Annotated in this window: 104 protein-coding genes, 1 pseudogene and 2 riboswitches (2 of these 107 only partly in view); of the genes and pseudogenes, 62 read left to right on the top strand and 43 right to left on the bottom strand. The window is 63.9% G+C overall.

Features of this window, described 5'->3' with window-relative positions; all coding sequences use genetic code 11:
- Both LMTR21_RS37530 and LMTR21_RS37525 read right to left on the bottom strand, forming a co-directional pair.
- A protein-coding gene (locus tag LMTR21_RS37530) for a DUF6925 family protein (RefSeq protein WP_065750825.1) crosses the window boundary here: on the bottom strand, nt 1-742 show its 5' portion. The gene continues 263 nt to the left of window position 1, outside the view; the window shows 742 of its 1,005 coding nt (coding positions 1-742); it begins with the start codon at nt 740-742; its stop codon lies off the left edge, out of view.
- Between the two features lie 121 nt (nt 743-863).
- Complete coding sequence (locus LMTR21_RS37525) at nt 864-3,140, bottom strand: TonB-dependent receptor (protein ID WP_065750824.1); 2,277 nt, start codon at nt 3,138-3,140, stop codon at nt 864-866.
- A gap of 112 nt (nt 3,141-3,252) precedes the next feature.
- Nucleotides 3,253-3,451: riboswitch (cobalamin riboswitch) on the bottom strand.
- A 133-nt stretch (nt 3,452-3,584) separates the two neighbouring features.
- Here LMTR21_RS37525 and LMTR21_RS37520 point away from each other — a divergent pair.
- Genes LMTR21_RS37520 through LMTR21_RS37510 form a run of 3 tightly spaced genes read left to right on the top strand, consistent with a single transcriptional unit; the run spans nt 3,585 to nt 6,237 of the window.
- Complete coding sequence (locus LMTR21_RS37520; RefSeq protein WP_065750823.1) at nt 3,585-4,628, top strand: FecCD family ABC transporter permease; 1,044 nt, start codon at nt 3,585-3,587, stop codon at nt 4,626-4,628.
- On the top strand, nt 4,625-5,407 hold the full coding sequence (locus LMTR21_RS37515; protein WP_065750822.1) for an ABC transporter ATP-binding protein: 783 nt from the start codon (nt 4,625-4,627) through the stop codon (nt 5,405-5,407). Before LMTR21_RS37520 ends, LMTR21_RS37515 begins: the two co-directional genes overlap by 4 nt.
- Nucleotides 5,407-6,237 (top strand): ABC transporter substrate-binding protein, encoded by an 831-nt coding sequence (locus tag LMTR21_RS37510; protein WP_065750821.1) that lies wholly within the window; start codon nt 5,407-5,409, stop codon nt 6,235-6,237. Before LMTR21_RS37515 ends, LMTR21_RS37510 begins: the two co-directional genes overlap by 1 nt.
- Before the next feature lie 105 nt (nt 6,238-6,342).
- Here LMTR21_RS37510 and LMTR21_RS37505 read toward each other — a convergent pair whose 3' ends face one another.
- The 10 genes and pseudogenes from LMTR21_RS37505 to soxC form a co-directional block, all read right to left on the bottom strand.
- Nucleotides 6,343-7,383, bottom strand: a complete 1,041-nt coding sequence (locus LMTR21_RS37505; protein WP_065750820.1) for an MBL fold metallo-hydrolase — start codon at nt 7,381-7,383, stop codon at nt 6,343-6,345.
- 291 nt (nt 7,384-7,674) lie between these two features.
- Nucleotides 7,675-8,049: pseudogene (locus LMTR21_RS37500) on the bottom strand (DsrE family protein); the annotation flags it as partial.
- A 70-nt stretch (nt 8,050-8,119) separates the two neighbouring features.
- On the bottom strand, nt 8,120-9,868 hold the full coding sequence (gene soxB, locus LMTR21_RS37495; RefSeq protein WP_065750819.1) for a thiosulfohydrolase SoxB: 1,749 nt from the start codon (nt 9,866-9,868) through the stop codon (nt 8,120-8,122).
- Between the two features lie 84 nt (nt 9,869-9,952).
- Entirely contained in the window at nt 9,953-10,270 is a 318-nt protein-coding gene (locus LMTR21_RS37490; protein ID WP_065750879.1) for a hypothetical protein, read from the bottom strand.
- An 8-nt stretch (nt 10,271-10,278) separates the two neighbouring features.
- Complete coding sequence (gene soxA / locus LMTR21_RS37485; RefSeq protein ID WP_065750818.1) at nt 10,279-11,145, bottom strand: sulfur oxidation c-type cytochrome SoxA; 867 nt, start codon at nt 11,143-11,145, stop codon at nt 10,279-10,281.
- A complete protein-coding gene (soxZ, locus tag LMTR21_RS37480) occupies nt 11,142-11,453 on the bottom strand; it encodes a thiosulfate oxidation carrier complex protein SoxZ (protein WP_065750817.1) in 312 nt (103 codons plus the stop codon). Before soxZ ends, soxA begins: the two co-directional genes overlap by 4 nt.
- Before the next feature lie 20 nt (nt 11,454-11,473).
- The gene (gene soxY / locus LMTR21_RS37475) at nt 11,474-11,962 is read right to left on the bottom strand and encodes a thiosulfate oxidation carrier protein SoxY (protein WP_065750816.1); all 489 of its coding nucleotides are present in this window, start codon (nt 11,960-11,962) and stop codon (nt 11,474-11,476) included.
- 56 nt (nt 11,963-12,018) lie between these two features.
- Nucleotides 12,019-12,342, bottom strand: a complete 324-nt coding sequence (gene soxX, locus LMTR21_RS37470) for a sulfur oxidation c-type cytochrome SoxX (protein WP_065750878.1) — start codon at nt 12,340-12,342, stop codon at nt 12,019-12,021.
- A 65-nt stretch (nt 12,343-12,407) separates the two neighbouring features.
- Nucleotides 12,408-13,079: a c-type cytochrome gene (locus LMTR21_RS37465; protein WP_065750815.1), complete on the bottom strand. Its 672-nt coding sequence runs from the start codon at nt 13,077-13,079 to the stop codon at nt 12,408-12,410.
- Nucleotides 13,063-14,370, bottom strand: coding sequence for a sulfite dehydrogenase (soxC, locus tag LMTR21_RS37460; RefSeq protein WP_430642506.1), 1,308 nt, complete (start codon nt 14,368-14,370; stop codon nt 13,063-13,065). The genes LMTR21_RS37465 and soxC overlap by 17 nt, the downstream gene beginning before the upstream one ends.
- A 185-nt stretch (nt 14,371-14,555) precedes the next feature.
- On the opposite strand from soxC, the gene LMTR21_RS37455 reads away from it, so the two are divergent.
- Both LMTR21_RS37455 and LMTR21_RS37450 read left to right on the top strand, forming a co-directional pair.
- The gene (locus tag LMTR21_RS37455; RefSeq protein WP_065750877.1) at nt 14,556-14,891 is read left to right on the top strand and encodes an ArsR/SmtB family transcription factor; all 336 of its coding nucleotides are present in this window, start codon (nt 14,556-14,558) and stop codon (nt 14,889-14,891) included.
- A 33-nt stretch (nt 14,892-14,924) separates the two neighbouring features.
- The gene (locus tag LMTR21_RS37450) at nt 14,925-15,611 is read left to right on the top strand and encodes a DUF938 domain-containing protein (protein ID WP_065750813.1); all 687 of its coding nucleotides are present in this window, start codon (nt 14,925-14,927) and stop codon (nt 15,609-15,611) included.
- Between the two features lie 100 nt (nt 15,612-15,711).
- On the opposite strand, the gene LMTR21_RS37445 is transcribed toward LMTR21_RS37450, so the two are convergent.
- Complete coding sequence (locus LMTR21_RS37445; protein ID WP_246174975.1) at nt 15,712-16,581, bottom strand: protein-L-isoaspartate O-methyltransferase family protein; 870 nt, start codon at nt 16,579-16,581, stop codon at nt 15,712-15,714.
- A 160-nt stretch (nt 16,582-16,741) separates the two neighbouring features.
- Nucleotides 16,742-18,811, bottom strand: coding sequence for a prolyl oligopeptidase family serine peptidase (locus tag LMTR21_RS37440; RefSeq protein ID WP_065750811.1), 2,070 nt, complete (start codon nt 18,809-18,811; stop codon nt 16,742-16,744).
- 209 nt (nt 18,812-19,020) lie between these two features.
- Here LMTR21_RS37440 and LMTR21_RS37435 point away from each other — a divergent pair, with 209 nt between their 5' ends.
- The 3 genes from LMTR21_RS37435 to LMTR21_RS37425 all read left to right on the top strand — a co-directional run bounded on the left by LMTR21_RS37435 (nt 19,021) and on the right by LMTR21_RS37425 (nt 22,066).
- Nucleotides 19,021-20,244, top strand: coding sequence for an MFS transporter (locus LMTR21_RS37435; RefSeq protein ID WP_065750810.1), 1,224 nt, complete (start codon nt 19,021-19,023; stop codon nt 20,242-20,244).
- A 27-nt stretch (nt 20,245-20,271) separates the two neighbouring features.
- The gene (locus LMTR21_RS37430; RefSeq protein ID WP_065750809.1) at nt 20,272-20,634 is read left to right on the top strand and encodes a nuclear transport factor 2 family protein; all 363 of its coding nucleotides are present in this window, start codon (nt 20,272-20,274) and stop codon (nt 20,632-20,634) included.
- A gap of 205 nt (nt 20,635-20,839) precedes the next feature.
- Nucleotides 20,840-22,066 carry an MFS transporter gene (locus LMTR21_RS37425; protein WP_065750808.1) on the top strand — a complete coding sequence of 409 codons (1,227 nt, stop codon included), beginning with the start codon at nt 20,840-20,842 and terminating at the stop codon, nt 22,064-22,066.
- Between the two features lie 132 nt (nt 22,067-22,198).
- On the opposite strand, the gene LMTR21_RS37420 is transcribed toward LMTR21_RS37425, so the two are convergent.
- The gene (locus LMTR21_RS37420; protein ID WP_065750807.1) at nt 22,199-22,744 is read right to left on the bottom strand and encodes a carboxymuconolactone decarboxylase family protein; all 546 of its coding nucleotides are present in this window, start codon (nt 22,742-22,744) and stop codon (nt 22,199-22,201) included.
- Nucleotides 22,745-22,907: 163 nt separating this feature from the next.
- On the opposite strand from LMTR21_RS37420, the gene LMTR21_RS37415 reads away from it, so the two are divergent.
- Both LMTR21_RS37415 and LMTR21_RS37410 read left to right on the top strand, forming a co-directional pair.
- The gene (locus tag LMTR21_RS37415; protein WP_065750876.1) at nt 22,908-24,092 is read left to right on the top strand and encodes an acyl-CoA dehydrogenase family protein; all 1,185 of its coding nucleotides are present in this window, start codon (nt 22,908-22,910) and stop codon (nt 24,090-24,092) included.
- Between the two features lie 170 nt (nt 24,093-24,262).
- Entirely contained in the window at nt 24,263-25,402 is a 1,140-nt protein-coding gene (locus tag LMTR21_RS37410; RefSeq protein WP_065750806.1) for an acyl-CoA dehydrogenase family protein, read from the top strand.
- A gap of 239 nt (nt 25,403-25,641) precedes the next feature.
- Here LMTR21_RS37410 and LMTR21_RS37405 read toward each other — a convergent pair whose 3' ends face one another.
- The 11 genes from LMTR21_RS37405 to LMTR21_RS37355 all read right to left on the bottom strand — a co-directional run bounded on the left by LMTR21_RS37405 (nt 25,642) and on the right by LMTR21_RS37355 (nt 37,248).
- Nucleotides 25,642-26,682, bottom strand: a complete 1,041-nt coding sequence (locus tag LMTR21_RS37405; protein WP_065750805.1) for an amino acid ABC transporter substrate-binding protein — start codon at nt 26,680-26,682, stop codon at nt 25,642-25,644.
- A gap of 57 nt (nt 26,683-26,739) precedes the next feature.
- The gene (locus tag LMTR21_RS37400; RefSeq protein WP_065750804.1) at nt 26,740-27,339 is read right to left on the bottom strand and encodes a L,D-transpeptidase; all 600 of its coding nucleotides are present in this window, start codon (nt 27,337-27,339) and stop codon (nt 26,740-26,742) included.
- A gap of 155 nt (nt 27,340-27,494) precedes the next feature.
- Entirely contained in the window at nt 27,495-27,626 is a 132-nt protein-coding gene (locus tag LMTR21_RS37395; protein WP_141688091.1) for a DUF2474 domain-containing protein, read from the bottom strand.
- Nucleotides 27,623-28,630 carry a cytochrome d ubiquinol oxidase subunit II gene (gene cydB / locus LMTR21_RS37390; RefSeq protein ID WP_065750803.1) on the bottom strand — a complete coding sequence of 336 codons (1,008 nt, stop codon included), beginning with the start codon at nt 28,628-28,630 and terminating at the stop codon, nt 27,623-27,625. Before cydB ends, LMTR21_RS37395 begins: the two co-directional genes overlap by 4 nt.
- A complete protein-coding gene (locus LMTR21_RS37385; RefSeq protein WP_065750802.1) occupies nt 28,627-30,036 on the bottom strand; it encodes a cytochrome ubiquinol oxidase subunit I in 1,410 nt (469 codons plus the stop codon). The genes cydB and LMTR21_RS37385 overlap by 4 nt, the downstream gene beginning before the upstream one ends.
- A 181-nt stretch (nt 30,037-30,217) precedes the next feature.
- Entirely contained in the window at nt 30,218-31,162 is a 945-nt protein-coding gene (locus LMTR21_RS37380; RefSeq protein WP_141688090.1) for a hypothetical protein, read from the bottom strand.
- Nucleotides 31,163-31,416: 254 nt separating this feature from the next.
- A complete protein-coding gene (locus tag LMTR21_RS37375; RefSeq protein WP_065750800.1) occupies nt 31,417-31,617 on the bottom strand; it encodes a hypothetical protein in 201 nt (66 codons plus the stop codon).
- A gap of 174 nt (nt 31,618-31,791) precedes the next feature.
- Nucleotides 31,792-32,403: a sigma-70 family RNA polymerase sigma factor gene (locus LMTR21_RS37370; protein ID WP_065750799.1), complete on the bottom strand. Its 612-nt coding sequence runs from the start codon at nt 32,401-32,403 to the stop codon at nt 31,792-31,794.
- 377 nt (nt 32,404-32,780) lie between these two features.
- The gene (locus LMTR21_RS37365) at nt 32,781-33,521 is read right to left on the bottom strand and encodes a response regulator (RefSeq protein ID WP_065750798.1); all 741 of its coding nucleotides are present in this window, start codon (nt 33,519-33,521) and stop codon (nt 32,781-32,783) included.
- Nucleotides 33,518-35,263 carry an ATP-binding response regulator gene (locus LMTR21_RS37360; protein ID WP_065750797.1) on the bottom strand — a complete coding sequence of 582 codons (1,746 nt, stop codon included), beginning with the start codon at nt 35,261-35,263 and terminating at the stop codon, nt 33,518-33,520. The genes LMTR21_RS37365 and LMTR21_RS37360 overlap by 4 nt, the downstream gene beginning before the upstream one ends.
- Nucleotides 35,233-37,248 carry a sensor histidine kinase gene (locus tag LMTR21_RS37355; RefSeq protein WP_246175979.1) on the bottom strand — a complete coding sequence of 672 codons (2,016 nt, stop codon included), beginning with the start codon at nt 37,246-37,248 and terminating at the stop codon, nt 35,233-35,235. Before LMTR21_RS37355 ends, LMTR21_RS37360 begins: the two co-directional genes overlap by 31 nt.
- 648 nt (nt 37,249-37,896) lie before the next feature.
- Between LMTR21_RS37355 and ugpB the strand changes: the two genes are divergently transcribed.
- The 10 genes from ugpB to LMTR21_RS37305 all read left to right on the top strand — a co-directional run bounded on the left by ugpB (nt 37,897) and on the right by LMTR21_RS37305 (nt 49,085).
- Complete coding sequence (ugpB, locus tag LMTR21_RS37350; RefSeq protein WP_065750794.1) at nt 37,897-39,174, top strand: sn-glycerol-3-phosphate ABC transporter substrate-binding protein UgpB; 1,278 nt, start codon at nt 37,897-37,899, stop codon at nt 39,172-39,174.
- Nucleotides 39,175-39,318: 144 nt separating this feature from the next.
- Nucleotides 39,319-40,272, top strand: coding sequence for an aminoglycoside phosphotransferase family protein (locus LMTR21_RS37345; RefSeq protein WP_065750793.1), 954 nt, complete (start codon nt 39,319-39,321; stop codon nt 40,270-40,272).
- Nucleotides 40,273-40,499: 227 nt separating this feature from the next.
- Nucleotides 40,500-42,122, top strand: coding sequence for an ABC transporter substrate-binding protein (locus LMTR21_RS37340; protein ID WP_065750792.1), 1,623 nt, complete (start codon nt 40,500-40,502; stop codon nt 42,120-42,122).
- Between the two features lie 389 nt (nt 42,123-42,511).
- Entirely contained in the window at nt 42,512-43,525 is a 1,014-nt protein-coding gene (locus LMTR21_RS37335) for an ABC transporter permease (protein WP_057839353.1), read from the top strand.
- Between the two features lie 9 nt (nt 43,526-43,534).
- Nucleotides 43,535-44,434 (top strand): ABC transporter permease, encoded by a 900-nt coding sequence (locus LMTR21_RS37330; RefSeq protein WP_065750791.1) that lies wholly within the window; start codon nt 43,535-43,537, stop codon nt 44,432-44,434.
- A gap of 109 nt (nt 44,435-44,543) precedes the next feature.
- Nucleotides 44,544-46,346: a dipeptide ABC transporter ATP-binding protein gene (locus tag LMTR21_RS37325; RefSeq protein WP_065750790.1), complete on the top strand. Its 1,803-nt coding sequence runs from the start codon at nt 44,544-44,546 to the stop codon at nt 46,344-46,346.
- A gap of 19 nt (nt 46,347-46,365) precedes the next feature.
- Entirely contained in the window at nt 46,366-46,548 is a 183-nt protein-coding gene (locus LMTR21_RS37320) for a DUF4089 domain-containing protein (RefSeq protein ID WP_057839350.1), read from the top strand.
- A gap of 7 nt (nt 46,549-46,555) precedes the next feature.
- The gene (locus LMTR21_RS37315) at nt 46,556-47,953 is read left to right on the top strand and encodes an AtzE family amidohydrolase (RefSeq protein ID WP_187399274.1); all 1,398 of its coding nucleotides are present in this window, start codon (nt 46,556-46,558) and stop codon (nt 47,951-47,953) included.
- 2 nt (nt 47,954-47,955) lie between these two features.
- Nucleotides 47,956-48,348: an oxalurate catabolism protein HpxZ gene (gene hpxZ / locus LMTR21_RS37310; RefSeq protein ID WP_065750789.1), complete on the top strand. Its 393-nt coding sequence runs from the start codon at nt 47,956-47,958 to the stop codon at nt 48,346-48,348.
- 2 nt (nt 48,349-48,350) lie between these two features.
- On the top strand, nt 48,351-49,085 hold the full coding sequence (locus tag LMTR21_RS37305; protein WP_065750788.1) for a GntR family transcriptional regulator: 735 nt from the start codon (nt 48,351-48,353) through the stop codon (nt 49,083-49,085).
- A gap of 110 nt (nt 49,086-49,195) precedes the next feature.
- On the opposite strand, the gene atzF is transcribed toward LMTR21_RS37305, so the two are convergent.
- Together atzF and LMTR21_RS37295 are read right to left on the bottom strand one after the other, a co-directional pair.
- Nucleotides 49,196-51,004, bottom strand: a complete 1,809-nt coding sequence (gene atzF / locus LMTR21_RS37300; RefSeq protein ID WP_065750787.1) for an allophanate hydrolase — start codon at nt 51,002-51,004, stop codon at nt 49,196-49,198.
- Between the two features lie 199 nt (nt 51,005-51,203).
- Nucleotides 51,204-51,737 carry a MarR family winged helix-turn-helix transcriptional regulator gene (locus tag LMTR21_RS37295; protein WP_065750786.1) on the bottom strand — a complete coding sequence of 178 codons (534 nt, stop codon included), beginning with the start codon at nt 51,735-51,737 and terminating at the stop codon, nt 51,204-51,206.
- A gap of 114 nt (nt 51,738-51,851) precedes the next feature.
- Between LMTR21_RS37295 and LMTR21_RS37290 the strand changes: the two genes are divergently transcribed.
- The gene (locus tag LMTR21_RS37290; protein WP_065750785.1) at nt 51,852-53,714 is read left to right on the top strand and encodes a feruloyl-CoA synthase; all 1,863 of its coding nucleotides are present in this window, start codon (nt 51,852-51,854) and stop codon (nt 53,712-53,714) included.
- Nucleotides 53,715-53,729: 15 nt separating this feature from the next.
- Here LMTR21_RS37290 and LMTR21_RS37285 read toward each other — a convergent pair whose 3' ends face one another.
- A complete protein-coding gene (locus LMTR21_RS37285; protein WP_065750784.1) occupies nt 53,730-54,245 on the bottom strand; it encodes a MarR family winged helix-turn-helix transcriptional regulator in 516 nt (171 codons plus the stop codon).
- Nucleotides 54,246-54,357: 112 nt separating this feature from the next.
- Here LMTR21_RS37285 and LMTR21_RS37280 point away from each other — a divergent pair, with 112 nt between their 5' ends.
- Nucleotides 54,358-55,569: an ABC transporter substrate-binding protein gene (locus LMTR21_RS37280; protein ID WP_065750783.1), complete on the top strand. Its 1,212-nt coding sequence runs from the start codon at nt 54,358-54,360 to the stop codon at nt 55,567-55,569.
- Nucleotides 55,570-55,952: 383 nt separating this feature from the next.
- On the opposite strand, the gene LMTR21_RS37275 is transcribed toward LMTR21_RS37280, so the two are convergent.
- Nucleotides 55,953-56,483 (bottom strand): MarR family winged helix-turn-helix transcriptional regulator, encoded by a 531-nt coding sequence (locus LMTR21_RS37275; RefSeq protein ID WP_084030401.1) that lies wholly within the window; start codon nt 56,481-56,483, stop codon nt 55,953-55,955.
- An 80-nt stretch (nt 56,484-56,563) separates the two neighbouring features.
- Here LMTR21_RS37275 and LMTR21_RS37270 point away from each other — a divergent pair, with 80 nt between their 5' ends.
- The 4 genes from LMTR21_RS37270 to LMTR21_RS37255 all read left to right on the top strand — a co-directional run bounded on the left by LMTR21_RS37270 (nt 56,564) and on the right by LMTR21_RS37255 (nt 61,292).
- Nucleotides 56,564-57,799 carry a cytochrome P450 gene (locus LMTR21_RS37270; protein ID WP_065750874.1) on the top strand — a complete coding sequence of 412 codons (1,236 nt, stop codon included), beginning with the start codon at nt 56,564-56,566 and terminating at the stop codon, nt 57,797-57,799.
- 10 nt (nt 57,800-57,809) lie between these two features.
- Complete coding sequence (locus LMTR21_RS37265) at nt 57,810-58,133, top strand: 2Fe-2S iron-sulfur cluster-binding protein (protein WP_065750781.1); 324 nt, start codon at nt 57,810-57,812, stop codon at nt 58,131-58,133.
- Between the two features lie 87 nt (nt 58,134-58,220).
- The gene (locus LMTR21_RS37260; protein WP_141688089.1) at nt 58,221-59,435 is read left to right on the top strand and encodes an ABC transporter substrate-binding protein; all 1,215 of its coding nucleotides are present in this window, start codon (nt 58,221-58,223) and stop codon (nt 59,433-59,435) included.
- Nucleotides 59,436-59,711: 276 nt separating this feature from the next.
- Nucleotides 59,712-61,292, top strand: a complete 1,581-nt coding sequence (locus tag LMTR21_RS37255; protein WP_246175978.1) for a tannase/feruloyl esterase family alpha/beta hydrolase — start codon at nt 59,712-59,714, stop codon at nt 61,290-61,292.
- Between the two features lie 2 nt (nt 61,293-61,294).
- Here LMTR21_RS37255 and LMTR21_RS37250 read toward each other — a convergent pair whose 3' ends face one another.
- Nucleotides 61,295-62,569 carry an NAD(P)/FAD-dependent oxidoreductase gene (locus LMTR21_RS37250; RefSeq protein WP_065750778.1) on the bottom strand — a complete coding sequence of 425 codons (1,275 nt, stop codon included), beginning with the start codon at nt 62,567-62,569 and terminating at the stop codon, nt 61,295-61,297.
- Nucleotides 62,570-62,767: 198 nt separating this feature from the next.
- On the opposite strand from LMTR21_RS37250, the gene LMTR21_RS37245 reads away from it, so the two are divergent.
- A complete protein-coding gene (locus LMTR21_RS37245; RefSeq protein ID WP_065750777.1) occupies nt 62,768-63,076 on the top strand; it encodes a hypothetical protein in 309 nt (102 codons plus the stop codon).
- Nucleotides 63,077-63,093: 17 nt separating this feature from the next.
- On the top strand, nt 63,094-63,981 hold the full coding sequence (locus tag LMTR21_RS37240) for a sigma-70 family RNA polymerase sigma factor (RefSeq protein ID WP_065750776.1): 888 nt from the start codon (nt 63,094-63,096) through the stop codon (nt 63,979-63,981).
- A 2-nt stretch (nt 63,982-63,983) separates the two neighbouring features.
- On the opposite strand, the gene LMTR21_RS37235 is transcribed toward LMTR21_RS37240, so the two are convergent.
- A complete protein-coding gene (locus tag LMTR21_RS37235; RefSeq protein ID WP_065750775.1) occupies nt 63,984-64,526 on the bottom strand; it encodes a DUF805 domain-containing protein in 543 nt (180 codons plus the stop codon).
- 372 nt (nt 64,527-64,898) lie between these two features.
- Between LMTR21_RS37235 and LMTR21_RS37230 the strand changes: the two genes are divergently transcribed.
- From LMTR21_RS37230 to LMTR21_RS37210, 5 genes are all read left to right on the top strand, one after another.
- The gene (locus LMTR21_RS37230) at nt 64,899-66,071 is read left to right on the top strand and encodes an ABC transporter substrate-binding protein (protein ID WP_065750774.1); all 1,173 of its coding nucleotides are present in this window, start codon (nt 64,899-64,901) and stop codon (nt 66,069-66,071) included.
- Nucleotides 66,072-66,218: 147 nt separating this feature from the next.
- On the top strand, nt 66,219-67,136 hold the full coding sequence (locus tag LMTR21_RS37225; RefSeq protein WP_065750773.1) for a branched-chain amino acid ABC transporter permease: 918 nt from the start codon (nt 66,219-66,221) through the stop codon (nt 67,134-67,136).
- Complete coding sequence (locus tag LMTR21_RS37220; RefSeq protein ID WP_065750772.1) at nt 67,133-68,083, top strand: branched-chain amino acid ABC transporter permease; 951 nt, start codon at nt 67,133-67,135, stop codon at nt 68,081-68,083. The genes LMTR21_RS37225 and LMTR21_RS37220 overlap by 4 nt, the downstream gene beginning before the upstream one ends.
- Before the next feature lie 4 nt (nt 68,084-68,087).
- Complete coding sequence (locus LMTR21_RS37215; protein ID WP_065750771.1) at nt 68,088-68,855, top strand: ABC transporter ATP-binding protein; 768 nt, start codon at nt 68,088-68,090, stop codon at nt 68,853-68,855.
- A complete protein-coding gene (locus tag LMTR21_RS37210) occupies nt 68,848-69,561 on the top strand; it encodes an ABC transporter ATP-binding protein (protein WP_065750770.1) in 714 nt (237 codons plus the stop codon). Before LMTR21_RS37215 ends, LMTR21_RS37210 begins: the two co-directional genes overlap by 8 nt.
- Before the next feature lie 276 nt (nt 69,562-69,837).
- Here LMTR21_RS37210 and LMTR21_RS37205 read toward each other — a convergent pair whose 3' ends face one another.
- Entirely contained in the window at nt 69,838-71,274 is a 1,437-nt protein-coding gene (locus tag LMTR21_RS37205; RefSeq protein WP_065750769.1) for a glutamine synthetase family protein, read from the bottom strand.
- A gap of 123 nt (nt 71,275-71,397) precedes the next feature.
- Nucleotides 71,398-72,756: an aromatic ring-hydroxylating dioxygenase subunit alpha gene (locus LMTR21_RS37200; RefSeq protein ID WP_065750768.1), complete on the bottom strand. Its 1,359-nt coding sequence runs from the start codon at nt 72,754-72,756 to the stop codon at nt 71,398-71,400.
- A gap of 98 nt (nt 72,757-72,854) precedes the next feature.
- On the opposite strand from LMTR21_RS37200, the gene LMTR21_RS37195 reads away from it, so the two are divergent.
- The gene (locus LMTR21_RS37195; protein WP_065750873.1) at nt 72,855-73,646 is read left to right on the top strand and encodes an IclR family transcriptional regulator domain-containing protein; all 792 of its coding nucleotides are present in this window, start codon (nt 72,855-72,857) and stop codon (nt 73,644-73,646) included.
- 2 nt (nt 73,647-73,648) lie between these two features.
- Nucleotides 73,649-74,137 (top strand): GNAT family N-acetyltransferase, encoded by a 489-nt coding sequence (locus LMTR21_RS37190; RefSeq protein WP_065750767.1) that lies wholly within the window; start codon nt 73,649-73,651, stop codon nt 74,135-74,137.
- Nucleotides 74,138-74,352: 215 nt separating this feature from the next.
- Here LMTR21_RS37190 and LMTR21_RS37185 read toward each other — a convergent pair whose 3' ends face one another.
- The 3 genes from LMTR21_RS37185 to LMTR21_RS37175 all read right to left on the bottom strand — a co-directional run bounded on the left by LMTR21_RS37185 (nt 74,353) and on the right by LMTR21_RS37175 (nt 76,066).
- Entirely contained in the window at nt 74,353-74,577 is a 225-nt protein-coding gene (locus LMTR21_RS37185) for a hypothetical protein (RefSeq protein WP_065750766.1), read from the bottom strand.
- 5 nt (nt 74,578-74,582) lie between these two features.
- Entirely contained in the window at nt 74,583-74,942 is a 360-nt protein-coding gene (locus LMTR21_RS37180) for a PilZ domain-containing protein (protein ID WP_065750765.1), read from the bottom strand.
- A 173-nt stretch (nt 74,943-75,115) separates the two neighbouring features.
- Nucleotides 75,116-76,066 (bottom strand): helix-turn-helix transcriptional regulator, encoded by a 951-nt coding sequence (locus LMTR21_RS37175; RefSeq protein ID WP_084030407.1) that lies wholly within the window; start codon nt 76,064-76,066, stop codon nt 75,116-75,118.
- 80 nt (nt 76,067-76,146) lie between these two features.
- Between LMTR21_RS37175 and LMTR21_RS37170 the strand changes: the two genes are divergently transcribed.
- From LMTR21_RS37170 to LMTR21_RS37145, 6 genes are all read left to right on the top strand, one after another.
- Nucleotides 76,147-77,691 carry a benzoate-CoA ligase family protein gene (locus tag LMTR21_RS37170; RefSeq protein WP_065750764.1) on the top strand — a complete coding sequence of 515 codons (1,545 nt, stop codon included), beginning with the start codon at nt 76,147-76,149 and terminating at the stop codon, nt 77,689-77,691.
- Between the two features lie 104 nt (nt 77,692-77,795).
- Complete coding sequence (locus tag LMTR21_RS37165) at nt 77,796-78,614, top strand: alpha/beta fold hydrolase (RefSeq protein WP_065750763.1); 819 nt, start codon at nt 77,796-77,798, stop codon at nt 78,612-78,614.
- 30 nt (nt 78,615-78,644) lie between these two features.
- Nucleotides 78,645-79,163: a DUF309 domain-containing protein gene (locus LMTR21_RS37160; RefSeq protein ID WP_065750762.1), complete on the top strand. Its 519-nt coding sequence runs from the start codon at nt 78,645-78,647 to the stop codon at nt 79,161-79,163.
- 107 nt (nt 79,164-79,270) lie between these two features.
- The gene (gene boxC, locus LMTR21_RS37155; protein WP_065750761.1) at nt 79,271-80,959 is read left to right on the top strand and encodes a 2,3-epoxybenzoyl-CoA dihydrolase; all 1,689 of its coding nucleotides are present in this window, start codon (nt 79,271-79,273) and stop codon (nt 80,957-80,959) included.
- Between the two features lie 138 nt (nt 80,960-81,097).
- Nucleotides 81,098-82,534 carry a benzoyl-CoA 2,3-epoxidase subunit BoxB gene (boxB, locus tag LMTR21_RS37150; RefSeq protein ID WP_057839314.1) on the top strand — a complete coding sequence of 479 codons (1,437 nt, stop codon included), beginning with the start codon at nt 81,098-81,100 and terminating at the stop codon, nt 82,532-82,534.
- A gap of 29 nt (nt 82,535-82,563) precedes the next feature.
- A complete protein-coding gene (locus LMTR21_RS37145; RefSeq protein WP_065750760.1) occupies nt 82,564-82,848 on the top strand; it encodes a hypothetical protein in 285 nt (94 codons plus the stop codon).
- Between the two features lie 165 nt (nt 82,849-83,013).
- On the opposite strand, the gene LMTR21_RS37140 is transcribed toward LMTR21_RS37145, so the two are convergent.
- Both LMTR21_RS37140 and LMTR21_RS37135 read right to left on the bottom strand, forming a co-directional pair.
- Nucleotides 83,014-83,814 carry an SDR family NAD(P)-dependent oxidoreductase gene (locus tag LMTR21_RS37140; RefSeq protein WP_065750759.1) on the bottom strand — a complete coding sequence of 267 codons (801 nt, stop codon included), beginning with the start codon at nt 83,812-83,814 and terminating at the stop codon, nt 83,014-83,016.
- Between the two features lie 118 nt (nt 83,815-83,932).
- Complete coding sequence (locus tag LMTR21_RS37135) at nt 83,933-84,991, bottom strand: polysaccharide deacetylase family protein (RefSeq protein ID WP_065750758.1); 1,059 nt, start codon at nt 84,989-84,991, stop codon at nt 83,933-83,935.
- Nucleotides 84,992-85,160: 169 nt separating this feature from the next.
- Between LMTR21_RS37135 and LMTR21_RS37130 the strand changes: the two genes are divergently transcribed.
- The 10 genes from LMTR21_RS37130 (at nt 85,161) to phoB (ending at nt 94,940) form a co-directional block, all read left to right on the top strand.
- Nucleotides 85,161-86,555 carry an OmpA family protein gene (locus tag LMTR21_RS37130; protein WP_065750757.1) on the top strand — a complete coding sequence of 465 codons (1,395 nt, stop codon included), beginning with the start codon at nt 85,161-85,163 and terminating at the stop codon, nt 86,553-86,555.
- Nucleotides 86,556-86,557: 2 nt separating this feature from the next.
- Complete coding sequence (locus LMTR21_RS37125; RefSeq protein ID WP_065750756.1) at nt 86,558-86,854, top strand: hypothetical protein; 297 nt, start codon at nt 86,558-86,560, stop codon at nt 86,852-86,854.
- Between the two features lie 277 nt (nt 86,855-87,131).
- Nucleotides 87,132-88,190 carry a lysylphosphatidylglycerol synthase domain-containing protein gene (locus LMTR21_RS37120; RefSeq protein ID WP_065750755.1) on the top strand — a complete coding sequence of 353 codons (1,059 nt, stop codon included), beginning with the start codon at nt 87,132-87,134 and terminating at the stop codon, nt 88,188-88,190.
- Nucleotides 88,191-88,234: 44 nt separating this feature from the next.
- On the top strand, nt 88,235-89,536 hold the full coding sequence (locus LMTR21_RS37115) for an ATP-binding protein (RefSeq protein WP_065750754.1): 1,302 nt from the start codon (nt 88,235-88,237) through the stop codon (nt 89,534-89,536).
- A 138-nt stretch (nt 89,537-89,674) separates the two neighbouring features.
- A complete protein-coding gene (gene pstS / locus LMTR21_RS37110; RefSeq protein ID WP_065750753.1) occupies nt 89,675-90,685 on the top strand; it encodes a phosphate ABC transporter substrate-binding protein PstS in 1,011 nt (336 codons plus the stop codon).
- 147 nt (nt 90,686-90,832) lie between these two features.
- Nucleotides 90,833-91,831: a phosphate ABC transporter permease subunit PstC gene (gene pstC / locus LMTR21_RS37105; RefSeq protein WP_141688087.1), complete on the top strand. Its 999-nt coding sequence runs from the start codon at nt 90,833-90,835 to the stop codon at nt 91,829-91,831.
- A 1-nt stretch (nt 91,832) separates the two neighbouring features.
- On the top strand, nt 91,833-92,678 hold the full coding sequence (gene pstA, locus LMTR21_RS37100; RefSeq protein ID WP_084030400.1) for a phosphate ABC transporter permease PstA: 846 nt from the start codon (nt 91,833-91,835) through the stop codon (nt 92,676-92,678).
- Entirely contained in the window at nt 92,675-93,496 is an 822-nt protein-coding gene (gene pstB / locus LMTR21_RS37095) for a phosphate ABC transporter ATP-binding protein PstB (RefSeq protein ID WP_065750751.1), read from the top strand. Before pstA ends, pstB begins: the two co-directional genes overlap by 4 nt.
- 11 nt (nt 93,497-93,507) lie before the next feature.
- Entirely contained in the window at nt 93,508-94,224 is a 717-nt protein-coding gene (gene phoU, locus LMTR21_RS37090) for a phosphate signaling complex protein PhoU (protein WP_065750750.1), read from the top strand.
- Nucleotides 94,225-94,235: 11 nt separating this feature from the next.
- Nucleotides 94,236-94,940, top strand: a complete 705-nt coding sequence (gene phoB / locus LMTR21_RS37085) for a phosphate regulon transcriptional regulator PhoB (RefSeq protein WP_028351834.1) — start codon at nt 94,236-94,238, stop codon at nt 94,938-94,940.
- 174 nt (nt 94,941-95,114) lie between these two features.
- On the opposite strand, the gene LMTR21_RS37080 is transcribed toward phoB, so the two are convergent.
- On the bottom strand, nt 95,115-95,627 hold the full coding sequence (locus tag LMTR21_RS37080; RefSeq protein WP_065750749.1) for a GcrA family cell cycle regulator: 513 nt from the start codon (nt 95,625-95,627) through the stop codon (nt 95,115-95,117).
- 500 nt (nt 95,628-96,127) lie between these two features.
- Here LMTR21_RS37080 and LMTR21_RS37075 point away from each other — a divergent pair, with 500 nt between their 5' ends.
- The 6 genes from LMTR21_RS37075 (at nt 96,128) to LMTR21_RS37050 (ending at nt 103,141) form a co-directional block, all read left to right on the top strand.
- Nucleotides 96,128-97,336 carry an aspartate aminotransferase family protein gene (locus LMTR21_RS37075; protein ID WP_065750748.1) on the top strand — a complete coding sequence of 403 codons (1,209 nt, stop codon included), beginning with the start codon at nt 96,128-96,130 and terminating at the stop codon, nt 97,334-97,336.
- Entirely contained in the window at nt 97,336-98,262 is a 927-nt protein-coding gene (gene argF / locus LMTR21_RS37070) for an ornithine carbamoyltransferase (protein ID WP_065750747.1), read from the top strand. The genes LMTR21_RS37075 and argF overlap by 1 nt, the downstream gene beginning before the upstream one ends.
- A 189-nt stretch (nt 98,263-98,451) precedes the next feature.
- Nucleotides 98,452-99,453, top strand: coding sequence for an Hsp33 family molecular chaperone (locus tag LMTR21_RS37065; protein WP_065750746.1), 1,002 nt, complete (start codon nt 98,452-98,454; stop codon nt 99,451-99,453).
- A gap of 84 nt (nt 99,454-99,537) precedes the next feature.
- Nucleotides 99,538-100,698, top strand: a complete 1,161-nt coding sequence (locus LMTR21_RS37060) for an IS110 family RNA-guided transposase (RefSeq protein WP_148636046.1) — start codon at nt 99,538-99,540, stop codon at nt 100,696-100,698.
- A 570-nt stretch (nt 100,699-101,268) separates the two neighbouring features.
- Complete coding sequence (locus LMTR21_RS37055) at nt 101,269-101,646, top strand: hypothetical protein (RefSeq protein WP_084030399.1); 378 nt, start codon at nt 101,269-101,271, stop codon at nt 101,644-101,646.
- Nucleotides 101,647-101,968: 322 nt separating this feature from the next.
- On the top strand, nt 101,969-103,141 hold the full coding sequence (locus LMTR21_RS37050; RefSeq protein ID WP_148636045.1) for an IS110 family RNA-guided transposase: 1,173 nt from the start codon (nt 101,969-101,971) through the stop codon (nt 103,139-103,141).
- A gap of 611 nt (nt 103,142-103,752) precedes the next feature.
- Here LMTR21_RS37050 and apaG read toward each other — a convergent pair.
- Nucleotides 103,753-104,145, bottom strand: coding sequence for a Co2+/Mg2+ efflux protein ApaG (apaG, locus tag LMTR21_RS37045; protein ID WP_065756458.1), 393 nt, complete (start codon nt 104,143-104,145; stop codon nt 103,753-103,755).
- A gap of 253 nt (nt 104,146-104,398) precedes the next feature.
- Here apaG and LMTR21_RS37040 point away from each other — a divergent pair, with 253 nt between their 5' ends.
- The 3 genes from LMTR21_RS37040 to LMTR21_RS37030 are packed head-to-tail and all read left to right on the top strand — an operon-like array spanning nt 104,399 to nt 107,467.
- Entirely contained in the window at nt 104,399-105,667 is a 1,269-nt protein-coding gene (locus LMTR21_RS37040) for an OpgC domain-containing protein (RefSeq protein WP_065756457.1), read from the top strand.
- On the top strand, nt 105,664-106,425 hold the full coding sequence (locus tag LMTR21_RS37035; protein WP_065756456.1) for an SGNH/GDSL hydrolase family protein: 762 nt from the start codon (nt 105,664-105,666) through the stop codon (nt 106,423-106,425). Before LMTR21_RS37040 ends, LMTR21_RS37035 begins: the two co-directional genes overlap by 4 nt.
- A 13-nt stretch (nt 106,426-106,438) precedes the next feature.
- On the top strand, nt 106,439-107,467 hold the full coding sequence (locus LMTR21_RS37030; protein ID WP_065756455.1) for an SGNH/GDSL hydrolase family protein: 1,029 nt from the start codon (nt 106,439-106,441) through the stop codon (nt 107,465-107,467).
- Nucleotides 107,468-107,582: 115 nt separating this feature from the next.
- Here LMTR21_RS37030 and LMTR21_RS37025 read toward each other — a convergent pair whose 3' ends face one another.
- Nucleotides 107,583-108,776, bottom strand: a complete 1,194-nt coding sequence (locus LMTR21_RS37025) for an O-succinylhomoserine sulfhydrylase (protein WP_065756454.1) — start codon at nt 108,774-108,776, stop codon at nt 107,583-107,585.
- 70 nt (nt 108,777-108,846) lie between these two features.
- A riboswitch (SAM riboswitch) is annotated at nt 108,847-108,926 on the bottom strand.
- Between the two features lie 122 nt (nt 108,927-109,048).
- Between LMTR21_RS37025 and LMTR21_RS37020 the strand changes: the two genes are divergently transcribed.
- Nucleotides 109,049-110,155, top strand: a complete 1,107-nt coding sequence (locus LMTR21_RS37020) for a 2'-deoxycytidine 5'-triphosphate deaminase (protein WP_065756460.1) — start codon at nt 109,049-109,051, stop codon at nt 110,153-110,155.
- Between the two features lie 107 nt (nt 110,156-110,262).
- Here the strand turns inward: LMTR21_RS37020 and LMTR21_RS37015 are convergent, their stop codons facing one another.
- A complete protein-coding gene (locus tag LMTR21_RS37015; protein ID WP_065756453.1) occupies nt 110,263-111,597 on the bottom strand; it encodes a PQQ-dependent sugar dehydrogenase in 1,335 nt (444 codons plus the stop codon).
- A gap of 239 nt (nt 111,598-111,836) precedes the next feature.
- On the opposite strand from LMTR21_RS37015, the gene LMTR21_RS37010 reads away from it, so the two are divergent.
- On the top strand, nt 111,837-113,091 hold the 5' portion of the coding sequence (locus LMTR21_RS37010; RefSeq protein ID WP_065756452.1) for an MATE family efflux transporter. The gene runs 185 nt beyond the window's last position; only the first 1,255 of its 1,440 coding nucleotides appear in the window; the start codon lies at nt 111,837-111,839; its stop codon lies beyond the right edge, outside the window.

Genomic DNA, 113,091 nt, shown 5'->3' with positions numbered 1-113,091 from the left:
GATGATGCGTGACGTCGAACGGCCGGGCCTCGCCCAGCCCATCGCGCGCCGGATGCGGAGGATAGAGATGCGCGCAGGGGACCATGCCTTCAGGCACCGGCTCGGTTGCCGGATGGGTGCGGCCGCTGTTCAACAGCTTTGGCAGCACATGCGTGTGAGGCCCCTCCGGGCTCTTGCCCGATGGCGGCGGGATCGTCTGATAGACCTCGATGCGCCCGAGCCGGCTGATGAAGACGCGATGCGGATTGGCCGCGAGTATCAGCGCCATCGCCGGATTATCGGCTGCGAACACGGCGCGGCCCGTGAGTTCGCGCAGCCGCGCGGCGAGATCGGGGTTGGCAATGCGGACGCAGAAGTCGGCCTGCAACGCGCCGAGACCGAGGTCGAACAGGATGGATCGGCGATCCTCGGCGCGCAGCGCCTCGCGATCGGTGCCGATCTCCGTCAGCACGGTGCGCCGGCTCATTGCGCAATGGTCCGCGGGCAGCACCAGCGCGACCCGCTGATTCCAGCCGGTCTTGGTGATGCCCTCCGAGGGAAAGGCGCGGGTACCGGCAACGGGTTTCAGCGCGATACCACCGCGCGGGGTCACCGCGGAAACAGCTTCGTCCGACTGGACGAGGCGCACTGGTTCGCCCTGATCGCGCGAAAACTCGGCGATGGCGCCGAAAGTGCCGAGGCTCCATTGCGTATCGGGATTGGCTATTTCCCGCCGCAGAAGATCGATGGCGGCGGCACTCATCGCCGGAACGGACGCGGTTCAGGCATGAAAGATATTCTCCCCGGCAATAAGCGAAAGGAGAATACCTTCTCGTCAGGTCAGGACAAGCCGGCCCGGCTTGTCGCCGAACCGGCGGCTCGGGTCAGAACGTCGCGCCGGCCTTCACCATGAAGGTGCGGCCGGCGAGCGGGTAGGCCGAGAAGCGGCCGGGCGTGAACGAACTGGCGATCGCGTAGTCATAGTAGAGTGCGTTGAACAGATTGTTCACGCCCACCGACCAGAAGAAGCGATCGTAGGCGCCGCTCAGTTTCAGATCGACGGTGGCGTCCGCCGGAATACGCCGCTGGGTGTTGGCCTGGTCATTGTCCATGAAGCGTTCGCTCCAGGCGCGCACCGTGGCATCGAACACCAGGTAATTCTGCCAGATGTTCCAGGTCACGCCGCCGCTCGCGGTGTAGCGGGACACCAGCGGCACGTCGTTGCCGGCGAACTCCCCTTCGCGAAACACCGCGCGGGTATAGGCCACGCCGCCGCGGAGCGTCACCGTGTCGCTGACGCGCAGCGAAGCGCTGGTCTCGGAGCCGTAGCGGCGGGTCGGATCGAGGTTGACGTTGAAAAACAGCGCCGGGATGAAATGGATCTCGTTCTCGAGATCCATGTTGTAGATGCTCGATTGCATCTGGAAGCCACCGCTCTTGATGCGGAATCCGCCCTCGATGTCGTACGAGGTCTGGGTCTTCAACTGGAAAGTCCCTGGAACGAAGAAGGGACCGTTGGAGACGCGCTCGTCGACGGTCGGGGTTCGGAATGCGCGCGCGGCGCGGCCGAATACCGAGAACACGCTATTGAAGCGATGCTCGAGGCCAACATGCAGCGCATATTGCGTTTCGTTGCTGTCCAACGGAGAGGCCGCGGGGCTGCAATTGAAGAACATGGCGCAACCGGGCGCATTGGGATCGAACCGATCCCGGGCACTCAGGCTGGTGTTTTGAATCCTGGCGCCATAGGAGAAATCGGTCGTCGGCAACAGGCCAAGAGTGTGCTGCCAGTAGCCGGCCAGCGTCTGTTGCGACAGGTCGTAGATATGGGTCGGCGCAAGGCCTTTGAACGCTCCGCGATCCTGATTGAATGTCGCGTCGTAATAATCGATGCCGGTCAGGATCTGCGAGGGAACTCCGAAGATCGAGTGCTTGACGCTCAATCGCGGCGTGATCGACCAGGTCAGCAATGATGCGTCGTTATAAGTGGAGGAGAAACTCGGAAGCGGCGAGGCAAACGGCACAGCGCCGAAGAAACCGCTTTGCGTGTCCTTCTTCCGAACGCCGCCGTCGACGATCAGGTCGATGCCGTTCATGATTGTCTTGGTAAAGCCGGTGGTGGCGCTGGCGCCCTGCTGGTTGCCGTAATCGAACGGCGTGGCGGCGCCCCGGCGGTTTGTCACCAGCTCATTGACGCCGATCGAGGGATCTACGATGCGACCGCCGGGGAATCCGAGCTTCTGGTCGTCGCCGGTCACCGTCAGGAAGGCCTTGAGGTCGGGCGTGGTGTAATTGAGATTGCCGACCCCGTTCTTCTGGTCGAGCGCGTTGTTTTCGCGATAGCCGTCGGACTTGATGGCGTTGCCATAAAATGACGTCGACCACGGCCCCGTATTCGTCGCCACGGAGAGATTGGCCAGACGCTGGTTGAAGGAACCGACGCCGGCCTCCGCGCGCATGGCAACTGGCGGGCCGCCAACGCCGTTCTTCAGGACGATATTGATGACGCCGCCGACTGCATTGTCTCCGTAAAGCACCGCGCCGCTGTTGCCGCGCGTGATTTCAATACGCTCGATCGAATCGCGCGGAATGGTCGAAAAATCGACGCCGGCCATGTCGATGTCGTTGAGCCTTCGGCCGTTGATGAGCACCAGGGTATTTGACGTTGCGAACGCGCCGAATCCGCGGAGGTCGACGCTGGTCTTGGCGCCGTTGACGCCGCCAAACAGGCTGGTCAGCTGCACACCGGGCGTTTGCGCGATGATTTCCTGCAACGTTTGTGCGGGCGAATGAGCGATCTCATCGGCGGTAATTACGGTCGACGCAGTACCGACGATGCCGGAGAACTGCCGGCCGCCGCTGCCATCAGCGCCTTGCGAAGCGCTTTGCGATGAGGCGTCCGAGCCCGTCCCGGCTGCTGGCCGCCTACCGGTCGAGGGCGCTGCCGCCGGGACGACGCGGCGCGAGGTCGATCCTTCATCGGTGGTCGGTTTGGCGCGGGTCCGGTTCGGGTCGGTGGGCGAGGTGACCTCGATTGGCGGCAATTGCTCAGGCGGCGTCTGCGCCTCTGCTCCGGAAATGCCGAGCGATACGATCGGTAGGAGAAAACTGGAGGTAAGCCAGACGCGGCGGCGCTTGGCGGCTCTGCTGATGGAAGACATGGTTCAGACCCCGGTATGACGTCAGTGGCACGTCACAGCGAACCAAGTCTCACCGTATGCTAACCGAGCTTAGGTGAAGCTAATGCCTGTACTCCCCGACCGACATCTTCGCGTGTGACCACGGCTGACGGCAGGTCTCCTGGCTCGCGGGTCGTTACCCCATCGTCGCCTTCCCAGGACCGAGATGCCCAGTGGCGTGTGACGAAGGATTCGCCGCTTACAGTTGCGGGGGCAGCCGCGGAATTGGGGGATCTCCCCGCACCGCATTCCCTTTTGATCCCCAAACGGGAACCGTCGGGAACTATGGTAGAAGTTCGTCAAAGTTCGAGTCAATCCGCTCCGGCGCGCCCAGCAATCCCTACTGGACGAGTGCGCTATTTTTGCCGCATGAGCACGCGTGCCCGTCTCTGTACCAGAGCGCGCAAACCTGCTTTAGGACCATCGATGAGTGTTGAGGCCGTAACCCTGACCAACGAGATTGCCGCGCGCCGGCGGATCGGCGCGGTGGCCGCGCTTTCCGTCCTCGTTGTGTTCCTGATGCTGATTTCGCTCGGCATCGGGCCGGTGCGGCTGTCGCCGCTTTCAGTGGCGCAGGCGCTGTTGGGCGCCGGCAGCGACGTGTCGCAGGTGATCGTGCGGGAGATCCGCCTGCCGCGCACGCTGCTGGCGCTCGCGATCGGCGCCATTCTCGGCCTGTCGGGCGCATCGTTGCAGGGCTTGCTCCGCAATCCGCTGGCCTCGCCCTCGCTGTTCGGCGCGCCGCAATCGGCCGCCTTCGGCGCCGTGCTGGTGATTGCGCTGGGGCTCGCCGATGTGCGCTCCTACGCGCTGCCGGTCGCAGCAATTGTCGCGGCGTTCTCGTCTGTCTTCGTGCTGCTGTCGATCGCCGGCCGCAATGCCGGGCTGCTGATCCTCATTCTCTCCGGCCTGGCGATTTCAAGTTTTGCGGGCGCTGCCACCGCACTGGTGATGAACCTCTCCAGCAATCCCTTCGTGGTGCTGGAGATCGCGTTCTGGCTCTTGGGTTCGCTGGAAGACCGCAGCTTTCAGCATGTGGTGCTGGCGTTTCCCTTCATCATTGCCGGCGCGATCATGCTGTTCAGCCAGCGCCATGCCTTTCGCGCGCTGAGCCTGGGCGAAGAAACCGCGCAAAGCCTCGGCGTCGATGTCGGCCGCCTCCGGCTGTTCGTGATTTCGGGCGTCGCGCTCGGCGTTGGGGGCGCGGTCGCGGTTACCGGCACCATCGGCTTCATCGGTCTGGTCGCGCCGCATTTGATGCGGCCCGTGATCGGCCACGATCCGGGGCGGCTGTTGGTGCCGAGCGCGCTCGCGGGCTCGGCGCTGCTGCTGGCAGCCGATATCGCCGTGCGCATCATCCCCTCGACCTCGGACATCAAGGTCGGCGTGCTGACCTCGATCATCGGCGTGCCGTTCTTCCTCTATCTGATCATGCGCGAACGCCGCGCGCTCGGCGGAGGCGTCGCATGAGCGAGGCAGCACTGCTGACCGCAAGGGGACTTAGCGTGCGGCTCGCCGGTCGCGTCGTGCTGAAGGACGTCTCGCTCGCGCTTGAAGCGGGCCATCTGGTGGCGCTGGTCGGACCAAACGGCGCCGGCAAGACCACGCTGTTGCGGTCATTGGCCGGGCTGATTCCTTCCGAAGGCGAGATCGAGATCGGCGGCCAAACGCTGGTCTCGCTGCCGCTGCGCGAGCGCGCAAAACGCTTCGGCTATCTGCCGCAGGGGCATGTCGTCCATTGGCCGCTGCCGGCGCGCGATATCGTCGCGCTCGGTCGCTATCCGCATGGCGCGACCGATCCGGCGCGACTGTCGCCGAAGGACGCGGAAGCCGTGCTGCGTGCGATGCAGGCGGTCGACGTGATCGAGTTCAGCGATCGCCGCGTCACCGAACTCTCCGGTGGCGAGCGCAGCCGCGTCGCGCTGGCCCGCGCGCTGGCGGTGGAGGCGCCGGTCATCCTCGCCGATGAGCCGACGGCCTCGCTCGATCCGCGGCACCAGATCGACGTGATGCAGAATTTGCGCGCGACCGCCGACAACGGCGTGCTGGTGATCGTGGTAACGCACGATCTGGGGTTGGCCGCGCGGTTTGCCGACCATGTGCTGGTGCTGCGCGAGGGCCGGCTGGTGTCGCAGGGCGCGCCGGCAGCGGCGCTGTCCGAACAGGTGATGGCCGATGTGTTCCGGATCTCGGCCTATCGCGCGGAATATCAGCGCGAGGCGGTGATCGTGCCGTGGGCGGATGTTTGATGCAATGGCGGTTCGCAATTGTGGCCGCGGTGCTGACGATGTCGGGCAGTCCCGCGTCGGCCGCCAATCTGCCGCGCCTGGTATCGATGAACGTCTGCACCGATCAATTGGTGCTGACGCTCGCCGACCCCGAGCAGATTCTCGGATTGAGCCGGTTCTCGCGCGACGGCTGGCAATCGCAGGCGGGTGACCTCAGCCGCTATCCGGTGCTGTCAGGCGGAGCCGAGGATGTGCTGCTGATAAAGCCCGACATTGTCGTCGCCAGCGCGTTCGACAAGCGCGCGACGCGCGAGTTGTTGAAGGCGAAAGGGCTTCGTCTCGCCGAACTCGCGGTGCCACGAACGCTCGATGAGGCGCGGCAGCAGATCCGGGAAGCCGGCGACATCACCGGTCATCCGGATCGCGCGGCGGCGGAAATCGCGCGGCTCGATGCGGCGCTGGCGCGCACCCGCCAGGCGGTTTCGGAACGGCATTATCGCGTGCTGCCGCTGTCGCGGCGCGGCTGGGTGGCCGGCAGCGACAGTTTTGTCGGTTCGCTGCTGACTGAGACCGGACTGCGCAGCGCGGCCGGCGATCTCGGTTTTACCTTCGGCGGTTTTGCTTCGCTGGAGGCGATCGTGAATTTGCGGCCCGATTTCCTGGTGGTTTCACAGGCCGGTGATGTCGCGCGCGATGACGGTCAGGCCTTCCTGCTGCATCCGGCGCTGGAGCGCTTCTATCCGCCGGCGAAACGGATTGTCATTCCGGAACGCATGACGGAATGCGGCGGTGTGCTGCTGGCGGACGCGCTCGATGCGCTGACGGCGGAATTGAAGCGGGTGGGGCGGTAATTCGTAGGGTGGGCAAAGCGCAGCGTGCCCACCATTCAAGCGCGATCTGTTGATAGATGGTGGGCACGGCGCAAGAGCGCCTTTGCCCACCCTACGCGCCGGTGCTCACCCGATCACCACCGGGCCCCCGACCTTCTTCCACGCGTCGATGCCGCCTTCGATGTGCGCGGTGTTGGTCAGCCCCGCATTCTTCGCCGCGGCCACCGCCATCGCCGAGCGCTCGCCGAAGGCGCAGAAGAACACCACGCGGTGGCCGGTGGCGGCGGCGACTTCGCGCAGCATGCCGCCGGGCTGCAGGCTTTCGTTGATGCCGGGGTAGGGCGCATGCAGCGCACCGGAGATCGTGCCGTGCTTGGCGCGCTCGCCGGTCTCGCGCAGATCGACCAGGAGGATATCGGGCCGGCCGAGACTGTTGATGGCGTCGCGGGCCGAGAGTGCCAGCCCCTGCTTGGCCAGTTCCTCCTGGTGCAGGCCGACATGCATGTTGGCGGGCACGGCGACGTCCATCATCTTCGGGTTCGGCAGCTTCAGATTGGCCATCAGCTCGATATATTCGTCGACGTTGCGCACCTGCAGCCGCGGATTGTGGCGCTTCTCCTCGCCGATGGTGGAAACCGTGTCGCCCTTGTAGTCGTGCGCAGGGTACACCAGCGTTTCCTCCGGCAGCTTCAGCAGCCGGTTGAAGATCGACTCGTATTGCGCACGCGAGGAGCCGTTCTGGAAATCGGTGCGGCCGGTGCCGCGGATCAGAAGCGTGTCGCCGGTGAAGACCCGGTCGCCCATCAGGTAAGAATAGGAATCGTCGGTGTGGCCGGGCGTGTACATGACATCGAGGCATAGCCCCTCGATCGTCACCTTGTCGCCGTCGGACACCCGCATCGACACCACGTCGGCCTTGCTCTGCTCGCCCATGATGGTGATGCACTGGGTGCGGTCGCGCAGCTCGCCCAAGCCCGTGACGTGATCGGCGTGCAGATGGGTATCGACCGCCTTGACCAGCCGCAGATCGAGCTCGCGCAGGAGCTGGCAGTAGCGGTCGGCCTTCTCCAGCACGGGATCGAGGATCAGCGCCTCACCGCCGGCGCGGCTCGCCAGCAGGTAGCTGTAGGTGCCGGAAACGCTGTCGAAGAGTTGGCGAAAGATCATGGCTGCTGCCGCGCTCTCAATCTAGATCTCGCGCAGGATATTATTCTAGTTTGGCCGTCTTCTCAAATAGCTTTCATCTATTTGGAGCGGTCTTTTCGAAGGAATTTTACTTCCTGAAGGCCGCACGTAATCTTCCGTCATGGCGAGCAAAGCGACTTGTCCGCCGTAGCTTTAGCGAAGGCGGAAGCAATCCATCTCGCGACATAACGGATAGGTGGATTGCTTCGTCGCTTCAGCGCAAAATTGCTTTGCAATTTTGTCGCGAGCTCCTCGCAATGACGGCTGAAGCGGTCACGGCCGCACCAGCGTATATCCATTCTCCGTCAGAAACAGGATCTGCGCCACGCCGACCTGCACCGGCGTTGCCGCGGCAATGAACTCCGGCCGCTTGCCGTTCTCGCGCTCCAGCGTATCGACGGTGTTGAGGCAGATGTCGAAACGGGCGCCTTGCGCCACCAGGCTCTCGACCATCTTGCGGTTGGGATTTTCCGGGCGCAGCAGGTCGATGCCGGGACCGAACGCGACGATCTCGATTGCGACCTTGTCGGGATCGTAATGCTTCATCAGGTTGCTGGCGACGCTGAGCACGAGGGCCTGCTTGCGCGCGTCGTTATCGGAGAGCTGCAGCACGATCTTGTGCTCGGCAAACGGCTTGTCTTGCAGCGGGCGCGAGCGTCAGGCGCGGCGACCGCGATGGACAGCGCCGCGATCACGATCCGAAGCGTGCTCGAAATCGTCATGCCTGTCCCGCAATGCCCGGATTGCCATCCACGCCTTTCAGCGTCACGCCCGGCGCGGCCCGGTTGGGCGGCTTGCCCGACCTCAGATGCCTGGCGACCACATCCCAGATCGGCGCGCCGGTCTGCTCGTTGACGGAAGCCCAGCCTGCGACCTTGTAGCGCTTGCCGGCCTCCAGCTTGCGGCCGCTGTCGAGCTTGAGTTCGGAAATCCGCTTGCCCACCGTCTCATTCGGGCTGCAGGTGTAATGCAGGCCACCGACGCGGACCATGTCGCCACCCTGTTGGTAATAGGGATCGGTGTTGAAGAGATTGTCGCAGATGTCTTCCAGCACGTCCTTGATCTGGCCGCCGGTCATGGTCTGGACGTAGGTCTCGGGGTAGGTGACGGCGGTCTGCGCCATCACGTCCTCCATCGTCAGCGGCTGGCCGGCCAGCGCAGTGGTGCCCCAGCGGAAACCCGGCGACAGCGCGATCTCGGCATTCAATTCGCCGAGCAGCGCGTCGCAGATCAACTGATCCATGCTGCCGCTGAAATTGCCGCGGCGGTAGAGCAGGCGGTCGGCGGCGGCGATCTTTTCGTCCAGCGCCGCCGCATGCGGCCCGCGGATCTTGTCGATCAGCGCCTGCATCGCCGGATCGGGCTTCAGCAATTCGGAAAACACCGGCAGCAGCCGGTAGCGCACATCCTTGACCTTGCCCTTGCCGAGTTCGAGATCGAGCACCGCCAGAAACTTGCCGTTCGAGCCGGCATTGGTGACGAGCGTGGTGCCGCCTGCGTTGGTCACGGCAATCGGCTGCGGCACGGCGTCATGGGTGTGGCCGCCAAGAACGACGTCGATCCCGGTGACGCGGCTGGCGAGCTTCAGGTCGACATCCATGCCGTTGTGCGACAGAAGAATGACGGCGTCGACCTTGTCGTTGTTGCGGTGCGTGTCGACGAGCTTTTGCAGCTCTTCATCGCGGATGCCGAACTTCCAGTCCGGCGTAAAGCGCTTCGGATGGGCGATCGGCACGTAGGGGAACGCCTGTCCGATCACGGCGACGCGATAGCTGCCGATCTCCTTGATCACGGATGGCTTGAACACGCGCCCCGAAGCCGGGTCGAACGCCTTGGCATCGTTGAAGGCGGCTTCTTCCGTGAGGAAGACGTTCTGCGCCAGGAATTCGCCCTTGAAGCGTTCGAGATTGGCGCGCAGCACCTTCTCGCCATAGGTGAATTCCCAATGGCCGGTCATCGCCTCGATGCCGAGCTGGTTGGCGGCGTCCACCATGTCGGCGCCCTGCAGCGTATTGGCAAGGCCGGTGCCCTGCCAGAGATCGCCGCCGTCGAGCAGCAGGGAACGCCCGGACGAGACCTCGCTGCGCAGCCGGTCGATCAGCGTCTTCAGATGCGCGAAGCCGCCGAGCTTGCCGAACCGCCCGGCGGCTTTTTCGAATTCGATGCAGGTGAAGGCGTAGGCGTCGGCACTGTCGGGCCGGATGCCGAAGCGATCGAGAAAGGCACGTGCGACCAGATGCGGCGGGTTGCCGTGCATCGGGCCAATGCCGAGATTGACGCTCGGTTCGCGGAAAAACACCGGCCGGAGCTGCGCGTGCACGTCGGTGATGTGCAGGATGCGGGCGTTGCCGAAGCGCTCGAGATCGTAGACGCCCGTATTGTCGGCGCCGCGCGCCAGCCGCGGCAGGCTGCCGGAGAGAGTAGCGGCGCCCGCGAGCGTCAGGAAATCGCGGCGGCGGATGGTCATGCGGGTCTCCGCGCGTCGTAACGGTATCTATTTGTGGAGCATGATCTTGGCGGAAAACTGGTTTCCGCTTCTCCGGATCATGCTCTAGCGAATTTCCATGTCCTTCCAGCGGGTCTTCTCGCTGGTAGCCTGGAAGATCGAAGCCTTGGCGAGGGCCTCGGCCTCCTTGGCCGACGCGGTGGCCTTGTCGAAATCGCCGACATCGGCCGCCTTCTTCGCCGCCGCCAGCGTGTTCGCCGTGGTGGTCCATTGATTGCGGAGCTTGCCGGCCTCCTTGTTGGCGGCTTCGGCCGCAGCATAAGCTGCCTTGTAGTCCTCCTCGGAGCCTGCAGCGAGCGCGCTCGTTCCGCCGGTCGCCAGCAGCGCCAGAACCAGTGTCGAGACCAATGCGGATTTTGGCATCAGGTTCCTCATGGCCGCGCTCCCGGACCCGATATCGGTAGCCCGTTGCTGACATAGGACAGGTAGTACTCGACGTTGCGATATTCGTCGTCCTGCGGGCTCAGCGGCACGCCGCGGATCTGGCTGTTGCAGGTGGTGAAGCGCCGGCTGGTGGTGCCCATGCCGCTCCATTCCGAGCGATAGATCGGCATCGCGTTGACGATGCCGAGCGCGGGCGCCAGGATTTCGGCGCGGATGCGCTCGCCCGGGCTCTGCACATGGCAGGTGGCGCAGGAGAAGTTGAGCTGGCCGCGCCGCGTGTAGAAATATTCCTTGCCGGCCTCGTAGGCTGCGAGCGCCCGCGGATCATTCGGGATCTTGATGTCCATCGGCTTGCCGCGGGAGGTGAAGGCCATGTAGGCCGTCAGCGCCGCCATTTCGTCCCTGACATAGGAATAGGGCGCTTCGCCATTGGCCTCGCGGCAGCGGTTCAAGGCCAGCTCAAGCGTGATGACCTTGCCTTCCTTCGCGTCGAAGTAAGGATAGTTCTGGCGGACGCCGATGCCGCCATTCTCGAAGCAATCGGCGTAGGTCTTGCCGTTCTTGAACGGCTTTGAGAACATTTCCTTGCCCATTTCGAGCGAGAACTCGTAAGGCGGAAACTGTTCCTTCTCCTGCCATTGCTTGTGCAGGTCCTCGTTCATCGAATAGGGACCGTTGACGAAATCCTCCAGCTTCACCTTCGGGAATTTGTCGGTGAAGAATTTCTTGAACGCCTTGGCGTCGGCGACAGGGTCGACCTTGTCGGCGGCGCCTGACGGCAGCGTGCTGGCAAGCGTCAACAGCGCAAGCGAAAGCGCGGCGGAAGCCAGATAGATCGCGGATCGCAGCTTCATTGGATCTTCGCCGTGGTGGTGTCGGTTGCGCCCTTGTTGTCGACCCAGCTTATCTTCAGTTCATCGCCCTTCTTGCCGCCCTTGAAGGTGAACTTGACATAGGGGTCTTTGGAAATGCCACCGCCCCAATCAGCGATGAATACGTTCTTGCCGTCATGCTCGAAGGTAAGCTGCTGGATGAAATGCGGCGGAATGGTCTCGCCCTTGGCGTTCTTCACGAAGCCGGAATCCATCGGGTGCTGGATCAGCGCCTGCACCTCGGTAGTCTCGCCGCTTGACGTGGCGCGCACGCGAATGGTGGATGCCATGTGAGTTCTCCCTCGATGCCTTAACCGCCGCAGCCGCCGACGGTGACTTTGACCTCCTTGGAGGCGCTGAAGAGCTTGCCGCCGGCTTCTACCAGCACCGTCACATTGCTGGTCTTGGCCATCTTGATGCGGTTGGCGACGTTCGGCAGCGTGCCTGCCGGGATGTTGTATTTTGCGATCAGCACGTTCGGATTTTCGCTGACGAGGAACGCGATCGAGGTCACGTCGGCAAGCGTCGTAGAGACCGAGATCGGCACGACGGCGCCGTTCTCGGCGATTTCGGGTGCGTCCAGCTTCACCTTGTCCGAAGGCTCGGCGGTCTTGCCATAGAGCGTCTTGATGGCGTCGGCGTCGCTCTTCTGCTTGAACGCCTCTTCCGGATATTTGTCATTGGCCGCAGCGAGCGCCGGCGTCAGGCCAAAGGGCAAATTGCCGAGGCCGATGAGCGCAACTGCGCCTGCACCCTGCAGGATCAGCCGCCGCGTGGCCGAAAATTCGACGTCACTCATATCTCGTCTCCTCATGCGTGCGTGCGCACGTCTCAGCCCTGATTTCTCGTCTTGCGTCACAGCGTCTGCAGGAAATCCACCACGGCGTTGATTTCCTTTTCGGTCAGAATTCGATTCCGTCCGAACGGCGGCATCACGGTCAGCGGATTGCGCAGGGTTTCGTCATGGAGAATGGCGACGAGTTCCTCGCGCTTGGGATACTTGCTCTTGATGTCGACCAGCTCGGGTCCGATCGTGCCGGGGAGGTTGCCGCCCTTGATGACATGGCAGGTCAGGCAATTGCCCTTGCTGCGGTCGAAGGCGAGCTTGCGGCCTTCGTCCACCGCGGACTGCGCCTGCGCGGAGCTTGCGGATGCGAAAGCGCCGATGGCCAGTGCCAGCGCGAACGCCGGGAACCTCGAAGATTTGGTCTTGAAGTGATCGGTCACAGGCGTTTCCGTAATTTCTATTTCGGTTGCATCGTGTCGAGCGGTCCGGTCGTGCGCGGCGTCAGGTTCCTGCCTTCGGCCGTCGACGCGATCCTGACATCGGCGGCGTTCACGCAGGCGTTCATGCAAGGCTTGGCTGCCGTATCCGGGCGCGGGTCGGTCCAGATGAAATTGTCGCGATTGCGCATTTTGACTTTCGGCAAGCTGTTGCGATCGGCAACAAATTCATTGGGAACAAGGTCGTTGAGGCTCAGAATATAGGCGGTCAAAGCATAAACTTCATCCGCTGACAATGTGTGCGGCGCGGGCATCGGCATGGCGCGGTTAATATAGTCCCATAGGGTCGGGGCAAACGGCCAGTAGCTGCCCACCGTCGGCTCCGGGCGCTCGTCCCGGAGCGATCCGACGCCGCCGACCAGCTTCGGAAAACGGCCTTCGCCTTCGCCAAAGGTTCCATGGCAGGCGGCGCATTGCTCGGCATAGACCTCGGCGCCCCGGTCGACCGTGCCCTTGCCCGGCGGCAGGCCTGTTCCGTCCTCGCCGCGCGCGTCGATGTCCCATCCGGCGATCTGCGCCGGCGTTGCCACGCTGCCGTAGCCGAAATGGCCGGGCTCCGCCGCGCCTGCGCGCGTGCAGGCGGCTGCGAGCAGGGCTGCGAGCAGCAGGCCAATCCTACGCGAGCTGTACATTGAACACGCTTCCGTCCGGTTTGACCTGCCAGGTCTGGATCGAATTGTTGTGGTAGATCGAGTTGGAGCCGCGTTGCGCGCGGAGTTGTGCAACCGTCGGCTGCACGTAACCGGTCTCGTCAATGACGCGGGAGGCGACCAGCGCGGGACGGCCGTCCCAGCGCCAGGGCAGCGTGAATTTCGTCAGTGCCTTCGACAATATCGGCTCATGCAGCCGCGCGGCCTGCCAGTTGACGCCGCCATCCGTGGAGACGTCGACGCGCTTGACCTTTCCGTTGCCGGTCCAGGCCAGTCCCCTGATCTCATAGAGGCCGGGCCCATCGATCGGTTTTTCCGGGCAGGGAAAGGTGACGACCGATTTCGCGTCCATCAGCCAGGTGAAGCCGCGCGAGGTGCCATCAGGCATCAGGTCGGTGTATTTCGAGGTCTCTTCGCGGGTGTGCCACGGCTTTTCGCCGAGCTTGATCCGCCGCAGCCACTTGATGTTGACGTTGCCTTCCCAGCCCGGCACCACCAGCCGCAGCGGATACCCCTGTTCGGGCCGCAGCGCCTCGCCGTTCTGTGCATAGACCACGAGGCAATCGTCGAGGCATTTGTCGAGTGGCAGGCTGCGGTTCATATGCGCGCCGTCGGCGCCTTCGACCATCGCCCACTTCGCTTCCTTCTTGATGCCGACCTCTTCCAGCAGCGTCGACAGTTTTACGCCGGTCCATTCCGCGCAACTGACCATGCCGTGGCTGAACTGCAGCGAGTTCATCTGCGCCGCGCGCCAGTTCATGCCGCCATTGGCGGGGCATTCGATGAAATGGATGCGCGTGGTCTGCGGGAAGCGCAGGATGTCTTTCATGGTGAGAAGCAGCGGCCGCTCCACGAGGCCGTGGATCATGAGCTTGTGCTGCGCCGGATCGATGCTGGGCCATCCCGCATGGTGGCGCTCGAAGAACAGCCCGTTCGGCGTGATGATGCCCTGCAGCTCCTGCAGCGGCGAAAAGCTCACCGACGATTCCGTGCCGGCGGTCAGCCAGGGCACGTTGCGCCGGATGACGGAGGCTTCGGTATCGGCGGGCCGGCCGTAGGGCCGATCGACCACGCCCGCGCCGATCGATTGCGACCAGGGGGCATCGGCCGGGGGAGAATCTTGCGCGGGGTCGGCGGTCGCCGGTTTGCCGCCAAGGGCGAGGCTGCCGGTCAGGAGCGCGCCGAGGCCGAGGAAGCTGCGGCGGCCCAAAGGTGTGGGTGATCTGGCGAGATCGGAGAGAACAGCTTTGCTGCGTAACGGGTCCGGCCGCACGTTTTCTTCCCCTCGCGGCCGCATCGCCGCATCATTTCTTGCTTTTTTGAAGGAATATCCACGCTTGCTAATTTAGTCAATGCTAAAGAACTGATGGCGCAGTAGTATGATATCTGTGCTTCGCAGGCGCGGAAAACTATTCTGGATATGAAGAAATGAGCGCAGTCGCTACGGCCGCCGACGAGATGCAATTCGCCCCCGGCGCCGACGATGAGGCGGCGCTGAAGACGCTGGCGAAGCAGGCCGGCGAGGCGGCCCAACTCCTGAAAATGCTGGCCAATGAAAAGCGTTTGCTGATCCTCTGCTTTCTTGCCGTGCGCGGCGAGATGACGGTCGGCGAACTCGTCGCTGTCGTGAAGCTGAGCCAGTCGGCACTGTCGCAGCATCTGGCGAAACTGCGCGCCGACGGCCTGGTGGAATTCCGGCGTACCTCGCAGACGCTGCATTATCGCGTCGCCGACCAGCGCACATTGCGTCTGCTTGGGGTGTTGAAGGAAATTTTCTGCGGCGATCTGAAGTGATGCTGCGCCACTTTGTTGCAGGAACGAATTGAGATGGCTGAGTTTGTGGTGGAGTTCGGCAAGGACGGCCGGCCGGTCGAGCCCGACGGCAGGCTCGATGCGGCAGCATTTCACCGCAATCATGCGCCGATCTGGGCGGTGCTGCAGAAATTCCTCGCCGACAAATCCGGTGACGTGCTGGAGGCCGGCAGCGGCACCGGCCAGCATGTGGTGCATTTCGCAACACATACGCCCGACATCACCTGGTGGCCGAGCGATCTCAACGAACGGCATCTCGCCAGCATCGAAGCATGGCGCGCACACACCGCCTTGCCGAACATCCGTCCGCCGCTCCGCGTCGATCTCTCCGATCCCGCCTGGTGTCCGCAAATGCATGATGACAGCGGGCCGGGCGAATTGCTGGCGGTGTTCTGCGCCAATGTCATCCACATCGCACCGTGGCGCGTGGCCGAAGGCCTGTTCGCCGGTGCAGGCCGCTATCTGCGCAGCGACGGACGATTGTTTCTCTATGGCCCGTTCAAGCGCGCCGGCAAGCACACCGCCATGAGCAATGCCGTGTTCGACACCAGCCTGCGCGAGCAGGATGCCGAATGGGGCGTGCGTGATATCGCCGAGGTGGAGAAGCTCGCCGCCGGCGTGGGTCTTGTCCTGTTTGAGACCGTGCAGATGCCCGCCAACAATATGATTTTAGTGTTCGGGCGCTCTGACGCGTCGGCGTAAATTGTAGGGTGGGCAAAGCGAAGCGTGCCCACCATCTCGAGCAGAGTGCTAATGGTGGGCACGGCGCAAGCGCGCCTTTGCCCATCTTACAGACTGGGCCTTAGTGATAGGCGAGGCACCACCCCGGTCCGCGCAGCCAGCAGCGCTCGTCGGGAATGTCCTGGTCGCGGTACAGCCGCGTGATCCTCTGTACATCGCCACCGGAAAAGGCTTCGGCCAGCGCCCGTTCGGACGCCTCGTCGCGGCCGCCGGCGCAGGGGAAGATCGCAACGGGCGAGATCCAGCATGCAAGATAGTCCGCAGCTCTTCGCTCAATTCGGAACACCGCGCCGGCGCTCGCCAGGCGCTCCGGCGCGATACCGCCAAATCCCTGATCCGATGTCATCGGCATGATCAGGCGGCCGCCATCGGCAAGGCCATCGAGCCAGCGTTTCGCTGGCTGCGTGCAGCCTGCGTTGACATAGATGACATCGGCGGCATCGAATGGCACCTGCGTGCCGTCGCCCTCGATCACGGTGACATTCGAATAGGGCGCCAGGCTAGCTTTGGCGCGTGCGGCGAGAGCGCCGTCATACTCGATTCCCGTCACGCGGCCGGACGGTCCGACGAGATGCGCGAGGATGGCAGTGTAATAGCCCGTGCCCGTTCCGACATGCACCACGTGCTCGCCTGCGGCGGGTGCTGCCTGGTGAATGAGATGGGCATGCAACGACGGCTGCCCGTTGTTGACGTTCCGCTCGGGCTCCAGCGCCACCAGATCGTCGGTATAGAGATAGACGGGATCGGCGTCGGGCGTCGGCACATAGTTGCGAAGCCACCGCAGCACCAGCCACGGACCGGGACCGAGAAAGTCCTCGCGCGGAATGGCCGCGAACGCTTGCGCCAGGCGCGCATCGACAACGCTTGCCGCGGCAAGGACCTGTTTGGCGTAGGCCGCACGGATGATGCGGAGTTCGGCTTGCGCGTCCATTTTGCCCTCCATTCGTATGGCGGATTGGTGGAGCGTAATGCGCATAGCATCCTTGTAGGGTGGGCAAAGCGTAAGCGTGCCCACCATCCCGAGTGGAGTGCTGATGGTGGGCACGGCGCAAGCGCCTTTGCCCACCCTACAGGTCCCGCAGGCCTATGCGCTACACGGCGCCATCGTCCCAGCCGATCTTGTTTCTCAGGAACGCATATCCCAGCGCGATGAAGCCGGCGCGTTCGCGATTGTCCTTGCCGTAGCCGTGACCGCCGGCGGCGGGCTCGTAGAAATAGGCTTCATATCCCATGGCTTGCAGCTTGGCCGCCATCTTGCGGGCGTGGCCGGGATGGACGCGGTCGTCGCGCCGCGTGGTGGCGATCAGGATCGGCGGGTAGTTCTGGCCCGGCGTTGCGGTGTGATAGGCGGAATAGGTCTTCAGCCACTCCCACTCCGCGGGCTTGTCGGGATCGCCATATTCCGCGATCCAGCTCGCGCCTGCGAGCAGCTTGGTGTAGCGGCGCATGTCGACCAGGGGAATCGTGCAGAACAGCGCGCCGAATCGTTCGGGGTAGCGCACCAGCATGTTGGTGATCAGGATGCCGCCGTTCGATCCGCCTTCGGCGGCAATCCTGCTGGTGCGCGTCACGCCACGCTTGACGAGGTCCGCGGCAACGGCCGCGAAATCATCATGCGCCAGCCGTTTGCCGGCATAACGGCCGGCATCGTGCCAGCGTGTGCCGAACTCGCCGCCGCCGCGGATATTGGCCTGCACCGTGGTGCCGCCGCGCTCAAGCCAGAGCTTGCCGAGTGCGGAGCTGTAAGAGGGCCTTACCGCGAGGCCGAAGCCGCCATAGGCGCTCATGTAGACCGGTGCATCCCCGGTCGTGGTGGCGGGACCGGTCTGCACATAGGGAATGCGCTCGTCATCCGCCGAAATCGCCTCGTGGCGGGTAACCACGAACCCGTCGGCGGAAAAAGTCTTTGGCGCCTGCTTCAATATCGCCGGCGCGGCGGCGCCTTCGATCAGCATCAGCGAAGACGGCGTCAGCGGATCCTGCACATTGGCGAGCAGGTCGCCATTGCTTTCGGCTTCGTGACGGTCGAGGCGCCAGACATCGACGACGCCGATCTCGGGAAGGCCTTGCAGTCTCGCGCGCGTCCAGCCGATTGCCGATGGCGTGCAGATTTCGAACACCGGCTGCAACTCGTCGAGAACGGACAATACGAGCTTGCCGGCCGTCCAGAAAAATCCCTGCAGCGCCCGCCGTGGCCCCGGCTCGTACACGAGGGTGAAGTGGCGATCGCCAGCCAGAAAGGCCGAAAGCGAGATGCCGAGCACGCTGTCCGGCGCATAGGTCTTGCCCGCGATCGTCCAGGCGCCACGCACCTTCACGGCCAGCCAGTCCTGATGCGCTTCCAGCCAGACGTCGGTCGGCAGGTCGAGTCTTGTGTGGGGACCAGCCTCGGTGCCGAGCCAGATATTCTGGTGGAAGAAATCGATCCGATCGATGAACCAAACCCGCGGCGTCGGAGCGGTGTCGTCAACGCCGCAATACGCGCCCATCCGGTCGGCCGGCACGTCGAACAGCACGGGTGCTTGCTCCACAGGTTCACCGCGGCGCCATAACCGGACTGTTCTCGCATAGCCTGACGTCGTCGCCATGCCCTCGCCGAGGGCGCTCGAAAGCAGCAGCGTGTCGGCGTCGGCCCATTGGACTGCGCTCTTGGCTTCCGGCAAGGTGAATCCGTCTGCGACGAAGGCTTTCGCATCCAGATCGAATTCCCGCAGCACCACCGCGTCGCTGCCGCCTCGGGAAAGGGCGATGATGACGCGCGGATCATTGCCCGACTGCGGCTCAGTCCAGTTGAGCAGCCAATCCTTGTCCTCTTCAGTGGCGAGGCGGTCGATATCCAGCAGCGTTTCCCAGGCGGGCTCCGCGTTGCGAAAGTCTGCGAGCGTCGTGCGTCGCCAGAGGCCGCGCGGATTTTTGGCATCCTTCCAGAGATTGTAAACGAACCCGCCGCGGCGCGTGATGTAGGGAATATTGTCGGAGCGGTCATAGATCGCCGCAAGCGTGTCGCGATCTGCCGCGAATTGGCGGCCGCCGAAAGTTTCCATTGTCAGCCGGCTTTGCCGGTCGACGAAATCGAGCGCGCGCTCGCCTTCGATGTCCTCGAGCCAGAGATAGGGATCATCGTCGGGCGCGGCGACGGTCGGCCGGTCGTCGATTTTCATGGCTTGAACTCCAGAAATGCCGGCTGCGTGTATCGCAATAGGCACGATCGAGGCGACCTCGGTGTAATCAGTTCTCCGTGAGGTGCCAATGCGCGCAGTCCGCATAGCGCGCGCCCGTTTGCGACGGTTGATCGCGTCCCCTCACATCGCCATAGTGCCGCGCAAATCAATGAGGCTCCCTGCCCGGGGGGCGCCGGGCGGGAAGGCCGATGCTGGATACGACAGCCACCGAAGAGGTTGCCAATGACGCGCGCGCACGCGCCAATGTGCTGCGGCTCGCGGCGGCGCAGGCGCTGACCGGCGCCAATTCGGCCGTCATCTTCGCCACCGGCTCGATCGTCGGCGCGACGCTGGCGCCCGATATCTCGCTCGCCACCGTGCCGCTCTCGATGTATGTGCTCGGCCTTGCCGCCGGCACGCTGCCGACCGGCGCGATCTCGCGTGTCTATGGCCGCCGTGTCGCGTTCATCATCGGCACCTTCTGCGGCGTGCTGACCGGCGCGTTCGGCGCGGCCGCGATCCTGCACGGATCGTTCTGGCTGTTTTGCTTCGCGACTTTTCTCGGCGGGCTCTATGGCGCGGTGGCGCAATCCTATCGCTTTGCCGCCGCCGACGGCGCCAGCGTCGCGTTCCGTCCCAAGGCCCTGTCCTGGGTGATGGCGGGCGGCGTATTCGCTGGTGTGCTCGGGCCGCAGCTCGTGCAGTGGACCATGGATATCTGGCCACCCTATCTGTTTGCCTTCAGCTTCGTGATGCAGGCGTTTGTCGCGCTGGTGGCGATGGCGGTGCTCTCCGGCGTCGATGCACCCAAGCCTGCGCCATCGGATATGCATGGCGGAAGGCCGTTGTTCGAGATCGCGCGGCAGCCGCGCTTCATCGCCGCCGCCCTGTGCGGCGTGATCGCCTATCCCATGATGAACCTCGTGATGACCTCGGCGCCGCTCGCCATGAAGATGTGCGGGCTCACCGTCAGCGATTCCAATTTCGGCATTCAGTGGCACATCGTGGCGATGTATGGGCCGAGCTTCTTCACGGGCTCGCTGATCGCGCGCTTCGGCGCGCCGGCCGTCGTGGCAGTGGGGCTGCTGCTGGAAGCGGCGGCGGCGGGCATCGGTCTTGCCGGCATCACCGCGATGCACTTCTGGGCGACACTGATCGTGCTTGGCGTGGGCTGGAACTTTGCGTTCATCGGCGCGTCGGCGCTGGTGCTGGAGACACATCGGCCGCAGGAACGCAACAAGGTGCAGGCCTTCAACGATTTCCTGGTGTTCGGCATGATGGCGCTGGGGTCGTTCTCGTCCGGCCAGTTGCTGGCGCATTACGGCTGGTCCATGGTCAACATGGTGGTGTTCCCGCCGGTGCTGCTCGGCCTTGCCGTCCTGGCGCTTGCGTCATTTGCCAGGCGGCGGGCTAAATTGCGGCCGGATATCTAGTTCTCACTCAATTACCGGAGGCCTCTTATGCCGACGCGCGCCCGTCTTGATGAGTTCATTGCAGCCGTCGTCTCCGGCGACCATGCCGGGGCGATCGAGCGCTTCTATACCGAGGACGCCAGCATGCAGGAGAACGAGGCGCCGCCGCGGGTCGGCCGCGACGTGCTGGTGGCGCATGAGCGCGCGGTGCTGGAGCGGGTCAAGCGCGTGACCTCGACCTGCGTGACCTCGATCGTCGAGGGCGATCGCGTCGCGATCCACTGGGTGTTCGAGTTCGTGTTCCAGTCCGGCAAGACGGGGCGGTTCGACGAGGTCGCGCTGCAGGAATGGCGCGGCGACAAGGTCTGGCGCGAGCGGTTCTTCTACGATCCGTCGAAGCCGGCCGCCTAGTTGCCATCTGCTGACAGTTCGGTCGGCATCGAATTGATGGCCTTATTGCTCTGCTAATGATTGTCGTCATGCCCGGGCAAAAGCGCGAAGCGCGTCTTCGCGCTGGATGTCCCGGGCATCCACGTCTTATCTGTACCGTTGCCAAGACGTGGATGCCCGGGACAAGCCCGGCCATGACGGCGAGAGAACGAGAAGAAGAAAAACATTGGACGCTCGAAACTACACCTCCATCGACGAAACCTCCATCCGCTACGACGGCTGGCGCATCGTCCTCGTCTGTTTCCTGCTGGCGACCTTCGGCTGGGGGCTCGGCTTCTATGGCCAGAGCGTCTATGTCGCCGAATTGCAGCGGCTGCACGGCTGGCCGGCGTCGCTGATCTCGTCCGGCACCACGTTCTTCTATCTGTTCGGTGCGGCGCTGGTCGCCTTCGTCAGCGAAGCCATCAAGGCGTTCGGTGCGCGCAACTGCCTGATCGCGGGGACACTCGCGATGGCCGCGGCGGCGATCTCGATCGGTCAGGTGCGCGAGCCCTGGCAGCTTTACCTTGCCAATGCCGTGCTGGCGTTCGGTTGGGCGGGGACCAGCCTTGGCATCATCACCAATACGCTCGGCCTATGGTTCGACGACAAGCGCGGCATGGCGATCAGCCTGGCGCTGAATGGGGCGAGCTTTGGCGGCATCGTCGGCGTGCCGCTATTGGTGACCGCGATCGGCTATTTCGGCTTTTCCGGCGCGATGACCGTTTCGGCCGTGGTGATGGTCGCGCTGATGGTTCCGGTGATCCTGCTGCTGGTCGGACGGCCGCCGCTTCACCTCGACGTGGGCGCGGTCGATGCCGCGGACGCGCCGTCGCCAACGCAAATCCGCGCGCGCGCCTTTCGCGATATCGGCTTCCTCTCGGTCTCGATTGCGTTCGCGCTGGTGCTGTTCGCGCAGGTCGGCTTCATCGTGCACCTGATCGCCTTTCTGGATTCAGTGATTGGGCGGCAGCGCGCCACGGTTGCGATGGCGCTGTTGACGGCAATGGCGGTGGTCGGCCGTGTGCTGTTTTCCTTCGTGATCGACCGGATGAACCAGCGGCTGGCGTCCTCGCTCTCCTTTGTCAGCCAGGCGGTTGCACTGCTCATTGTCATCAATGTGCATAATGACTACGCGCTGATCGCCGCTTGCGCGTTATTCGGCTTTTCGGTCGGCAATCTGATCACGCTGCCGGCGCTGATCGTGCAGCGCGAGTTCGATCCGCGCTCGTTCGGCGTGCTGATCAGCCTGATCACGGCGATCAACCAGATCACCTATGCGTTTGGCCCCGGTGTGGTGGGGTTGCTGCGCGATCTCTCTGGCAGTTACACACTGCCGTTCTACGCCTGCATCGGCGTCGAGCTGACGGCGGCGATGCTGATCATGGTGCGAGGCCGCGCAAAGAACCCGTAGAACCCGTAGCCCGGATGAGCGCAGCGACATCCGGGAACAGTCTCTCCGGCTGATAAGTTTTTCCCGGATATCGCTCCGCTCATCCGGGCTACGGTTGTCTCCATGTCGTTACGAGCGGAGCGAAGCAATCCATCACGCCAAGTCCGACACCTCGCCCTCCGGCAATCCGAACTCGAACGTGTTCAGCGTCATCGACACCATCGTGTAGTAGCCGCACAGCCCGATCACTTCGACGATCCCGCGCTCGGTGAGCACCTTTACGGCCTCGTCATACAGCGCCTGCGACACGCCCTTGCCCTCGTGCAGTGACTTGGCGAGGTCGTAGATCATCTTCCCCTTCGGATCGTCGAAGGTCGGCGTGCGGCGGTCGCGGATATCCTCGATGATCTTCGGGTCCATGCCGCCCTTCAGCGCCAGTCGCTTGTGCGCAAACCATTCGTAATGCGAGGTCCAGTGCCGCGCCGTGACGAGGATCGCGATCTCGGACAATTTTGCCGGGAACATCGTGTTGAAACGAAGCTGCTCGCCGAGGCGCGTCGCGTGCCGCGCCATGTCCGGGCTGTTGAGCCAGGCCATCATCGGCGCCGGCGGGGCGCCGCGCTTGCCCGCGATTGCCTCGTCGTAGGTTTCTTTCTGGTGCGCGTTCATTTCGCCAGGCGAAAGCAACTTCAACCGCATGCCCGTTTCCTCTTGTTTTTCAAGCGTTACAGCTCTGCGAATACACCTGATCGGGCATTGTGACCACCGTCAGCGCTGCATGGGCTGACATCAGACATATATTGAATTCCGCCATGTGACGGCTAAGGTCACCTCCAAACATTCCCACATGGAAACGCCTGATATGTCCGACCTGGAAACATTCCGCCGTGAAACCCGCGCCTGGCTGGAGGCCAATTGCCCGCCGGAGATGCGCCGTCCGATGACCTCGGAGAGCGACACCTATTGGGGCGGGCGCAACGCAAAATTCTCATCGGAGCCGCAGCGCGTCTGGTTCGAGCGGATGCGCGACAAGGGCTGGACCGTGCCGGATTGGCCGAAGGAATATGGCGGCGGCGGGCTCGACCGCGCCGAGCACAAGGTGCTGCGCGAGGAGATGGCGGCGATGGGCGCGCGTGCGCCGCTGTCGAGCTTCGGCATCTGGATGCTCGGCCCCGCGCTGTTGAAGTACGGCAACGAGGCGCAGAAGAAGGAGCATCTGCCGAAAATTGCCGCCGGCCTGATCCGCTGGTGCCAGGGCTATTCCGAGCCGAACGCCGGATCGGACCTCGCCTCGCTGCAGACCCGTGCCGAGAGCGATGGCGACGACTACGTCATCAACGGCCAGAAGATCTGGACCTCGTATGCCAACTACGCCGACTGGATCTTCTGCCTGGTGCGCACCGACCCCGCGGCGAAGAAGCATGACGGCATCAGCTTCATCCTGTTCGACATGGCTTCGAAGGGCGTGTCGACCAAACCGATCCTTTTGATCTCGGGCTATTCGCCTTTTTGCGAAACCTTCTTCGACAATGTGCGCGTGCCGAAATCGCATGTGGTCGGCACCGTCAACCGCGGCTGGGACGTCGCGAAATACCTGCTGCAGCATGAGCGCGCGATGATCTCGGGCACGGGCGAGCGCGGCATTGGCCGTCCGCTCGGGCAGGTCGCCGCCGATTCCGTCGGTAGCGATGATTCCGGCCGGCTCGATGATGCGATGCTGCGCGGTCAGATCGCGATGTTCGACATCGACGAGGCGGCATTCGCCGCCGTGGCCGAGCGCGCGATCGATCTGGCAAAGGCCGGGCAGTCGCATCCGGCGTTTTCCTCGGCGATGAAATATTATGGCACCGAGCTCAACAAGCGCCGGCACGAAATCCTGATGTCGGCCGGCGGCATTGATGCGCTGGAATGGGAAAGCGATCGCTCCAAAGGCGGCGCCCGGCCGCGTGCCTGGCTGCGCACCAAGGCCAACTCGATCGAAGGCGGCACATCGGAGGTGATGCTCGGCATCGTCGCCAAGCGCATCCTCGATCTGCCGGGGGCGTAGAGCGCAGAACCTCTCCACGTCGTCCCTGCGAAAGCAGGGACCCATAACCACCGCTTTTGAGTGTTGATTGTGACGCTAGCTCCATTCCTACTCGAGAAGCCGCGGCGTATGGGTCCCTGCTTTCGCAGGGACGACGAAGCAACCTAATTCATTCCAAAGCGGATACCTCAATGCCACTCGTCCTCACCGAAGAACAATCCATGCTGCGCGACAGCGCGCGCGGCCTTATCACCGACAAGGCGCCGGTGTCGCATCTGCGCCAGTTGCGCGACAGCAAGGACGAAATGGGCTTCTCCCGCGACCTCTGGAAGGCGTTCGCGGAGATGGGCTTTTCCGGTCTGCTGGTGCCGGAAAATTTCGGCGGCAGCGGGCTCGGCTATGTCGAGGCCGGCGTGGTGATGGAGGAGATCGGCCGCACCTTGATGCCGTCGCCGTTCCTGTCGACCGCGGTGCTGGCGGTATCAGCACTGTCGCGCGGCGGCAGCGAGGCGCAGAAATCGGCGCATCTGCCGAAGATTGCCGACGGTTCGCGGCTCGCCGCGCTCGCCATCGACGAGGGCACAAAACATCGTCCGTTGCAGATCAATCTGCAGGCGGTGCGCTCCGGCAACGGTTTCAAGCTCAGCGGCGCCAAGGCGCTGGTGGTCGACGGCCACACCGCCGATCTCCTGATCGTTGCAGGACGGACCGGCGGCGCGGCCGGCGACCGCAACGGGCTGACGCTGTTTCTGGTCGATCCGAAAGCCAAGGGCGTCGCGATCGAACGCACGGTGATGGTCGATGCGCATAACGCGGCCAGAATCGAGTTCAGCAATGTCGAGGTCGATGCCGATCATGTGCTCGGCGAGGTCGATCAGGGCTATCAGCTGCTGGACGGCGTGCTCAACATCGGCCGCGGCGCGGTCGCTTCCGAGATGGTGGGCCTGAGCGAAGAGGTGTTCGGCCGCACCGTGACCTATCTGAAAGAGCGCAAGCAGTTCGGCAAGCTGATCGGCGAATTCCAGGCGCTGCAGCACCGCGCCGCCCAGCTCTATGTCGACATCGAGATCACCCGATCAGCGGTGCTGAAGGCGCTGCAGACGCTCGATGGCGATTTCGACCATGCGGGCGCTGCGATCGCGGTCGCCAAGGCCCGCGCCGGCACCACGGCAGCGCTGGCGGTGCAGGAGGGCGTGCAGATGCATGGCGGCATGGGCATGACCGACCAGTTCGACATCGGCTTCTTCATGAAGCGCGCGCGGGTGTGCCAGGAATTGTTCGGCGACAGCAACTACCACGCCGACCAGTTGGCGCGGATGAAGAGTTATTGAGGTAGGCACAAGCGGCGCCCCACACAGCGCCGTCATCGCCCGGCTTGACCGGGCGACCCAGTATTCCAGAGACGGCAATGCTCGAGGCGATGGGCCGCGGCGTACTGGGTCACCCGCCTTCGCGGGTAACGACAAACCTGTTTCTCCGTCATTGCGAGCGAAGCGAAGCAATCCATAGCACCGCGGTGGCGGTATGGATTGCTTCGTCGCTTGGCTCCTCGCAATGACGGTGATAGAGCCTACCTGATCGGCGGCGCGTACTGGATGCCGCCGTTGCTCCACAGCGAATTCAGGCCGCGCGGGATCTTCAGTTTCGATCCTTCGCCGACATTGCGCTCGTAGACCTCGCCGTAATTGCCGACATGGCGGATGATGCGGGCAGCCCAGTCCTTGGGCAGGCCGAGGTCCTCGCCATAGGCGCCTTCGGTGCCGACCAGCCGCATCACGTCGGGCTTCTTCGACTTCAGCGCCTCGTCGATGTTCTTCGAGGTGATGCCGAGCTCCTCGGCGTTGATCATCGCATACAGCGTCCACTTCACGATCATCATCCAGTCGTCGTCGCGCTGGCGCACCACGGGCGCGAGCGGCTCCTTGGAGATGACGTCGGGCAGGATGACATGGTCGCTCGGCTGGATCAGGTTCAGGCGGAGTGCGTAGAGCTGGGAGATGTCGGCCGAGAAGGTATCGCACTTGCCGCCTTCATAGGCCTTGAGCACGTCCTCCAGCTTGGGCAGCTTCACTTCCGTGTATTTCATGTTGTTGGCGCGGAAATGGTCGGCGACGTTGAGCAGGTTGGTCGTCCCCTCCTGCACGCAAACCTTGCTGTTGTTGAGGTCGAGCGCGGAATCGATGTTGCGCGAGCGCGGCAACATGAAACCCTGGCCGTCATAATAGGCGACCGCCGGGAAATAGAGCGCGTAGTTGCTCTCGCGCGACATGCTCCAGGTCGTGTTGCGCGCGAGGATGTCGACCTTGCGGCTCTGCAGCTCCTTGAAGCGCTCGCTGGCGTCGAGCGGCATGAATTTCGCCTTCTTGGGATCGTCGAAGATCGCCGCGGCCACCGCGCGGCAGAAATCGACGTCGAAGCCGGTCCAGTCGCCCTTGTCGTCGGGGATCGAGAAGCCGGGCAGGCCCTTGTTGACGCCGCACAGCACTTCGCCGCGCTTGATCGTCCGCTTCAGCGTCTTGGTGTCGTAACGCTCATACGTGATTGCAGCGGCCGCGACCGCGATTGCGACCGCCAGCCCGATGAGGAGGCCGCCTCGAAATGTCCGTAGCATTGTTCAACTCGCCAATTTTCAGGGAGGAATAGATCGTCTGGAGAGACAGCGGAGGAATTAAAGCTCGGGCTTCTGCCGGATAATCACCTTGGTGCCGACGGGAACGCGCTCATAGAGATCGGCGACATCGGCGTTGACGAGCCGGAAGCAGCCGGAGGAGACGGCGGTGCCGATCGTGTCGGGCCGGTTGGTGCCGTGAATGCGGTAAACGGTGGTGCCGAGATACATCGCGCGCGCGCCGAGCGGATTGCCGGGGCCGCCCGCCATGAAGCGCGGCAGATAGGGCTGGCGCGCGATCATCTCCGGCGGCGGCGTCCAGTCCGGCCACTCCGCCTTGCGTGTGATGTTCTGGAGTCCTTGCCACTGGAATCCCTCGCGGCCGACACCGATGCCATAGCGCAGCGCGCGGCCGTTGCCCTGGATCAGATAGAGATGCCGCTCGGCCGTGACGACGATGATGGTGCCCGGCGCTTCGTTGGTGCGGTAGAACACCGCCGTCTTCCTGAACTGCGGTTCGAGCTCGACGGAGTCGTCCGCGATCAGTCCAGGCTGGTCGCCGACATCGGGCTGGCGCAACTGTGCCTGGCTCTGCGAGGCCGAAAGGACAAGACCGCCAGTCGCGATCAACATCCAGATCAGGTGCCGAAATTTTTTCATCGCAGAATTCTCCTAGCGGCGCGTTGGCCAAATCAAGAGGAACCATCAAAACTCAGGGCTAGCTTGATGGCAAGTTTAGGGCGAATCCGACGGACATCCCACTGAAATATCTTGAATTTCCGTAGGTCGCCATATTCATGGGACCTTGCACGGCCTTATTTCGGCGCGATCCATAGCCGCAGCACGAACGAAATCAGCGTCACGGTGCCGACGCCGCCAAGCCACAGGGCAACGAACCACAGCAGACGCTGTGTCAATGGACGCTGGCCTGGCTTGATCTGGGTCAATGGTAGCCGCTCCCGGGTTTGACCTTGCCGCGGAATACCCAATAGGCCCAGGCGGTGTAGCCGAGGATCAGTGGTATCAGCCCGGCGACGCCGAACAGCATGAAGATCTGGCTGTTCGCGGGCGCCGCGGCCTGCCAGATCGTGATGCTCTGCGGCACGATGTAGGGAAACATGCTGATGCCAAGGCCGGCGTAGGAGAGCGCAAACAACGCCAGCGTCAGAAAGAACGGCTGGTAGTCGTATTTTTTGGCGAGGCTGCGCAGCAAGAGCGCAGTGATGACGGCCACCGAGATCGGCACCTGCGCGGTCAGGAGGACGTTCGGCCACGCGAACCAGCGCTGCGTGTACTGCACGTGCAGGAATGGCGTCGCCAGGCTAACTGCCGCGATGGCGCCCAGCATCGCCAGCAGGAATACCCAGCTCAGATGATAGGCGCGGTCGCGCAATTCGCCTTCGGTCTTCATCACCAGCCATGTCGCGCCGAGCAGCGCATAGCCGATCACCAGCGCCACGCCGGTCAGAATGCTGAACGGCGTCAGCCAGTCCCACCAGCCGCCGGCATAGTGCCGTCCCTCGACATGCACACCCTGCAGGATGGCGCCGAGCGCGATGCCCTGTGCCAGCGTCGCCAGGATCGATCCGCCGAAAAACGCGACGTCCCACTTGTTGCGTTCCCTGGTCGTGCGCCAGCGGAATTCGAAGGCGACGCCGCGGAACACGAGGCCGAGCAGCATCACGATCATGGGCGTATAGAGCGCCGGCATCAGCACGGCATAGGCGAGCGGAAACGCCGCCATCAGGCCGCCGCCGCCGAGCACCAGCCAGGTTTCGTTGCCGTCCCACACCGGGGCGACGGTGTTCATGATCACGTCGCGATCGTGTTTCTCGGGGAAGAGCGGAAACAGGATGCCGAGGCCAAGATCGAAGCCGTCCATCACGACATAGACAAACACGGCAAAGGCGATGATGAAGGCCCAGACAATGGCTAGATCGATCGCAATCATTGGGCGGCTCCCTCGACTGCGGCGCCGGCGGCGGGGGTGATGCCGGCGGTGCGGATCGGCGCGTCGTGCGACGGTCCCTCTTCGCCCGGATGCGGCGGCGCCGCCATCAGCCGCAGCAGATAGATCATGCCGGCCGTGAACACCACGAAATAGACGATGATGAACGCGATCAGCGAGGAGGCGACCGCCGGCGCCGCCAGCGGCGAAGCCGAGTCAACCGTCCGCAGCAATCCATAGACCGTGAACGGCTGGCGTCCGACTTCGGTGGTGATCCAGCCCGCGAGCACGGCGATAAAGCCTGCCGGCGCCATCGCGACCGCGAACATGTGCAGCAGTCGGCTATCATACAGCGTGCCGCGCAGGCGCATCAGCAGGCTGAACAGGCCGAGCGCCAGCATCAGCAATCCCATGCCGACCATGATCCGGAACGACCAGAACGTGATCGCCACCGGCGGCCAGTTTTCACGCGGTACGGTGTCGAGCCCGGCCATCGGCGCATCCGGCGAATGCTTGAGAATCACCGAGCCCAGCTTCGGCACCTCGATCGCGTAGTCGACCCTGCCGGCTTGCTGGTTGGGCAGGCCGAACAGGATCAGCGGCGCACCGTCCTTGTGGCTATGGAAGTGGCCTTCCATCGCCATGATCTTCACCGGCTGATGTTCCAGCGTGTTGAGGCCGTGCTGGTCGCCGGCGAAAATCTGGATCGGCGCCACCAGGGTGGCCATCCACATCGCCATCGAGAACATCACGCGCGGGCCGGCGAGGTGGCGGTCGCGCAGCAGGTGCCAGGCGCCGACCGCGCCGACCACCAGCGCGGTGGTCAGATACGCCGCCAGCACCATGTGCACGAGACGGTAGGGGAATGACGGATTGAATATCACCTTGAGCCAGTCGGCAGCGATGAACTGTCCGTCGGCATTGACGGTGTGGCCGGTCGGCGTCTGCATCCAGGAATTGGCGGAGAGAATCCAGAACGCCGAGATCAGCGTGCCGATCGCGACCATCAGCGTTGCCAGAAAATGCAGTCGTGGACCGACGCGCTTCAGCCCGAACAGCATCACGCCGAGGAAGCCCGCTTCGAGGAAGAATGCGGTCAGCACCTCGTAGGCCATCAGCGGCCCGATCACCGGGCCGACCTTGTCGGAAAAGGCCGACCAGTTGGTGCCGAACTGGTAGGACATCACGATGCCCGACACCACGCCCATGGCGAAGGCGACGGCAAAGATCTTCAGCCAGTATTGGAACAGGTTGATGTAGACCTCGCGCCCGGTCGCAAGCCACAGCGCCTCGAGCACCGCGAGGTAGCTGGCAAGCCCGATCGAGAAGGCGGGAAAGATGATGTGGAACGACATCGTGAAAGCAAACTGCGCCCGGGCCAATACGACCGCATCCCAGCCTTCGAACATCGGCACCACCTGTCGCAGTTTCGTCGGATGCGATCTTCTTCGAAAAAAGGAACTACAGTTTTCGAAAATTGCGCCCGATCCACGCGTGTACCCTATCACGCCCGATGCGACGATGACACTATACCGGCGTGTATGCCTGCATGCCGCGCGGAACAGGCCTGCAGGCCTGTCTGCTCCCCGATCAATTCAATTCCAGTCGCCGGATGATCTCGGCCTGCACGGCGCGGGTCTGATCCTTGCCGACCAGCACCGGGCTGCGGATCTTCTTGCCGGTGCGGAGCCGGATCGCGATGACGTAGTGGCTGCCCCGCCGTCCGCCGCTTTCGATGTCGATGCGCGCAACATCGTCACCCCTGACTGTATCCGTGTCTGTCGTGCCCTTCAAAGACAGCCGTTCGAACCTGAGGGCGCCGTCGTGGACAATCCAGAATGCACTGGTCCGATAGAGATATCTGATCAGCACGAAGGCCATGATCGCGCCGAGCGACCAGACTGCGATTCCAAGAGCGGACAATTTGCCGCTCCAGAGCGCATAGATGAATGGAAGGCTCAGCGAGCAGGCAAGCAGCACGATGAGAGCCCTGTATGCCCGGAGGCGTTTCGGACCGATCGGCCTGCCCAACCGTATCGCGGCATTGGCGGCGTCGAACGGATTTTCTGCCAATTCGGGAGCGGGCAACTGAAGCAGCCGCGCAATCTGCGCGGTGGTTTTCTGCACCTGGGTGATGTCAGGCAGCGGGGGTGAGGTGAGCGTATCTTCCGATTGGGTTTCGATGACGAGGGTGAACTCCACGGATTTGCCGAGGCTCTTTCGCAGGCGCATCCTCGATATTTCATCGTCCCTGATCAATCTTCGGTGCAATTTCCCGAACGGGCGTTGTTCGCCGATGAGGATTTCGCCCGGCGTGATGATCCAGACGACGTTGCGATCAAACAGCGCGGCAGCCAGCAGAAGACCCCCGAACAGCAACGCAAAGAGGGCGGCGATGCCGAGCCATTGGTCGTTTGCAAGGTGAGCGAGGCCGGGCAGGGCGATCAGACACAAAATCACGGCAATGCCTGCCAGAACGAGCCGCTCGTTGAGCGTCGTGCCCTTGCGTAACCTGACTTCATTCTGGTTTGTCACGGCATCCATCGCGGGCGGCAAACATCACGGCCGGCGTGGTCACGTCAAGCGGCAAAGCGTGCGGATCAAGCAAGATTGCGCCCAGCCAATCGCGATCAAACTTCGCAGTCAGACATGAGTCTTTTCCATGTCGCGAACACGAAAATCGGACCCCAAAATACAGAGCGACCCGGCTGGGGGGCATCCCGGCCGGGTCGTTGGAGGTCACTTGGGAGGTCCAGAGCTTGGGTCTCGAACTTGGAGGTGACGGAAATTCAGCGGGGGGTCTCGCTGTTGTAGGAGATCACGCAAATCTCCTTGGGACTTTTGGTGCCGCAATCGACCACCTGTTCGCGCACGAACGTCGAACCGCTGTCGCGCTGGGCGCGGGGCGTGACGTTCTGAGCCGAAAGCGTGGCGAGCGTTGCGACCGCGCCGAGCGGGACGATGAAAAAGCGGAAGGACGGCTTCAGCATGTTCGCTCTCCTGTTCGGCGTTGGCGTTGCGTTGGTGTCAGGTATAGGGGGTGAGTTTTTCCGGGTAATGTCGTGATTTGTTTCATTTGTTTCGTCGGAGGTAATCTTTGTCCGTCGAAACCGGCCCGTTTTCCCGTCCCCGATACTGATATAATCTATTGAAATAACGTTGGTTTATGCCGCGAGGCTGTCGACGCCGGCGCCCTTAAGCAACTCGGCCAATTGTTTGCGGGCATAGAACATCCGGGTCTTCACCGTGCTCTGGGGAATGCCGATGATCGCACCGGCCTCTTCCACCGACTTCTCGTGGTAGTAGACCAGGTTGATGATCTCGCGATGCGCCGGCGACAGCTTGGCGACGCAGGCGCGCAGGATCGCGCTGGTGTTGCTGCGGTCGAGCGAAGCTTCCGGCGTGTCGGCGTCGTCGGCGATCTCCAGCACGTCTTCCTGCTCGATGTCCTCATGCTTGCGCTGGCGCAGCGCGGTCAGCGCCTTGAAACGGGCAATCGACAGCAGCCAGGTCGAAACCTGCGAGCGGCCCTCGAACTGGCTGGCGGTCCGCCACACGTCGAGGAACACCTGGCTGACCAGGTCTTCCGCCATGGTGGTGTCGCGCACCATGCGCAGCACGAAGCGGTAAACCCGGACGTTATGGCGGGAGTAAAGCACATGCATCGACGTACGGTCGCCCTTGGCAATACTCTGCAGCAGCATCTCGTCGGATGTCGCGCGGGCGGCGGCAATCGACTTCTTGGCTGCGGCGTTGATGGCGATAACGTTCGACATGACAGGCTCCCAATTCCGACGCCGGGCGGCGTTTCGTTGGGAGAATTGTTAATTAGGCTCGGTTTCGGGATGTCTGCTCCACAAGGGGAAAATGGTTTCGTGCCGGAGAGAATTGTTTCGCCGCCGGGCCTGCGACGAAACATTCGGGCCAAAAACGCCAATAATTTCAATATGCGGAAAATTGGAAGATTTCAGATGCGGATTTGTTCCGACGATAGGTGCAATTTTTTGTCGTCCCTGCGAACGCAGGGACCCATAACCACAGGACGTTGTTGCCTGGAAAGGACGTCTACCCCGACGGGTCAAAATCATCGCCGCGGCGTATGGGTCCCTGCTCCGTGCGCAACCGCGCACTAGGCAGGGACGACGGAGCGGGCCTAACCCTTCTCACCCGTCGGCGAGAACAGATAACCGCCGCCACGAATCGTGCGGATCACGGCGGGCTTGGTCGGATCGATCTCGATCTTGCGGCGGATGCGCATGATGCGCAGGTCGACGGCGCGGTCGAACGCCTCGGCGTCGCGCGCATTGGCCAATTCCAAAAGCCGCTCGCGCGACAACACCCGCTTCGGGTTCGCCGCGAACACTTTCAGCAGGCCGAATTCGGATGCCGTCAGCGGGTGCTCATTGCCTTCGTCGTCGCGCAGCGCCTGGGCTTCGAGGTCGAGCCATTTGGTGCCGAAGCGCACCAGCTGCTCTTTCTCCGTCTTTGCCGGAGCAGCCTCGGCCGCGGCGGCCGTCTTGGCCGGCGTGCTGCGGCGAAGCACCGAGCGGATGCGCGCCATCAGCTCGCGCAGCTCGCAGGGCTTTGCGATGTAGTCGTCGGCGCCGAGCTCGAGGCCGACGACGCGGTCGATCGGGCTCGCGGTCGCCGTCAGCATGATGACGGGAACGTTGATCCGGCTCTTGAGGTCGCGAATGATCGAAAGCCCGTCTTCCTCGGGCATGTTGAGGTCGAGCACCACAAGGTCGGGCACGGCGTTCTCGATCTCCTTGCGCAGGCTCTTGCCGCCGTCGCACAGCGTGACGCCGAAACCGTGCATCTTGAGGTAATCGCCGACCATCTCGCGGGCCGGTGCCTCGTCGTCGACGATGAAGATGTGCGGGCTCTGGGTCATGTCGTCTCTGTCGCAGGCAGTCTAACCGTAAACGTTGACCCCTGTCCGGGGCCGGCGCTTTCCGCGGTCACATGGCCGCCATGCATGTCGATGATACGTTTGACGATCGATAGTCCAAGGCCGGTCGAACTTTCCCCGGCCGTCGGCTTGGCCGATAGACGCTGAAAACGCCCGAACAGCCGGCCGAGATCCTCCGGCGAAAGGCCGGCGCCCTGGTCGGTGATGCGGATCACCGTGTCACCGCTCTCGTGGGTGACGGTCACCATGATCCTGCCGCCGATCGGCGAATATTTGATGGCGTTGCTGACAAGGTTGTCGATCGCTTCGCGAATGCGGTCAGTGTCGCACATGGTGACGACATTCGGCGGCGCCGACACGGTGATGGCCTGCTGCTTGTTGACGGCCGAAGGCAGGTTGGAATCGGTAACCTCGGTCACGAGCGCCGCTATATCGACCGCTTCGCGGCGGATGGTGATGTCGAAGGCATCAGCCATCGCATCCGAAATCAGGTGATCGACCATCGAGGTCAGGCGCTTGGTGGCGTCCCTGATGTGCTCGACCTGCGCGTTGACGTTCTCCTTGGGCGAGCCGGCGCCGATCAGCTCGGTCAGCATCTCGGTACGGCCGAGGATCACGCCGAGCGGATTCTTCAGGTCATGCGCGACGGTGCCGAGGATTTCGTTCTTGAAGCCGTTGGCGCGCTGCAGCCGCAGCCACTGCGCCGAGAGCCTGCGGTTGGCCTGCATCAGCGCGCGGGTGCGCTGGGCGACGCGGTCTTCGAGCTGGGTATTGGCCTCGTGCAGCTGGCGGTAAAGGATCACGTTGTCGAACGCGATCGACAGCCGGCTGGAGAAAATCTCGACCAGCGCGCGGTCGGTGTCGGACAATTGGCGCTCGGCCTGCAGCAGCACCACCACCTCGCGGCCGCTTCCGGTGCGCAGATAGAGCACGCTGCGGTGGTCGGCGAATTCGTTCTTGCGGCGCTGGAAGGCGGCTTCCACCATCTGTCGCAGGTCCGGGTCGAGCGCCTTGGAACTCGTGGTGCCGATGAAGCGGCTGTAGCAGCCCGAGCCGGCCAGCACCGAGAATTCACTGCCCGCGGCGCCGTCGTCGCGCAGCACCAGGATGCCGGCGCAGTCGACATTGAGCAGCGAGGCGAGCTGGGTCAGCACACCCTCCGCCAGCCGCTGCATCGATTTGAAATCGTAGAGCGTCGAGGCGGCGTCGATGATGATCTCGAGCCCACGCCGCGTCTGCACCATGCGCTCGAGCTGCTGGTAGCTGCGCAGCGCGGCGGTCAGCGAGGTGAACAGCTTGTCGGCCGTCAGCTCGGTCTTGGCCTTGTAGTCGTTGATGTCGTACTGGACGATGACGCGGCGCTCGGGCGCCTGTCCCGGCTGGCCGGTGCGCAGGATGATGCGCACCGTTTCGTTCTTGATCTCGTTGCGGATGTATTCCACGAGCTCGAGTCCCGCGACGTCGGTCTCCATGATGACATCGAGCAGCACGGCCGCGACATCCGGATTGTCGCGCATCAAGGTGCGGCCTTCGGCCGCGGAGTAGGCGGAGAGGATCTCCAGCGTCGCGCCGTTGAGGCTGTAGTCGCTCAGCGCAAAACGGGTGCCCTCATGCACGGCGGCATCGTCGTCGATGACGGCGATCTTCCATTTGCGGGCGGACGAGTCCTCCGGAGCGGCCCCGGTATCGTCGATCAGGTGGAGGACATCGTCCTGTTCGGCCATTGCGAAGTTCCGTCGGCTGCTGTCTGGTCTGTACTCGTGGGTCCGCCCTTGGCGACTTTAGGCATGATAATGCGGAATGTGGTGCCTTGTCCCAGCCTTGACTCCAGCATCATCCGGCCGCCGAGCTGTTGAGTGACAAGATTATAGACGATATGCAAGCCCAGTCCGGTGCCGCCTTCGTTGCGGCGCGTCGTAAAGAAGGGGTCGAATGCCTGCCTTTGCACATCCGGCGTCATCCCGGCCCCGTTGTCGGCAAAGATGATCTCGACATCCTCGCTGCCGCGCGCCCGCGCCGAGATCGAGATCGCGCCGGAACGGCCGTCGGCAAAGGCATGGTTGGCGGCGTTAAGGAAAAGATTGGTTAAAATCTGGCCGTAGGAGCCGGGATAGCCGTCGATGACCAGCCCTTCCGGCACGTCGACCGACAGCGTGATCGCGGCCTTCTTCAATACCGGCCTAAGGCTCGCGACGATCTGGTCGGTGGCCTCGCTCAGGTTGAACTGCCGGCGCTCGGCATGCGAGCGGTCCACCGCCACCTGCTTGAACGACTGGATCAGCTCGGCGGCGCGGTGCAGGTTCGCCACCAGCTGCTGGGCTGCATCGCGCGAGCTCTTGACGAAGTCGTCGAGTTTGGAGCGCCGCAGCGGCCCGCTGCGCAATTCGGCCTCGAACGTATCGGCCCGCCGCGCAAAGCTCGACGCCACCGTCAGACTGATGCCGATCGGGTTGTTCACTTCATGGGCGACGCCGGCGACCAGCCCGCCGAGCGCCGCCAGCCGTTCGGCGTCGATCAGGTTCTGCTGCGCGGTGTTGAGCTCGATCAGCGCGGTTTCGGCCTTCTCCTTGGCGGCACGCAATTCGGCTTCCGTCTTGCGCTTGGCGATGGCGTTCTCGCGGAACACATCCACGGCACGCGCCATCGCGCCGACCTCGTCTCTGGCGGTGGTGCCTTGAACCCTGCGATCCAGATTGCCCGACGTGATCGCGTGCATCGAGCGTAGGATCTGCTGCAGCGGCAGGCGGATCGAGAGCGCGATCAGCACGCCGGCGGACAGGATGATGCCGAGGAACATCACCGCGATCGACAGCACCCGGCGCGAGATCGCCGACAGCGTCTTGTCGAACGTCTCCTGCGCCTTCTGCTCGCGCTGGCGCATCTTGACCGACAATTCGTCGATGACGGCGATGGCGTCGGCCTGGCTGGCGTCGATGGTATTGCGCAACAGCTCGGTCCTGATCGCGAGTTGCTCGGTCAGCTTGGCCATGCCCTCGCGCAATGCCACCGTCCGGGCCTGCAGCCGCGTCAGCGCCATGCGCTGCAAATCATTGTCGGCGAGGTCGGCCATCACGGGGATGGTCTTCTCGATCGTCTCGGTATGCCTGCGGGCGTCTTCGGCGGAGGCCGAGCCCGGCGACAAATAATAGGCGTTGGCTGCGACCAATAGCGCCGTAAACGCTTCACGCGATCTTCCGAGCGACGGCCAGATCTGCGCGTCGCGGTGCCCGGTGGCACCCTCGATGACCGAATAGAGGCCGGCCATTTCCCTGGCCGGTCCCAGCACCTGCTGCTCATAGGTCTTGGTGATGGTGGCCTGCACGGCGCGCAATTCGCCGAAGCCGTTGAGGAAGCGGTCGGTGACCTGTTCGAGCCGCTCGACCGATCCCGAAAGAATCGGGTCGTTCGAGGCGCGCGTGGTGAGCGTGCCGAGCACGGCCTCGCGCAGCAGCAGGATCTCGGCGAACAGCTCGGGGCTCGGCTGGTTGATGTAGCGATGGATCAGGTTCTGCAGCCGGCTGGTTTCGCTCTCCAGATGCGCCAGGATCTTGTCGGACTCCCGCACCTGCCGGACGTCGTCCCAGGCCGAACCCAGCACGTTGGCGCCGTTCCAGATCAGCACCGCGAGCACCACGACGACGGCGGAGTTCAAGGCTGCGATCGAGAGAATCCGCCAGCGGATCGGCACCGCGCGCAGCCACTGGACCACGTGAAACCGGCCGCGCGCGGCGAAACTCGCCGGCCGTTCCGATGTTCGTGGCTGTTGCGGTGCGTCGGTCAAATTCGCTCCGTCTTGCGAAAGGGCCCGACCAATAGCGGCGCCATCGTCCCGATCAATGCAACGTTGGTACGGTAGAGATCGGGTGCGCCGGTGCGGGTCCGTTCGAGGGGGGCGCTTTCTACGCCGGACAGACGGGACTGGAACCCGTCGATGCGACGTACCTCGCTCCGGGGATCACCGGTGCCAGACTCGCGCGCAAGCGCACCCGTTGAGACCGCCGTATGCAACAGCGCGACAACAAGCACGAAGACCCGCGAAAGGTTGGCGCGGCGGTACACAGGCGACAAATCCCCTTAGAGAAGGAGTCTGCAGCGGAGAAAAAAGGTTCAACGCAATTTTAGCAGAATTTGCCGATGCTTGGCTATTGGTCGGGCGGCCGGCGCGGGGTAGCCTGGGGTTATCCTGAGAAATTCGTTACAATCTTGAAGTGTGCGGTGCGGTGATGTCGGCGGATTGAAACCGCAATGGCAGGGATTTATGAGGGGCAGGGAACGGGCCCGTCGCAGGCGCGGCGGAGCGGGGTAATCACCGGTGAAACTGGCCTTGAAATTCTTGCATATCGCAGCACTCGCCGCCATGGCGCTGGCGTCTCCAGCCCAGGCTGCCACCGAGATCATGTGGTGGCATGCGATGTCGGGGGAACTCGGCAAGCAACTCGAAAAGCTCGCGGCCGATTTCAATGCGTCGCAGTCCGACTACCGGATCGTGCCGACCTACAAGGGCAACTACACTGAGACGGTGACGGCGGCGATCTTCGCCTTCCGCTCGCGAAGCCAGCCCGCCATCGTTCAGGTCAATGAGATCGCCACCGCCACCATGATGGCGGCCAAGGGCGCGATCTATCCGGTGTTCGAACTGATGCGCGATCAGTCGGAGCCGTTCGCGCCGGAGGCGTATCTGCCGGTCGTGACCGGCTATTACTCCGACGTCGCGGGCAACATGCTCTCGTTTCCGTTCAATGTCTCGACGCCGATCCTTTATTACAACAAGGATCAGTTCCGCGCCGCCGGCCTCGACCCGGAGGCGGCGCCGAAGACCTGGGCCGAGGTCGGCGCGGCGGCGAAGCGCCTGCGCGCGGCGGGTTCGGCTTGCGGGCTCACCACGTCCTGGCCGTCCTGGGTCCATGTCGAGAATTTTTCCGCCTTCCACAACCTGCCGCTGGCCAGCAAGGGCAATGGCTTTGGCGGCCTCGATGCCGAATTGACCTTCAACAATCCGGACGTGGTGCGGCACGTCGCGCAACTGGCGGAATGGCAGGCGACGAAGGCTTTCGAGTATAGCGGCCGCGGGCAATCGGCCGAGCCGCGCTTCCAGAAGGGCGAATGCGCCATCTTCATCGGCTCGTCCGGCACGCGCGCGGACATCAAGGCCAATTCCAAATTCGAGGTCGGCTACGGCATGATTCCGCACCGGCCCGAAATCGCCGGCGCCCCGCAAAACTCCATCATCGGCGGCGCCACGCTATGGGTGCTGCGCGACCGGCCGCGCGCCGAATATGCTGGCGTCGCGCGATTCTTTGCCTATCTCTCGAAGCCGGAAGTTCAGGCCGCCTGGCACCAGCACACCGGCTATCTGCCGATCACCCGTGCCGCCTTCGATCTCACCCGCTCACAGGGCTTTTACGACCGCAATCCCGGTGCGGCGATCGGTATCGAGCAGATGACCCTGAAATCGCCGACCGAGAACTCGAAAGGAATCCGGCTCGGCTCCTTTGTGCTGATCCGCAGCGTGATCGACGAAGAACTCGAGCAGGTTTTCCACGGCAAGCAATCTGCGCAGGCAGCCCTCGATCTCGCCGTCGAGCGCGGCAACCGCCTGCTGCGCCAGTTCGAGCGTGCAAATCCGGAGCAGTGAATTCTCCCCGTCATTGCGAGCGAAGCGAAGCAATCCATCTATCCCCGCGTTGAGGCATGGATTGCTTCGCGGAGCCTGTCATCGGGCGGCGCTTTGCGCCGACCCGGTGGCTCGCAATGACGGCAGACAACGTTCAGCATCACCATGACCACAGCCCTGCCGGCATTCACCGACTACGAACCCTTTCGCATCTGGCGCGCCGATCCGACGCAATGGCTGCTGATCGCGCACGATATCGTCCGTGGTCACGGCCTCGCCTGCGCCACGCCGCACGTATTCTCCACCGGCACCAATCTCGTCCTTGCCCTCGACGAAAACCTCATCCTGAAGATCTTCCCGCCGTTTCTTCGCGGCCAGTTCGTCTCGGAGCGTGGCGCGCTGACGCAGCTTCAGGGGCGGCTTCGTGTCGCGATCCCTGACATCGTCGTCGAAGGGGAGCGCGACGGATGGCCATATCTCGTCATCACGCGGCTATCCGGCGAGCTGGGTGCGGATGTCTGGCCGTCGCTGCCGGAAGCGGACAAGGAGCGCGTGCTGGCCGGGATCGGCGAGACCATCGCCGAAGTGCAGCGTGTCCCTGTCGGACCACTTGGCCGGATCGAGCCTGGCTGGGACGCCCTCATGCGCCGGCAGATCGAGGGATGTCGCGCCCGGCACGCGCGGCTCGGATTGCCGCAGAAATTTCTGGACGGCCTCGACGACCTGCTGCGCGATGCAGTCGCGTTGACGGCGCTCGACGGGCCGCCGGTGATCTTGACCGGCGAATACATCCCGGAGAACTTTCTGCTGAGCCATGGCGCTGCAGGGTGGCACCTCGCGGGGCTGTTCGATTTCGGCGACGTGATGACGGGCAGGGGCGAATACGACCTGCTGGGTCCGAGCGCCTTCATGACATCAGGCATGCCGCGGCGCGTGCGAAGCCTGTTCGAGGGCTTCGGATATTCGGTCGGGGATGTCACGCCCGACCTGAAGCGGCGGCTGATGGTGCTGATGCTGCTGCATCGGGCCAGCGATCCGGTCAGGCATTTCTGTATCGAGGGCTGGCAACAGAAGGCCGCCAATCTCCACGAATTGCAGGATCTGCTCTGGCCGATCTGACCGTCGCCCAGCAATGGAGCGCCCAAAATTTCTGCATATTTTATAGGCAAATCTGCCGCTTTGTATGCAATTCGACAGGATGTCGCACCTTGATATGGCGCCCATTTCGTTTTGAATTTCAAGCCGCATCAATCAGTTAGAGCGAGAGAAAGCTTTCCTTAAAGGTTGGCATAAACCTTGCGATTCCAGTTCCAGGCCGTTTCCCCTCAGGCGTTGGAGCATCACCCATGAAGCGTCGCGATTTCCTCAAATCCGTGTCGGGGCTGGCGGCCGCCGGCGCGCTCACGCCGGCGCCGGCGATCTGGTCTTCCGCCAAGGCGCAAGCGCGGTCGGAAACGCTGCTGATCGTCTCGGAGAGCGGCCCCAACAATCTCGACATTCACGGCGTCGGCACCAACGTGCCCGGCTATGAGGTGTCGTGGAACTGCTACGACCGCCTGATCAGCCACGAGATGAAGAGCGGTCCCGGCGGCGTGCCGTATTACGACCGCGACAAGTTCAAGCCCGAGCTCGCCGAGGACATGAAGGTCGGCGACATGTCGGTGACCTTCAAGCTGAAGAAGAACGCCAAATTCCACGACGGCGCGCCGGTTACGGCCAAGGATGTCAAATGGTCGCTCGATCGCGCGGTGAGCGTCGGCGGCTTTCCGACTTTCCAGATGGGCGCGGGCTCGCTGACCAAGACCGAGCAGTTCGTCATCGTCGACGACAGCACGGTGCGGATCGATTTCGCCAAGAAGGACCGTCTCACGCTTCCCGATCTCGCCGTCATCGTGCCCTGCGTCGTCAATTCCGAACTGGTGAAGAAGAACGCGACCGAGAAGGACCCGTGGGGCCTCGAATACACCAAGCAGCAGACCGCGGGCTCCGGCGCCTACAAGGTGACGAAATGGACGGCGGGCACCGAAGTGGTCATGGAGCGCAATGACGCGTGGGCCGGCGGTCCCTTGCCCAAGGTCAAGCGGGTGATCTGGCGCATGGTGCCGCAGGCGGGCAACCGCCGCGCGCTCCTGGAGCGCGGCGATGCCGACATCTCCTATGATCTGCCGAACAAGGATTTCGTCGAGCTGAAGGACAGCGGCAAGCTCAACATCGTCTCGGTGCCGTATTCCAATGGCGTTCAGTATATCGGCATGAACGTCAAGATCGCGCCGTTCGACAACCCCAAGGTTCGCGAGGCCGTTGCCTGCGCGATCCCCTACCAGAAGATCATGGATGCGGTGCTGTTCGGCCTCGCCAAGCCGATGTTCGGCGCACCTGCGGACAAGGCCACCGAGGTGGCATGGCCGCAGCCGACCAAATACGTGACCGACATCGCCAGGGCCAAGGCGCTGCTGGCCGAGGCTGGCCATCCCAATGGCTTTGAGACCACGCTGTCGTTCGACCTCGGCTTTGCCGGCGTCAACGAACCGCTCTGCGTGCTGGTGCAGGAGTCCCTGGCGCAGATCGGCATCAAGACCACGATCAACAAGATCCCCGGCGCCAACTGGCGGACCGAGCTGAACAAGAAGGTGCTGCCGCTCTACACCAACGTGTTCTCCGGCTGGCTCGACTATCCCGAATACTTCTTCATCTGGTGCTACGACGGCAAGAATTCGATCTTCAACACCATGAGCTACCAGTCCAAGGCGATGGACGAGTACATCGCCGGCGCCGTCGACGCGGCCGCGAGCGGCAATACCGCGAAGTACGATACCGACGTGAAGGGTTTTGTGGACCTCGCCTTCAAGGACATCCCGCGCATCCCGCTGTATCAGCCCTACGTCAACGTCGCGATGCAGAAGAACGTGTCGGGTTATCAGTACTGGTTCCACCGCAGGCTCGACTACCGCGCGCTGGTGAAGGCGTGATCGGCCATGCTGGTGGTCCAAGACACATCGGCATGCATTGGTCCCTTCTACTCAAGTGAGGTGGGTACAACTCTCTCACTCCCTCCCCCCTTGCGGGGTAGGGCAATCGCATATGAGGTACGAGGTGCGGCGGCATCGGCACTGCGCCCCCTCTCCCGCTTGCGGGGGAGGGTTGGGGTGGGGGTGCTTCCGCATCGGGATTCCCTGCGTGGCGAGAGCCCCCACCCGCCGCGCTCTTCGAGCGCGTCGGCCTCCCCCGCAAGCGGGAGAGGCGAAGCGGGCCCGCGGCCAGTCCTCGACAACACCCCATGCGATTGCCCTGCCCGCAAGGGGGGAGGGAGCGCAGCGGAGTGCTTGGTGCGCTCACGGCAAATCGCGGAGCGAGCGCCATGCTGACCATGATCGGCAAGCGGCTGATGTTTGCGATTCCCTCGCTGATCGGCGTCGTGATCGTCACCTTCCTCCTGACCCGCGCGTTGCCCGGCGATCCCGCCGCTTATTTCGCCGGGCCCGCCGCGAGCAAGGAGGCGATCGAGCAGATCCGCAAGAAACTCGGCTTCGACAAGCCGCTGATCGAGCAGTTCTTCCGCTACACCAATGATCTCGCGCATGGCGATTTCGGCACCTCGCTGACGACGGGACAGCCGGTCGCGACCGAAATCCGCAATCGCCTGCCGGCCTCCGCCGAGCTGACGCTGCTCGGCCTCATCGTCTCGGTCACGATCGCTATCCCGCTCGGCGTGTTGGCTGCGACCCGTCCGGGCTCCTGGATCGACCATCTCTGCCGCGTCACCACGACGGCGGGCGTGTCGCTGCCGGTGTTCTTTACGGGGCTGGTGCTGGTCTATCTGTTCTATTTCAGGCTCGGCTGGTCACCGGCGCCGCTCGGCCGGCTCGACGTGTTCTACAGCGCGCCGACGCATGTGACGGGCTTCTATCTGATCGACACCTTGATTGCGCGCGACCTCGAAGCGTTTCGTTCGGCGCTGAGCCAGTTGATCCTGCCGGCGGCGACGCTGGCGATCTTCTCGCTGGCGCCGATCGCGCGCATGACGCGCGCCTCGATGCTGGCGGTGCTGGCCTCCGATTTCGTCCGCACCGCGCGCGCCAGCGGGCTTTCGCCCTCGACCGTGATCGTCACCTACGCGTTCCGCAATGCGATGCTGCCGGTCATCACCACGCTCAGCATGGTGTTCTCGTTCCTGCTCGGCGCCAACGTGCTGGTCGAGAAAGTCTTCGCCTGGCCGGGCATCGGCTCCTACGCGGTGGAAGCGCTGATTTCGTCGGACTTCGCGCCGGTGCAGGGTTTCGTGCTGACCATGGCGGTCATGTACGTGCTGCTCAATCTCTTCATCGACATTCTCTACGGCGTAATCGATCCGCGCGTGCGACTGGAAGGGTGAGGTTGGAAGATGAGTGCCGTTCTGCCTGCCGTTGAACCCGCCGCCTCCGCCCGCACTTCGGGCGTGGCTGCGATGTTCGAGCACACCCGCTATGTGCTCGGCGAAAACCGCGTCACCGCCTTTGCCTTCGGCCTTTTGGTCATCATCCTGTTCGCCGCGATTTTCGGGCCCTACATCGTGCCCTACGATCCGCTCGCCAGCGATACCGCATCAGCGCTGAAGCCGCCGTCAGCGGCGCACTGGTTCGGCACCGATCAACTGGGCCGCGACATCTTCAGCCGCGTTGTCGTCGCCACACGGCTCGATACCTTCATCGCGGTCGCTTCGGTGGCGCTGGTGTTCCTGATGGGCGGGCTCGCCGGCATCGCCGCCGGCTATTTCGGCGGCTGGACCGATCGCATCGTCGGCCGCATTGCCGACACCATCATGGCGTTTCCGCTGTTCGTGCTGGCGATGGGCATCGTGGCCGCGCTCGGCAACACCGTGCAGAACATCATCATCGCCACCGCGATCGTGAACTTTCCGCTCTATGCGCGCGTGGCGCGGGCCGAGGCCAATGTCCGCCGCAACGCCGGTTTCGTCCAGGCGGCACGGTTGTCGGGCAATGGCGAGCTGCGCATTCTGCTGGTGCATATCCTGCCCAACATCATGCCGATCATGATCGTGCAGATGTCGCTGACCATGGGCTACGCCATCCTCAACGCCGCGGGCCTTTCCTTCATCGGGCTTGGCGTGCGGCCGCCGACGGCGGAATGGGGCATCATGGTCGCGGAAGGCGCCACCTTCATGGTGTCGGGCGAATGGTGGATCGCGCTGTTCCCGGGGCTTGCGCTGATGATCGCGGTGTTCTGCTTCAATTTGCTCGGCGACGGCCTGCGCGACATCGTCGATCCGCAGCGGAGGACGTGATGGCTGATTCAGGCTTTGCCCGTCCTGGCCGCATGCGGGGAGATGGGACAGGAGCGCTGACCGTTCTACTTTGCATGGGGTTGTTTTCGATATTTTTGGGAAGGCTGTCATGACGGCCCAGCCTCTTCTCGACGTCCACGACCTCACCGTCGAGTTCTCCACCCGGCGCGGCATCGTCAAGGCCGTGCAGAACGTCAACATCTCCGTCGCCAAGGGCGAGACGCTCGGCATCGTCGGCGAATCCGGTTCCGGCAAGTCGGTGACATCCTATGCGGTGATGCGCATTCTCGACCGCGCCGGCAGGATCGCCGAGGGCTCGGTGATGTTCTCCGGCATCGACGTCAAGGCGGCGAGCGAGAACGAGATGCGCGATCTGCGCGGCCGGGAAATCTCGATGATCTTCCAGAACCCGCGCGCGGCATTGAACCCGATCCGCAAGGTGGGCGACCAGATCGAGGACGTGCTGCGCCAGCATGTGCAGAGCGCGCCGAGCGACCGCGGCGAGAAGGCGATCGAGGCGCTGGAACAGGTCAAGATCGCCCGCCCGCGCGAGCGCTATCACGCCTATCCGTTCGAACTATCCGGCGGCATGTGCCAGCGTGTCGTGATCGCGCTGGCGCTCGCCTGCAATCCGCAGCTCCTGATCGCGGACGAGCCGACGACGGGGCTCGACGTCACCACGCAGAAGGCGGTGATGGATCTGATCGTGGAGCTGACAAAGCGCCGCCACATGTCGACCATCCTGATCACGCATGATCTGGGGCTCGCCGCCGCCTATTGCGACCGCGTGGTGGTGATGGAGAAGGGCCGGGTGGTGGAGACGGCAAAGTCGGCGGATATTTTTGCGAGGCCTGAGCACGCCTATACCAGGAAGCTGATGCGCGCGACGCCGAGGATCGGCGTGTCGTTGCGCGATCTGTTGCCGGAGGAGGAGACGACTCCCGTCATGGCCGGGCATAGCCGTCCGAAGGACGGCGTCGCTTCCGCTCGCCTATACCCGGCCATCCATCCCTCTTCGAAAGACTCTTCTTCTGAGATGGACCCCCGGGTCAAGCCCGGGGGTGACGAGAATAAGTCGCCCCTTCTCCTCGTGGAAAAGCTCGTCAAGGAATATCCGCGCCAGGGCGCCAGCGCCGTTCTCACAAAACTGTTCTCCCGCAAGCCGCCGGTGGAAGCGGAAATATTCCGCGCCGTTGACGGCATCAGCTTCACGGTCGGCCATGGCGAAAGCGTCGGGCTGGTCGGCGAATCCGGCTGCGGCAAATCGACCACGTCGATGATGGTGATGCGGCTTCTCGACCAGACCTCCGGCCGCATTGCGTTCGACGGCAAGGAGATCGGCGCCATCGTGCCGCAGGCCTTTGCGCGGCTGCCGCTGCGCAAGAGCATCCAGATGGTGTTCCAGGACCCGGCCGACAGCCTCAACCCGCGCTTCACCGCAGCGCGGGCGATCGCCGATCCGATTATGCAGCTTGGCGACATCAGGGGACGCGACGCGCTGCGCGCCCGCTGCGAGGAACTCGCCGGGCTGGTCGGCCTGCCCGTCAACCTGCTCGATCGCTTCCCGCACCAATTATCCGGCGGCCAGAAGGCCCGCGTCGGCATCGCGCGCGCGATTGCGCTGCATCCCAAACTTGTGATCCTCGACGAGCCGACGGCGGCGCTCGACGTCTCCGTGCAGGCCGTCGTGCTCAATCTGCTGCAGGACCTCAAGCAATCGATGGGCATGAGCTATTTGTTCGTGTCGCACGATCTGAATGTCGTGCGTTTGCTATGCGATCGTGTCATCGTGATGCGTGCGGGGCGAATCGTCGAGCAGGGCTCGTCCGAACGCGTGCTCGGCGATCCCAAGGATGCCTACACCAAGGAGTTGCTGACGGCGATCCCGCATCCGCCGTTGCCGGTTCACTAGAAAGTTGAGTACGAGCAAAATGGCTGCCGAACCCCTGGACGATTACATCAATGCCGTTGCGAAAGCGCTGGCGCTCCCGGTCGAAGAGGCCTGGCGGCCGGCGGTGCGCGCCAATCTCGAAGTGTCGCTGAGGCTGGCGCGGCTGGTCGATGAATTCCCGCTGCCTGATGAAACCGAGCCGGCCAGTGTCTACACAGCCTGATAGCGCCATGACCGTAAGCACCGATGGGCTGTCGGCCCAACAAATCGCGCAAGCCGTAACGGACCGCGAGCTTTCCGCGCTCGATGCGACCGAGGCCGCCCTGGCGCGGATCGCCAAGCACGATTCCGTGCTGAACTCGTTCACGGACATCACAGCCGAGCGCGCGCGCGCGAAAGCCCGCGCGGTCGACGCCGCCATCGCTGCCGGTGAAAAGGTCGGCCCGCTAGCCGGCGTGCCGTTCGCGGTGAAGAACCTGTTCGACGTGAAAGGTCTTGCCACCCGCGCCGGATCGAAGATCAACCGCGATCTTGCGCCCTCGACACGCGATGCCACCCTGATTGAACGCATGGAGGCGCAAGGCGCGGTGCTGGTCGGCGCACTCAACATGGGCGAATACGCCTATGACTTCACCGGCGAGAACGTGCATGACGGGCCGTCGTGCAATCCGCACGATCCGACGCGGATGACCGGCGGCTCGTCAGGTGGCTCGGGCAGCGCGGTCGGCGGCGGCCTCGTTCCGATCGCGCTGGGGTCGGATACCAATGGCTCGATCCGCGTGCCGTCGTCGTTCTGCGGCGTCTTCGGCCTGAAGCCGACCTACGGCCGGCTGTCGCGGGCACGCTCGTTTCCATTCGTCGCCAGCCTCGATCATCTCGGCCCGTTCGCGCGCAACGTCGGCGATCTCGCGCTGGCCTATGACGCGATGCAGGGGGCGGATGCCGACGATGCCGCGTGCACGACGCGGCCGGTCGAGCCGGTCGCGCCGTTGTTGGCCCAGGGCATCGACGGCCTGCGGGTGGCGGTTGCCGGCGGATACTTTCAGAAGAACGTCTTTCCGGAAGCCGTCGAGGCCGTGGCGCGCGTCGCCAAGGCCCTGAACGCGACGCAAACGGTCGAGATTCCCGAAGCTGCGCGCGCCCGCGCCGCGGCTTACGTGATCACCACGACCGAGGGCGCCTCGCTGCATCTCGATCGCCTGCGCAAGCGGCCGAATGATTTCGATCCGGCGGTGCGGGACCGCCTGATCGCCGGCGCGATGGTGCCGGCGCCGCTGGTCGATCGCGCGCAGAAATTCCGCCGCTGGTATCGCGCAAGGGTGCTGGAGCTGTTCAAGTCGGTCGACGTCATCATCGCGCCCGCCACGCCGTGCATCGCACCGAAACTGGGCCAGGTGAACTTCGTGCTCGACGGCGTCGAACTGCCGGTGCGCGCCAATATCGGCATCCACACCCAGCCGATTTCGTTCATCGGCCTGCCGGTGGTCGCGGTGCCGGTGCCGCTGGTGCCGATGCCGATTGGCGTGCAGATCATCGCCGCGCCCTGGCGGGAAGACATCGCGCTGCGCGTTGCGCATGCGCTGGAGCGCGCCGGCGTCGCAACAGCGCCGATCCCGAGAGGATTGTAACGATGGACATCGATCTTCCCGATGTACTGGCCGAGGTGACCGCGCAGTTCCAGCGCTACGAAAAGGCGCTGGTGTCGAACGATGTCGCGGTGCTCAACGAACTGTTCCGCAACGATCCCCGTACGCTGCGCTATGGCATCGGCGAAAATCTCTACGGCTACGAGCAGATCATGGCGTTCCGCGCCGCGCGCTCGCCGGTCGGGCTGATGCGCAAAACCGACAAGACGGTGATCACGACCTATGGCCGCGATACCGCCGTCGCCTCGACGCTGTTCTACCGCGAAAGCACGCCGGGCAGAGTTGGGCGGCAGATGCAGACCTGGGTCCGGTTTCCGGAAGGGTGGAAGATCGTCGCGGCGCATGTCAGCGTCATCGACGAGCCGAAGGGGCAGTAGCGATGAGCCTTGATGATCTTCCGGCACGTGGACCGCAGACCGGCGCCCAGCCGGAGACAGTGGTGAGGCGCGTCGATCGCCCTTCGCCATTGCGGGACAAGGTCACGCGCGCGGAAGAACTGCGGCTGCAGCTCGCCGACGAGATCGTGCGCGGCGTGCTGCCGCCGGGATCGGGGCTCGACGAGACCGACATCGCGCGGCGCTTCTCCGTGTCGCGCACGCCGGTGCGCGAGGCGCTGCGGCAATTGGTGGCGAGCGGCCTGGTCGAGGCTCGCGCCCATCGCGGCGCCGTGGTAGCGCAGCCTTCGCTCGATCGTCTGACGGAAATGTTCGAGGCGATGGCCGAACTGGAAGCGCTGTGTGCAGGTCTCGCCGCCGAACGGATGCCGCCGGGGGATCGCCAGACGCTGGAAGCGATCCACGAGGAATTGCGCGTGCTGAGCCATGCCGGCAATCCCGAGCGCTTTCACGCGGTCAACGAGCGCTTTCACAACGCGATCTATGCCGGCTCGCAAAACGGCTACATCGCCGAGATGACGCTGGCGACGCGGGTCCGGGTGCAGCCGTTCCGCCGCGCCCAGTTCCGCAACCTCGGACGTCTCGCAAAATCGCACGCCGAGCACGACCGCGTCGTGGTCGCGATCATGCGCGGCGACAAGGCCGGCGCCGCAGCCGCGATGCGCGCGCATATCGAGCAGGTGCGCGGGGAGTATGAGATCTACGCGGTGTCGGTGTAGGCGCAAAACCGTAGGGTGGGCAAAGGCGCGCAAGCGCCGTGCCCACCATCTTCCACCGTTGCATGCGATGGTGGGCACGCTTCGCTTTGCCCACCCTACGAAATGACGACTTACACTGCCACCTTCTCGGCCATGAACGCGCGCCAGCCGCCGAAAGATGAAATATCCCGCGCGCCATTGATGGCCGCAGCCTCGACCACAAAACCCTTCACGCCCCTGCCGTCCGCCAACCGCACCGTACCGATCCCGAGCGGCGGTGGAATCGCGGCGACGAATTTGCCGAATGCTGCGGCCGACAGCGCCCACAGCTCCAGCTTGATCGAATGTCCCGCACCGGCATCCACGCGCAGCATGCCGGGCTTCGGCGGCACCGTGTCGAGCGCGTAAAGCTTGTAATCCGGCGCCGTCGTTGCCGCTTCGAGCAGGCGTCCGCCGAGCACCTGTAGTTCGCTATTGAGCGCCATGCCCGAGAGATGCGCGCCGACCACGGCGATCGTGATTTCATCGCCACTCGCGCCGGCTTGCAATGCGGCGAGCGCGGGCTGCACCACGCCCTTGGCGCCCATCGCCAGTCCGGTGTCGGCATGAAACACCCGCCCGATGCCGGCGAGCTGCGCGTCGCGTCCGGCGGGCGCCAGCAGCGTGATGCCGAACGGAATGCCATCGCCTCGCATCGCGGCCGGCAGCGCCAGGCCGCAGAGGTCGAGCAGATTTACAAAATTGGTGTAGGTGCCGAGCCGGCTGTTGAGCTCGATCGGATTGGCCAGTACCTGCGCGGTCGAATAGGCCGTCGGGGCCGTTGGCAGCATCATTGCGTCGAAGTTGGCAAAGGTGCGCTCGGCTGCGCGCCGCAGCGCCTGTAGCCGATAGAGCGAGGCAAACGTGTCGGCAGCGGTCAGCCGCGCGCCGGCCGCAGTGATCTCGCGCGTCACCGGATGGATCGCATCCGGTGAGGAGGCCAGCAGGTCGCGGATTACGAGATAACGCTCAGCAACCCACGGGCCCTCGTAGAGCAGCCGCGCGGTCTCATAGAAAGGTTCGAGATCGAATTCGACCAGCGTGGCGCCAAGCGCTGTCCAGCGCTTGAGCGCTTCGCCATAGGCGTTCTCGGCCGCGCGGTCGCCGAAGAAAATCAATTGGCCGCTGCGGGGCACGCCGAGCCGGAGCGTGCCGGGAAATGCCGACATCGGCGCCAGCGGCCGCTCGCGCGAATAGGGATCGGCGCCGTCGGGACCTGCCATCGCCGTCAGCGCGGTCATCGCATCGTCGACGGTGAGCGAGAACACGGAGATGCAATCCAGCGTGCGGCACGCCGGAACGAGTCCGGCGTTGGAGATCAGCCCGAGGCTCGGCTTCAGGCCGACGATGTTGTTGAGCATCGCCGGCACCCGGCCGCTGCCGGCCGTATCGGTGCCGAGCGCGAGCGGCACGAGGCCGGCGGAAACGGCGACTGCCGAGCCCGAACTCGACCCGCCCGGAACGAGATCGTCGCGCACCGGGTTGACCGGAATGCCGTAGGGCGAGCGGACGCCGACCAGGCCGGTCGCGAACTGATCGAGATTGGTTTTGCCGATGATGATGGCGCCGGCCGCGCGCAGCTTTTTAACCGCCGTCGAATCCTGCGCCGGCGAATACGAAAAGGCCGGGCAGGCCGCCGTAGTCGCCAAGCCCTGCGCGTCGATATTGTCTTTCACCGCGACCGGAACGCCGAACAGCGGCAGCGCGCCCGCGTCCTTCGAAGCCAGCGCCTCGGCTTCCTTGATCGCGTCCTTCTCGTCGCGCAGGCTGATGAAGATGGCGGGATCGTTGTGGTCGCGGATGCGCTGGTAGGAGCGGGTGATGGTCTGCGCCGGGGTCATGGCGCCGGCGCGGTGCGCGGCGACGATGTCGGCAACGGTTTCAGGCGTGTCGGACCCCATGGCGAGCAAAACTCCAGCGAGCAAAGATTACCGGGAGTGAAGCAAGCGATGTGCCATTGTGTACAATGGCTCGGGTGGACCAATGTTCAAATATAGAGACGTAATTTCATGTACTTATGACGTCGTGGGACGTACGCGCGTTCTGATCTCGGTCACGTTTCTGCCTAAAAATTAGGCTGTCCGGCCTTGGGCGAGGCGATCAGGTGAACGCCGACAGGATCTGCAGCAGCCGCTCACGGTTTTCCTTGCCGATCTTCTCGGCCACGTGGCGCTCGTGCTCGGCGGCGAGGCGCTTGAATTGCGCCAGCGCGGTCCGGCCGCGCGCGGTCAGGTGCAGCGCGTGGGAGCGGCGGTCGGTGGCGGATTTGACGCGGCTGACGAGATCGCGATGTTCGAGGCTGTCCAGCAGATGCACCAGCCTGGCTCGCTCGATCCCGAGCCGTTTTGCCACCGCCATCTGGCTCAGACCCGGGTTGGCGCCGATCACCGTCATCACCGAATACTGCGTCGGGCGGATGTCGACGGCGGCAAGCGTGCGGATGAAGTCCTGAAAGATCCAGATCTGGAAGCGCCGCACCGCGTAGCCGGCGTGGCCGGCGAGCGCGTCGAGACCGATCTCGTCATTCAGGAGGTCGTTGTGCGCACTGCCGTTTTCGCTTTGCGCGCGGCCGGGGCGCGGCCGGATACCGGTGCGCGATTTGGTAATTTTGGATACCTGAGCGTTCCTCGCCATCCTTCCCTTCTAGCGCGTCGCGGGCGCAAGGGAAAGATTGTTGTTGACGACAACAATTGTTGTGCTCAACATTAGCGTCAAGCCAGCCCGCTCGAGGCTGCTAGGAGGAAGCCCATGACCATCGCCGCCATCAGCGGTGCCGATTCCCAATATCTTTTCGCGACGCCCGCGATCGCCAGCGATCGCCGAGGCGATGGCAGCATCATCCTGAAATCCACGACGCCGCTTGGGGCGAGCGCACGCTGCATCGGCGACTGGCTGGAGCATTGGGCGCAGCAGGCACCGGACCGGATATTTCTCGCCGATCGCGCCAGTGTCGATGCGCCGTGGGTCACCGTTACCTACAAGGATGCGTTGAGGCAGGTGCGCTCCGCCGCGGCGTGGGTTCTCGCGCAAGGCCTGAGCGCCGAACGTCCGCTGGTGATCCTCTCCGACAACAGCGTCGAACATGCGCTGTTCGCGCTGGCGGCCCAGCATGTCGGCGTGCCATCGGCCGCGATTTCGCCGGCCTATTCGCTGATGTCAAAGGATTTCGACAAGCTCAAGAGCATGGTCACGCTGCTCGGGCCCGGCGCGATCTATGTTTCCAGCGCCAAACCGTTCGCGGCGGCGCTGGCGGCGATCGCGCCGCTGCATTCGGTCGCGATCGTCAGCGGCGATGCCGACGACAGCCATGCAATTCCGTTCCGTACCATCGCGGCTACCCCGGAAACACCCGCAGTCGCGACAGCGTTTGCTGCGATCACGCCGGATACGATCGCAAAATTCCTGTTCACCTCGGGTTCGACCGGCACGCCAAAGGCCGTCATCAACACCCAGCGCATGCTGACCTCGAGCCAGCAGGCCAAGGCGCAGACCTGGACCTTCCTCGAGGATAGCGACGAGGATCTCGTGATCCTCGACTGGCTGCCCTGGAGCCACACCTTCGGCGCCAACCACAATTTCAATCTGGTGCTGCGCAACGGCGGCACGCTCTATGTCGACGGCGGCAAGCCCGCGCCCGGGCTGTTCGCAGCGTCGCTCGCCAATCTGCGCAGCGTGATGCCCACGGTTTATTTCAACGTGCCGCGTGGCTTTGACATGCTGATCGCAGCGCTGCGCGGCGATGAGGCATTGCGGACGAAATTCTTCAGCGAGGTCAAGTTCGCCTTCTATGCCGGTGCTGCTCTCCCACAAAATCTCTGGGACGCGCTGGAAGAACTCTCGATCAAGACGGTCGGCCGTGTGCTGCCGATGGTGTCGGCCTGGGGCTCGACCGAGACGTCGCCGCTGGCGACCGATTGCCATTTCCAGGCCAAACGCTCCGGCAATATCGGCGTGCCGATCCCCGGCACCGAACTGAAGCTGGTGCCCTCGGGCGACAAGCTTGAGGTGCGGGTGCGCGGCCCGAATGTCACGCCCGGCTATTGGAAAGCACCTGAGCTGACCGCGCAGGCATTCGATGCCGAAGGTTTTTATCTGATCGGCGACGCCGTGACCTTTGCCGATCCGGCGCATCCCGAACTCGGATTGTTCTTCGATGGTCGCGTCGCGGAGGATTTCAAACTCAATTCCGGCACCTGGGTCAGCGTCGGCACCTTGCGCGTCGCCGGCATCGCGGCGCTGGCGCCGCTGGCGCAGGATATCGTGGTGACCGGCCACGGCGGCGACGAGGTTCGTTTCCTGGTGTTTCCGAACATCGCGGCCTGCCGGGTGCACGCCGGCCTGCCTGACAATGCCGACGTGAAAGACGTGATCGGTCACGACAAGGTCCGCAGCGCCATCGCACACGGCCTTGCTAAACTGAAGGGGCAGAGCGGCAACTCGTCAGGTCACGCGACGCGGGCGTTGCTGCTGGCCGAGCCGGCCTCCGTCGACGGCGGTGAGATCACCGACAAGGGCTACATCAACCAGCGCGCGGTGCTGACGCGGCGTGCGAGCGCGGTGGCAACACTGGACGACGATATGTCGAGCGAATGGATCGGCTGCGCCGGGTAAGATGAATTCGAGCCCTCAAAACCCGTTCTTGTGCGCGTCGACCAGCCGCACCAGCATCTGGAGAAAGGCGGCTTGCTCTGATTTGCTGAGCGCAGAAAGCGTCTGCGCATTGAAACTCTCACCCAGTCGGCTGGCTTCGTCGGCGCGCCGCTCGCCTGTCGCGCTGAGGCTGAGTTCGACCGCGCGTCGGTCCCGCGCCGACCGCTTGCGCTTGAGGATTCCGGTCTCCTCCATCCGAGACAGGATCTTCACCAGATTGGGCAATTGCATCTTCAGCACAGCGGCAAGCTCGCTCTGCGTCACCGTCTTGTTGTCGCGGACCGCGACGAGGATGGCGTATTCGAGCGGCGACAGCTTTAACGATTCGAAATAGGGGTAAAACGCCTCGAAATTCTGCAATTGCAGGATCCGGATCATGAAGCCGGGAGTGCGCTGCAGCGCGGTCAGATCGAGTTCGCGCGCCGAATCCGGTTCGGCCGGCCTGGCTCCCCCGTTGGTCTTGCGCGTCGAAACTTTTCCGATTCTTGCCATGGGCAATAGCTCGCACGGCATTACGTGAATTGACAATCCTCAAAATGCTTATAAGTTATAAGCAATTTAGAAGTGGTCGCGAAGGCCGCCTTTTCCACACAGGAGGGAATGCATGCGACAGTTTTTTCGCGAAGGGATGTTCGTTGCCGCGTTTGGCGCGCTGCTCGTCAGCCCGGCACACGGCCAGGAACGCGTCCGCATCGGCGTGCTCAACGATCAGTCGGGCGTGTTCTCGACCTATCAGGGCGTAGGTTCGGTCATCGCGGCGCAAATGGCGGTGGAGGATTATGGCGGCAAGGCCGCCGGCAAGCCGGTCGACGTCATCACCGCCGACCATCAGAACAAGACCGATGTCGGCGTCGGCATCGCGCGGCGCTGGTACGACACCGAAAGCGTCGACGCCATCTTCGATCTGCCGAACTCGGCGATTGCGCTGGCGGTTGCTGCCATGAGCGAGCAGAAGAACAAGGTCTTCATCGGCTCCGGCGCCGGCACCGCGCTGCTCACCGGCGAGAAATGCACGCCGAATACCGTGCACTGGACCTATGACACCTACGCCTACGGCCGCGGCCTCGGCAAAGCCGTGGTGGCCCAGGGCGGCAAGAAATGGTTCTTCCTGACCGCCGATTATGCCTTCGGCCATGATCTGGAGAAGCAGGCGATGGAAGGCGTCAAGGCGTCCGGCGGCGAGGTGCTCGGCGCCGTGCGTCATCCGCTCGGCACCGCCGACTACGCCTCGTTCCTCTTGCAGGCGCAGGCCTCAGGCGCCGATATCGTCGGCGTCGCCAATGCCGGCGACGACACTATCACCTCGATCAAGCAGGCGGCGGAGTTCGGGCTGACGCAGAAGCAGCGGCTGGTCGGCCTGATTCTCGGCATGAACGGCATTCCCGCGTTGGGGTTGAAGGCGGCGCAGGGCGCGCAGATCATGAACCCGTTCTACTGGGATTTGAACGACGGCACGCGCGCCTTCGCCAAGCGCTTCGCTGAACGCCATCCGCAGAAGAATTATCCCAACGACATGCAGGCCGGCGTCTACGCCTCCGTGCTGCATTACCTCAAGGCCGTCGACAAGGTCGGCGGCGCCGTGGACGGCAAGGCGGTGGTTGCGACGATGAAGGCAATGCCGACCGACGATCCGCTGTTCGGCAAGGGAACCATCCGCGCCGACGGACGCAAGATCCATCCGCTCTATCTGCTCGAGGTGAAGAAGCCGGATGAGTCGACGTCGAAGTGGGATCTTCTGAAGGTCGTTGCAACCATTCCCGGCGATCAGGCGTTCCGGCCGGAGAGCGAAGGCAACTGCCCGCTGGTCAAGAAGTGACCTGACCGCGCGGCGTACTCCTCACTTTCCGTCATGGCCGGGCTTGTCCCGGCCATCCACGTCTTTTGCTCGATGAGAACAAAGACGTGGATGCCCGGCACAAGGCCGGGCATGACGAGCCAAATGAAAGTGCCTGATTTCATTGGTTGCACTTTGAGTCAGGCTCTCTCGGAACTCTGCTCTCGACGCTTGCTATTTATGTTGCCAAGGCAACTAGTTTGTGCGAGCCTGTTTTCGACAAGCGGCCGACCGCAGAGCACGAGAGTGCCGGGCTGCACAGGGAGAAACGGATGTTCGGGCGTGTCGGATCGTCACGACACAGTGTGGTGCGCGCGAAGCGCGATGACGGCGCTGTTCGCCGCGGCGTGACTAATGCTCGCCGCTCAATCCCGCGTGTCGACTTCGCCCGCGCCCTTTACGGCGTCGAGATTGCCGTGCACCCGCAACAGCAGCGCGATCAAGGTTTCCCGCTCCGGCTTGCTCAGGCAGGAGAGCAGGCGGCGCTCACGTTCGAGCGCGACCGCGATGACCTGGTCGTGGGTGGTGTATCCCTTCGCGGTCAGGGAGATCGAATGGGTGCGCCCGTCCTCACGGTCGGCCCGGATGTTGACCAGCCCGCGCTCTTCCATGCCGGCCAGTGTCCGGCTGACCGGCCCCTTGTCGAAACCGATCACGTGGCAGATGCGGGCCGCCGAAATTTCCGGCTCGATCGCCAGCAGCGACAGGATCCGCCATTCCGTGACGTTGACCCCAAAACGCTTCTGATAGACCACGGTCGCACTGCGCGACAATTTGTTGGCGATGAAGGTGATGAGCGCCGGAACGTAACGGTCGAGGTCGAGCACCTGTTCGGCCCGTCCGTTCCTGCTTGCCGCGCCCGCGCGAGGGGCGCGCGCCTGTCTGTTCCTGCTCATGCTCTTCCGAAGCCGCTTCAGCGTTCCAGACATAGAGACTGCGCATACCGCTCTGCAAGAACATTATGCAGGAGACCCACATGAGCGCGACCTCCCGGACCGATTCTGTCACCCCGGAGCATGGTGCGCCGGCCGGCGTACCCCACCTCGACGTGGACCCGTTCTCGACCGAGTTCTTCGAGGAGCCGCACCCGATCCACGAAGCGCTGCGCGAGGCCGGCCCGGTGGTGTGGCTCGACAAATGGGGCGTCTATGGCGTGGCACGCTATGCGGAGGTGCACGCCGTCCTCAACGATCCCATGACCTTCTGTTCCAGCCGCGGCGTGGGCTTAAGCGATTTCGCCAAGGAGAAGGCCTGGCGTCCGCAAAGCATCATCCTCGAGGCGGATCCCCCGGCGCACACGCGCACCCGCGCCGTGCTGAACCAGATTCTGTCGGCGACCGCGATGAAGCCGCTGCGCAGTCATTTCACCGCACTGGCCGAAGCCAAGGCCGACGAATTGCTGGCGCGCGGAGGCTTTGATGCGATCACCGATCTTGCGGAAGCCTATCCGTTGTCGGTTTTCCCCGACGCGCTCGGACTGAAGCAGGAAGGCCGCGAGAATCTGCTGCCTTATGCAAGCCTCGTATTCAACGCCTTCGGGCCGCCGAACCAGCTGCGCCAGGAAGCGATCGAGCGCTCTGCGCCGCACCAGGCCTATGTCGCCGAACAATGCCAGCGCGAAAATCTCGCCCCCGGTGGCTTCGGCGCCTGCATCCATGCCCGCGCCGATGCTGGTGACATCACCCATGAGGAAGCGCCGCTATTGGTGCGCTCGCTGCTGTCGGCCGGACTCGACACCACCGTCTATGGCATCGGCGCAGCCGTCTATTGCCTGGCGCGCTTTCCCGACCAACTGGCAAAACTGCGCAGCGATCCGACGCTGGCGCGCAACGCCTTCGAAGAGGCGATCCGCTTTGAAAGCCCGGTGCAGACCTTCTTCCGCACCACGACGCGGGAGGTCGAACTGTCAGGCCATCGTATCGGGGAAGGGGAGAAGGTCCTGATGTTCCTCGGCGCCGCCAACCGCGATCCGCGGCGCTGGGAGAGGGCTGACAGCTACGACATCACTCGCCGCACCACGGGCCATGTCGGATTTGGCTCCGGCATCCATATGTGCGTCGGCCAGCTCGTCGCCCGCCTGGAGGGCGAGGTGATGCTGGCGGCGATCGCCCGCAAGGTCGGAAAGATCGAGATCACGGGGCCGGTAAAGCGCCGCTACAACAACACGCTGCGCGGTCTCGAAAGTCTTCCCATCACGATTTCTCCGGCCTGACGGACCGCCCATGCCGAGCATCACCTTCATCCATCCCGACGGGCGCCAGCAGCGCATCGACGCCAGCCATGGCGAAAGCGCCATGCAGGCTGCGACGCGCCAGGATGTCAGCGGAATTCTGGCCGAATGCGGCGGCAGCGCCATGTGCGCCACCTGCCATGTCTATGTCGATGACGACTGGCTCGCCCGCCTGCCAGCGATGGGTGACGATGAGGACGCGCTGTTGGATGGCGCCGCCGCCGAGCGGCAGGCCAACAGCCGTCTGTCCTGCCAGATCAAGCTTGGCGCGGACCTTGACGGTTTGGTCCTGCGGCTACCGGACCGCCAGACGTGATGACGTGACCGGCGGCCACCGCCTGCATTGAATTTAAACCCGGCGAAGTTCGGGAACATCAGAGATCAGATACAGAGGGAGAAAATGATGAGGGCTTTGAAGTTCGGTCTGGCGCTTGCCTTGTCTTGCGCAATAGCGCCGGCGGCGCGTGCGCAAATTTCCGACAATGTCGTGCGTGTCGGCGTGCTCAACGACATTTCCGGCATCTTCCAGGACACCAACGGCATGGGCTCGGTGGAAGCCGCGCGCATGGCGGCGGAAGATTTCAACGGCGGCGGCAAGGGCATCAAGGTTGAAATCGTCTATGCCGATCACCAGAACAAGGCCGACGTGGGTTCCGCGATCGTGCGCAAATGGCTCGATGTCGACGGCGTCGATGCCGTGGTCGACGTGCCGAACTCGGCGGTCGGCCTCACCATCAATTCGCTGCTGCGGGACAGCCGCATGACGTTCCTGGCGTCATCGACCGCGAGCTCCGACCTCACCGGCAAGGCCTGCTCGCCCAACACCATTCAGTGGGTCAACGACGCCTGGGCGACCGGCAATTCGACCGCAGCGGCGATGATGTCGCGCGGCGGCAAGGAATGGTACTTCATCACGGTGAACTTTGCGCTCGGCCAGGGCATCGAGGCCGAGGCCACCAATTACATCGAAAAGCATGGCGGCAAGGTGCTCGGCTCGGCCAAGCACCCGCTCAACACGGCTGACTTCGCCTCGCTGCTGCTGCAGGCGCAGAATTCCAAGGCCAAGGTGATCGGGCTTGCCAATGCCGGCGGCGATACCGTCAACGCGGTGAAGCAGGCCGCCGAGTTCGGCCTCCAGCAGAGCGGTCAGACCATGGTGGCGTTCCTGCTGTTCATCAACGACGTCCACGGTATGGGGTTGAAGGTCGGGCAGGGCCTGCAATTGTTCGAGGCGTTTTACTGGGACATGGATGACGACACCCGCGCGTTCGCAAAACGCTTCGCGGCGCGGCCGGGCGTGAACGGCAAGATGCCGAGCGGCAACCAGGCCGGCGTCTATGCCTCCACGCTCGCCTATCTCAACGCCGTGGCGGCAACCGGCAGCGATCACGCCAAGGACGCCGTACCGCAGATGAAGAAGTTCAGGGGCAAGGACAAATTGTTCGGCGACGTCACCATCCGTCAGGACGGCCGCGTCATTCACCCGATGTACCTGTTCGAGGTCAAGAAGCCCGAAGAGTCGAAATACCCCTACGACTACTACAAGCTGGTTTCGACCATTCCCGCCGACCAGGCCTTCCGCCCGCTCGCCGATGGCGGCTGCTCGCTGGTGAAGTAACGCACCGCTCTCCTCCCTCTCCCGCTTGCGGGGGAGGGCCGGGGTGGGGGTTTCACCGCATAAAGGCTGGCAAACGCGGCCACCGATCATTCTTTATTTCGATTGACGTCCACGCGGCCTGAACCATTCTAAGCACGAACGGCCGGCCCAAACGCGACCGCAAAACGATAGCAGGGGGAAGCGATGCATCACCTCAAATTCGATAGGCGCGTGCGGGCGCAGTTTCTGCTGGTTGTGGCTGCTTCGCTCTTCGCTGCGGATGCAATGGCCGCAAAGATGGTCGGCGATCCCGCCGCGACCTGTGGCGACCTGATCAAGCCGACCGACAATGTTGTCCGGATCGACTCCGCCTCGATCGTTGCACCCACACCACTCGCCGTCGCCGAACGAGGGCCAACGCCGGCAGCGCGCGTCACCCCGGCCAATCCGGAATTCTGCAAGGTGCTCGGCCAGATCGCGCCGGCAGATCCCAATGCGCCGCCGATCAAATTCCAGGTCAACCTCCCGATCGAGTGGAACGGCCGCTCGCTGCAATATGGCGGCGGCGGTTTCAACGGCGTGCTGATCACCGGGCTTGCCTTGCCGCCGGCCTTTCCGTTCGGCGCACCGTCGCCGCTGGCGCGCGGCTTCGTCACCTATGGCACGGATTCCGGCCATGAGACCAAGCCGGGCGAGCCGCCGCAATTGTTCGCGCTCAACGACGAGGCGTTCGAGAATTTCGCGCATCGCTCCTACAAGCGCGTGCGGGATGCCGCCGTTGCCCTGATGGTGCGCGCCTATGGCAACCCGCCGTCCAAACTTTATTTCATGGGATCGTCGGAAGGCGGCCGCGAGGCGCTGACGATGGCGCAGCGTTACCCTGAGGATTTCGACGGCATCTTTGCCCGCGTACCCGTCATCAACTGGGTCGGGTTGCAGCATGCGGGGACGCGTGGGGGCCTCGCCACCATGGGCGAAGGCTGGATCCGCCCGGCGCAGGTCGAACTGGTGGCAAAGGCGGTGCTTGCCGCTTGCGACAAGGCCGACGGCGCCGAGGATTCGCTGGTGCTGGACCCGGTCGGCTGCAAGGCGAAATTCCAACCTGAAACGCTGCGCTGCGCGGCGGGGCAGAGCGGCGACCAGTGCCTCAGCGATCCGCAGATCGCGGCGATCAAGACGCTGCATTCGACCTACAAGTTCCCGTTTGCGCTGGAGAACGGCCTTGACGATTATCCGGGCTGGGGTGTCTCCGGCGAAAACATCCCGGCCTTCGGTCCGACCGGCGGCTGGGTCTCCTGGTGGCTCGGCAAGGCGGCCCCGGCGCAGCCACCGGCGCCCACCAACGGGATCGCCTGGATCTATGGCGCGGGCGGCATCCAATATGTCTTCGCGCGCGATCCGAAGCTGGACGTCACGACCTACAAGCCCGCGGAGCACAAGGAGCGCCTGCTGTATGTGTCGCGCCTGATGGATTCGACCAATCCTGACCTCAGCCGCTTTGCCGCGCGCGGCGGCAGGCTGGTGATCCTCGAAAACATGGCCGACTACGCCCAGAGCCCCTATGCAGGCATCCGCTACTTTGAAAATGTGCAGCGCACCTTGGGCAAGGAGAAGACGGCGGAATTCGTCCGGCTCTACACCGCGCCCGGCGTCGATCATGTCGGCTCGGGCGCGCCCGCCAATGTCGACATGCTGGCCGTGCTGGTTGACTGGGTCGAGAACGGCAAGGCGCCCGGCGATCTCCAAGTGATCGAGCAAAAGGTGGAGGCGCCGGCGTTCGAGACGACGCGCGCGCTGCCATTGTGCCAATGGCCGGCATGGCCGCACTACAAATCGGGGCCGACGAATAGCGCCGCCAGTTTTGCCTGCGCGCCGTAAACCTATCCGGTGACCTTGCTCGACCCCTGCGTGATCAGCCGCGCGGCGCGCTGGTCGCGGGCGTGAATCCACAGCCAGCTCAGCGCCACGCTGAGCCGGTTGCGCAGGCCGATCAGGAAGTAGATGTGGGCGATGCCCCAGATCCACCACGCGAGATTGCCGCGCAGTTTCATCCAGCCGAAATCGATCACGGCCTTCTTCTTGCCGATCTGCGCGAGGCTGCCGGCATGCTTGTAGCGGAACGGCGGCCGCGTGCCGCCGTTCAGGCGTGCCTTGATCAGTGCGGCCACATAGCGTCCCTGCTGCTTGGCCGCCGGCGCGATGCCCGGCACAGGATTGCCGTCGGGGCCGGCGATCGTCACGGTGTCGCCGATGGCAAAGACATCGGGATGGCCGGGCACGGTGAGATCAGGCTCGACCTTCAGGCGATAGGCGCGGTCGGCGGGCGCGCCCATCCATTCCGCCGCGCGTGAAGCGCGCACGCCGGCGGCCCAGACGATGGTTCGAGCCTCGAGCTTGTTGCCGCCATAGACGACGCCATCGATGGCACATTCGGTGACGGGCTGCCCCAGCACCACCTCGACGCCGATCTCCTCCAGCGAGCGCTGCGCGTAAGCCGAGAGATCCTCGGGGAAGCCTGCCAGCACGCGCGGGCCGGCCTCGACCAGGACGACGCGGGTCTTGTGGGTGTCGATGTTGCGAAAGTCCGGCGGCAGCGTGTCCTTGGCGAGGTCGGCGATGGTGCCGGCCATTTCGACGCCGGTCGGGCCGGCGCCGATGATGACGAAGGTGAGCAGCGCCGCGCGCCTGACAGTATCGGTCTCGCGCTCGGCGCGCTCGAAGGCGACGAGAATGCGCCGCCGCAGCGTGGTGGCGTCCTCCAGCGTCTTCAGGCCCGGCGCGAACGGTTCCCATTCGTCATGGCCGAAATAGGCGTGGCGGGCGCCGGTGGCGAGGATCAGCGTGTCGTAGGCGATGGTATCGCCGTCTTCGAGCAGCACGCGTTTACCCGCGGCGTCGATGCCGCTGACATTGGCGAACAGCGTCGTCACCTCCTTGCGGCCGCGCAGCAGGTAGCGGATCGGCCAGGCGATTTCCGACGTCGCCAGCGAAGCGGTCGCGACCTGGTAGAGCAGCGGCTGAAACAGATGATGGTTGCGGCGATCGATCAGCGTGATCTTGACCGGCGCCCCGGCAAGACCGAAGGCCGCCTCCAGCCCGCCAAATCCGGCGCCGACAATCACGACGTGATGGGGTTCTTTCGGCACTGTCGTCATGGGAATGCGACCCCGGTTTCAGATATCTCGACGCATTGGATTATGTAGCCATTTGCGCCAGCGGTCCAAGACGTCTTTGCCAATCGGCCGATAGCGAAAGCGCATCGCGCAAAGGCAAAAAGAATTTCCTGGAGACCGCATCCTTTGCCTGCGCCCGAACGTCCTTGAGGTCGAGACGCCTGCAACAAGGAGAATGCCATGAGACGGACCGTAATCAGGTACAGGACAAAGCCGGAAATGGCCGACAGGAACGCGGAACTGATCGCGGCGGTGTTTGCGGAGCTGAAGGCGGCGCAGCCGCAAGGCCTCCGCTATCTGTCGCTGCGGCTGGAGGACGACACGTTCATTCATTTCGTCGAGAGTGCGGCCGGCGACGGCTCCAGCGCCTTGCCGAAACTGGCGGCCTTTCAGGCGTTTCAGAACGGCATTCGGGAACGTTGCGCCGAACCGCCGGTGCCCAAGGGCGCTACCGTGGTCGGCAAATACCATATGCTGGGCGAGCCCTGACCTGCGCCGGAGGCAGAATGACCGCGCTTCCCGAGACGTCCGCCGCTTCCGACATCGAACGCCTGCTGGTCGCGATGCGGCCAAAACTGCATCGCTACTGCGCGCGCATGGTCGGCTCGGTCATCGACGGCGAGGACGTGCTGCAGGACGCGCTGATCAAGGCGGTGGAGGCGCATCCCTCCGCCGGTCATATCGGCAATCCCGAAGGCTGGCTGTTCCGGATCGCGCATAATACTGCGCTGGATTTCCTGCGCCGGCGCAACCGCCAGGAGACGCTCCGCTCGATGGAGGAGGCGGATATGATCGTTGACCAGCTCGATGACGTGGAAAGCCGTCAGATCGCCGCCACTTCCTTGCGCACCTTCATGCGGCTATCGGTGCCGCAGCGCGGAAGCGTGATCCTGATGGACGTGCTTGGTTGCTCGCTGAAGGAAATCTGCGAGACCATGGATTGCAGCCTGCCCGCGGCCAAGGCCGCGCTGCATCGCGGCCGCGCGCAGTTGCGCGAATTTGCCGCCGAGCCGGACGACACGCCGCAACAGCGATTGTCGGATGCCGATCGTGCGCGCCTCGGCGCCTATGTCGCCCATTTCAACGCCCGCGATTTCGACGCGATCCGCGCCATGATCTCGGACGATGTCAGGCTCGATCTCGTCAACAAGACCCGGATGCGCGGCAAGGCCGAGGTATCCCGCTATTTCGGCAACTACGCCAAGGTCAGCGATTGGCGACTGGTCCCGGGCCTCGTGGAACGGCGTCCCGCCATTCTGGTGTTCGATCCGGACGAAAGCGATTCACGGCCGAAATATTTCATGCTGCTGGGCTGGTCGGCAGATAAGGTCGCGACCATCAGGGATTTCCGCCACGCGCCTTACGTCGTCGATGGGGCGGAGTATCTGATCTGAAGCTAGAGCCCGCGGCGGCCGAATCCACCATTGGCTGGCCGCGAGATTTGCGGCGCGGCCAAGGTCTCCACGACCGGGTGGGGCGATGGCGGATCGGGCGCTCGAAAGCGATCGTCAGGTGTCGGTGCCGGGCTGTCATCCGCGCCGCTCGGACAAAACAGCAAGGCGAGAAAGAGCGAGAGGTTGACGAGTGCGCCGACCATCGTGCAGCGCTCATGGCCCAGTGACATGGCCGGGAATTTGGTGGCGACGAGCCCGTCAACGATCGCAACCGCGATCCACGCCGGCATCACGCAAACCGGATCCCATCCGATATCCCTGAATCGCATCGACTGCAGCGTAACGGTGAGCCACGCGAAGAAGATGGCGGCGGCGAAGATCGGCCCCGAGGTCGGGCTTGGCACTGTTCCCTTGGGCGCGGTCTGAAAGGCGTAAGCGATGGCGGCGGCGTAAACGACGACCATCATGATGGTGACCACGAGCGTGCTGCAGAAAAAATGCAGTCGGCCGATGCGCGCATTGAAGCCGAACAGGAAACCCAGCATGGATCTCACCTCGTCGGCGCAGTTGGCTACAGATTGCTTTCGGAGCTGTGAACCGCGGAGGTTGCAAGCGGAGCTTGGCTTCCAGCCGCTTGAGGGAATCCCTAAAATCCGAGCGGCCGGCGCCCGCTGCGGTGCGACAATTGTTGCCCTGGCAACCGGCATTATAATTCTTGCCATCCCCGCTGTCTGCGAATTATGGTGCAGGCCGCAGGGGTATGAGCCGAAGGTCCAAAGCCGGGCCGGCGGTTCATGCTTGCCGCTGACCGGCCATTTCGCGCACAAAATAACCTCACCTGATAATGAGGCGCGCGAGACAAGCGCCGGCCGTCCGGGATGACCGGGTCTGGTTCGATAACGAGGAGGGGAGTGAATATGAAAAAGGCATTCTGGCTGGCTGGCGCGGCGATTCTGGCGCTGACGCAGACCGCGGCCGCAGGCGACACCATCAAGATCGGCTTTGTCTCGACCTTCAGCGGCCCGACCGCTGTGATCGGCAACGACATGCGCAACTCGTTCGAACTGGCGCTCGACCATCTCGGCCGCAGGATGGGCGGCAAGCCGGTCGAGGTGATCTACGAGGACGACGGCCAGAAGCCGGATGTCGGCAAGCAGAAGACCGAAAAACTGATCCAGTCCGACAAGGTCGATTTCATCGCCGGCTATATCTGGTCGAACGTGCTGCTGGCTTCGCTGAAGACCGCGGTCGATTCAAAGACCTTCCTGATTTCGGCGAATGCCGGTCCCTCGCAGCTCGCCGGCGAACTCTGTTCGCCCTACGTATTCTCGACCTCCTGGCAGAACGACCAGACGCCGCAGGCGGTCGGCACCTACATGAACCAGAAGGGCGTGAAATCGGTGTTCCTGATCGGCCCGAACTACGCCGCCGGCAAGGACATGCTCGCCGGCGTGAAGAGCACGTTCAAGGGCCAGGTCGTGGGCGAGGAATACACGGTGTGGCCGAGCCAGCTCGACTTCTCCGCCGAACTCACCAAGGCTAAGAACTCCAAGGCCGAGTCGATCTTCGTGTTCTATCCAGGTGCTGCCGGCGTGCAGTTCCTCAATCAATATGCCCAGGCCGGCATCAAGGGCCAAATCCCGCTCTATACGGCGTTCACGATCGACGAATTGTCGCTGCCGCTGCAGAAGGACAACGCGATCGGCGTGCCCGGCGCCCAGCAATGGGTCAACGATCTGCCGAACGCCGAGAACAAGAAGTTCGTCGAGGACTACCGCAAGAAGTACACCGGCCTGCGTCCGACCTTCTACGGCGCGCAGTCCTACGACGCGGTGAACCTGATCAACAGCGCGGTGGTTGCGGTGAAGGGCGACACCTCGAAGAAGGACGAGATGAAGGCCGAGATGGAGAAGGCCAACTTCAAGTCCGTGCGCGGGCCGTTCAAATACGGCAAGAACCACATCCCGATCCAGAACTTCTACCTGCAGGACGTGGTCAAGGACGCTGACGGTCAGCTCTCGCTCAAGACGGTGGCGACCATCGTCAAGGACGACCAGGACCGCTTCGTCGACAAGTGCCCGATGAAGTGATTGGCATGACCGGTGCATGATCGCCGATCGCGCGCCCTCGGGCTTGACCCGGGAGCGGTTCGCGACCGATCATCCGCCCAACAAGAAAATGGCGGCGGCGCAGATGTGCTGCCGCTGTTTTTTCAGGCCCAGAGTTTTTAGGGATCCATGCTCGTCCTCGTAGAACAATCGCTGAACGGTTTGCAGTTCGGTCTGCTCCTGTTCCTGCTGGCGGCCGGCTTGACGCTGGTGTTCGGCATCATGGACTTCGTCAACCTGGCGCACGGCTCGCTCTACATGATGGGCGCGTATTTCGCCGCGACCTTCGTGGCGTGGACGAACAGCTTTGTGCTGGGCATCCTGATGGCGCTTGGCGCCACGCTGCTGCTCGGTATCCTTCTTGAGTTCGTGGCGCTGCGGCATCTCTATGGCCGCGACCATCTCGACCAGGTGCTGGCAACCTTCGGCCTGATCCTGTTCTTCAACGACGCCGTGCGGCTGATCTGGGGACCGGCCGGCCTGTCGCTGCCGCTGCCGTCCTGGCTGACCGTGCCGGTGCAGATCGTCCCCGGCGTGTTCTATCCGGCCTACCGTCTCTCGATCATCGTGGTCGCGCTGGCGGTCGCCGCCATGCTGTATGTCGTGGTGATGCGGACCAGGATCGGCATGCTGATCCGCGCCGGCGCTTCCAACCGTGAAATGATCGGCGCGCTCGGCATCAACATCAAGCTGCTGTTCACGCTGGTGTTCGGGCTCGGCGCGGCGCTCGCCGGACTCGCCGGGCTGATGCAGGCGCCGATCCTGACCGTGCAGATCGGCATGGGCGAGAACATCCTGATTCTCGCCTTCGTCATCATCGTGATCGGCGGCATCGGCTCGATCCGCGGCGCGTTTCTCGCCGCGATCTTCGTCGGCATGATCGATACGCTCGGCCGCGCCTTCCTGCCCGATCTGCTGCGCACCGTGCTCAGTTCCGCCGCCGCCTCGACGGCCGCGCCCGCGCTTTCGTCGATGCTGATCTATCTCCTGATGGCGATCGTCCTTGTCGTTCGTCCGGAGGGACTGTTTCCGGCTGCCAAGCGATGAAATCTTCTACCATCAACGTCCGCAACGTCGTCGTGGCGCTCGTCGCGCTTGGCCTCACCCTGCTGCCGGTTTATTCCGCGCTGACCGGCAACATCTTCATCCTGACGCTGTTCACGCGCATCATCATCTTCGCGCTCGCCGCCGCCAGCCTCAATCTGATCATGGGCTATGGCGGCATGATGAGTTTCGGTCATGCCGCCTATCTAGGCCTCGGCGGTTATGCGGTGGGCATTCTCGCCCATGAGGGCATCGGCTCCGGCTTCATCCAGTGGCCGGTCGCGCTCATCGTCTCGGCGCTCTATGCGCTCGTCATCGGCGCACTGTCGCTACGCACGCGCGGCGTCTATTTCATCATGATCACGCTCGCCTTCGCACAGATGGCCTATTACATCGCTTCGGGTCTGTCGCGCTATGGCGGCGACGATGGCCTCACCATCTACAAGCGCAGCACTTTCGGCGGCCTGATCGACCTGTCGAACCGAACGCAGTTCTACTACCTCTGCCTCGCCTGCCTGTTCGGCGGCGTCTATTTGATCTGGCGCATCATCAATTCCCGCTTCGGCATGGTGGTGCAGGGCGTCCGCTCCAACGAGCAGCGCATGCAGGCGATCGGCTATCATGCCAACAGATATCGTCTGGTCTGCTTCGTCATCTCAGGCACGATTTGCGGCCTCGCCGGCGCACTGCTCGCCAACAATACCGACTTCATCAGCCCGGCCGGGATGTACTGGACCCGCTCCGGCGAACTCATGGTGATGGTGGTCCTCGGCGGCATGGGCTCGCTGTTCGGTCCCGTCCTGGGCACCATCGTGTTCCTCCTGCTGGAAGAAGTCCTGTCGCAATTCACCGAATACTGGGCGCTGATCATGGGCCCGCTATTGCTGCTGATCGTGCTGTTCGCGCGCGGCGGCATCATGGGCCTGCTCGGGAGGCTGAGCCGTGGCTAATTCTTTGGCTGAACCCTTGCTCCGCGTCGAAAACCTGGTCCGCAGCTTCGGCGGCATCAAGGCCACCGACAATCTGTCGCTCGATGTGCTGCCCGGTGAACTGCACGCCATCATCGGCCCCAACGGCGCCGGCAAGACCACGCTGATCAGCCAGTTGACCGGGCAGCTGATGCCGAACTCCGGCGCCATTCACTTCGCCGGCCGCGAGGTCACCGCGGTGCCGGCCTATCAGCGCAGCCGGCTTGGGTTGGCGCGATCGTTCCAGATCACATCGCTGCTGAAGGATTTCACCGCGATCGATAACGTCGCGATCGCGGCGCAGGCCCATGACGGCCACTCGTTCCGCTTCTGGGGCGCTGCCCGCAAGGAGAAGCACCTGCGCGATGCGGCGCAGGCCGCGCTGACGCGAGTGGGACTCGGACAACGTGCCAACGTGCTGGTTTCCGAACTGAGCCACGGCGAGCAGCGCGAGCTCGAGCTTGCGGTTGCGCTCGCGACCAAGCCGCAATTGCTGCTGCTCGACGAGCCGATGGCCGGCCTCGGCGTCACCGAATCCGCGCGCATGGTGGCGCTGCTGAAGGAATTGCGGAAGGAAGTCACCATCGTGCTGGTCGAGCACGACATGGAGGCGGTGTTCGCGCTGGCCGACCGCATCACGGTGCTGGTCTATGGCCGCGTCATCGCCTCGGGCGATCCCGACGCCATCCGGAACAACGAGGAAGTCAAGCGCGCCTATCTCGGCGACCAGCATGCGGTGACGCGTCATGGCTGAAACATTGCTCGAAATCGACGGGATCGAGACCTGCTACGGCCTCAGCCAGGTGCTGTTCGGCCTGTCGCTGAAGGTCCAGTCGGGTGAAATGGTCGCCCTGATGGGCCGCAACGGCATGGGCAAGACCACGACCATCCGCTCCATCATGGGCATGACAGGCGCACGCGCCGGCACGATCCGCTTCGCGGGCGAGGAAGTGCGCCGCCTGCCGTCGTACAAGATCGCAAAACTGGGCATCGGCCTGGTGCCGGAGGGACGCCAGATATTTCCCAACCTCACCGTGTACGAAAATCTGGTCGCGGCCTCCGGCAACCGCCAGGGCGCGTCCGATCCCTGGACCATCGACAAGATCCATGCGCTGTTTCCGCGGCTGGCCGAGCGCGGCAACAACATGGGCGTGACGCTCTCGGGCGGCGAGCAGCAGATGCTGGCAATCGGCCGCGCGCTGATGACCAACCCGAAACTGTTGATCCTCGACGAAGCCACCGAAGGCCTCGCGCCCCTGATCCGCGAGGAAATCTGGAACTGCCTGTCGATGCTGAAGGGCCGCGGGCAGTCGGTGCTGGTCATCGACAAGAACGTCGCCAACCTCTCCAAGATCGCCGACCGCCACTACATCATCGAGCGCGGCCGCACGGTGTGGACGGGGACATCAGAGCAGTTGATCGCGGAGCCGGACCTGCAGCACCGGTATCTGGGGATTTGAGAGCTGCGTAGGGTGGGCAAAGGCGCATCGCGCCGTGCCCACCCTCCATCCAATCGCACGTGCATGATGGTGGGCACGCTTCCGCCTTCGCTCTTCGAGCTACGGCGGACAAGTCGCTTTGCTTACCCTACGATTCTGTCGTCGTCCCTGCGAACGCAGGGACCCATACGCCGCGGCCGTTGTTATTTAAGACGGTGGTCGATGGCCTTCCTCTAATTATTGGCATCGGTGGTTATGGGTCCGGCGTTCGCAGGGACGACAAGAGGGCGTCGTCCCTCAAAACATCTCGAAATATTCGCGATGCTCCCAGTCCGACACCTCGGCCTGAAAACGCTCGATCTCCGCATTCTTGATGTGGACGTAATAGTCCACGAACTCCGCTCCCAGTGCCTGCCGGAAGAACGGATCGTCCTGCAGTGCGAACACGGCTTCCCGCAGGCTCTTCGGCAACAGTGCCGCCTTGGTCTCGTACGGCGTATCCGCGGACGGACTCGGATCGAGCTTGCGGTCGACGCCGTCGAGGCCGGAGAGAATCTGCGAGGCCATGTAGAGATATGGATTCGCCGCCGGCTCGCCGATGCGGTTTTCCAGACGCGTCGCGGCATCGCCCGGGCCGCCGAGCACGCGGATCATGACGCCGCGGTTGTCGCGGCCCCAGATCGCACGGTCCGGCGCCAGCGAATAGGACCGGTAGCGCTTGTAGCCGTTGATGGTCGGCGTCGTGAACACGGTGGAGGCGCGGGCATGCTCCAGCAGCCCTGCCAGATAGTGCTTCGCGAACGGGCTCAGCGCCTCGCCCTTGTCGCTAGCCATGAACGCGTTCGCGCCATCAGCGCGCGACACCAGCGATTGATGCAAATGCCAGCCGGAAGCAAACACGTTCGGCAGTTTCGGCCGGCACATGAAGGTCGCGTGATAGCCGTGGCGGCGCGCGATCTGTTTTACGGCCGAGCGGAACAGCACCATGTTGTCGGCCGGCACCAGACCTTTGGTCGGCTGGAAGGTGAATTCACACTGGCTCGGGCCGAACTCGACCTCGACCGATCGCAGCGGCAGGCCGAGGGCCAGCACGTCGCGGCGGATGATCTCCAGCGCCGGCTCCATCTGGTCGTAGCGCTGCTCGGTGAGGTACTGGTAGCCGTGCGAGAGCAGGCTGACCGACGGCGGCCGCCCGGGCTGGCCGGCATCCTCCGGCGTCATATGCGCATCGTCGAGCTTGAAGAGATGGAATTCGACCTCGAGACCGGCCACGAAATCGTAGCCGCGGCTGCCCAACTGATCGATCACCTTGCGATAGAGATGCCGCGTCGCGAACGGCACCGGCCGGCCGTCGTTGAAATGGAGATCGCACAGCAGCCAGCCCGTGGTCGGCGCCCACGGCAGCACGCGGAACGTGGTCGGGTCTGCCACCATCAAGACGTCGGCGGCGCCTTCCATCTCCTTCATGCCGAACCCGCCGCCTGCTGTGAACACCGGAAACACCGTCTTGTGCGAGGTGTCCTTGGCCAGCATCGTCGTGGTGATGGAGCAGCCGCTTTCCAGCGAAGCAATCGCCTCGCTCGCGATCAGCGTCTTGCCGCGCAGGATGCCGTGCTGGTCGGGGAATGACAGGCGGATGACTTCGAGGTTTTTCTCCTCGACGATCCGGCGCAGCCGGCCCGCCGCCTCCTGCTGCTCGCCGGACCACAGCCCGTGACGCTCAACGAAACTCAACGCGTTGTTCTCCCCTTCAACCCGCCACCGTCATTGCGAGGAGCGAAGCGACGAAGCAATCCATTGTGCAGCAAGCCGCGAGATGGATTGCTTCGCTTCGCTCGCAATGACGGGGAGGGGACATCACTCCGCCGCCGTCAGATGGTGAACCTTGCCGGCGATCTCGCGCGGCACCGGTGCGGCCCATGGCGCGCCGCGGCGGCGCTTGACGTCGACTTCCATCCAGTAGAGCTCCCAGCCCAGCGTTGGCCCGATACCATCCATGGTGGCGGGACCCTGAATGCTGCGCGCAGTCGCATCATCGAGGAACAGCATCGGCTTTTCTCCGCCGCCAACCTTCTCGATCTCCTGCCGCAGCAGGCGGCGATACTGCACGATCGCCTTGTCGGACTGGCCGAGATGCTCGTTGGTGCGGTCCTGGATCGGGCCCATCGATTCCACCGCCCACTGGTCGTGGACGTTGATGTCGTTGCCCATGCCGGTATAGGTCGCGGTCGCCTGTTCGTGCGGATCGAAGCCGTAATCGTTGCTCTTGTTCTTGCGTGACTTGTAGTCGGGCAGCTCGTAAAGCTCGAGCCGCTGGTCGCGCATCTTCTTCTTGTCGACCGGCGCCGTGTAGCTGGTGAAGACCGCGTACCAGTAGCAGTTCTCATCATCGATGGGCACATGCCACTGCGTGATTGTCATCTCCTGACTCATCGGGATGACGAAGCCGTGCGGGAAGAGCTGGTTGGTGACGCGCACATGCGTGCGCTCTTCATCCAGCTCACGCAGCGCGATCAGGCGCAGGCCATATTCGGTGTGTTCGACATTGATGATCGGGTTGTCGTATTCGCGCAAAATCTTGGTCATCGGCATGTCGCTGCCGGCGGAGGCGCCGCGGAACTGCTTGCCGTAGGCGGTTGACGTGTCTTCGTCCTCGAAGAAGCGGTGCAGGAACGAAGCGTGCGCCGGATCGATGCCGACCTCCAGCGCCTGCAGCCAGTTGCAATTGATGTGGCCCTTGAACGCAAAGGTATGGCTGTCGGGCGCGACGAAGCAGTCGATCTCCGGAAATGCCGGCGGCTCGCCTTCGCCGAGATAAGCCCAGAGGATGCCGCTCTTTTCGACCACGGGATAGGAGCGCTGCCTGATGCCCTGGCACAGCTTTGAGTCCTTCGGCTCCGCTGGTGTCTCCAGGCATTGGCCGGAGACATCGAACAGCCAGCCATGGAAGGCGCAGCGCAGCCCGCCGTTTTCAAGTCGCCCGAAGGCGAGGTCGGCGCCGCGATGGGCGCAGTGGCGATCGATCAGGCCGTAACGTCCCTCTTCATCGCGAAACAGCACCAGGTTTTCGCCGAGCAGCTTTACGGGACGAATCGGTCGCGGTCCCTCTAGCTCGTCCACCAGCGCCGCCGGCTGCCAGTACATCCGCATCAGCTTGCCGCAGGGGTCCTTGCGGCCGGTGCGGGTAATCAGGTCATTCGCTTCCTGGCTCATCATGGCGAGGGTCCTCCGCAAATCAGATTTGTTCGCCTATTGAACTTTTGTGCGATTTTAACGTAGGCTGTGCGTTAAGCAAGCGGATTATGGAGGCAGCGATGCCCAAGCTTAAGCGCGCCGAGGGTACAGACAACCGCGGCGCCACCGATTTCATCGAAAGCCTCGACCGCGGCCTGCGCGTGCTGGAGGTGTTCGGCGGCAGCGGGCAGCCGATGACGCTGAGCGACCTCGCCAAGGCCGCCGACCTGCCGCGCGCCACTGCGCGGCGCATTCTCTTCACGCTGGAGCGCGCCGGCTTCGTCGCTACCGACGGCAAGCTGTTTCGCCTGATGCCGCGCGTGCTGGTGCTGGCCTCCAGCTATCTCGCCTCGAACCATGTCGTCTCGGTGCTGCAGCCGGCGCTGGATCGGTTGTCGAGCGAGGCGCAGGAAATCTCGTCGATGGCGATCCTCGACGGCAACGACGTCGTCTTCATCGCACGCGCCAGCCCGACACGGATATTTTCGTCGGGCATCGATGTCGGCTATCGCCTGCCGGCGTTCTGCACCTCGGTCGGCCGCGTGCTGTTGTCGCGGCTTTCAGACGACGATCTGGCCGCGGCGCTCGGCAAGATGGACCTCGCGCCGCTGACGCCGTTCACCGTCACCGACAGGAAATTATTGCTGAAGACGATCATTGCCGATCGCGCGGCAGGCTATTCGCTGGTCGATCGCGAGGCCGAGCCGGGCTTCCGTTCGATCTCGGTGCCGGTCCGCCGCTACGACGGCGCCATCGTCGCGGCCATCAATATGGGCGCGCATGTCGACCGTGTGTCATCGGCCGAGATGGTCGAACGCTTCCTGCCGCGATTGCAGGAGACGGCGGCGTCGGTCAAATCGATGCTGGTGTAACGATGATCGTCCGGTCTGAAACACCCGAGGATATTGCGGCGATCCGTATCGTCCAGGAAGTGGCGTTCGGCCAGCCGGCCGAAGCGCAATTGGTCGACGATCTGTGCGCGGCCGGCGATGCGGTTTTCTCGCTGGTTGCAGTGGATCACGGGACGGTCGTTGGCCATGTCCTGTTCTCACGGATGACAGCGCCGTTTCCCGCGCTTGCGCTCGCACCCGTCGCGGTGCTGCCCGAATACCGGCGGACAGGTTTTGCCAGCCGGCTGATCCGCCAGGGTATCGCCCGCAGCGAGGCCGATGGCTGGCGCGGCATCTTCGTCCTCGGCGATCCCGTCTTCTATCGGCGTTTCGGCTTCGATGCCGGCAAGGCGAGCGGGTTCATCTCACCCTATGCCGGTCCGCATCTGATGGTCATGCCGCTCGGAGGCAACGAACTTCCGGCAGACAGGGGAGTCATTGAGCATGCTCCTGCCTTTGCGAAGCTCGGATAGGGCGTCGTCATTGCGAGCGAAGCGAAGCAATCCATTTCACCGCTTGCTGTGGCATGGATTGCTTCGTCGCTTTGCTCCTCGCAATGACGGGGTTGGCGCCTTGGGATGGCGGCGACCAGGCGAACATGCTGCTCGACCTGCGCTCTAACGTTCAGCCCGCCGGCGCGCCATGGACGAAAAGCAGTTTCATGCGCACTCAGTATCGCGACTGAGCCTCAAGGCGGCAAGCGCTTGAGTGCGGCTTCGATCGCTTCGAACTTGGCGACGATCTGCGGCGTCACCAGGTAGCGCAGCATCGCCGCGAGCGACAGGCCGACAACCGTTGCGACAATCGCGTATTGCGTCACCAACGCCAGCAATATCGCGCGCAGCTTGCGCCGCCGGACTTTCGGCGTCTTCGCCGCGGCGAGAAGGGCGTCTTCGCCTTCAACGCTGCTCATGTGGTCTAGAACTCGTTCAGAAGCTGATTGAGCCGCGACTTCAGCCGCCGGTTCGACCGCTCGCTGGCGCGGAGCTTGCGCGCCCATTCCAGCGGAATAACGCTGCTCATGTCGTGCTCGCCGCAGAACATCAGGCCCGCCGTGTTGTGATCGCGCCAGACGGGGCGGGCGAAGCAGGAGAGCCCCCGGCGCACGATTTCGAAATCGATCTGGTCGGGCAAGATGGTCGAATTCTCGAATTCGATCTTCGCGCCGCCCTGGCTGAAATTGCGCACGATGCAGTCGAGCGTCGAGTTGCGCGCGTTGAACGCGATCATTCCGCCGTAATAGACGCGGCCTCTCGGGTGTTGACGGCGCTCCAGCACGATTTGTCCTCCATGCGATTAACGCGTTAGTAACACTCCTTCAGGGTGTATTGTAGCCGGCGCTCGCATGGAACTTGTATAAGGGTTAATGGTGGCGCCCGGTTCGGGTTGCAACCGTCGAGCCGCCGCACGCCCGGAAATCAGGCCTTGCAGCTGGCGCTTTCGCAGAAAGATCAGGAGACCGCGCTGCGCAGCCCGAACGCGTGCTTGTCGTGCAGCACCGGCGCTACCGCGTCGCTGAGCCGCGTCGCCGCCACATCGACGGAAAGGCCCGCGGTATCGACCACGGCTGACGCACGCGCATAGAGCGGCTCGCGGCTGATCAGGATATTGCGCAATTCCGCCATCGCCGAGCGATCGTCCGCCATCGGGCGCAGATCGCCCTGGCCGCGGACGCGGGCCATGTGCTCTTCCGGCTCGGCCTTGAGCCAGATGGTGTAGAACGACGACAGGATCAGGTCGAATGTGAGCGGCTCGGAGACGATGCCGCCGCCGGTCGCCAGCACCATCAGCTCCTTGCGCGCCAGCAATTGCGAGAGCGCCGCCTGCTCCATGCGGCGAAAGCCTTCCTGGCCGTAGAGCGCGATGATCTCGGCGACCGACAAGCCGTTCTGCGCCTCGACCTCCTTGTTGAGCTCGACGAATTTCCAGCCGATCTTCTTCGCCAGCATCCTGCCGAGGGTGGATTTGCCGGCGCCGCGCAGGCCGATCAGGGCGATGCCGGCAAAGCTGATCCGCCGCTGCGCCGCGATGCCGCCGCCGGCCAGCGCATCCTTGGCTTGCGCGATCTGGGCCGGCGTCGCCTTGCGCAGGAGATCGCGAATGATCGCCCAGTCCGGCGTGGGCTCGGCGGAAGGAATCATGTCCTCGAGATGCGCGCCCATCGCGTTTGACACGCGCCGCAGCAGCACGATCGAGACATTGCCCTTGCCGCTTTCGAGCTGGGCGATGTAGCGCTCGGAAATTCCTGAAACCTTGGCGAGCACTTTGCGCGACATGCCGCGAAGGGCGCGCATGGTGCGCACACGCTGGCCGAGCTGTTCGAGAAAGCCGGATTCGGGGGCGCTGGCCTCGGTCATTTCCTCGTTCGGCTTTACCTGCGGGTGAACGGATTTCGGAAACATAATGCCGATGAGGATTGACAGCAAGCGTTGCCGGTGTCTTTGTATGAATTATAATTCTAAAAACTGAGGGGAGAAGCGTCGTGAGCGGCACGTCCGGTTCGTACAATGCGGTGACCTGGTTGCTCGACCGCAATGTCGAGGAGGGGCGCGGGGCCAAGCTCGCCTTCACCGACACCGTCACCGAGCTCACCTATGGCGATCTGCAGCGGCAGACCCGCCGTGTCGCCAATATGCTGCGCCGGCTCGGCGTCCGTCGCGAAGAGCGCGTGGCGATGATCATGCTGGATACGGTGGACTTCCCGTGCGTGTTCCTCGGCGCCATCCGCGCCGGAATCGTGCCGGTGCCGCTCAACACGCTGCTGACCTCGGAGCAGTATGCCTACATTCTCGGGGATTGCCGCGCCCGCGTGCTGTTCGTCTCCGAAGCGCTGCTGCCGGTCGTGAAAGACGTCGTCGCTCGGATGCCGGATCTCGAACACATCGTCGTGTCGGGCAAGGATGCCCACGGCCACAAGAAACTCTCCGATGAATTGGCGCGCGAGAGCGATACATTCGCAACCGCCGCGACGCATCCGGACGAGCCCGCATTCTGGCTCTATTCCTCCGGCTCGACCGGCATGCCGAAGGGCGTGCGCCATCTGCATGCCAATCTCGCCGCCACCGCCGATACCTACGCCAGACAGGTGCTCGGCATTCGCGAAAACGATGTCTGCCTCTCGGCGGCAAAACTGTTCTTCGCCTATGGCCTCGGCAATGCGCTGACGTTCCCGATGTCGGTCGGCGCCTCGACGGTGCTGCACACGGAACGGCCGACGCCGACCGCGATGTTCGCGCTGATGAACAAGTATAATCCGACCATCTTCTATGGCGTACCGACGCTGTTCGCCGCGATGCTCAACGACGAGACGGTGAAGGATGCCCGCGCCGGCACGCGTCTGCGCGTCTGCACCTCCGCCGGAGAGGCACTGCCGGAGTCCGTCGGTAACGCCTGGAAGGCACGGTTCGGCGTCGACATTCTCGACGGCGTTGGCTCGACCGAGCTGTTGCACATCTTCCTGTCCAACGCGCCCGACGATATCAAATACGGCTCCTCGGGGCGTCCCGTGCCCGGCTACAAGGTGCGGCTGGTCAATGAAGCGGGCGCCGAGGTGCCTGACGGCGAAGTGGGCGAATTGCTGGTCGACGCGCCCTCCGCCGGCGAGGGCTACTGGAACCAGCGCGCCAAGAGCCGTTCGACCTTCGAGGGCCACTGGACCCGCACCGGCGACAAATACATTCGCGATGCCGATGGCCGTTACACCTTCTGCGGCCGCGCCGACGACATGTTCAAGGTCTCCGGCATCTGGGTCTCCCCATTCGAGGTCGAGAGCGCGCTGATCACCCATCCGGCGGTGCTTGAGGCCGCCGTCGTGCCCGAATCCGATCCGGAAGGATTGTTGAAGCCGAAGGCCTTTGTCGTATTGCGGCCCGGCGCCAAGACCGATGATCTGCACGAGGTGCTGAAGGAGCACGTCAAGCAGAAGATCGGCGCGTGGAAATATCCGCGCTGGATCGACGTGGTGGACAGTTTGCCGAAGACGGCGACAGGCAAGATTCAGCGGTTCAAGCTGCGCGAACATAATTGACGTCGTCATTCCGGGGCGCGCGTTAGCGCGAACCCGGAATCTCGAGATTCCGGATCAGCTCGCTTCGCGACCTGTCCGGAATGACGGAGTGGACGGAAATACACATGACAACCCTTACCCCCTCGGGCTTCCTCACGATCGGCGCTTCCCATCTCGAATACCGCATGATCGGCCCGTCGCCCGAGAGCGCGCCAACGATTGTGATGCTGCATGAAGGCCTCGGCTCGGCCGGGCTGTGGGGCGACTTTCCAGAAAAGCTACAGGCCGCGACCGGGGCGGGCGTGTTCGCCTATTCGCGCGCGGGCTACGGCGCATCGACGCCTGTAAAACTGCCGCGGCCGCTCGACTACATGCATGTCGAGGCGCTCGATGTGCTGCCGAAACTGCTCGCCAAGATCGGCTTCCGCCGCGGCCTCCTGCTCGGTCATTCCGACGGCGCCTCGATCGCGGCGATCTATACCGGCTCGCATCAGGATCACCGCGTGCAGGGCCTTGCGCTGATCGCGCCGCATTTCCTCGTCGAGGATATTTCGGTCGCCTCGATCGCAGAGATCCGCACCGCCTACGAAACCACGAGCCTGAAGGGGAAGCTGTCGCGCTGGCACCGGCACGTCGACAACGCCTTCTATGGCTGGAACGGCGCCTGGCTTGATCCGGATTTCCGCAACTGGGATATTTCCGAATACCTCGCCTATATCCGCGTACCCGTGGCGATCCTGCAAGGCGTCGACGACCAGTACGGAACCATGCGCCAGGTCGAGATCGCGCAGGAAGAGTGCTACTGTCCGGTCGATGTGACTGTGATCCCGGGTGCCGGACATCAGCCGCATCGCGAAGCGCCGGAGGCGACGCTCGATGCGATTTCGGATTTCGCAAAGGCGGTGTTGCAGCTCGAAAACGGTTCGCAGGGGCGGGCCGCGTAACGCTCATGCGCGTTCCGGGACCGGGCCCCGATGACGACGCAGCCCTCAGGCACAGGTAATCTTCCGTTGCCGCGCTGGGCCTATGTGCCGGGCGACCCAGCCGCTGCGAACGCCGACTACGAAACGCTGAGGCAGATCGCAGCGCTGGTGCCGCCACGCTTCGGCGGCTACGTGCCGGCGCGGCATCCGGCGCTGCGTTACGGCATCACGCTCAACGACCGCGGCTATTTCTGGGAGGCGCAGGAAATCCTGGAAGCGGTGTGGGCCGCAGCACCGCAGGGCGGCCGCGAGCGAATTCTGCTGCGCGCCTGCATCCTGATCGCGACCGCGAACTTGCGGCTGCGCATGCAGAAGCCGCACGTCGCGGCGCGGATGCTGGGGGAGGCGCTCGTCGAACTCGAGGCGCTGGGCCTGCGCCATGCCGGCGGCGACGGCTTTGCCGATTGCTTTCCGGCCGCGGCCCTGGCGGCCGTCATCAAGGACAGACTGGGGCGGCCGCAGCTCGCCAAGGCCGACTGGGTGACCTTTGCGGTCACGGGCCGAACATGAAACAAAATGCATGTTCTGGCATTTTAGGCTAGACTCAATCAAAAACATGCACTATTGTGCATGCAACGAACCAGACAACATTTCGAGAAAACGACAGAGGGTGGCTCATGGCCGGTGAAGATCGCGTCCTCGCAGGCGGCGCGAAATACATCGATTTTCAAACCGAACCGTCGCGCTACCGCCACTGGAAGCTGGCGATCGAAGGCGATGTCGCGACGCTTACCATGGACGTCGACGAGAACGCCGGGCTGTTCGAGGGCTATCAGCTCAAGCTGAATTCCTACGATCTCGGCGTCGATATCGAACTGGCGGACGCCGTGCAGCGGCTGCGCTTCGAGCATCCCGAGGTGAAGGTCGTGGTGATGCGCTCCGGCAAGAACCGCGTGTTCTGCGCCGGCGCCAACATCCGCATGCTGGCCGGCGCGACCCACGCGCACAAGGTCAACTTCTGCAAATTCACCAACGAGACCCGCAACGGCCTGGAAGATTCATCTGAGAATTCCGGCCAGCGCTTCATCACCGTCGTCAACGGCACCGCGGCCGGCGGCGGCTATGAGCTGGCGCTCGCGACCGATCACATCATCATGGCCGACGACGGCGCTGCCGCAGTCGCGCTGCCGGAAGTGCCGCTGCTCGCGGTGCTGCCGGGCACCGGCGGCCTGACGCGCGTGGTCGACAAGCGCAAGGTGCGCCGCGACCATGCCGACTTCTTCTGCACCATCGAGGAAGGCATCAAGGGCAAGCGTGCCGTCGCATGGCGCCTCGTCGACGAGATCGCGCCGAACAGCAAGCTGGAAGCCAAGGTCGCCGAGCGCGCCAAGGAACTCGCCGCCGCCTCGAAGCGCAACGGCACCGGCAAGGGCATCACGCTCGCGCCGCTCAACCGCACCATCGACGAGGCCGGCATCCGCTACGGCTTCGTCAGCGTCGATATCGACCGCCCTGCGCGGATCGCAACCATCTCGATCAAGGCGCCGGAAGCGGCTCCTCCCGCCGATATCGACGGCCTGATCGGGCAGGGCGCTGCGTTCTGGCCGCTGCAGGTGGCGCGCGAGCTTGATGACGCGATCCTGCATTTGCGCATCAACGAACTCGAAATCGCGATGCTGGTGTTCAAGAGCCATGGCGATCCCGCCAATATCGTTGCCTGCGACGCCTTCCTCGACGCCAACAAGGCGCACTGGCTGGTCAACGAGATCAGGCACTACTGGAAGCGGGTGCTCAAGCGCATCGACGTCACCTCGCGCACGCTGGTGACGCTGGTCGAGCCCGGCTCCTGCTTCGCCGGCACGCTGGCCGAACTCGTGTTCGCCGCCGACCGCTCCTACATGCTGATCGGCTCGCGGCAGGGCGACAACCGTCCGCCGCCCGCGATCCAGTTGACCTCAATGAATTTCGGCCCCTATCCGATGAGCCACGGCCTGACCCGGTTGCAATCGCGATTCCAGGCCGATCCGTCCGATCTGGAGCGCGCGCAAGGCGCCATCGGCAAGGCGCTCGATGCGGAAGAGGCAGAAGAACTCGGCCTCGTCACCTTCGCGCTCGACGACATCGATTGGGACGACGAGGTGCGCGTGTTCCTGGAGGAGCGCACGTCGTTCTCGCCCGACGGCCTCACCGGCATGGAAGCCAATTTGCGCTTCGTCGGGCCAGAGACCATGGAATCAAAAATCTTCTCGCGCCTCACAGCGTGGCAGAACTGGATCTTCCAGCGCCCCAATGCGGTCGGCGAAGACGGCGCGCTACGCCGTTACGGCACCGGCCAGAAGGCGCAATTCGACATGACGCGGGTTTGATTTCGTGTCCCGGGCGCCGTGCGGCGCTGGTGGCGCGGCCCGCAGAACCTTAACAGGTCCCAGATCTGCGGCGCATCGTTTCGCCTCGCATCGCGTCCCGGGACACGAGAGCCATAAAGGAGTACGGCGATGAATTACATGAACGTCGACTATTCGACCAAGATTCCGAACAACGTCAATCTCAGCGAAGACCGCCAGGTGCTTAAAGCCCTGGAGGGCTGGCATCCCGGTTACATGGACTGGTGGGGCGACATGGGGCCGGAAGGCTTCCAGCAGTCGCTGGTTTACTTGCGCACCGCCTATTCGGTCGATCCGCGCGGCTGGGCCAAGTTCGATTACGTCAAGATGCCGGAATATCGCTGGGGCATCTTGCTGGCGCCGCAGGAAGAGAACCGCGTCATTCCCTTCGGCGAGAATTACGGCAAGCCGGCCTGGCAGGAAGTCCCCGGCGAGCACCGCGCCACGCTGCGCCGCCTGATCGTGATCCAGGGCGACACCGAGCCCGCTTCTGTCGAGCAGCAGCGCCATCTCGGCAAGACCGCGCCCTCGCTCTACGATTTGCGCAACCTGTTCCAGGTCAATGTCGAGGAAGGCCGCCATCTCTGGGCGATGGTCTATCTGCTGCAGAAATATTTCGGCCGCGACGGCCGCGAGGAAGCCGACGATTTGTTGCGCCGCCGCTCGGGCGATGCGGACTCGCCGCGCATGCTCGGCGCCTTCAACGAGGCGACGCCGGACTGGCTGTCGTTCTTCATGTTCACCTACTTTACCGACCGCGACGGCAAGATGCAGCTGCACTCGCTGGCGCAGTCCGGCTTCGATCCGCTGTCGCGCACCTGCCGCTTCATGTTGACCGAAGAAGCGCATCACATGTTCGTCGGCGAGACCGGCATCAGCCGCGTCGTGCAGCGCACCTGCGAGGCGATGAAGGAAGCCGGCATCACCGATCCGACCGACATCGCCAAGGTGCGGGCGCTCGGCGTGATCGACCTGCCGACCATCCAGAAGAAGCTGAACCTGCACTATTCGCTGTCGCTCGATCTCTTTGGTTCGGAAGTCTCGACCAACGCGGCCAACGCCTTCAATGCCGGCATCAAGGGCCGCTACAAGGAAACCCAGATCGACGACGACCACCAGCTCAAGAACGCCACCTATCCGGTGCTGAAGCTGGTCGACGGCGTGATCAAGCGGGTCGACGAGCCGGCGCTGACCGCGCTCAACATGCGGCTGCGCGACGACTACACGCAGGATTGCGTCAAGGGCATGCTGCGCTGGAACAAGGTGATTTCGACCGCCGGCTATCAGTACAAGCTGACGCTGCCGAACGTTGCGTTCCACCGTAACATCGGCGAGTTCAAGGACATCAACGCCACGCCGGACGGCGTGCTGATTGACGACGCCACCTGGAACCAACGCAAGAGCGAATGGTTGCCTTCAACGCAGGATGGCGACTTCATCGCCTCGCTGATGAAGCCGGTGACCGAAGCCGGCCAGTACGCCTCCTGGATCTCGCCGCCGAAGGTCGGCATCGACAACAAGCCCGGCGATTTCGAGTACGTGAAGATCGAAACCTGAACCGCCCCGCAAATCGGGGAGCCGCAACCATGGACCCCGATCGCGACCTCGAACAACTGAACCGCGACCAACTGGTCGCGGAGGTGAAGCGTCTCAGAGCGGGTATTCGCACCCATCGCGACAGCACCGGTCACGACCTGTGCTGGCACCACCCCGATCTCTGGGGCCTGCTACCCGAGCGCGTCACGCCCGAGGTCGCCGTCCCGCCCTGGCCGAAATTCTTGCGCGGCTGTTTGCGCTATCGGGAGGCGCTGGAGCGCGAACTGCCCAACGCGCCGAAGGCCGATTTCGAATACGGGAAGGGCGAGAGCTGAGAGAAACGCGATCCGCGCCTCCAGCCCAAGCCGTCATCACCCGCGAAAGCGGGTGATCCAGTAAACACCGGCATGAATTGCAGAAACGCTGCGGTCAACCAATTGGCGCCGGGGCGTACCCCGCTTTCGCGGGGTATGACGACCTCGCGTGTGTCGCCCGCAATCCTACCCCGCGATCTCGCTCCCCGCGCTCGCATACACCACGCCGCCGTCGACCGCGATCGTATTTCCCACTACATAATCGCCCGCCCGCGAGGCGAGATAGATCGCTACTCCCGCCATATCCTCATCAGTGCCGATGCGCCGCGCGGGAACGCGTTTTGCCACCGCGTCGGCCTGGTCGCGCGCGGCGCGGTTCATGTCCGATGCAAACGCGCCCGGTGCAATCGCGGTGACGTTGATGTTCTCCTTGATCAGCTTGGTGGCCATGCGGCGCGTCAGATGGATCACTGCGGCCTTGCTCGCGGCGTAGGAATAGGTTTCCGTCGGATTGACGAAGATGCCGTCGATCGAAGCGATGTTGATGACCTTGGCTGGCCGCTCGGGGCTTGCCGCCGCGCGCAGCGGTTTTGCCAGGGCCTTGGTCAGGAAGAACAGCGACTTGACGTTGAGGTCCATCACCTTGTCCCAGCCGCTCTCGGGGAATTCGTCGAACTCCGCGCCCCAGGCAGCGCCGGCATTGTTGACGAGAATGTCGAGCTTCGGCTCCAGCTTGATGATCGCACCGGCGAGCTTCTCGCAGCCTGCCACCGTCGAGATGTCGATCGGCAGCGCGATGCATTCGCCGTCATAGGCGGCGGTGAGTTCTTTCGCGGTGGCTTCGCAAGGACCGGCCTTGCGCGCAGTAATGTAAACCTTCGCCGCGCCCTGCGCGAGAAAACCGGCCGCGATCATCTTGCCGATTCCGCGCGAGCCGCCCGTCACCAGCGCGACGCGACCCTGAAGCGAGAACAGATCCTTGAACATTACGTTCCTCCATTGCTTTGCCGGAGGTTTTGGGCGTGGCAGCGGTACGAGTCAAGGAAGGGGATTTCTTCCTTCTCCCACAAGGGGAGAAGGGAAGGAAGGAGATCCTCAAGGTAGTCTACGCCGCATCAACGCGCCGAAAACCGTTCCACATCGCGGTGGCCGCGCCTGAGGTCAGGACCGGGAGGATGCGCGCGTCCTGGTAGTTGCCGTTGAGCGAGACCCGCTGCAGCGCGGTCATGTGGTCGGCACTTTCCGGGAACAGCATGCCCGGCCGCGTCGTGACCGCGGTCTTGAATCCCACAGCCTTCGCCAGGGCGAATTCGCGCCGCCCGGCCGCGATCCGGTCGCCATAGGGATAGGCGAGATGCAGCGCGGGCCGCTGCAATGCCGCTTCGATCCGCGCGCGGCTGGTCGCCAGTTCGAACGCGGCGGTCTCTTCGCTCTGGCGCGCCAGATTGCAATGCGTGATCGTATGCGCGCCGATCGTCACCAGGGGATCATCCGCGAACGCCTTCAATTCTTCCCAGGACATGCAGAGCTCGCGGGCGATCGGCGTCTCGTCCACCTCGTGGCGCGTGCATAGCGCGGAGATTTCGCGCTGCATGTCGTGCTCGCCCGGCAGCGTACGCAGCCAGTCATGCAGCCGGTCGAAGGCGACCTGTTTGGCCGCCGGCGTCGAGGTGTCGAGGCGGGTCGCTGTGCCGCCGATCGGGACTTCGATCGAGGATGCCTTGGCGATTGCCTTCTCGAGCGAGACCCACCACAACCTTCCGGTGCCTTCGGCGAAATCGCTCGTGACGTAGACGGTCATCGGCGCGTCAAATTCGCGCATCACCGGCAAAGCATGATCGCGGTTGTCGCGATAGCCGTCATCGAGGGTGAAGCAGGCGAAGCGTCGCGCAAAATTGCGCTCCTGGAGACGCTGATGTGCTTCATCCATGGTGACGATGTCGACGTCGAGCGCGCGAAGATGTGCCAGCATCGCCCGCAAGAATTCCGGCTCGACCTCGAGATGATGATTGGGCTGAAACGCGCCGTCGCGGCGGGGACGGACATGGTGCAGCATGAAGATCACGCCGACACCTGCGAAGATTGGTCGCAGCAGGTAATGCGCCCCGGAGAAGTACAGCGCTTCAAGCCCGGCGCGAATAACGGTGTTGCGAAGCAGTTTCATTGTAGTTGGGGGGCTGCCCGGTTGTATTACGGTGCCGAAATTACCGACAGACCGCTGAACAAACAGTTAGCCGGACCGATTCCGGGCCCTTTCGCGCCTGCGACATTTCGGGTTTGACAGCCCTGCAAGGGTTTGTTTTCTCTGCCGTCCGGACCCTGCGGGAACTCGAATGCGCGGACTTTTCAAGTGGAGTAGTAAATGGTGGCCGGGCGTTATTCCTCTGGTCATCTTTTGGGCGATCGCGGCCTGGACGAGCACAGAACCGCTGGAAGCCGATCTGGCGCAGCGGTCGGCCGCCGCACTCAAGGACACCGTTCTCAATAAAACGCGAATCTCGGTCGCCGGCCGCGACGTAACCCTGGCCGCAGATGCGTTCTCGGAAGACGGCCGGCAGAGCGCTGTGGCGTCGGTGGAGACGGTGCCCGGGGTGCGGCTTGTCAACGATGAAACCCGGCTCGTTCCCGAGGCCAAACCGTTCGTCTGGTCGGCCGAACGCGATGTCGTTCGGGTGACGCTGTCGGGAAGTTCGCCGCTACCGGCCAGCAAGAGCCGGTTGATGGAGGCGGCGCGCGCCAATCTCGGCGGCGTCGAAGTGGTCGACCGAATGGATCTGTCACGCGGCGCGCCGCCGCGTTTCGACAATGCCGCGCTGTTGCTGCTCGATCAGATCGGCAAGCTGAAGGAAGGCAAGATCACGTTATCGGACACCCAGGTCAGCCTATCAGGGATGGCGCGCGAGCTAGGCGGCCGGGAAGCCATCGCCGCCGCGCTGAAAAATCTGCCTGAAGGTTTTTCGGTCGCAGCCAACGACGTCAAGGCGCCGCCTTATATCTTCCAGGCCTACAAGGATCCGGTCGCGGTGACGCTGACGCTGACCGGCAATGTGCCCGATAACAATGTCCACGCCGCGCTGGTGGCGGCGGCGGGACGCAGGTTCTTCAGCGAAAAAGTCGTCGACAATCTCAAGGCGAGCATCGGCGCGCCGTCGGGTTTTGCCAGCGCGGTGGTACCGGCGCTCGGCGCGCTGTCGCGGCTGTCGACCGGCACGCTCGTCGTCTCCGACCGGGAGGTGAAGCTGTCGGGCGATGCGCTCTATGAGGCCGCCGCCAGTCAGATCCGCGCCGGCCTCGGCAAGGACTTTCCGCAGGGCTGGCAGTTCAAGCCGGAAATTTCGGTCAAGCCGCCCGCCGCGCCGGTCGATGCGACGGTGTGCCAGCAGCTGTTCACCGATCTGCTCGGCAAGGCACGGATCCGCTTCGAGCCCGGCAAGGCCGACATTGTCGCCGACTCCGCCGGCCTGCTTGACCGCCTGATCGAGACCGCACTGCGCTGTCCGACCGCCAATATCGAGATCGCCGGCCACACCGATACCGACGGCGACGATGCGGCCAATCAGGCGCTGTCCGAAAAGCGGGCCCAGGCGGTTGCCGACTATTTGGTCAAGGCGGGATTGCCGGCCAGCCGGTTCAGCGCGGTCGGCTATGGTTCGACGCAGCCGATTGCCGGCAACGATACCGAGCAGGGCAAGGCGCAGAACCGCCGCATCGATTTCGTGGTGAAGTGAGCATGGGCTATCTGACCACATTCTACTGGGGCTGGCTGTTGGGATCGGTGCTGCTCGGCTTCGCCATGGGCTGGATATCCGTGGTCCAGCACGGCGACGGTATCCCGCGGAAGTGGCGATGGTGGCTCGCGGCTCTGGTCGCGGCGCTGGTCGCGGCCGCGGTCGCGCGTGTCGTGCCCGGCCGTTTCGGCTACTGGCTCGATCTCGGCCTGATCATGTTCGGTCTTTATCTCTGTGGTTGTGCAGTCGGAGCATGGCTGCGCGACTGGGTGGTCTCGCGCACGGCGCCGCCGGCCTGATTGCCTCATGCACCGGTCAACTTTACCGCTGTTGCTGTCACGGGTTGTTGACCAGTCCCTTCTATGGTCCGGAACCGCCGTCGGGCGGCGGGATTTCAGGAAAACCGTGCTAGCGCCGTCATGGACCACGCCTAATATGTTGAAGGGGCGCGTTTTATTGTCGTCAGGCGAATTCCACTCCGGCTCAAAACGCGCTACTGGAGGGGCAGGGGAGCAGCGTAGCGTCGGCGGGGTTCGCGCCATTGCCGTCGTCGCAGAAGCGCAATTCGAGGTGTAGATGCTGGAAGCAATACGCAGGGCAATTTCGTTTCTGCGCCAGAAACAGGTCCTGCATAAGCTCGGGGTTGTTATCAGCATCACGGTCATCGCCGTTGCGTGCTACGTGCTCTATCACATGCTCCGCGGCATCGACACCAACGAGGTGATCGACGCCATCAAGGGCACCGAGCCGACCCAGGTCGCGCTGGCGGCGCTGTTCGTGGCGGCGGGCTATTTCACGCTCACCTTCTATGACTGGTTCGCGGTCCGCGCCATCGGCCAGCACCATGTGCCCTATCGCGTCAACGCGCTGGCCGCCTTCACCTCCTATTCGATCGGGCACAATGTCGGCGCCAGCGTCTTCACCGGCGGCGCGGTGCGCTATCGGATCTATTCGGCCTGGGGGCTGAACGCGATCGACGTCGCCAAGATCTGCTTCCTGGCCGGGCTCACCTTCTGGCTCGGCAATGCCGCGGTCCTCGGACTGGGCATCGCCTACCACCCGGAAGCCGCCGCCTCGATCGATCAATTGCCGGCCTGGCTCAACCGCATCGCGGCGTTCGCCATCATCATCGGGCTGGTCGGATATGTCTGCTGGGTCTGGGCCCATCCGCGCAGCGTCGGGCGTGGGCCGTGGACGGTCACGCTGCCGGGCGGCCCGCTGACGCTGCTGCAGATCGCCATCGGCATTGTCGATCTCGGCTTCTGCGCGCTGGCGATGTACATGCTGGTGCCGGACGAGCCCCAGATCGGCTTCGTGGTCGTCGCGGTGATCTTCGTTTCTGCGACCCTGCTCGGCTTTGCCAGTCATTCCCCGGGCGGGCTTGGCGTGTTCGATGCCGCCATGCTGGTCGGTCTCTGGCAGATGGACCGGGAGGAACTGCTCGCCGGCATGCTGCTGTTCCGCGTCCTCTATTATATCGGGCCTTTTGTCATATCTGTAATCTTGCTGACGCTTCGGGAGATTATCATCGGCGCGCGATCGAAGCGCCTGCGCCAACTGGCGTCTGCTGCCGATCCCAAGCCGAGGCATGAAGCCCCCGTCTATGTGCGCGAGCGTGGAGACACGGGCACCTGATGACGCGGTGGGCGCCTCGCAAGTAGAGGAGGAAGGCCTGCGCCATGGCGATCGACGATTCTCACGCTTCCTCGTTCTTTGCACCATGGCCGGACCGGTTGCGCCATTCGGCCATCATCCTGCTGGCCGCCGGCCTTGCGCTTTGCGCGCTCGTGCTGTTGGCCGATCTCTCGCTGGCGCGCGCCGTCGCGGTTTTCATCTGCATCTCGGCGGCAGCGCTGGTGCCGTGGCGGCTGCATCATGCGGCGGCCTCGCGAGACGATGTCCGGGCGGTCAGCCCGGTCGAGTCCGCTGCCGTCAGCGCGGTCGTTGCCGGCATGCCGGATCCGGCCGTGCTGCTCGACCGCGCCGGGCGCGTCATTCACCTCAATGCCGCGGCTGCCCAGCTTGCGCCTGCGCTGCGCAAGAACGAACTCGCGCAGTTCGCGCTGCGCTCGCCCGAAATCATCACCGCGCTGCGCGAGGCGATCGCGACCACCGAGCCGCGCCGCGCCAGCTATCTCGACCAGGTGCCGGTCGACCGCTGGATGGAACTGATCATCACGCCGGTGCCGGTGCCCACGCTGTTCGGCGGCACCGAGAAATGCATGCTGCTGACCTTCCACGACCAGACGCCGCTGCGGCGGGTCGAGGAGATGCGCGCCGACTTCGTCGCCAATGCCAGCCATGAACTGCGCACGCCGCTCGCGGCGCTGTCGGGTTTCATCGATACGCTGCAAGGCCCCGCCAAGGACGACACCAAGGCACGCGAGCGCTTTCTGTCGATCATGCATGCGCAGGCGACGCGGATGGCGCGGCTGATCGACGATCTGTTGTCGTTGTCGCGGGTCGAATTGTCGGCCCATGTCCGGCCCGACGCCTGCGTCGATATCGTGCCGATCATCCGCCAGGTCGCCGACGGGCTGGAGCCGCTGGCGCGCGAGCGGCAGGTTGCGATCGAAATCGATCTGCCCAGCGCATCGGCGACGATCGCGGGCGATCGCGAGGAACTGCTGCGGCTGTTCGAGAACCTGATCGAGAACGCGCTCAAATATGGCGCGTCCGGCGAACGGGTGGTCGTCTCCCTGAGGGAGGCGACATCCGGCGACGGTGCGCCCGAACTCCGCGTCATGGTCCAAGATTTCGGCCCCGGGATCGCGCCGGAACACCTGCCGCGGCTCACCGAGCGCTTCTACCGGGTCGATGTCGGCGACAGCCGCGCGCAAGGTGGAACCGGGCTCGGTTTATCCTTGGTGAAACATATTCTTAACCGCCATCGCGGCCGGCTTTTGATCGAAAGCGTGCCCAAAAACGGGGCGACCTTTGCCGCCTGTTTTCCCCAGGCGAAAACCCCTGTAGCGCATTGAACCTAAGCGATTTCAATCGCTTAAGGGTGTCATCCAACTGTCATCGAACCTTCGTAAAAGCTCTATCGACCGCCCCTACATGGGCGGCATGAGCGCGATCGGGCGCACCGGCGCTTCGCTCAGAAACGGAGATCAACCATGAATTTCGTCAGGACAATCGTCGCCGCCGGCATGGTCGCCGCGTCGACCTCGGCCTTTGCTGCCGACATCACCGGCGCAGGCGCCACCTTCCCGTTCCCGATCTATTCGAAGTGGGCCGACGCCTACAAGAAGGAGACCGGCAACGGCCTGAACTACCAGTCGATCGGCTCCGGCGCCGGCATCAAGCAGATCCAGGCCAAGACCGTGACCTTCGGCGCCACCGACGCGCCGCTCAAGGCCGAGCAGCTTGAGAAGGACGGCCTGGTGCAGTGGCCGATGGTGATGGGCGCGATCGTACCGGTCGTGAACCTCGAAGGCATCAAGCCGGGCGAACTGGTGCTGTCGGGCGAAGTGCTCGGCGACATCTATCTCGGCAAGATCAAGAAGTGGGACGATGCCGCGATCGCCAAACTCAATCCGAAGCTGAAGCTGCCGGCCGACGCCATCACCGTGGTCCGCCGCTCCGACGGTTCGGGCACCACCTTCAACTTCACCGACTATCTTTCGAAGTCGAGCGCTGACTGGAAAGCCAAGGTCGGCACTGGCACCGCGGTCGAGTGGCCGGTGGGCGTTGGCGCCAAGGGCAACGAAGGCGTCGCCGGCAATATCGGCCAGACCAAGAACGCGATCGGTTACGTCGAGTACGCCTATGCCAAGCAGAACAAGCTGACCCATACGGCGATGATCAACAAGGCCGGCAAGACCGTGCAGCCGACCATCGAAGCCTTCCAGGCGGCCGCCTCCAACGCCGACTGGGCCAAGGCGCCTGGCTACTACGTGATCCTCACCGATCAGCCCGGCGAGGCCTCCTGGCCGATCACGGCCGCGACCTTCATCCTGATGCACAAGGCGGCCACCGACAAGGCGGCGTCCCAGGAAGCCATCAAGTTCTTCAAGTACGCCTTCGAGAAGGGCGACAAGATGGCTGAAGAGCTCGACTACATCCCGATGCCGGACTCGGTCGTCAAGCTGATCGAAAAGACCTGGTCGGCTGAGATCAAGAGCTGACGGGGCCGGCGTCTTGCAATGCGATCGCTCAACCCGGGACGTCCGGGTTGAGCACCCCTCTCGGGACAAGAGAGGCAAGAACAAAGCGCGGGCCGAAAAGCCGTGCACCGAAGTCCGGGTCATTGGGCTATGTAAAGGGGATTGGGCGTGGCAGAAATGACGGTCGAGAGCGACGTAATGGACGCTGCCGGACCTTACGATCGCGCGAGGGCTCTCAGCGCGTTCAAGCTCGGCGACGTCACCTTCTACTGGATCACGCGCGCCTGCGCGATCTCGGTTCTCCTCATCCTCGGCGGCATCATCATCTCGCTGATCGTCGGTGCCTGGCCCGCGATCCGCGAATATGGCGCGGCCTTCCTGTGGACGCAGCGCTGGGCGCCGTCGGCCGATCCGCCCGTACTGGGTGCGCTCGGCCCGATCTACGGCACGCTGATCACCTCGGTGATCGCGATGATGATCGCGATTCCCGTCGGTCTTGGCATCGCGATTTTCCTCACCGAGATATGCCCGCTCTGGCTGCGCCGTCCCATCGGTCTTGCGGTCGAACTGCTCGCCGGCATCCCCTCGATCATCTACGGCATGTGGGGCTTCTTCGTGCTCGGCCCGTTCCTGGCCAATACCTTCCAGCCCTTCATGATCAGCATTTTCGACGGCGTACCTGTGCTGGGCACGGTCTTCGCCGGTCCCCCGTCCTATCTCAGCCTGTTCAACGCCGCGCTGATTCTGGCGATCATGGTGCTGCCTTTCATCACCTCGATCTCGGTCGACGTCTTCAAGACGGTGCCGCCGGTACTGAAGGAAGCGGCCTACGGCGTCGGCTGCACCACCTGGGAAGTCGTCCGCAACGTCGTGATCCCCTACACCCGTGTCGGCGTGATCGGCGGCATCATGCTGGCGCTCGGCCGCGCGCTCGGCGAAACCATGGCGGTCACCTTCATCATCGGCAATTCGTTCAAGATCCAGTCCTCGATCTTCGCGCCGGGCACCACCATCTCCGCCGCCATCGCCTCCGAATTCGCCGAGAGCGACGGGTTGCACCAGTCCGGCCTGATCCTGCTTGGGCTACTGCTGTTCGTGCTGACGTTCTTCGTGCTGGCGGCTGCGCGGCTGATGCTGATGCGGCTGGAAAAGAAGGCGGGGAACTGAGATGAACCCGATCTACGCTTCCCGCCGCCGCAAGAACGTCGTCATCAAGTTCCTGTGCCTGGCCGCCGCGGCGTTCGGCGTCACCTGGCTGGCGCTGATCCTGTTCACGCTGTTCTACAACGGCCTGACCGGGCTTTCGCTGCAGGTCTTCGCTCAGGATACGCCGCCGCCGGGCTCGACCGAGGGCGGCCTGCGCAACGCCATCATCGGCTCGATCATCATGACGGTGATCGGCGTCGGCATCGGCGCGCCGCTTGGCCTTTTCGCCGGCACCTACCTCGCCGAATACGGCAAGCACGACAAGCTCACCTCGGTGATCCGCTTCATCAACGACATACTGTTGAGCGCGCCCTCGATCATCATCGGCCTGTTCATCTATGGCGCCATCGTGGTACCGATGGGCGGCTTCTCCGCCTTCGCCGGCTGTCTGGCGCTCGCCGTGATCGTGATCCCCGTCGTGGTCCGCACCACCGAGGACATGCTCGGGCTGGTGCCCAATCCCCTGCGCGAAGCTGCGTCTGCGCTCGGCCTGCCGCGCTCGCTGGTCATCCGGCGCATCGCCTATCGTGCGGCGCGAAGCGGTCTGATCACCGGCGTGCTACTCGCCACTGCCCGCGTCGCCGGCGAAACCGCGCCGCTGCTGTTCACCGCGCTGTCGAACCAGTTCTTCAGCCTGAACCTGACCAAGACGATGGCGAACCTGCCGGTCACCATCAACAACTTCGTCCAGAGCCCCTATGCCTACTGGAAGGAACTCGCCTGGAGCGGGGCCTTGCTGATCACGCTCACCGTATTGGCCCTGAATATTGGCGCGCGCATTCTCGGCGCCGAGAGGACATCCAAATGACCGATCTTTCCGTATCCGTGAGTTCCGCCAGTGGACCCGTCCCGCAGGTGCCGTTGCCCGAGGCGGCGCCCAAGGTCACCGCGCGCGGCCTGAACTTCTATTACGGCGAGCACCATGCGTTGAAGAACATCAACCTGACGCTCGGCACCAACCGCGTCACCGCCTTCATCGGCCCGTCCGGCTGCGGCAAGTCCACGTTGCTGCGCATCTTCAACCGGATGTACGATCTCTATCCCGGCCAGCGCGCTACCGGGCAGTTGCTGCTGGACCAGACCAACGTTCTCGACCCCAAGCTCGATCTCAATCTGTTGCGGGCCCGGGTCGGCATGGTGTTCCAGAAGCCGACACCGTTCCCGATGACGATCTATGAGAACATCGCCTTCGGCATCCGACTCTATGAGAAGATCTCCAAGTCGGAAATGGACGGCCGGGTGGAGAAGGCGCTGCGCGGTGGCGCGCTGTGGAACGAGGTCAAGGACAAGCTCAATGCCAGCGGCCTCTCGCTCTCCGGCGGCCAGCAGCAGCGGCTCTGCATCGCCCGCACGGTCGCTGTCAGGCCTGAGGTGATCCTGTTCGACGAACCTTGTTCGGCGCTCGATCCGATCTCGACCGCCAAGATCGAGGAACTGATCCAGGAACTGGCGGAGGACTACACGATCGCCATCGTTACCCATAATATGCAGCAGGCGGCCCGCGTCTCCGACAAGACCGCCTTCATGTATCTCGGCGAGCTGATCGAATTCGACGACACCAACAAGATTTTCACCTCGCCTAGCGATCGACGTACCCAGGACTACATCACCGGGCGGTTTGGTTAAGGAGATAACAGATGGCTTCCGAGCACACCGCCAAAGCGTTCGACAGCGATCTTCAGGAGCTGACCCGCCTCGTCGCCGAGATGGGCGGCATGGTCGAACGCATGATCACCGAATCCGTCGACGCGCTGGTCCGCCGGGACGTCTCACTCGGCAAGCGCGTCGTCGCGACCGATGTCGAGATCGACCGCCTGCAGCACCTGATCGAGGAGCGCGCGGTGCTGACCATCGCCCGCCGCCAGCCGATGGCGATCGACTTGCGCGAAATCGTCGGCGCCATGCGCGTCGCCACCGATCTGGAGCGGATCGGCGATCTCGCCAAGAACATGGGCAAGCGGGTCGCGGCGCTGGAGAACGATTTCCAGCCGCTGAAGCTGATGCGCGGCCTGGAGCACATGACCGATCTGGTGCAGTCGCAGGTCAAGTCGGTGCTGGACGCCTATGCGGCGCACGACCTGCCGGCGGCGATGGCGGTGTGGAAGGGCGACGAGGAAGTCGACGCCATCTGCACCTCGCTGTTCCGCGAACTGCTCACCTACATGATGGAAGACCCGCGCAACATCTCGTTCTGCATTCATTTGATGTTCTGCGCCAAGAATATCGAGCGGATCGGCGACCACGCCACCAACATCGCCGAAACCGTGTTCTACATGATCGAGGGCCAGCAGATGCTCGACAAGCGCCCGAAGGGCGACATGACGACGTTTGCCTCCACGGTTCCGAATAGCTGAGGATACCAAGAATGAGCGCACGCATCATGGTGGTCGAGGACGAGGAAGCGCTGACCACGCTGTTGCGCTACAACCTCGACGCCGAAGGCTATGAGGTCGAGACCGTCGGCCGCGGCGACGATGCCGATACGCGGCTGAAGGAGCGCGTGCCCGATCTCGTCGTGCTCGACTGGATGTTGCCGGGCCTCTCCGGCATCGAACTCTGCCGCCGCCTGCGCGCCCGCCCGGAAACCAAGCAACTGCCGATCATCATGCTGACCGCGCGTGGCGAGGAGAGCGAGCGCGTACGCGGGCTTGCGACCGGTGCCGACGATTACATCGTCAAGCCGTTCTCGGTGCCGGAACTTTTGGCGCGGGTGAAGGGCCTGTTGCGGCGGGCAAGCCCGGAGCGGCTCGCTACTGTGCTCACCTATGGCGACATCGAGCTCGACCGCGAGAAGCGCCGCGTCGCGCGCTCCGGCCGCCAGATCGACCTCGGCCCGACCGAGTATCGCCTGCTGGAATTTTTCCTCGAACATCCCGGCCGCGTCTTCAGCCGCGAGCAATTGCTCGACAGCGTCTGGGGCCGCGACATCTACATCGACGAGCGCACCGTCGACGTCCACATCGGCCGCCTGCGCAAGCTGCTCAATCCGGGTCGGGAACAGGATCCCATCCGCACCGTGCGCGGCGCGGGATACGCGCTGGATGATCGCTTCGCGAAGGTGGAGCCGTAAGGCTTCGCTGCCATCTCGGCGCATTCAGCCGTCGTCCCCGCGAACGCGGGGACCCATAACCACTAATCTCGATTGTTGAAATGCGCTGGAGCCCCAGCGAGGCATAACCACAAACACCTGTGGTTATGGGTCCCTGCGTTCGCAGGGACGACGACGTTGAGATAATCGCGCCCCTTACCGCGTCTGCTTCGGCGCCTGCCGCCGCCGATCGGCCGCCGGCTGATACGCCACGCGCGAGTGATGCGCGCAATAGGGCAGGCCGGTGAGCGCCTTGCCGCCGCAGAAGAAGAACTCCGGGCTCGAGGGATCGCCGACCGGCCAGTGGCAGGTCGCCTCGTTCAATTCGAGCAGCGAGAGCCGCTGGCTCATCGGCACCACATTGTCGAAGGCAATCGGATCGGCCTCGATCTCCACCTCGAAAGCGTGCGCCAGCGCGGTGTTGCCGCGCGAAACCGGGCGCGACACCCGCATCATCTGCTGAGCGGCGGGGCGTGCCTTGCGCTGCCGCGGAGCAGCCGAGGAGGGGCTCTTGGCGCGGCCGGACAGGCCGAGCCGGTGTACTTTGCCGATCACGGCGTTTCGCGTCACATTTCCGAGTTCCGCGGCAATCTGGCTCGCCGATAATCCGGCTTCCCAGAGCTTCTTCAGCTGCTCGACGCGATCGTCGGACCAGGTTAAAACCGTCATCGTAATCTTCCCTTCGCATCGCGCCGGCCAATCGAGGGCAGCGCTGGCGATGTCATTCGTCTCAAAAATCCCTGCGGTCAGAATCCCTTAGCCCTCGCCGGGCGCGGAAAGAGCGCCCGAACGTTTACGCCTGCACAAATGGACTCTTAGGGATCAGAACTGCCGCACGAGATGTCGTACCCGACAGCCCAAACGCTACAATATGGCGTGACTCGGGCGCAAGAGTCCGCGCCCCAACGTCCACATGTTCCGACATCTAGGCTTTTCACTGCGTGTTTTACACCACACCGCAATCCTACGGATTTCGGCATCTTGCACTGCAGGAAAGGCCGTTCCATGGCGTGTTGACAGCGCTCCCGGCCTACATAGAATACCTCTCACGTGCCGCCCTTAAGAGGCGGCACGTTTCGTTTTCGCCAGACCGGCTGCTGCCGCGTTCGCGCTACTGCCTGCGTGTCCCCGGCCGGTCAAACCTTCAGTGCAAACCTTTTGTGATTGCCATGACCAATAGCGCCACGTCGCATCTGCTCCCCGTCTTCGCCAGGGTCGATCTCGGCTTCGAAAGCGGCGAGGGCTGCTGGCTGACCGCAACCAATGGCGAGCGCTATCTCGATTTCACCTCGGGCGTCGCGGTGAATGCGCTGGGTCATTGCCATCCGCATCTGATCAAGGCGCTGCAGGAGCAGGCGACCAAGCTCTGGCACATGTCGAACCTGTTCAAGTCGCCCGATGGCGAGAAGCTCGCCGCGCGGCTGTGCGAGCAGAGCTTTGCTGACTTCGTGTTCTTCTGCAATTCCGGCGCGGAGGCGATGGAGGGCGTGATCAAGGTCGTCCGCCGCTATCAATTCTCCAAGGGCCATCCCGAGCGCTATCGCCTCATCACCTTCGAGGGTGCGTTCCACGGCCGCACGCTGGGCACGCTCGCGGCCACCGGCTCCGCCAAATACCTTGAAGGCTTTGGTCCGCCGATGGACGGTTTCGACCAGGTGCCGCACGGCGATCTGGAAGCCGTGAAGAAGGCGATCGGTCCGAACACCGCCGGCGTCCTGATCGAGCCGGTGCAGGGCGAGGGCGGCGTGCGCTCGGCGCCGCAATCCTTCTTCAAGGCCTTGCGCCAGCTCTGCGACGAGAAGGGCCTGTTGCTCGCGTTCGACGAGGTGCAGACCGGCATGGGCCGCACGGGCGATCTCTTTGCCTACAAGCGCGTCGGCGTGACGCCGGATGTGATGTCGCTGGCGAAAGCACTCGGCGGCGGTTTCCCGATCGGCGCGGTGCTGGCGACGGCGGAAGCGGCCAGCGGCATGACGCCGGGCTCGCATGGCTCGACCTTCGGCGGCAATCCGCTGGCGATTTCGGCCGCGAACGCCGTCCTCGACGTGATGCTGAAGCCCGGCTTCTTCGATCACGTGCAGAAAATGTCGCTGCTGTTGAAACAGAAACTCGCTTCCGTGGTCGACCGCTATCCCGCCGTGCTCTCGGAAGTGCGCGGCGAGGGGCTCCTCGTCGGCGTCAAGGCCGTGGTGCCCTCGGGCGATCTGGTCAATGCGCTGCGCGACCAGAAACTGCTGACGGTCGGTGCCGGCGACAATGTGGTGCGCTTCCTCGCGCCCCTGATCGTGACCGAGGCCGAGATCGATCAGTCCGTTCAGATGCTGGAGCGCGCCTGCGCCGCGCTGTCGGCCACGCAGTTGAAGAAGGCGGCAGGCTGATGAGCAAATCCGTCCGTCACTTCCTCGACATCAACGAGCTGCCGCCGAAGGAGCTGCGCAACATGCTGGCGCTCAGCGCCGACATGAAGGCGAAGCTGAAGGCGCACGAGAAGGGCAAGAAGCCGCTCGAAGGCAAGACGCTGGCGATGATCTTCGAACGGCCCTCGACCCGCACGCGGGTGTCGTTCGACGTCGGCATGCGCCAGCTCGGCGGTGAAGCCATCATGCTCACTGGCGCGGAGATGCAGCTCGGCCGCGGCGAGACCATCGCCGATACCGCGCGCGTGCTGTCGCGCTATGTCGATGCGATCATGATCCGCATCCTCAACCACGATGCGCTGCTGGAGCTCGCCGCGCACGCCACCGTGCCCGTGATCAACGGTCTGACGCGGCGCTCGCATCCCTGCCAGGTGATGGCCGACCTGATGACCTTCGAGGAGCATCGCGGCCCGATCGAGGGCAGGACGGTGGCCTGGACCGGCGATGACAATAATGTGCTGGCGTCGTGGGCGCATGCGGCCGAGCGTTTCAAGTTCAAGCTCAATGTCGCGACCCCGCCGCAGCTCGCGCCGAACAAGGCGATGAAGGACTGGATCAAGGCGACGCAGGCGCCGATCGTGCTCGGCACCGACCCTGAAGCCGCCGTGCGCGGCGCCGATTGCGTCGTCACCGACACCTGGGTCTCGATGGGCGACAAGGATGGCGAGCACCGCCACAACGTGCTCAAGCCCTATCAGGTCAACGCGAAACTGATGTCGCTGGCCAGCAAGGACGCGATCTTCATGCACTGCCTGCCCGCGCATCGCGGCGAGGAGGTTACCGATGAAGTGATCGACGGCCCGCAATCGGTCGTATTCGACGAGGCCGAAAACCGCCTGCACGCGCAGAAGGGCATTCTGGCCTGGTGTTTCAACGAAGTGGCGTAATTGTCGTCCCTGCGAACGCAGGGACCCACACCGCGTGATCTCTCGATGAGATGCTGTGGCAGACGCTTTCTGCTGCAATTCAAATCGGTGGTTATGGGCCCCTGCGCCGAGTGCGCGATCGCGCACGGAGGCGGGGACGACAGGAACCACCCCTTTCGCTTTGCTCCTTCCGACCCCAGATAGAGCGCCATGGTCTCAGATTCCCCCGACATCAAAATCACACCCGAGGCGCCCGTTCGCGCGCCTTCATCTGTTCCCGTCGATGACGCGGTGCTGCCGTTCGAGGTCGCCTCGCTCGATCTGCGCGGGCGGCTGACCCGGCTCGGCCCCGCGCTCGACGACATCCTGACCAAGCACGATTATCCCGCGCCGGTCGGGAAATTGCTCGGCGAGGCGATCGTGCTGGCGACGCTGCTCGGCACGGCGTTGAAATTCGAGGGGCGCTTCATCCTGCAGACGCAGACCGATGGCCCGGTATCGTTCCTGATCGTGGATTTCCAGTCGCCGGACCGGCTGCGCGCCTATGCGCGCTATGACGCGCGGCGGCTGAAGGACGGCCAGAGTTCGGGCGCCCTGCTCGGCAAGGGCCATCTCGCCATGACCATCGACCAGGGCGCGGACATGAGCCGCTATCAGGGCCTGGTGGCGCTCGACGGTGGCAGCCTGGAAGACGCCGCGCATGAATATTTCCTGCGCTCCGAGCAGATCCCGACCCGCGTGCGGCTCGCGGTCGGCGAGGAGTGGCGCGGCGGCGACGGCGGCAAGCATCGCTGGCGTGCCGGCGGCATGCTGCTGCAATTCCTGCCGAAGTCGCCCGAGCGGGCGCGGCAGGCCGATCTGCATCCGGGCGATGCGCCTGACGGCACGGTGACGCATAGCGTTGCCGAGGACGATGCCTGGGTCGAGGGCCAGTCGCTGATCGGCACCGTCGAGGATGTCGAACTGATCGATCCCGATCTGTCGGGCGAGCGGCTATTGTATCGCCTGTTTCACGAGCGCGGCGTGCGCGTGTTCACGCCGCTCTCCTTGCGCGCGCAATGCTCCTGCTCGCGCGAGGCGGTCTCGGCGATGCTGAAGAGCTTCGCGCCGAAGGATCGCGCCGAGATGGTCAAGGACGACAAGGTGGTGGTGACCTGCGAGTTCTGCTCCTCGGTCTACCAGTTCACGCCGCATGAAGCGGGCGTGGAGTAGCGGCGTCGTAGATTCCATGAGGCGGTGAGCGTGGCCTTTCCGATAAGGTTTGGGTTTCCACACTCGAACCCCTCGGAGAGTCAGATGCAAGCATCCACCGTAGCCGCGCCCACCGCCGGGCATATTGGCACAATTTTCGTTGCAATCGAACTGAGCCAGCGGAGCTGGCGGGTCGCGCTGCACAGCCCGGACAAGGACAAGATATCGCACCACAAGCTGGAGGGTGGCGATCATGCCGAGCTGTTGGCGTTGGTGGGTCGGGTTCGGGAGCGGGCGGCTCGAACGCTGGGAGGCGTTCCGGCGGTGGCGAGCTGCTACGAGGCGGGCTACGACGGGTTCTGGCTGCACCGGCTGCTGCTGGCGGCCGGCATCACGAACTACGTGTTTGATCCCGCCAGCATTGCGGTGGACCAGCGGGCGCGGCGGGTGAAGACCGACCGGATCGATGGCGAGCGGATGCTGCGCACGCTGATGGCGTATCTGCGCGGCGAGCCGCGGGTGGTGCGGATCGTCCGGGTGCCTGCCGCCGAACAGGAGGACGCGCGCCGCGGCAGCCGCGAACGCGACCGGCTGATCAAGGAGCAAACCGCGCACACCAACCGGATCAAGGCACTGCTGCGCCTGCGGGGCATGGCGGTCGGGAACCCGCGGCGGCGCGACTGGCTGAGCTGGCTGGCGGCGCAGCGGGATTGGCAAGGCCAGGCGGTCCCGCCGCGGATGCTGAGCGAGATCCGACACGAGCACGCGCGGCTGATGCTGGTGCGCGATCGGCTCGATGCGCTCGCGCAGGAGGCGGCCGCAGCGGAGCCAATGCCTGCGGAAGCCGAGATGACCCGGCGCAGCGAACTCCTGCGCCGGCTCAAATGTCTCGGCCCGGCGTTCGCGACGACGCTGACCAGCGAGGTGTTCTACAAGGACTTCCGCAATCGCCGCGAGGTCGGGAGTTATTTCGGACTGACGCCCAGTCCATGGCAGAGCGGCGGCATCGACCGCGACCAGGGCATCAGCAAGGCGGGCAACCCGCGCGCCCGCTGTGCCGCGATCGAACTGGCCTGGCTGTGGCTGCGGCATCAGCCGGACAGCAAGCTGACCCTGGAGTACCGCAAGCGCACGCTCGATGCCGGCAAGCGCATCAAGCGCGTCGCCATCGTCGCCCTGGCGCGCAAGCTGATGGTGGCGCTGTGGCGCTACCTCACGACCGGTCTCGTGCCGGAAGGCGCGGTGCTCAAGGCCGTAAAGATCTAAACACTTTCAACGAACGCGTCAGCGTCGCGGCATCTGCCGCGGTCAGCGCGGGATGGATGGTGACCGTGCCACCCTTGGGCCAGCAAACAGGCTGTTTCGTAGATGGGTCTCATCCTCGTGGCTTCCTCGCCGCATGCATGCGGAATGTGGGTGCGGATCACAGCGGTCCGACCGGATATGAGGTGATGCAGTGAGCAACTGCATAAATCGCCGGAAGCCAGTCCCAGAGCGCACCGACCGCGGCGGCACGCTGCGCTACGCATGGCTCCGCGCGCCGCCGCTCCACCGAACGTAAAAATCACATCCAAGCCCCGCCGGGATGCTTGACTCAAAACGCCTCATATGAGGGTGGGCAAAGGCGCGATAGCGCCGTGCCCACCATCCGTCATCACGCATGCTTCTCGATGGTGGGCACGCTTCGCTTTTCCCACCCTCGATTCCCGCTTGCCAGTGCACCCTGCATGAGAGGCCGGCGTGGAGTAGGGCAACGCCTCTCGACGCCGCGCAATTCTTGCGTGTAAGTTCCCCTGCCGCCGCCAGGCGGCATCGCGGGCAGGGGAAATCAAGAAAATGCGAATTGTACTGACGTGTCTTGGACTGTTGCTGTCGGTCGTCTCCGCGCAGGCGGACAAGGCGGTGGCCTCCGGCAAGCCGCTGATACTCTATGAAGGCTATTCGACCAATCCGGATTGCAGCTCCGCCGGCAACGTAGTGGTGCGTGTCGTGCAGCCGCCGGAACACGGCCGGGTGAGCATCCGTCCAGCCGGTGTTTTCCCGAGATTTCCGGAGGCCAATATCAGAAGCGTCTGCAATCGACGCCGCGTGCCCGGCGTGCTGGCGACCTATGTTTCGCAACGCGGATATCTCGGACCTGATTTCGTGGTGCTGGAAGTCCTGTTTCCGGCGGGAAGCGGCGGTCGTATCAGGTTTCCGATCCGGGTGATGTAGCCGCAGTGATGTAGCGTAGCGTGGGCAAAGGAGCGCTAGCGCCGTGCCCACCATCCATCACCGAGCGTGCTCTTCGTCTGCATCTGCACGCGAGACCGCGGGTGCGGCGCGCACCCGGTCTTCCCTGCGCCCTCTGAATGAGAGGGCGAGAAGTTGATAGCAAGCCTCGGGCAATTCATGTCGCGAGATCGCGAACTTATACTCACTTGTCATCGCCCGGCTTGACCGGGCGACCCAGATGCTATGAGGGGGGTGGCGGCGGGGTCAGCGGCGGCGAGGGTATCGACACCTCGGGCGCCGTGGTCACGCAATGGAGCCCCCCATGTCGCAACCGTTTGACGTCAGCAGGTCCCTCACCGCCTTCGAGCAGGATAACACACTCGTTGCAGTTATCGAGATGAGCCAGTCGAAGTGGCTGGTTGCAGCTATGATCCCCGGCGTCACACGCCGGCCGCTGAAGAAGCTTGATGCAGACGCGAACGCTCTGCTGAAGCTGCTGCAGCGCTGGTGCGAGGAAGCGCACAAGGCGGGACGCGCGGTCAAGCGAATCGTCTGCGCCTATGAGGCCGGACGGGATGGGTTCTGGCTGGCCCGCTGGCTGCAGGCCCGCGCCATCGAAGCTTACGTCATCCATCCTGCGAGCATCGCGGTGTCTCGCGAGCACCGGCGTCCCAAAAGCGATCGGATCGACACGGAACTGCTGATGCGTTCGTTGCTGGGTTGGCTGCGTGGTGAGAAGCGCCATTGTAGCATGGCCACGATCCCGACCATGGCGGAAGAAGACGCTCGACGACCGGGCCGCGAGCGGGAGAGCCTGGTGAGCGAGCAGACGCGGATCGTCAACCGGGTCAAAGCCGTCCTCGCCTTGTTCGGCATCGGCGGGTTCAATCCGAGGCTTCGCAAGGCGGCGCAGCAACTGGAGACACAGCGTACCGCGGAAGGAACGCCGCTGCCGGACAATGCCAGGGCGGAGCTGCGCCGCGATCTGGAGCGGCTATGCCTGCTGCGCGACCAGATCCGCGCCATCGAAAGCGCACGGCTTCAGCGCCTCACCGCTGCGCCGGCCACATCACAAGGACCCCATGCGATGGTTCGTCTGATCGCAAGGGTTCTGGGCATTGCCATCGAGACCGCCGACATGCTGGTGAATGAGATTCTGTCGCGCAATCTGCGCGATCGCAGAGCTGTCGCGCGCTATGCCGGGCTAACCGGCGCGCCGGACGAGAGGGGTCAGCGCCGGCGCGAGAAGGGACTAGCCCGCGCCGGCAACGGCCGGGTTCGCCGGGGGATGATCCAACTGGCCTGGCGCTTTCTGATCTTTCAGAAGGGCAGCCGGCTCGCCAACTGGTTCCGTGAGCGCACCGCCGATGGCCGACGCACCACGCGCAAGACCATGATCGTGGCGCTGGCCCGTAAGCTACTCATCGCCCTGTGGCGGCTTGTGACCACCGGCCAGCTGACGGAGGACATCAAGTTACGACCCGCCGGCACCTGACCGTGCAGCTTCCCTTAACCCCACACCATTGACGGTTTGGCAGCCCGGCGTGCGGTCTGCCAACGGCATCCGAGGTGGCGATGATCCGCAGGAATACATGGCCTTTGCGCCGCGACCCAGAATGGACCCGCCGCCCCGGAGCTCGCCCCGATGCGCATGCATGCATCATGGTTCTGATCCCGATCGATCAACCGAATACAAGTCTGCGACGCGATATCGCGTCCAAGGCGGGCTCGCCTCGGAAGTCGTCCTCATCTCGCCACCGACATCCCCGCGTGCCGACCTCAAGCCTGCCGCCAAGCTTGCGACCGTCAAGGGCTGCGTCGCTACGCGATGGCCTCCGGCCACCCTTGACGGTCGCTGCGCCAAGGCGGACAGCCCGTCTTGAGGTCGGCACGCGGGGATGTCGGCCTCCCTCGGAGATCAACGCAATGACCTAGCAACGACCACTATTGACCAAGCCCCATACAAGTATCCCAGAGGCAGCAGTGAAAGAGCCGAGAAGCCGCGGCGTACTGGATCCCCCGCCTTCGCGGGGGACGACAGTCGGAGCCTTGCGCAGCTACGTGGATGGAGCCTCGGGCTACGAATGGCGACGGAAATCCGTGGCCCTAGTTCAACACCCGCCGGTTATCCGGGCTGTCGAGCGAGAACGTCGGCACGTCGATCTCGAAACGCTCGCCGCTTTCGCTGACCATCTGATAGCGGCCGGACATGAAACCCGAGGCGGTCGGCAGCGGCACGCCGGAGGTATATTCGAAGCGCTCGCCCGGCGCCAAAACAGGCTGCTCGCCGACCACGCCTTCGCCGCGGACTTCCTGCTTGCGGCCGGTGGCGTCGGTGATGATCCAGTGGCGGGTGCGAAGCTGCACGGTCTCGTCGCCGGTATTGGTGATGACGATCGTGTACGACCAGAAATACTGTCCCTTGTCGACCGACGAGCGCCCGGGGAGGAAATTCGGTTCAACGGTGACTTCGATCTGACGGGTAACGGCGCGATACATGCGGGCAAGCTTCCGGAAATCCTGTCGCGCATCATAGCCGGGAATGCCGGAGGAACCAATCTCCGCGCCATCGGGTTGCCGATTGGGGTTGCCGCTTACCTCATCGCGGTTTCAACATAGTTCCATTCTAGAGCGCAACCGCGCGCTGCCCGGCTCCGTATCTCCTGCTTGTTATCTTGTGTGCAAGTGGCGGGCCGATATTATCTTTTCCGGACAGTGCACGCGTAAAGTTCAACTGCCCAAACGGTGCCCGATGTCGTCCATTGCCGATCCAGTTGCCGGAACGCCTCTCAGCGACGCCAAGGCCAGCGATGCCAAGGCTGACGCAAAGGCCGCAGCGGCTGCCGCGCCGGCGATTGCGTTGCCGATGGCCGGCGAGCGCGAATTGCGGCTCGACCTGTTTCGCGGCATGGCGCTGTGGCTGATCTTCATCGACCATCTGCCGACCAACATCCTGACCTGGTTCACGATCCGCAATTACGGATTTTCCGACGCCACCGAAATCTTCATCTTCATCTCGGGCTACACCGCCGCCTTCGTCTATGGCCGGGCGATGCTGGAGGCCGGCTTCGTGGTGGCGACCGCGCGTATCATGCGGCGCGTCTGGCAAATCTACGTCGCCCATGTCTTCCTGTTCACGATCTTCCTCGCCGAAATATCCTACGTCGCCACCCGTTTCGAGAACCCGCTCTACAGCGAGGAAATGGGCATCATGGATTTCCTCAAGCAGCCGGATGTCACCATCGTCCAGGCGCTGCTGTTGAGGTTCAGGCCCGTCAATATGGACGTGCTGCCGCTCTACATCGTCCTGATGCTTTTCCTGCCGATTATCCTGTGGCTCTTGAAGTGGCGGGCCGACATCGGGCTGGCGTTGTCGGTGCTGCTCTACGCGCTGACCTGGCAGTTCGACTGGTACCTGACGGCCTACCCGAGCGGGTTCTGGATCTTCAACCCGTTCGCCTGGCAATTGCTGTTCGTGTTCGGCGCCTGGTGCGCGCTCGGCGGTGCTGCGCGGATGTCGCGGATCCTGTCGTCGCCGGTGACGATGTGGATCTGCATCGTCTATCTCTCGTTTGCGTTTTTCGTCACGCTGACCTGGCACATTCCGCAGCTCAGCTTCCTGATGCCGAAGCGGCTCGAACAGTGGATGTATCCGATCACCAAGACCGATCTGGACGTGCTGCGGTTCGCCCATTTCCTGGCGCTGGCGGCGCTCACCGTGCGCTTCCTGCCAAGGGATTGGTCGGGCCTCAAATCGCGCTGGCTGCGACCATTGATCCTCTGCGGACAGCATTCGCTTGAGATATTCTGCCTGGGCGTTTTCCTGGCCTTTGCGGGGCATTTCGTGCTGGCCGAAGTTGGCGGGGGTGCCTTCATGCACGCCCTGATCAGCTTTGCCGGTATCCTCATCATGTGGGGCGTGGCGTGGGTGATTTCGTGGTACAAACATTCGGCCGACAAGGGAGCGTCGAAAACGAAAAAGCCGGTCATCAATGCCGATCTGGCGGGGGGGAGCGTATGAGGCCCCGCTTCGGAGCTGTGCTGGCCCTGGCGCTGCTCGCGGGTCTGGCAGCCACGGGTTCTGCGCGCGCCGAGGAGGCCGCTCCCCAGACCTGCGAAGTGCCAGGCTATCTTCTCTCCACCGAGGGCACGCTTCCGAAGGTCGCCGAGGCTGTCAAGAACGCCCGGCCGCTGACCGTCCTGGTGGTCGGGAGCCGGTCGTCGACCATCCTGTCCTCCGAGGCCAGTGCCTATCCGGCCAAGCTGCAGGCCGCCCTGAAGGAGAAGCTGCCCTCGATCCCGGTCAACCTCTCCGTAGAACTACAGAGCGGGAAGACGGCTGAGGAGGTCGACACCACCCTCGTTAAGCTGGTGGAAGCAAAAAGGCCTACTTTGGTCATCTGGCAGACCGGAACCGTCGATGCTATGCGCTCCGTCGATCCCGATGATTTCCGCGGTGCTGTCGATGACGGCGTTGCTGCGCTGCAAAATGCGGGAACTGACGTGATTTTGGTCAATCTGCAATACAGCCCGCGAACGGAAACCATGATTTCCGCGCCGCCGTACCTAGATAATATGCGCGTCGTGGCGCAGCAGCACGGGGTTCCGCTGTTCGATCGCTTCGCCATCATGCGTCATTGGAACGACGCCGGAGATTTCGACCTGTTCAGCACGTTTCACGGCACCGACATGGCCAAACGGGTTCATGCCTGCCTCGGCCGCGCATTGTCGAAATTTGTGCTCGATGCGGCCCGCCTCGACCAGGCGCAGCAGAATTAGGGAACTAGCGTTGATGAGTCGTTACTGCCCTTTTCGTTTGTCGATATTGCTGACTGTCTCCGCCGCGGGCCTGGCGTTGCTGCTGCCTGCCTCGGTACTGGCGCTGCATGCGCAGACGGCCCCGCAGCAGGCCGCCCAGCAGGCGGCGCTGTCCGATAGCGCAAAAACCGAAAGCAAGGCTGAAAGGAAGCCGGCCGAGACCACCTCGCCACAGCCCGCGCCGTCGGCTGCCGCCAATCCGGCGGTGCCGAAGGGCGTTACCGGCAAGGCGATCGAGAAGGTGAAGGAAGTCGCCAAATCGGCCAGCGACATTTTCAACCGCGTCCCGTGCCTGCCGCCCAAGGGCGGCTCCAAATCGATGGGCTCGTTGCCGCGCGTCGCGAGCAAACTCGTCGCCGGCCTGCCGGTGGTGATCGTGGCGTTCGGATCGTCGTCGACCCAGGGGTACGGCGCGACCTCGCCGGACTTCAACTATCCCAACCGCCTCGCGGCGCAATTGCGCCGGCAATATCCGACCGCCAGCATCTCCGTCGTCAATGCCGGCAAGGGCGGCGAGGACGCGCCGGAAATGATGAAGCGGCTGGAGACCTCCGTTCTCGATATGCATCCGGATCTGGTGATCTGGCAGGTCGGCACCAACGCGGTGCTGCGGAACCTCGATCCCGCTGAGACGGCAAAACTTGTCGAGGAAGGCATCGGGCGCATTCAGGCCGCGGGCGCCGATGTCGTGCTGATCGATCCGCAATACTCGCCGCGCGTCAACGAGCACGCCGAGAGCGCGGGCAAGATGATGTCGCTGCTCAACAAGGTCGCCGAGCTTCGCAAGGTCGGCGTCTTCCCGCGCTTTGCGGTGATGAAGGACTGGCACGAAAAGCAGGCGATCCCGATCGAGAATTTCGTGATTTCCGACGGCCTGCACATGAGCGACTGGGGCTACGCCTGCTTCGCGCAACTGCTCGGCGACGACATCATCAAGTCGGTCGGCCAGATCAAGCTCGGCGTCGCCGTGCCGGCGGACGTGCGGGCGTATAGGCCGATGTGAACCGGAATTCGTAGGGTGGGCAAACGCGCGTCAGCGCCGTGCCCACCATTCTAACCGAATACGCCGCGTGAGATGGTGGGCACGCTTCGCTTTGCCCACCCTACCGTTCGCAGCTTCACGCCTTCTCCAGCGCCTGCGCAACGTCCTCAATCAGATCGTCGGCATGCTCCAGCCCGGCGGAGAACCGAATAAAGCCCTCGCTGATGCCGAGCTCGGCGCGCGCCTCCGGCGTTAGCCGTTGATGCGTCGTCGTCGCCGGATGGGTGACGAGGCTCTTGGCATCGCCGAGATTGTTGGAGATCTTGGCAAGCTTCAACGCATTGAGGACGCGGAAGGCGGCCGCCTTGCCGCCCTTCACCTCGAAGCCGACCAGCGTCGAGCCGCCGCGCATCTGCTTTTTCACCAGCGCCGCCTGCGGATGGTCGGCGCGGCCGGGATAGATCAGCCGCGAGATCTTCGGATGGCTTGCCAGCACCTCGGCGAGCTTCGCCGCGTTGTCGGTCTGCGCGCGCACCCGCACGCCAAGCGTCTCCAGGCCCTTGAGCAGGACCCACGCGTTGAACGGCGACAGCGACGGCCCGGTCTGGCGCATGAAGTTGTGGAGGTGCTCGGCGATGAAGGCTTCGGACGAGAGAATGATGCCGCCGAGGCAGCGGCCCTGGCCGTCGATATGCTTGGTCGCGGAATAGACCACGACGTCGGCGCCGAGCGACAGCGGGCTCTGCCAGATCGGGGTGGCGAAGACGTTGTCGACGACCAGCCGGGCGTCGCCCTTGTGCGCGATCTCGGCAATCGAGGGAATATCGAGCACGTCGAGCGTCGGATTGGTCGGACTCTCCAGGAAGAAGGTCTTGGTGTTGGGCCGCAAGGCGCGCTGCCATTGGTCGAGATCGAGACCGTCGACCAGCGTCGTTTCGATGCCGTAGCGCGGCAGCAGGTCCTGCACGACGTAAAGGCACGAGCCGAACAGGGCCTTCGAGGCGACCACGTGATCGCCGGCCCTGAGCGGCGCGAGGATCGCGGTCGTCACCGCGGCCATGCCGGTGGCGGTGGAGCGCGCGGCTTCGGCGCCCTCGAGTTCGATCATGCGGCGCTCGAACATCGAGATCGTGGGATTGGAATAGCGCGAATAGATAAAACCGGGATCCTCGCCCTTGAAGCGCGCCTCGCACTGCTCCGCGCTGTCGTAGACATAGCCCTGGGTGAGAAACAGCCCTTCCGACGTCTCGCCGAATTGCGAGCGCAGGGTGCCGCCATGGACGAGGCGGGTTTCGGGACGATAGCGCTTGGTAGAACCAACTTCAGACATGTGACCTCCGCCGTGACCACTGGAAAATGGTCACAAAAAACCGGCCTGGAAAAATTTCCACAGGCCGGGATCACACGTGTCCCCGGCCTGTTTAGCGATTTATTTAACGTGGCTGCAAGCCGGCCGGCTCAAATCACCACGGGATAAGTCATGCTGATATTCGCTTGCGCCCTTTCAGTCAAGGCGGCCATCGGATAACCCCTAAAAGCCCATATTGACGAGGTTTGGATGACATTTGGGCATCCGAAAGGGCCACCTCAGAGGACCGCGCCGTGTCGTTCACGCTACCGCCCGACGCCAACGGGATTCTGCCCGACCGCATGATCGCGGCGATGGCGGATGCGGGCCTGATCCTGCCGGCCTATCCCTTTGTCGAAAGCCAGATCCAGCCGGCCAGCCTGGACCTGCGGCTGGGTGACATCGCCTACCGGGTGCGCGCGAGCTTCCTGCCCGGCCCCGGCGCGACCGTTGCCGAGCGCATCGACGAACTGAAACTGCACGAAATAAATCTCTCCGACGGGGCGGTGCTGGAGACCAATTGCGTCTACATCGTTCCGCTGCTGGAAAGTCTCGCTTTGCCGCCGGAGATCGTGGCTGCCGCCAATCCGAAGAGCTCCACCGGCCGCCTCGACGTGTTCACGCGCGTGATCGCCGACGGCACCCGCCGCTTCGACATGATCGGCGCCGGCTATCACGGCCCGCTCTATGCCGAGATCAGCCCGAAGACGTTTCCGGTGCTGCTGCGCGAGGGCTCGCGGCTCTCGCAGGTACGCTTCCGCACCGGCGACGCCATCCTCAATGCCGACGAGCTCGATGCGCTGCACGACGCCGAACGGCTGGTCGATATCGACGACGCTGATCTGGCCAACGGCGTCGCACTCTCGGTTGATCTTTCCGGCGAGAATTCCGGCGGTTTCGTCGGCTACCGCGCCAAGCGCCATACCGGCGTCGTCGATGTCGACCGTCGCGGCGGCTATGGCGTCGACGAATTCTGGGAGCCGATCCCGGCGCGCCCCGACGGCAGCCTGATCCTCGATCCCGGCGAATTCTACATCCTGGCCTCGAAAGAAGCCGTGCAGGTGCCACCGGACTACGCCGCGGAAATGGTGCCGTTCGATCCGCTGGTCGGCGAATTCCGCGTGCACTATGCGGGATTCTTCGATCCCGGCTTCGGCTATGCCGGTGCCGGCGGGCAAGGCGCCCGCGCCGTGCTCGAAGTGCGCTCGCGCGAGGTGCCGTTCATCCTCGAGCACGGCCAGATCGTCGGTCGCCTGGTCTACGAGAAGATGCTGTCGCGCCCCGACGCCATGTACGGCCAGCGCATCGGCTCGAACTACCAGGCGCAGGGACTGAAGCTGAGCAAGCATTTCCGGGTGTAGCTCGCCGTTCGCCGTCATTGCGAGCGAAGCGAAGCAATCCATCGCGCGGCATACCGGATAGGTGGATTGCTTCGTCGCTTGCGCTCCTCGCAATGACGACGGTAGCCCTACCGCGCCGCCGATTTCGCCGCCGGCGTCACGCGCCACACCGTGTTGCCGACGTCGTCAGCCACCAGCAGCGCGCCCTGCTTGTCGAGCCGCACACCGACCGGGCGGCCCTGCGCTTCGCCGTTGTCGTTGAGGAAGCCGGTCAGCACGTCCTGCGGCCCGCCCGATGGCTTGCCGTCCTTGAACGGCACGAAGATCACCTTGTAGCCGGCGCGAGGCTTGCGATTCCACGAGCCGTGCTGGCCGATGAAGGCGCCGCCTTCCATGTCGGGTGGAAAGAGATTCCCGATGTTGAAGGCGAGCCCGAGCGAGGCCGTATGCGCGCCGAGCGCATAATCAGGCGCCATCGCCTTCTGCACCAGGTCGGGCCGTCGCGGCTCGACGCGCGTATCGACGCGGTCGCCGAAATAGCTGTACGGCCAGCCGTAGAAGGCGCCATCCTTCACCGAGGTCATGTAATCGGGCACCAGATCATTGCCGAGTTCATCGCGCTCGTTGACGACGACCCAGAGCTCGCCCGTCGTCGGATTCCATGCGGGGCCGTTCGGATTGCGCAGGCCTGATGCGAACACGCGCCATTGGCCGCTGGCGCGATCGACTTCCAGCACAGCGGCGCGATCTTTCTCGGCCTCCATGCCGTTTTCGCCGATGTTGCTGTTGGAGCCGACGGTCGCATAAAGCTTGCTTCCATCGGCGCTCGCCGTCAGGTCCTTGGTCCAGTGGTGATTGATCGGGCCGCCGGGCAGGTCCGCCAGCTTGACGCCGGCCGCGCTGATCTTGGTGTCGCCTTCGCGGTACGGGAATTTCATGATCGCATCGGCATTGGCGACGTAGAAATCCTCGCCGACCAGCACCATGCCGAACGGCGAATTCAGATTGCTCAGGAAGACGCTGCGGGTTTCGGCCACGCCGTCACCGTCGGCATCGCGCAACAGCGTGATACGGTTGGCGCTCGGCACGCCCGCGCCCGCCCGGCTCTGCGCCAACCCGTAGATGAAGCCCTTGATGCTGAAGCCGCTCTGTTTCGGCGGCGCGTTGCTCTCGGCGACCAGCACGTCGCCATTCGGCAGCGTGTAGACGGTGCGCGGATGATCGAGCCCGGTAGCAAAGGCGGTGACCGTCATGCCATTGGCCGCGGTCGGCTTGGCGCCGTCCGGCCAGCGGTTGACCGACGCGATATCGACCGTCGGGATCCATGAATGTTCCGGCGGCGGCAAAGTGGGTGAGGGACCATAGCTCTGCGCCACGGTCGCGGTGTCCCTGGGATCGTTGCAGGCAGCCAGCGGCAGCGCCAATGCGCCGACGCATGTTGCCAAAAGGATGTTCTTGCGCATAGCGAGGTTCCAGGGATTGTTGCCTTACCAATGCGGTGCCGGCTCGAACGTTCTCGGAGTCGGCATGAATTCCCTGTGAAGCGGCTGGCCGACGCCGTGGCCCGCGCAGGTGGTGGACGCATGGCCCCCGCCTGCAATCCCGCAGGCCCCCATTGCGCCCCGTGCACGCGGAATCGTTCCCTAGCCATGCTAGGAAAGCGCACGCCGGGGCTACCAAAGACCGCGCGCGGGGAGCAGAAATGTCCGACCTTGGCGTCGCCGAAATTCCCGTGGACGACAAGGAGCGTCCGCTGCCGCCGCCGGAGCCGCGGGCGAAGAACGCGTTGCTCGACGGCCCGATCCTGCGCACGCTGTTGTGGCTCGCCTGGCCGAACGTGATCGCGCTCACCGCGGGCACCTGCGTCGTCATCGCCGAGACCTCCTATATCGGGCGCCTGGGCGTGGAATCGCTGGCGGCGATGGCGCTGGTGTTTCCAACGGTGATCCTGACCATGACGATGTCCGGCGGCGCGATGGGTGGCGGCGTGGCATCCGCGATCGCGCGTGCGCTCGGCGCCGGCGACCGCGACCGCGCCTCCACCCTTGCCTCGCACGCGCTATTGATCGGCCTGTGCTTTGGCCTCGTCTTCATGCTGGGCATGCTGATCTTCGGGCCTGCGCTGCTCGAGCTGCTCGGCGGCCGCGGCAATGTGCTGACGCAGGCGGTCGCCTATACGCAAATCTTCTTCGGCGGCGCCGTGGTACCGTGGCTGATGAACACGATGTCGGGCATCCTGCGCGGCACCGGCAACATGAAGCTGCCGTCGGCCTTGATGCTCTCGTCGGCGGTTTGCCAGATCATTCTGGGCGGCACGCTCGGTTTGGGCCTCGGTCCGATTCCGCAATTCGGCATGCGCGGTGTCGCGGCCGGCTCGCTGATCGCCTACCTCATCAGCATTTCCGTGATGACATGGTATCTGTTCTCGGGCCGCGCGCGCGTCGTTCCGAAGATCCGGGGCCTTCGCATTCGCTGGCCGATGTTCATCGACATTTTGAAGGTCGGCGCCATTGCCTGCTTCTCGCCGCTGCAATCGGTGCTGACCATCAGCATCTTCACCCACATGCTGGCAAGTTTCGGCACCGAAATCCTGGCCGGCTACGGCATAGGCGCGCGGCTCGAATTCATGTTGACGTCGATCGCATTCGCCGTCGGCATTGCCACGGTACCGATGGTCGGCATGGCGGTTGGTGCAGAGCGTATTGCGCGGGCCCGCAGGATCTGCTGGATCGCGGGGGGCGTTGCATTCGTCTCGGTCGGCACGGTTGCAACCTTCATCGCGTCATTCCCCGACATCTGGGTGAATCTGTTCACCGACGATGCGAACGTGCGTGCCGCCAGCCGGCAGTATTTGTCTACGGCGGCGCCGATGTATGCTTTCCTCGGCCTCGCCACGACGTGCTATTTTTCGTCGCAAGGCGCGGCCAAGGTGATCGGTCCGGTGCTCGCGCAAACCG

It is taken from the genome of Bradyrhizobium paxllaeri, from assembly GCF_001693515.2.
GTDB classification, from domain to species: domain Bacteria; phylum Pseudomonadota; class Alphaproteobacteria; order Rhizobiales; family Xanthobacteraceae; genus Bradyrhizobium; species Bradyrhizobium paxllaeri.
The sequence above is the reverse complement of the archived record's forward strand: the minus strand, read 5'-3'. Positions and strand labels throughout refer to the sequence as shown.

Excerpts from the sequence above, each read along its gene's own strand:
- LMTR21_RS37525 (WP_065750824.1), bottom strand. The coding sequence starts at position 3,140 with ATGTCTTCCATCAGCAGAGCCGCCAAGCGCCGCCGCGTCTGGCTTACC.
- LMTR21_RS37520 (WP_065750823.1), top strand. The coding sequence starts at position 3,585 with ATGAGTGTTGAGGCCGTAACCCTGACCAACGAGATTGCCGCGCGCCGG.
- LMTR21_RS37515 (WP_065750822.1), top strand. The coding sequence starts at position 4,625 with ATGAGCGAGGCAGCACTGCTGACCGCAAGGGGACTTAGCGTGCGGCTC.
- LMTR21_RS37510 (WP_065750821.1), top strand. The coding sequence starts at position 5,407 with ATGCAATGGCGGTTCGCAATTGTGGCCGCGGTGCTGACGATGTCGGGC.
- LMTR21_RS37505 (WP_065750820.1), bottom strand. The coding sequence starts at position 7,383 with ATGATCTTTCGCCAACTCTTCGACAGCGTTTCCGGCACCTACAGCTAC.
- soxB (WP_065750819.1), bottom strand. The coding sequence starts at position 9,868 with ATGACCATCCGCCGCCGCGATTTCCTGACGCTCGCGGGCGCCGCTACT.
- LMTR21_RS37490 (WP_065750879.1), bottom strand. The coding sequence starts at position 10,270 with ATGCCAAAATCCGCATTGGTCTCGACACTGGTTCTGGCGCTGCTGGCG.
- soxA (WP_065750818.1), bottom strand. The coding sequence starts at position 11,145 with ATGAAGCTGCGATCCGCGATCTATCTGGCTTCCGCCGCGCTTTCGCTT.
- soxZ (WP_065750817.1), bottom strand. The coding sequence starts at position 11,453 with ATGGCATCCACCATTCGCGTGCGCGCCACGTCAAGCGGCGAGACTACC.
- soxY (WP_065750816.1), bottom strand. The coding sequence starts at position 11,962 with ATGAGTGACGTCGAATTTTCGGCCACGCGGCGGCTGATCCTGCAGGGT.
- LMTR21_RS37465 (WP_065750815.1), bottom strand. The coding sequence starts at position 13,079 with ATGTACAGCTCGCGTAGGATTGGCCTGCTGCTCGCAGCCCTGCTCGCA.
- LMTR21_RS37455 (WP_065750877.1), top strand. The coding sequence starts at position 14,556 with ATGCAATTCGCCCCCGGCGCCGACGATGAGGCGGCGCTGAAGACGCTG.
- LMTR21_RS37450 (WP_065750813.1), top strand. The coding sequence starts at position 14,925 with ATGGCTGAGTTTGTGGTGGAGTTCGGCAAGGACGGCCGGCCGGTCGAG.
- LMTR21_RS37445 (WP_246174975.1), bottom strand. The coding sequence starts at position 16,581 with ATGGACGCGCAAGCCGAACTCCGCATCATCCGTGCGGCCTACGCCAAA.
- LMTR21_RS37440 (WP_065750811.1), bottom strand. The coding sequence starts at position 18,811 with ATGAAAATCGACGACCGGCCGACCGTCGCCGCGCCCGACGATGATCCC.
- LMTR21_RS37435 (WP_065750810.1), top strand. The coding sequence starts at position 19,021 with ATGCTGGATACGACAGCCACCGAAGAGGTTGCCAATGACGCGCGCGCA.
- LMTR21_RS37430 (WP_065750809.1), top strand. The coding sequence starts at position 20,272 with ATGCCGACGCGCGCCCGTCTTGATGAGTTCATTGCAGCCGTCGTCTCC.
- LMTR21_RS37420 (WP_065750807.1), bottom strand. The coding sequence starts at position 22,744 with ATGCGGTTGAAGTTGCTTTCGCCTGGCGAAATGAACGCGCACCAGAAA.
- LMTR21_RS37415 (WP_065750876.1), top strand. The coding sequence starts at position 22,908 with ATGTCCGACCTGGAAACATTCCGCCGTGAAACCCGCGCCTGGCTGGAG.
- LMTR21_RS37410 (WP_065750806.1), top strand. The coding sequence starts at position 24,263 with ATGCCACTCGTCCTCACCGAAGAACAATCCATGCTGCGCGACAGCGCG.
- LMTR21_RS37405 (WP_065750805.1), bottom strand. The coding sequence starts at position 26,682 with ATGCTACGGACATTTCGAGGCGGCCTCCTCATCGGGCTGGCGGTCGCA.
- LMTR21_RS37400 (WP_065750804.1), bottom strand. The coding sequence starts at position 27,339 with ATGAAAAAATTTCGGCACCTGATCTGGATGTTGATCGCGACTGGCGGT.
- cydB (WP_065750803.1), bottom strand. The coding sequence starts at position 28,630 with ATGATTGCGATCGATCTAGCCATTGTCTGGGCCTTCATCATCGCCTTT.
- LMTR21_RS37385 (WP_065750802.1), bottom strand. The coding sequence starts at position 30,036 with ATGTTCGAAGGCTGGGATGCGGTCGTATTGGCCCGGGCGCAGTTTGCT.
- LMTR21_RS37375 (WP_065750800.1), bottom strand. The coding sequence starts at position 31,617 with ATGCTGAAGCCGTCCTTCCGCTTTTTCATCGTCCCGCTCGGCGCGGTC.
- LMTR21_RS37370 (WP_065750799.1), bottom strand. The coding sequence starts at position 32,403 with ATGTCGAACGTTATCGCCATCAACGCCGCAGCCAAGAAGTCGATTGCC.
- LMTR21_RS37365 (WP_065750798.1), bottom strand. The coding sequence starts at position 33,521 with ATGACCCAGAGCCCGCACATCTTCATCGTCGACGACGAGGCACCGGCC.
- LMTR21_RS37360 (WP_065750797.1), bottom strand. The coding sequence starts at position 35,263 with ATGGCCGAACAGGACGATGTCCTCCACCTGATCGACGATACCGGGGCC.
- ugpB (WP_065750794.1), top strand. The coding sequence starts at position 37,897 with ATGGCGCTGGCGTCTCCAGCCCAGGCTGCCACCGAGATCATGTGGTGG.
- LMTR21_RS37345 (WP_065750793.1), top strand. The coding sequence starts at position 39,319 with ATGACCACAGCCCTGCCGGCATTCACCGACTACGAACCCTTTCGCATC.
- LMTR21_RS37340 (WP_065750792.1), top strand. The coding sequence starts at position 40,500 with ATGAAGCGTCGCGATTTCCTCAAATCCGTGTCGGGGCTGGCGGCCGCC.
- LMTR21_RS37335 (WP_057839353.1), top strand. The coding sequence starts at position 42,512 with ATGCTGACCATGATCGGCAAGCGGCTGATGTTTGCGATTCCCTCGCTG.
- LMTR21_RS37330 (WP_065750791.1), top strand. The coding sequence starts at position 43,535 with ATGAGTGCCGTTCTGCCTGCCGTTGAACCCGCCGCCTCCGCCCGCACT.
- LMTR21_RS37325 (WP_065750790.1), top strand. The coding sequence starts at position 44,544 with ATGACGGCCCAGCCTCTTCTCGACGTCCACGACCTCACCGTCGAGTTC.
- LMTR21_RS37320 (WP_057839350.1), top strand. The coding sequence starts at position 46,366 with ATGGCTGCCGAACCCCTGGACGATTACATCAATGCCGTTGCGAAAGCG.
- LMTR21_RS37315 (WP_187399274.1), top strand. The coding sequence starts at position 46,556 with ATGACCGTAAGCACCGATGGGCTGTCGGCCCAACAAATCGCGCAAGCC.
- hpxZ (WP_065750789.1), top strand. The coding sequence starts at position 47,956 with ATGGACATCGATCTTCCCGATGTACTGGCCGAGGTGACCGCGCAGTTC.
- LMTR21_RS37305 (WP_065750788.1), top strand. The coding sequence starts at position 48,351 with ATGAGCCTTGATGATCTTCCGGCACGTGGACCGCAGACCGGCGCCCAG.
- atzF (WP_065750787.1), bottom strand. The coding sequence starts at position 51,004 with ATGGGGTCCGACACGCCTGAAACCGTTGCCGACATCGTCGCCGCGCAC.
- LMTR21_RS37295 (WP_065750786.1), bottom strand. The coding sequence starts at position 51,737 with ATGGCGAGGAACGCTCAGGTATCCAAAATTACCAAATCGCGCACCGGT.
- LMTR21_RS37290 (WP_065750785.1), top strand. The coding sequence starts at position 51,852 with ATGACCATCGCCGCCATCAGCGGTGCCGATTCCCAATATCTTTTCGCG.
- LMTR21_RS37285 (WP_065750784.1), bottom strand. The coding sequence starts at position 54,245 with ATGGCAAGAATCGGAAAAGTTTCGACGCGCAAGACCAACGGGGGAGCC.
- LMTR21_RS37280 (WP_065750783.1), top strand. The coding sequence starts at position 54,358 with ATGCGACAGTTTTTTCGCGAAGGGATGTTCGTTGCCGCGTTTGGCGCG.
- LMTR21_RS37275 (WP_084030401.1), bottom strand. The coding sequence starts at position 56,483 with ATGAGCAGGAACAGACAGGCGCGCGCCCCTCGCGCGGGCGCGGCAAGC.
- LMTR21_RS37270 (WP_065750874.1), top strand. The coding sequence starts at position 56,564 with ATGAGCGCGACCTCCCGGACCGATTCTGTCACCCCGGAGCATGGTGCG.
- LMTR21_RS37265 (WP_065750781.1), top strand. The coding sequence starts at position 57,810 with ATGCCGAGCATCACCTTCATCCATCCCGACGGGCGCCAGCAGCGCATC.
- LMTR21_RS37260 (WP_141688089.1), top strand. The coding sequence starts at position 58,221 with ATGAGGGCTTTGAAGTTCGGTCTGGCGCTTGCCTTGTCTTGCGCAATA.
- LMTR21_RS37255 (WP_246175978.1), top strand. The coding sequence starts at position 59,712 with ATGGTCGGCGATCCCGCCGCGACCTGTGGCGACCTGATCAAGCCGACC.
- LMTR21_RS37250 (WP_065750778.1), bottom strand. The coding sequence starts at position 62,569 with ATGACGACAGTGCCGAAAGAACCCCATCACGTCGTGATTGTCGGCGCC.
- LMTR21_RS37245 (WP_065750777.1), top strand. The coding sequence starts at position 62,768 with ATGAGACGGACCGTAATCAGGTACAGGACAAAGCCGGAAATGGCCGAC.
- LMTR21_RS37240 (WP_065750776.1), top strand. The coding sequence starts at position 63,094 with ATGACCGCGCTTCCCGAGACGTCCGCCGCTTCCGACATCGAACGCCTG.
- LMTR21_RS37235 (WP_065750775.1), bottom strand. The coding sequence starts at position 64,526 with ATGCTGGGTTTCCTGTTCGGCTTCAATGCGCGCATCGGCCGACTGCAT.
- LMTR21_RS37230 (WP_065750774.1), top strand. The coding sequence starts at position 64,899 with ATGAAAAAGGCATTCTGGCTGGCTGGCGCGGCGATTCTGGCGCTGACG.
- LMTR21_RS37225 (WP_065750773.1), top strand. The coding sequence starts at position 66,219 with ATGCTCGTCCTCGTAGAACAATCGCTGAACGGTTTGCAGTTCGGTCTG.
- LMTR21_RS37220 (WP_065750772.1), top strand. The coding sequence starts at position 67,133 with ATGAAATCTTCTACCATCAACGTCCGCAACGTCGTCGTGGCGCTCGTC.
- LMTR21_RS37210 (WP_065750770.1), top strand. The coding sequence starts at position 68,848 with ATGGCTGAAACATTGCTCGAAATCGACGGGATCGAGACCTGCTACGGC.
- LMTR21_RS37200 (WP_065750768.1), bottom strand. The coding sequence starts at position 72,756 with ATGATGAGCCAGGAAGCGAATGACCTGATTACCCGCACCGGCCGCAAG.
- LMTR21_RS37195 (WP_065750873.1), top strand. The coding sequence starts at position 72,855 with ATGCCCAAGCTTAAGCGCGCCGAGGGTACAGACAACCGCGGCGCCACC.
- LMTR21_RS37190 (WP_065750767.1), top strand. The coding sequence starts at position 73,649 with ATGATCGTCCGGTCTGAAACACCCGAGGATATTGCGGCGATCCGTATC.
- LMTR21_RS37185 (WP_065750766.1), bottom strand. The coding sequence starts at position 74,577 with ATGAGCAGCGTTGAAGGCGAAGACGCCCTTCTCGCCGCGGCGAAGACG.
- LMTR21_RS37175 (WP_084030407.1), bottom strand. The coding sequence starts at position 76,066 with ATGTTTCCGAAATCCGTTCACCCGCAGGTAAAGCCGAACGAGGAAATG.
- LMTR21_RS37165 (WP_065750763.1), top strand. The coding sequence starts at position 77,796 with ATGACAACCCTTACCCCCTCGGGCTTCCTCACGATCGGCGCTTCCCAT.
- LMTR21_RS37160 (WP_065750762.1), top strand. The coding sequence starts at position 78,645 with ATGACGACGCAGCCCTCAGGCACAGGTAATCTTCCGTTGCCGCGCTGG.
- boxC (WP_065750761.1), top strand. The coding sequence starts at position 79,271 with ATGGCCGGTGAAGATCGCGTCCTCGCAGGCGGCGCGAAATACATCGAT.
- boxB (WP_057839314.1), top strand. The coding sequence starts at position 81,098 with ATGAACGTCGACTATTCGACCAAGATTCCGAACAACGTCAATCTCAGC.
- LMTR21_RS37145 (WP_065750760.1), top strand. The coding sequence starts at position 82,564 with ATGGACCCCGATCGCGACCTCGAACAACTGAACCGCGACCAACTGGTC.
- LMTR21_RS37140 (WP_065750759.1), bottom strand. The coding sequence starts at position 83,814 with ATGTTCAAGGATCTGTTCTCGCTTCAGGGTCGCGTCGCGCTGGTGACG.
- LMTR21_RS37135 (WP_065750758.1), bottom strand. The coding sequence starts at position 84,991 with ATGAAACTGCTTCGCAACACCGTTATTCGCGCCGGGCTTGAAGCGCTG.
- LMTR21_RS37130 (WP_065750757.1), top strand. The coding sequence starts at position 85,161 with ATGCGCGGACTTTTCAAGTGGAGTAGTAAATGGTGGCCGGGCGTTATT.
- LMTR21_RS37125 (WP_065750756.1), top strand. The coding sequence starts at position 86,558 with ATGGGCTATCTGACCACATTCTACTGGGGCTGGCTGTTGGGATCGGTG.
- LMTR21_RS37120 (WP_065750755.1), top strand. The coding sequence starts at position 87,132 with ATGCTGGAAGCAATACGCAGGGCAATTTCGTTTCTGCGCCAGAAACAG.
- LMTR21_RS37115 (WP_065750754.1), top strand. The coding sequence starts at position 88,235 with ATGGCGATCGACGATTCTCACGCTTCCTCGTTCTTTGCACCATGGCCG.
- pstS (WP_065750753.1), top strand. The coding sequence starts at position 89,675 with ATGAATTTCGTCAGGACAATCGTCGCCGCCGGCATGGTCGCCGCGTCG.
- pstA (WP_084030400.1), top strand. The coding sequence starts at position 91,833 with ATGAACCCGATCTACGCTTCCCGCCGCCGCAAGAACGTCGTCATCAAG.
- pstB (WP_065750751.1), top strand. The coding sequence starts at position 92,675 with ATGACCGATCTTTCCGTATCCGTGAGTTCCGCCAGTGGACCCGTCCCG.
- phoU (WP_065750750.1), top strand. The coding sequence starts at position 93,508 with ATGGCTTCCGAGCACACCGCCAAAGCGTTCGACAGCGATCTTCAGGAG.
- phoB (WP_028351834.1), top strand. The coding sequence starts at position 94,236 with ATGAGCGCACGCATCATGGTGGTCGAGGACGAGGAAGCGCTGACCACG.
- LMTR21_RS37080 (WP_065750749.1), bottom strand. The coding sequence starts at position 95,627 with ATGACGGTTTTAACCTGGTCCGACGATCGCGTCGAGCAGCTGAAGAAG.
- LMTR21_RS37075 (WP_065750748.1), top strand. The coding sequence starts at position 96,128 with ATGACCAATAGCGCCACGTCGCATCTGCTCCCCGTCTTCGCCAGGGTC.
- argF (WP_065750747.1), top strand. The coding sequence starts at position 97,336 with ATGAGCAAATCCGTCCGTCACTTCCTCGACATCAACGAGCTGCCGCCG.
- LMTR21_RS37065 (WP_065750746.1), top strand. The coding sequence starts at position 98,452 with ATGGTCTCAGATTCCCCCGACATCAAAATCACACCCGAGGCGCCCGTT.
- LMTR21_RS37060 (WP_148636046.1), top strand. The coding sequence starts at position 99,538 with ATGCAAGCATCCACCGTAGCCGCGCCCACCGCCGGGCATATTGGCACA.
- LMTR21_RS37055 (WP_084030399.1), top strand. The coding sequence starts at position 101,269 with ATGCGAATTGTACTGACGTGTCTTGGACTGTTGCTGTCGGTCGTCTCC.
- LMTR21_RS37050 (WP_148636045.1), top strand. The coding sequence starts at position 101,969 with ATGTCGCAACCGTTTGACGTCAGCAGGTCCCTCACCGCCTTCGAGCAG.
- apaG (WP_065756458.1), bottom strand. The coding sequence starts at position 104,145 with ATGTATCGCGCCGTTACCCGTCAGATCGAAGTCACCGTTGAACCGAAT.
- LMTR21_RS37040 (WP_065756457.1), top strand. The coding sequence starts at position 104,399 with ATGTCGTCCATTGCCGATCCAGTTGCCGGAACGCCTCTCAGCGACGCC.
- LMTR21_RS37035 (WP_065756456.1), top strand. The coding sequence starts at position 105,664 with ATGAGGCCCCGCTTCGGAGCTGTGCTGGCCCTGGCGCTGCTCGCGGGT.
- LMTR21_RS37030 (WP_065756455.1), top strand. The coding sequence starts at position 106,439 with ATGAGTCGTTACTGCCCTTTTCGTTTGTCGATATTGCTGACTGTCTCC.
- LMTR21_RS37025 (WP_065756454.1), bottom strand. The coding sequence starts at position 108,776 with ATGTCTGAAGTTGGTTCTACCAAGCGCTATCGTCCCGAAACCCGCCTC.
- LMTR21_RS37015 (WP_065756453.1), bottom strand. The coding sequence starts at position 111,597 with ATGCGCAAGAACATCCTTTTGGCAACATGCGTCGGCGCATTGGCGCTG.